Annotated in this window: 105 protein-coding genes and 3 pseudogenes (2 of these 108 only partly in view); 56 read left to right on the top strand and 52 right to left on the bottom strand. The window is 71.6% G+C overall.

Annotated features, from left to right (window positions below):
- Nucleotides 1-528: the 3' end of a S1C family serine protease gene (locus ACVGV2_RS04165; protein ID WP_459164726.1), read on the top strand. The gene continues 1,098 nt to the left of window position 1, outside the view; the window shows 528 of its 1,626 coding nt (coding positions 1,099-1,626); the start codon falls outside the window, past its left edge; its stop codon occupies nt 526-528.
- 172 nt (nt 529-700) lie between these two features.
- On the top strand, nt 701-1,117 hold the full coding sequence (tatB, locus tag ACVGV2_RS04160; RefSeq protein WP_459164725.1) for a Sec-independent protein translocase protein TatB: 417 nt from the start codon (nt 701-703) through the stop codon (nt 1,115-1,117).
- Here the strand turns inward: tatB and ACVGV2_RS04155 are convergent, their stop codons facing one another.
- Complete coding sequence (locus ACVGV2_RS04155) at nt 1,118-2,416, bottom strand: MFS transporter (protein ID WP_459164724.1); 1,299 nt, start codon at nt 2,414-2,416, stop codon at nt 1,118-1,120.
- A 63-nt stretch (nt 2,417-2,479) separates the two neighbouring features.
- Between ACVGV2_RS04155 and ACVGV2_RS04150 the strand changes: the two genes are divergently transcribed.
- From ACVGV2_RS04150 to ACVGV2_RS04130, 5 genes are all read left to right on the top strand, one after another.
- Nucleotides 2,480-3,445 carry a LysR family transcriptional regulator gene (locus ACVGV2_RS04150; RefSeq protein ID WP_459164723.1) on the top strand — a complete coding sequence of 322 codons (966 nt, stop codon included), beginning with the start codon at nt 2,480-2,482 and terminating at the stop codon, nt 3,443-3,445.
- Between the two features lie 200 nt (nt 3,446-3,645).
- On the top strand, nt 3,646-4,131 hold the full coding sequence (locus ACVGV2_RS04145; protein ID WP_459164722.1) for a hypothetical protein: 486 nt from the start codon (nt 3,646-3,648) through the stop codon (nt 4,129-4,131).
- Between the two features lie 11 nt (nt 4,132-4,142).
- Nucleotides 4,143-4,766, top strand: coding sequence for a DUF3558 domain-containing protein (locus tag ACVGV2_RS04140; protein WP_459164721.1), 624 nt, complete (start codon nt 4,143-4,145; stop codon nt 4,764-4,766).
- Between the two features lie 29 nt (nt 4,767-4,795).
- A complete protein-coding gene (locus ACVGV2_RS04135; protein WP_459164720.1) occupies nt 4,796-6,175 on the top strand; it encodes a hypothetical protein in 1,380 nt (459 codons plus the stop codon).
- 185 nt (nt 6,176-6,360) lie between these two features.
- Complete coding sequence (locus tag ACVGV2_RS04130; protein WP_459164719.1) at nt 6,361-6,564, top strand: zinc-ribbon domain-containing protein; 204 nt, start codon at nt 6,361-6,363, stop codon at nt 6,562-6,564.
- Nucleotides 6,565-6,625: 61 nt separating this feature from the next.
- Here ACVGV2_RS04130 and ACVGV2_RS04125 read toward each other — a convergent pair whose 3' ends face one another.
- Nucleotides 6,626-7,132, bottom strand: a complete 507-nt coding sequence (locus tag ACVGV2_RS04125) for an aldo/keto reductase (protein ID WP_459165865.1) — start codon at nt 7,130-7,132, stop codon at nt 6,626-6,628.
- Between ACVGV2_RS04125 and ACVGV2_RS04120 the strand changes: the two genes are divergently transcribed.
- Entirely contained in the window at nt 7,031-7,864 is an 834-nt protein-coding gene (locus tag ACVGV2_RS04120; protein ID WP_459165864.1) for an MmyB family transcriptional regulator, read from the top strand. The genes ACVGV2_RS04125 and ACVGV2_RS04120 overlap by 102 nt on opposite strands.
- Nucleotides 7,865-7,991: 127 nt before the next feature.
- On the opposite strand, the gene ACVGV2_RS04115 is transcribed toward ACVGV2_RS04120, so the two are convergent.
- The 10 genes from ACVGV2_RS04115 to ACVGV2_RS04070 all read right to left on the bottom strand — a co-directional run bounded on the left by ACVGV2_RS04115 (nt 7,992) and on the right by ACVGV2_RS04070 (nt 15,817).
- On the bottom strand, nt 7,992-8,639 hold the full coding sequence (locus tag ACVGV2_RS04115) for a response regulator (protein ID WP_459164718.1): 648 nt from the start codon (nt 8,637-8,639) through the stop codon (nt 7,992-7,994).
- The gene (locus tag ACVGV2_RS04110) at nt 8,639-9,787 is read right to left on the bottom strand and encodes a sensor histidine kinase (protein WP_459164717.1); all 1,149 of its coding nucleotides are present in this window, start codon (nt 9,785-9,787) and stop codon (nt 8,639-8,641) included. The genes ACVGV2_RS04115 and ACVGV2_RS04110 overlap by 1 nt, the downstream gene beginning before the upstream one ends.
- A 60-nt stretch (nt 9,788-9,847) precedes the next feature.
- A complete protein-coding gene (locus ACVGV2_RS04105) occupies nt 9,848-10,090 on the bottom strand; it encodes an SHOCT domain-containing protein (protein WP_459164716.1) in 243 nt (80 codons plus the stop codon).
- Between the two features lie 94 nt (nt 10,091-10,184).
- Complete coding sequence (locus ACVGV2_RS04100) at nt 10,185-11,690, bottom strand: leucyl aminopeptidase family protein (protein ID WP_459164715.1); 1,506 nt, start codon at nt 11,688-11,690, stop codon at nt 10,185-10,187.
- A 331-nt stretch (nt 11,691-12,021) separates the two neighbouring features.
- The gene (locus ACVGV2_RS04095) at nt 12,022-12,189 is read right to left on the bottom strand and encodes a DUF3117 domain-containing protein (RefSeq protein WP_459158441.1); all 168 of its coding nucleotides are present in this window, start codon (nt 12,187-12,189) and stop codon (nt 12,022-12,024) included.
- A gap of 503 nt (nt 12,190-12,692) precedes the next feature.
- On the bottom strand, nt 12,693-13,265 hold the full coding sequence (locus tag ACVGV2_RS04090; RefSeq protein WP_459164714.1) for a DNA-3-methyladenine glycosylase I: 573 nt from the start codon (nt 13,263-13,265) through the stop codon (nt 12,693-12,695).
- Nucleotides 13,262-13,768 (bottom strand): DivIVA domain-containing protein, encoded by a 507-nt coding sequence (locus ACVGV2_RS04085; RefSeq protein ID WP_459164713.1) that lies wholly within the window; start codon nt 13,766-13,768, stop codon nt 13,262-13,264. The genes ACVGV2_RS04090 and ACVGV2_RS04085 overlap by 4 nt, the downstream gene beginning before the upstream one ends.
- A gap of 164 nt (nt 13,769-13,932) precedes the next feature.
- Entirely contained in the window at nt 13,933-14,268 is a 336-nt protein-coding gene (locus ACVGV2_RS04080; RefSeq protein WP_459164712.1) for a PadR family transcriptional regulator, read from the bottom strand.
- 107 nt (nt 14,269-14,375) lie between these two features.
- On the bottom strand, nt 14,376-15,251 hold the full coding sequence (gene folP / locus ACVGV2_RS04075) for a dihydropteroate synthase (RefSeq protein ID WP_459165863.1): 876 nt from the start codon (nt 15,249-15,251) through the stop codon (nt 14,376-14,378).
- Nucleotides 15,251-15,817 carry an LOG family protein gene (locus tag ACVGV2_RS04070; RefSeq protein WP_459164711.1) on the bottom strand — a complete coding sequence of 189 codons (567 nt, stop codon included), beginning with the start codon at nt 15,815-15,817 and terminating at the stop codon, nt 15,251-15,253. Before ACVGV2_RS04070 ends, folP begins: the two co-directional genes overlap by 1 nt.
- 293 nt (nt 15,818-16,110) lie before the next feature.
- On the opposite strand from ACVGV2_RS04070, the gene ACVGV2_RS04065 reads away from it, so the two are divergent.
- The gene (locus ACVGV2_RS04065; protein WP_459164710.1) at nt 16,111-17,313 is read left to right on the top strand and encodes a slipin family protein; all 1,203 of its coding nucleotides are present in this window, start codon (nt 16,111-16,113) and stop codon (nt 17,311-17,313) included.
- Between the two features lie 120 nt (nt 17,314-17,433).
- On the opposite strand, the gene dapE is transcribed toward ACVGV2_RS04065, so the two are convergent.
- A complete protein-coding gene (gene dapE / locus ACVGV2_RS04060) occupies nt 17,434-18,510 on the bottom strand; it encodes a succinyl-diaminopimelate desuccinylase (protein WP_459165862.1) in 1,077 nt (358 codons plus the stop codon).
- A gap of 25 nt (nt 18,511-18,535) precedes the next feature.
- Between dapE and dapD the strand changes: the two genes are divergently transcribed.
- The gene (gene dapD / locus ACVGV2_RS04055) at nt 18,536-19,534 is read left to right on the top strand and encodes a 2,3,4,5-tetrahydropyridine-2,6-dicarboxylate N-succinyltransferase (RefSeq protein WP_459164709.1); all 999 of its coding nucleotides are present in this window, start codon (nt 18,536-18,538) and stop codon (nt 19,532-19,534) included.
- Nucleotides 19,535-19,825: 291 nt separating this feature from the next.
- Here dapD and dapC read toward each other — a convergent pair whose 3' ends face one another.
- Together dapC and fdxA are read right to left on the bottom strand one after the other, a co-directional pair.
- Nucleotides 19,826-20,938 carry a succinyldiaminopimelate transaminase gene (gene dapC / locus ACVGV2_RS04050; protein WP_459164708.1) on the bottom strand — a complete coding sequence of 371 codons (1,113 nt, stop codon included), beginning with the start codon at nt 20,936-20,938 and terminating at the stop codon, nt 19,826-19,828.
- On the bottom strand, nt 20,935-21,255 hold the full coding sequence (gene fdxA / locus ACVGV2_RS04045; protein ID WP_459164707.1) for a ferredoxin: 321 nt from the start codon (nt 21,253-21,255) through the stop codon (nt 20,935-20,937). The genes dapC and fdxA overlap by 4 nt, the downstream gene beginning before the upstream one ends.
- Nucleotides 21,256-21,497: 242 nt before the next feature.
- Here fdxA and ACVGV2_RS04040 point away from each other — a divergent pair, with 242 nt between their 5' ends.
- A complete protein-coding gene (locus ACVGV2_RS04040) occupies nt 21,498-21,650 on the top strand; it encodes a hypothetical protein (protein ID WP_459164706.1) in 153 nt (50 codons plus the stop codon).
- A 132-nt stretch (nt 21,651-21,782) separates the two neighbouring features.
- On the opposite strand, the gene ACVGV2_RS04035 is transcribed toward ACVGV2_RS04040, so the two are convergent.
- The 5 genes and pseudogenes from ACVGV2_RS04035 to ACVGV2_RS04015 all read right to left on the bottom strand — a co-directional run bounded on the left by ACVGV2_RS04035 (nt 21,783) and on the right by ACVGV2_RS04015 (nt 28,660).
- Entirely contained in the window at nt 21,783-22,202 is a 420-nt protein-coding gene (locus tag ACVGV2_RS04035) for a hypothetical protein (RefSeq protein ID WP_459164705.1), read from the bottom strand.
- 428 nt (nt 22,203-22,630) lie between these two features.
- Nucleotides 22,631-23,365, bottom strand: a pseudogene (mshB, locus tag ACVGV2_RS04030) (N-acetyl-1-D-myo-inositol-2-amino-2-deoxy-alpha-D-glucopyranoside deacetylase); the annotation flags it as partial.
- A gap of 54 nt (nt 23,366-23,419) precedes the next feature.
- Entirely contained in the window at nt 23,420-25,171 is a 1,752-nt protein-coding gene (locus tag ACVGV2_RS04025; protein ID WP_459164704.1) for an ABC transporter family substrate-binding protein, read from the bottom strand.
- A 573-nt stretch (nt 25,172-25,744) separates the two neighbouring features.
- Nucleotides 25,745-27,667, bottom strand: coding sequence for a translational GTPase TypA (gene typA / locus ACVGV2_RS04020; RefSeq protein ID WP_459164703.1), 1,923 nt, complete (start codon nt 27,665-27,667; stop codon nt 25,745-25,747).
- A gap of 684 nt (nt 27,668-28,351) precedes the next feature.
- Nucleotides 28,352-28,660, bottom strand: a complete 309-nt coding sequence (locus ACVGV2_RS04015) for a YciI family protein (RefSeq protein WP_459164702.1) — start codon at nt 28,658-28,660, stop codon at nt 28,352-28,354.
- 410 nt (nt 28,661-29,070) lie between these two features.
- Here ACVGV2_RS04015 and trpS point away from each other — a divergent pair, with 410 nt between their 5' ends.
- Nucleotides 29,071-30,192, top strand: a complete 1,122-nt coding sequence (trpS, locus tag ACVGV2_RS04010; RefSeq protein ID WP_459164701.1) for a tryptophan--tRNA ligase — start codon at nt 29,071-29,073, stop codon at nt 30,190-30,192.
- Nucleotides 30,193-30,372: 180 nt separating this feature from the next.
- Here trpS and ACVGV2_RS04005 read toward each other — a convergent pair whose 3' ends face one another.
- Nucleotides 30,373-31,245, bottom strand: coding sequence for a (deoxy)nucleoside triphosphate pyrophosphohydrolase (locus ACVGV2_RS04005; protein WP_459164700.1), 873 nt, complete (start codon nt 31,243-31,245; stop codon nt 30,373-30,375).
- 179 nt (nt 31,246-31,424) lie between these two features.
- Between ACVGV2_RS04005 and ACVGV2_RS04000 the strand changes: the two genes are divergently transcribed.
- Nucleotides 31,425-31,721 carry a 4a-hydroxytetrahydrobiopterin dehydratase gene (locus ACVGV2_RS04000; RefSeq protein WP_459164699.1) on the top strand — a complete coding sequence of 99 codons (297 nt, stop codon included), beginning with the start codon at nt 31,425-31,427 and terminating at the stop codon, nt 31,719-31,721.
- A 3-nt stretch (nt 31,722-31,724) separates the two neighbouring features.
- On the opposite strand, the gene ACVGV2_RS03995 is transcribed toward ACVGV2_RS04000, so the two are convergent.
- Complete coding sequence (locus ACVGV2_RS03995; protein WP_459164698.1) at nt 31,725-32,681, bottom strand: FAD-dependent oxidoreductase; 957 nt, start codon at nt 32,679-32,681, stop codon at nt 31,725-31,727.
- Nucleotides 32,682-32,871: 190 nt separating this feature from the next.
- On the opposite strand from ACVGV2_RS03995, the gene ACVGV2_RS03990 reads away from it, so the two are divergent.
- Both ACVGV2_RS03990 and ACVGV2_RS03985 read left to right on the top strand, forming a co-directional pair.
- Nucleotides 32,872-33,144 carry a hypothetical protein gene (locus ACVGV2_RS03990; protein WP_459164697.1) on the top strand — a complete coding sequence of 91 codons (273 nt, stop codon included), beginning with the start codon at nt 32,872-32,874 and terminating at the stop codon, nt 33,142-33,144.
- A gap of 66 nt (nt 33,145-33,210) precedes the next feature.
- A complete protein-coding gene (locus tag ACVGV2_RS03985; protein ID WP_459164696.1) occupies nt 33,211-33,624 on the top strand; it encodes an ACT domain-containing protein in 414 nt (137 codons plus the stop codon).
- A 79-nt stretch (nt 33,625-33,703) separates the two neighbouring features.
- On the opposite strand, the gene ACVGV2_RS03980 is transcribed toward ACVGV2_RS03985, so the two are convergent.
- Nucleotides 33,704-34,567, bottom strand: a complete 864-nt coding sequence (locus ACVGV2_RS03980) for a GyrI-like domain-containing protein (protein ID WP_459164695.1) — start codon at nt 34,565-34,567, stop codon at nt 33,704-33,706.
- Nucleotides 34,568-35,480: 913 nt separating this feature from the next.
- Here ACVGV2_RS03980 and ACVGV2_RS03975 point away from each other — a divergent pair.
- From ACVGV2_RS03975 to ACVGV2_RS03935, 9 genes and pseudogenes are all read left to right on the top strand, one after another.
- Nucleotides 35,481-35,735: pseudogene (locus ACVGV2_RS03975) on the top strand (VOC family protein); the annotation flags it as partial.
- A 395-nt stretch (nt 35,736-36,130) separates the two neighbouring features.
- A complete protein-coding gene (locus ACVGV2_RS03970) occupies nt 36,131-37,093 on the top strand; it encodes a type IV toxin-antitoxin system AbiEi family antitoxin domain-containing protein (RefSeq protein ID WP_459164694.1) in 963 nt (320 codons plus the stop codon).
- Nucleotides 37,094-37,096: 3 nt separating this feature from the next.
- Nucleotides 37,097-38,032, top strand: coding sequence for a nucleotidyl transferase AbiEii/AbiGii toxin family protein (locus ACVGV2_RS03965; protein WP_459164693.1), 936 nt, complete (start codon nt 37,097-37,099; stop codon nt 38,030-38,032).
- Between the two features lie 84 nt (nt 38,033-38,116).
- A complete protein-coding gene (locus ACVGV2_RS03960) occupies nt 38,117-38,506 on the top strand; it encodes a hypothetical protein (protein ID WP_459164692.1) in 390 nt (129 codons plus the stop codon).
- Nucleotides 38,507-38,571: 65 nt separating this feature from the next.
- Nucleotides 38,572-38,739 (top strand): annotated as a pseudogene (locus ACVGV2_RS03955) (MFS transporter); the annotation flags it as partial.
- A gap of 297 nt (nt 38,740-39,036) precedes the next feature.
- Nucleotides 39,037-40,074 (top strand): methyltransferase, encoded by a 1,038-nt coding sequence (locus ACVGV2_RS03950; protein WP_459164691.1) that lies wholly within the window; start codon nt 39,037-39,039, stop codon nt 40,072-40,074.
- 453 nt (nt 40,075-40,527) lie between these two features.
- Nucleotides 40,528-41,280 (top strand): SDR family NAD(P)-dependent oxidoreductase, encoded by a 753-nt coding sequence (locus ACVGV2_RS03945; RefSeq protein WP_459164690.1) that lies wholly within the window; start codon nt 40,528-40,530, stop codon nt 41,278-41,280.
- Between the two features lie 433 nt (nt 41,281-41,713).
- Nucleotides 41,714-42,709 carry a helix-turn-helix transcriptional regulator gene (locus ACVGV2_RS03940; RefSeq protein ID WP_459164689.1) on the top strand — a complete coding sequence of 332 codons (996 nt, stop codon included), beginning with the start codon at nt 41,714-41,716 and terminating at the stop codon, nt 42,707-42,709.
- 173 nt (nt 42,710-42,882) lie between these two features.
- Nucleotides 42,883-43,191, top strand: a complete 309-nt coding sequence (locus ACVGV2_RS03935; RefSeq protein ID WP_459164688.1) for a hypothetical protein — start codon at nt 42,883-42,885, stop codon at nt 43,189-43,191.
- Between the two features lie 1,046 nt (nt 43,192-44,237).
- Here the strand turns inward: ACVGV2_RS03935 and ychF are convergent.
- Together ychF and ACVGV2_RS03925 are read right to left on the bottom strand one after the other, a co-directional pair.
- Complete coding sequence (gene ychF / locus ACVGV2_RS03930; protein WP_459164687.1) at nt 44,238-45,314, bottom strand: redox-regulated ATPase YchF; 1,077 nt, start codon at nt 45,312-45,314, stop codon at nt 44,238-44,240.
- A 171-nt stretch (nt 45,315-45,485) separates the two neighbouring features.
- The gene (locus ACVGV2_RS03925; protein ID WP_459164686.1) at nt 45,486-45,785 is read right to left on the bottom strand and encodes a hypothetical protein; all 300 of its coding nucleotides are present in this window, start codon (nt 45,783-45,785) and stop codon (nt 45,486-45,488) included.
- A 79-nt stretch (nt 45,786-45,864) separates the two neighbouring features.
- Between ACVGV2_RS03925 and ACVGV2_RS03920 the strand changes: the two genes are divergently transcribed.
- Both ACVGV2_RS03920 and ACVGV2_RS03915 read left to right on the top strand, forming a co-directional pair.
- Nucleotides 45,865-47,409 (top strand): bifunctional transcriptional activator/DNA repair enzyme AdaA, encoded by a 1,545-nt coding sequence (locus ACVGV2_RS03920; RefSeq protein ID WP_459164685.1) that lies wholly within the window; start codon nt 45,865-45,867, stop codon nt 47,407-47,409.
- The gene (locus tag ACVGV2_RS03915; protein WP_459164684.1) at nt 47,391-47,933 is read left to right on the top strand and encodes a methylated-DNA--[protein]-cysteine S-methyltransferase; all 543 of its coding nucleotides are present in this window, start codon (nt 47,391-47,393) and stop codon (nt 47,931-47,933) included. The genes ACVGV2_RS03920 and ACVGV2_RS03915 overlap by 19 nt, the downstream gene beginning before the upstream one ends.
- Before the next feature lie 165 nt (nt 47,934-48,098).
- On the opposite strand, the gene ACVGV2_RS03910 is transcribed toward ACVGV2_RS03915, so the two are convergent.
- Nucleotides 48,099-51,059: an AAA family ATPase gene (locus tag ACVGV2_RS03910; protein WP_459164683.1), complete on the bottom strand. Its 2,961-nt coding sequence runs from the start codon at nt 51,057-51,059 to the stop codon at nt 48,099-48,101.
- Nucleotides 51,059-52,234 (bottom strand): exonuclease SbcCD subunit D, encoded by a 1,176-nt coding sequence (locus ACVGV2_RS03905; protein WP_459164682.1) that lies wholly within the window; start codon nt 52,232-52,234, stop codon nt 51,059-51,061. Before ACVGV2_RS03905 ends, ACVGV2_RS03910 begins: the two co-directional genes overlap by 1 nt.
- Nucleotides 52,235-52,512: 278 nt before the next feature.
- Between ACVGV2_RS03905 and ACVGV2_RS03900 the strand changes: the two genes are divergently transcribed.
- Nucleotides 52,513-53,460, top strand: coding sequence for a DNA recombination protein RmuC (locus tag ACVGV2_RS03900; protein WP_459164681.1), 948 nt, complete (start codon nt 52,513-52,515; stop codon nt 53,458-53,460).
- A gap of 22 nt (nt 53,461-53,482) precedes the next feature.
- On the opposite strand, the gene ACVGV2_RS03895 is transcribed toward ACVGV2_RS03900, so the two are convergent.
- The gene (locus tag ACVGV2_RS03895; protein WP_459164680.1) at nt 53,483-53,992 is read right to left on the bottom strand and encodes an ABC transporter permease; all 510 of its coding nucleotides are present in this window, start codon (nt 53,990-53,992) and stop codon (nt 53,483-53,485) included.
- A 72-nt stretch (nt 53,993-54,064) separates the two neighbouring features.
- Here ACVGV2_RS03895 and ACVGV2_RS03890 point away from each other — a divergent pair, with 72 nt between their 5' ends.
- The 3 genes from ACVGV2_RS03890 (at nt 54,065) to ACVGV2_RS03880 (ending at nt 57,911) form a co-directional block, all read left to right on the top strand.
- Nucleotides 54,065-54,244: a hypothetical protein gene (locus ACVGV2_RS03890; protein WP_459164679.1), complete on the top strand. Its 180-nt coding sequence runs from the start codon at nt 54,065-54,067 to the stop codon at nt 54,242-54,244.
- A gap of 160 nt (nt 54,245-54,404) precedes the next feature.
- The gene (locus ACVGV2_RS03885; RefSeq protein ID WP_459162678.1) at nt 54,405-55,598 is read left to right on the top strand and encodes an IS110 family RNA-guided transposase; all 1,194 of its coding nucleotides are present in this window, start codon (nt 54,405-54,407) and stop codon (nt 55,596-55,598) included.
- Nucleotides 55,599-55,979: 381 nt separating this feature from the next.
- Nucleotides 55,980-57,911, top strand: a complete 1,932-nt coding sequence (locus tag ACVGV2_RS03880) for a BCCT family transporter (RefSeq protein WP_459164678.1) — start codon at nt 55,980-55,982, stop codon at nt 57,909-57,911.
- A gap of 173 nt (nt 57,912-58,084) precedes the next feature.
- Here the strand turns inward: ACVGV2_RS03880 and ACVGV2_RS03875 are convergent, their stop codons facing one another.
- The 4 genes from ACVGV2_RS03875 to ACVGV2_RS03860 all read right to left on the bottom strand — a co-directional run bounded on the left by ACVGV2_RS03875 (nt 58,085) and on the right by ACVGV2_RS03860 (nt 64,976).
- A complete protein-coding gene (locus ACVGV2_RS03875; RefSeq protein WP_459164677.1) occupies nt 58,085-59,578 on the bottom strand; it encodes an FGGY-family carbohydrate kinase in 1,494 nt (497 codons plus the stop codon).
- Between the two features lie 103 nt (nt 59,579-59,681).
- Nucleotides 59,682-60,641 carry a family 43 glycosylhydrolase gene (locus ACVGV2_RS03870; protein WP_459164676.1) on the bottom strand — a complete coding sequence of 320 codons (960 nt, stop codon included), beginning with the start codon at nt 60,639-60,641 and terminating at the stop codon, nt 59,682-59,684.
- On the bottom strand, nt 60,641-62,056 hold the full coding sequence (locus ACVGV2_RS03865; protein ID WP_459164675.1) for an L-fucose/L-arabinose isomerase family protein: 1,416 nt from the start codon (nt 62,054-62,056) through the stop codon (nt 60,641-60,643). The genes ACVGV2_RS03870 and ACVGV2_RS03865 overlap by 1 nt, the downstream gene beginning before the upstream one ends.
- 361 nt (nt 62,057-62,417) lie before the next feature.
- Nucleotides 62,418-64,976 carry a glycoside hydrolase family 172 protein gene (locus tag ACVGV2_RS03860; protein ID WP_459164674.1) on the bottom strand — a complete coding sequence of 853 codons (2,559 nt, stop codon included), beginning with the start codon at nt 64,974-64,976 and terminating at the stop codon, nt 62,418-62,420.
- A gap of 711 nt (nt 64,977-65,687) precedes the next feature.
- Here ACVGV2_RS03860 and ACVGV2_RS03855 point away from each other — a divergent pair.
- Complete coding sequence (locus tag ACVGV2_RS03855; RefSeq protein ID WP_459164673.1) at nt 65,688-66,863, top strand: DUF6542 domain-containing protein; 1,176 nt, start codon at nt 65,688-65,690, stop codon at nt 66,861-66,863.
- A gap of 470 nt (nt 66,864-67,333) precedes the next feature.
- Here ACVGV2_RS03855 and ACVGV2_RS03850 read toward each other — a convergent pair whose 3' ends face one another.
- Nucleotides 67,334-68,386, bottom strand: coding sequence for a 4-hydroxy-3-methylbut-2-enyl diphosphate reductase (locus tag ACVGV2_RS03850; protein ID WP_459164672.1), 1,053 nt, complete (start codon nt 68,384-68,386; stop codon nt 67,334-67,336).
- 143 nt (nt 68,387-68,529) lie between these two features.
- Here ACVGV2_RS03850 and ACVGV2_RS03845 point away from each other — a divergent pair, with 143 nt between their 5' ends.
- The 6 genes from ACVGV2_RS03845 (at nt 68,530) to ACVGV2_RS03820 (ending at nt 72,640) form a co-directional block, all read left to right on the top strand.
- Complete coding sequence (locus tag ACVGV2_RS03845; RefSeq protein WP_459164671.1) at nt 68,530-69,066, top strand: lipid droplet-associated protein; 537 nt, start codon at nt 68,530-68,532, stop codon at nt 69,064-69,066.
- Between the two features lie 71 nt (nt 69,067-69,137).
- Nucleotides 69,138-70,370 carry an exodeoxyribonuclease VII large subunit gene (gene xseA, locus ACVGV2_RS03840; protein ID WP_459165861.1) on the top strand — a complete coding sequence of 411 codons (1,233 nt, stop codon included), beginning with the start codon at nt 69,138-69,140 and terminating at the stop codon, nt 70,368-70,370.
- Between the two features lie 17 nt (nt 70,371-70,387).
- Nucleotides 70,388-71,083 carry a hypothetical protein gene (locus tag ACVGV2_RS03835; protein ID WP_459164670.1) on the top strand — a complete coding sequence of 232 codons (696 nt, stop codon included), beginning with the start codon at nt 70,388-70,390 and terminating at the stop codon, nt 71,081-71,083.
- Complete coding sequence (locus tag ACVGV2_RS03830; protein WP_459164669.1) at nt 71,080-71,472, top strand: exodeoxyribonuclease VII small subunit; 393 nt, start codon at nt 71,080-71,082, stop codon at nt 71,470-71,472. The genes ACVGV2_RS03835 and ACVGV2_RS03830 overlap by 4 nt, the downstream gene beginning before the upstream one ends.
- 155 nt (nt 71,473-71,627) lie before the next feature.
- Nucleotides 71,628-71,987 carry an alpha/beta fold hydrolase gene (locus tag ACVGV2_RS03825; RefSeq protein WP_459164668.1) on the top strand — a complete coding sequence of 120 codons (360 nt, stop codon included), beginning with the start codon at nt 71,628-71,630 and terminating at the stop codon, nt 71,985-71,987.
- The gene (locus ACVGV2_RS03820; RefSeq protein ID WP_459164667.1) at nt 71,987-72,640 is read left to right on the top strand and encodes a VC0807 family protein; all 654 of its coding nucleotides are present in this window, start codon (nt 71,987-71,989) and stop codon (nt 72,638-72,640) included. The genes ACVGV2_RS03825 and ACVGV2_RS03820 overlap by 1 nt, the downstream gene beginning before the upstream one ends.
- A 28-nt stretch (nt 72,641-72,668) precedes the next feature.
- On the opposite strand, the gene ACVGV2_RS03815 is transcribed toward ACVGV2_RS03820, so the two are convergent.
- Nucleotides 72,669-73,271 carry a DUF4245 domain-containing protein gene (locus tag ACVGV2_RS03815; protein ID WP_459164666.1) on the bottom strand — a complete coding sequence of 201 codons (603 nt, stop codon included), beginning with the start codon at nt 73,269-73,271 and terminating at the stop codon, nt 72,669-72,671.
- 175 nt (nt 73,272-73,446) lie between these two features.
- On the opposite strand from ACVGV2_RS03815, the gene glpX reads away from it, so the two are divergent.
- Complete coding sequence (gene glpX / locus ACVGV2_RS03810) at nt 73,447-74,472, top strand: class II fructose-bisphosphatase (protein WP_459164665.1); 1,026 nt, start codon at nt 73,447-73,449, stop codon at nt 74,470-74,472.
- A 195-nt stretch (nt 74,473-74,667) separates the two neighbouring features.
- Here the strand turns inward: glpX and ACVGV2_RS03805 are convergent, their stop codons facing one another.
- Complete coding sequence (locus tag ACVGV2_RS03805) at nt 74,668-75,648, bottom strand: NAD(P)/FAD-dependent oxidoreductase (protein ID WP_459165860.1); 981 nt, start codon at nt 75,646-75,648, stop codon at nt 74,668-74,670.
- A gap of 545 nt (nt 75,649-76,193) precedes the next feature.
- On the opposite strand from ACVGV2_RS03805, the gene ACVGV2_RS03800 reads away from it, so the two are divergent.
- From ACVGV2_RS03800 to ACVGV2_RS03785, 4 genes are all read left to right on the top strand, one after another.
- Nucleotides 76,194-77,033, top strand: a complete 840-nt coding sequence (locus ACVGV2_RS03800) for a S1 family peptidase (RefSeq protein ID WP_459164664.1) — start codon at nt 76,194-76,196, stop codon at nt 77,031-77,033.
- Between the two features lie 271 nt (nt 77,034-77,304).
- A complete protein-coding gene (locus ACVGV2_RS03795) occupies nt 77,305-78,702 on the top strand; it encodes a class II fumarate hydratase (protein WP_459164663.1) in 1,398 nt (465 codons plus the stop codon).
- A gap of 298 nt (nt 78,703-79,000) precedes the next feature.
- Nucleotides 79,001-79,594 carry a DUF4288 domain-containing protein gene (locus ACVGV2_RS03790; RefSeq protein WP_459164662.1) on the top strand — a complete coding sequence of 198 codons (594 nt, stop codon included), beginning with the start codon at nt 79,001-79,003 and terminating at the stop codon, nt 79,592-79,594.
- A gap of 60 nt (nt 79,595-79,654) precedes the next feature.
- Nucleotides 79,655-81,094 carry a GuaB1 family IMP dehydrogenase-related protein gene (locus tag ACVGV2_RS03785; RefSeq protein ID WP_459164661.1) on the top strand — a complete coding sequence of 480 codons (1,440 nt, stop codon included), beginning with the start codon at nt 79,655-79,657 and terminating at the stop codon, nt 81,092-81,094.
- Between the two features lie 95 nt (nt 81,095-81,189).
- Here the strand turns inward: ACVGV2_RS03785 and ACVGV2_RS03780 are convergent, their stop codons facing one another.
- Nucleotides 81,190-81,585 carry a VOC family protein gene (locus tag ACVGV2_RS03780; RefSeq protein ID WP_459164660.1) on the bottom strand — a complete coding sequence of 132 codons (396 nt, stop codon included), beginning with the start codon at nt 81,583-81,585 and terminating at the stop codon, nt 81,190-81,192.
- Between the two features lie 127 nt (nt 81,586-81,712).
- Nucleotides 81,713-83,023, bottom strand: a complete 1,311-nt coding sequence (locus ACVGV2_RS03775) for a PhoH family protein (RefSeq protein ID WP_459165859.1) — start codon at nt 83,021-83,023, stop codon at nt 81,713-81,715.
- Nucleotides 83,024-83,913: 890 nt separating this feature from the next.
- Between ACVGV2_RS03775 and ACVGV2_RS03770 the strand changes: the two genes are divergently transcribed.
- On the top strand, nt 83,914-84,165 hold the full coding sequence (locus ACVGV2_RS03770; RefSeq protein WP_459164659.1) for a hypothetical protein: 252 nt from the start codon (nt 83,914-83,916) through the stop codon (nt 84,163-84,165).
- A 281-nt stretch (nt 84,166-84,446) separates the two neighbouring features.
- Nucleotides 84,447-84,695, top strand: a complete 249-nt coding sequence (locus ACVGV2_RS03765) for a hypothetical protein (RefSeq protein ID WP_459165858.1) — start codon at nt 84,447-84,449, stop codon at nt 84,693-84,695.
- Between the two features lie 97 nt (nt 84,696-84,792).
- Here the strand turns inward: ACVGV2_RS03765 and ACVGV2_RS03760 are convergent, their stop codons facing one another.
- Nucleotides 84,793-85,569, bottom strand: coding sequence for an isoprenyl transferase (locus ACVGV2_RS03760; protein ID WP_459164658.1), 777 nt, complete (start codon nt 85,567-85,569; stop codon nt 84,793-84,795).
- Nucleotides 85,570-85,675: 106 nt separating this feature from the next.
- Between ACVGV2_RS03760 and trhA the strand changes: the two genes are divergently transcribed.
- The gene (gene trhA, locus ACVGV2_RS03755; RefSeq protein WP_459164657.1) at nt 85,676-86,347 is read left to right on the top strand and encodes a PAQR family membrane homeostasis protein TrhA; all 672 of its coding nucleotides are present in this window, start codon (nt 85,676-85,678) and stop codon (nt 86,345-86,347) included.
- A gap of 239 nt (nt 86,348-86,586) precedes the next feature.
- Here the strand turns inward: trhA and ACVGV2_RS03750 are convergent, their stop codons facing one another.
- Nucleotides 86,587-88,608: a thioredoxin domain-containing protein gene (locus ACVGV2_RS03750; RefSeq protein ID WP_459164656.1), complete on the bottom strand. Its 2,022-nt coding sequence runs from the start codon at nt 88,606-88,608 to the stop codon at nt 86,587-86,589.
- A gap of 121 nt (nt 88,609-88,729) precedes the next feature.
- Between ACVGV2_RS03750 and ACVGV2_RS03745 the strand changes: the two genes are divergently transcribed.
- The gene (locus tag ACVGV2_RS03745) at nt 88,730-89,740 is read left to right on the top strand and encodes an NAD(P)-dependent alcohol dehydrogenase (protein ID WP_459165857.1); all 1,011 of its coding nucleotides are present in this window, start codon (nt 88,730-88,732) and stop codon (nt 89,738-89,740) included.
- A 20-nt stretch (nt 89,741-89,760) separates the two neighbouring features.
- On the opposite strand, the gene ACVGV2_RS03740 is transcribed toward ACVGV2_RS03745, so the two are convergent.
- Both ACVGV2_RS03740 and mca read right to left on the bottom strand, forming a co-directional pair.
- Nucleotides 89,761-90,114 carry a hypothetical protein gene (locus ACVGV2_RS03740; protein ID WP_459164655.1) on the bottom strand — a complete coding sequence of 118 codons (354 nt, stop codon included), beginning with the start codon at nt 90,112-90,114 and terminating at the stop codon, nt 89,761-89,763.
- Nucleotides 90,111-90,992 carry a mycothiol conjugate amidase Mca gene (gene mca, locus ACVGV2_RS03735; protein WP_459164654.1) on the bottom strand — a complete coding sequence of 294 codons (882 nt, stop codon included), beginning with the start codon at nt 90,990-90,992 and terminating at the stop codon, nt 90,111-90,113. The genes ACVGV2_RS03740 and mca overlap by 4 nt, the downstream gene beginning before the upstream one ends.
- 190 nt (nt 90,993-91,182) lie before the next feature.
- Between mca and ACVGV2_RS03730 the strand changes: the two genes are divergently transcribed.
- Nucleotides 91,183-91,620, top strand: a complete 438-nt coding sequence (locus ACVGV2_RS03730) for a DUF4307 domain-containing protein (protein WP_459164653.1) — start codon at nt 91,183-91,185, stop codon at nt 91,618-91,620.
- 195 nt (nt 91,621-91,815) lie between these two features.
- Nucleotides 91,816-92,304 carry a transcription elongation factor GreA gene (gene greA, locus ACVGV2_RS03725; protein WP_459164652.1) on the top strand — a complete coding sequence of 163 codons (489 nt, stop codon included), beginning with the start codon at nt 91,816-91,818 and terminating at the stop codon, nt 92,302-92,304.
- Nucleotides 92,305-92,487: 183 nt separating this feature from the next.
- Here greA and ilvA read toward each other — a convergent pair whose 3' ends face one another.
- From ilvA to ACVGV2_RS03705, 4 genes are all read right to left on the bottom strand, one after another.
- A complete protein-coding gene (ilvA, locus tag ACVGV2_RS03720) occupies nt 92,488-93,699 on the bottom strand; it encodes a threonine ammonia-lyase (protein WP_459164651.1) in 1,212 nt (403 codons plus the stop codon).
- A gap of 42 nt (nt 93,700-93,741) precedes the next feature.
- Nucleotides 93,742-94,881, bottom strand: coding sequence for a cystathionine gamma-synthase (locus ACVGV2_RS03715; protein ID WP_459164650.1), 1,140 nt, complete (start codon nt 94,879-94,881; stop codon nt 93,742-93,744).
- Between the two features lie 112 nt (nt 94,882-94,993).
- Nucleotides 94,994-96,178, bottom strand: a complete 1,185-nt coding sequence (locus ACVGV2_RS03710; RefSeq protein ID WP_459164649.1) for a hypothetical protein — start codon at nt 96,176-96,178, stop codon at nt 94,994-94,996.
- Between the two features lie 99 nt (nt 96,179-96,277).
- Complete coding sequence (locus ACVGV2_RS03705) at nt 96,278-97,645, bottom strand: cystathionine beta-synthase (protein WP_459164648.1); 1,368 nt, start codon at nt 97,643-97,645, stop codon at nt 96,278-96,280.
- Nucleotides 97,646-98,040: 395 nt separating this feature from the next.
- Here ACVGV2_RS03705 and ACVGV2_RS03700 point away from each other — a divergent pair, with 395 nt between their 5' ends.
- Both ACVGV2_RS03700 and ACVGV2_RS03695 read left to right on the top strand, forming a co-directional pair.
- Complete coding sequence (locus tag ACVGV2_RS03700; RefSeq protein WP_459164647.1) at nt 98,041-98,967, top strand: SGNH/GDSL hydrolase family protein; 927 nt, start codon at nt 98,041-98,043, stop codon at nt 98,965-98,967.
- Nucleotides 98,968-99,147: 180 nt separating this feature from the next.
- Nucleotides 99,148-100,368: an acetyl-CoA C-acetyltransferase gene (locus ACVGV2_RS03695; protein WP_459164646.1), complete on the top strand. Its 1,221-nt coding sequence runs from the start codon at nt 99,148-99,150 to the stop codon at nt 100,366-100,368.
- Nucleotides 100,369-100,442: 74 nt separating this feature from the next.
- Here the strand turns inward: ACVGV2_RS03695 and ACVGV2_RS03690 are convergent, their stop codons facing one another.
- From ACVGV2_RS03690 to ACVGV2_RS03680, 3 genes are all read right to left on the bottom strand, one after another.
- A complete protein-coding gene (locus ACVGV2_RS03690; protein ID WP_459164645.1) occupies nt 100,443-101,252 on the bottom strand; it encodes a Bax inhibitor-1/YccA family protein in 810 nt (269 codons plus the stop codon).
- 219 nt (nt 101,253-101,471) lie between these two features.
- Nucleotides 101,472-102,635: a membrane protein insertase YidC gene (gene yidC / locus ACVGV2_RS03685; protein ID WP_459164644.1), complete on the bottom strand. Its 1,164-nt coding sequence runs from the start codon at nt 102,633-102,635 to the stop codon at nt 101,472-101,474.
- Nucleotides 102,636-103,130: 495 nt separating this feature from the next.
- Nucleotides 103,131-103,898 carry a hypothetical protein gene (locus ACVGV2_RS03680; RefSeq protein WP_459164643.1) on the bottom strand — a complete coding sequence of 256 codons (768 nt, stop codon included), beginning with the start codon at nt 103,896-103,898 and terminating at the stop codon, nt 103,131-103,133.
- A gap of 1,045 nt (nt 103,899-104,943) precedes the next feature.
- Between ACVGV2_RS03680 and ACVGV2_RS03675 the strand changes: the two genes are divergently transcribed.
- Together ACVGV2_RS03675 and ACVGV2_RS03670 are read left to right on the top strand one after the other, a co-directional pair.
- The gene (locus tag ACVGV2_RS03675) at nt 104,944-105,918 is read left to right on the top strand and encodes an NADP-dependent oxidoreductase (protein ID WP_459164642.1); all 975 of its coding nucleotides are present in this window, start codon (nt 104,944-104,946) and stop codon (nt 105,916-105,918) included.
- A gap of 140 nt (nt 105,919-106,058) precedes the next feature.
- Nucleotides 106,059-106,559, top strand: a complete 501-nt coding sequence (locus ACVGV2_RS03670; RefSeq protein ID WP_459164641.1) for an NUDIX hydrolase — start codon at nt 106,059-106,061, stop codon at nt 106,557-106,559.
- A gap of 50 nt (nt 106,560-106,609) precedes the next feature.
- Here ACVGV2_RS03670 and ACVGV2_RS03665 read toward each other — a convergent pair whose 3' ends face one another.
- On the bottom strand, nt 106,610-107,182 hold the full coding sequence (locus ACVGV2_RS03665) for a TetR/AcrR family transcriptional regulator (RefSeq protein ID WP_459164640.1): 573 nt from the start codon (nt 107,180-107,182) through the stop codon (nt 106,610-106,612).
- Between the two features lie 236 nt (nt 107,183-107,418).
- Between ACVGV2_RS03665 and ACVGV2_RS03660 the strand changes: the two genes are divergently transcribed.
- The 4 genes from ACVGV2_RS03660 (at nt 107,419) to ACVGV2_RS03645 (ending at nt 111,952) form a co-directional block, all read left to right on the top strand.
- The gene (locus ACVGV2_RS03660) at nt 107,419-107,871 is read left to right on the top strand and encodes a (2Fe-2S)-binding protein (RefSeq protein ID WP_459164639.1); all 453 of its coding nucleotides are present in this window, start codon (nt 107,419-107,421) and stop codon (nt 107,869-107,871) included.
- Complete coding sequence (locus ACVGV2_RS03655; RefSeq protein ID WP_459164638.1) at nt 107,858-108,820, top strand: FAD binding domain-containing protein; 963 nt, start codon at nt 107,858-107,860, stop codon at nt 108,818-108,820. The genes ACVGV2_RS03660 and ACVGV2_RS03655 overlap by 14 nt, the downstream gene beginning before the upstream one ends.
- Nucleotides 108,817-110,976: a xanthine dehydrogenase family protein molybdopterin-binding subunit gene (locus tag ACVGV2_RS03650; protein ID WP_459164637.1), complete on the top strand. Its 2,160-nt coding sequence runs from the start codon at nt 108,817-108,819 to the stop codon at nt 110,974-110,976. Before ACVGV2_RS03655 ends, ACVGV2_RS03650 begins: the two co-directional genes overlap by 4 nt.
- A gap of 76 nt (nt 110,977-111,052) precedes the next feature.
- The gene (locus tag ACVGV2_RS03645; RefSeq protein ID WP_459164636.1) at nt 111,053-111,952 is read left to right on the top strand and encodes an alpha/beta fold hydrolase; all 900 of its coding nucleotides are present in this window, start codon (nt 111,053-111,055) and stop codon (nt 111,950-111,952) included.
- Nucleotides 111,953-111,971: 19 nt separating this feature from the next.
- Here the strand turns inward: ACVGV2_RS03645 and ACVGV2_RS03640 are convergent, their stop codons facing one another.
- The 3 genes from ACVGV2_RS03640 to ACVGV2_RS03630 form a co-directional block, all read right to left on the bottom strand.
- Nucleotides 111,972-112,319, bottom strand: a complete 348-nt coding sequence (locus ACVGV2_RS03640) for a histidine triad nucleotide-binding protein (RefSeq protein ID WP_459164635.1) — start codon at nt 112,317-112,319, stop codon at nt 111,972-111,974.
- A gap of 350 nt (nt 112,320-112,669) precedes the next feature.
- Complete coding sequence (locus ACVGV2_RS03635) at nt 112,670-113,677, bottom strand: glycine betaine ABC transporter substrate-binding protein (protein ID WP_459164634.1); 1,008 nt, start codon at nt 113,675-113,677, stop codon at nt 112,670-112,672.
- 29 nt (nt 113,678-113,706) lie between these two features.
- A protein-coding gene (locus ACVGV2_RS03630) for an ABC transporter permease (protein ID WP_459164633.1) crosses the window boundary here: on the bottom strand, nt 113,707-113,922 show its final stretch. Its footprint extends 591 nt past the window's final position; only the last 216 of its 807 coding nucleotides appear in the window; its start codon lies beyond the right edge, outside the window — the gene reads right to left on this strand; the stop codon is at nt 113,707-113,709.

Below are 113,922 nucleotides of genomic sequence, written 5' to 3'. Positions count from 1 at the left end.
AGCTCCGTGCAACGGCCGGTGCGCTTGGCCGGCGAGGGCACCGACACCAACGCGGTCATCGATGCGATCCAGACGGACGCGGCGATCAACCCGGGCAACTCGGGGGGTGCGCTGGTGGACAGCAGCGGTGCCGTGGTGGGCATCAACAGCGCCATCCGCACGGCGGGCAGCGGCGGCGGCGAGGGCGGGTCCATCGGCCTGGGCTTCGCCATTCCGATCGAGGACGCCCGCCGCATCGCCCAGGAGATCATCCGCACCGGCAGTGCCCAGCACGCCGATCTCGGGGTGAACGCCAAGTCGGTGACGGACGGGCTGCAGGACGGGGCGCAGGTGCAGAACGTGCGCAACGACGGCCCGGCCGCTGCCGCGGGGATCGCCGAGGGCGATGTGATCACTCGGGTCGGCGACCGGCCGGTGGGCGGCGCCGACGAACTGGTCGTCGCGGTGGACGGCCACCGGATCGGCGAGCAGGTGCCGGTCACCGTCGTCCGCCAAGGCCGCGAGCTCGTCTTCGACGTCACCCTCTGAAACGAGGCGGGGAAACCCGGGTGAGGGCGCGGTGATGCCGCGGCAACACCTGCGGGAACGCGCACACCGACCCGCGGCGCGGGGTTCCGTCCGCAGCACCGACCGGTACCCTGGTTGCCGGTGGCGTGCCCGGCCGGTGCGCCGGGAGAGGAAGATCCGAAAGGTAGGGCAGGTGTTCGGTTCCATCGGGTGGGGCGAGATCCTGGTCCTGGTCCTCGTCGGATTGTTCGTGCTCGGCCCCGAACGCCTCCCCGAAGGCGCGGCGTGGCTGGGCCGCACAGTGCGCCAGCTCAAGGACTACGCGACCGGTGCCCGCGAGCAGATCCGCTCGGAACTCGGCCCCGAGTTCGACGAGCTGCGCAAGCCGCTGGAGGATCTCCGCAGCGTCCGCGGTCTCAACCCGCGCACCGCCGTGCGCCGGCAGTTGTTCGACTCGGACGGCGGTCTGTTCGGTGATGCGAGCAACGGCAGCACGGACGGCAGCACCGGCGGTAACGGCCACCACCCCAGCACCGGCCCGCGGACCACGTCGCGGCAGCACCCCCTCGAGTTCGGTGAACGCCCGCCCTACGACAGCGACGCCACCTGATCAGCGAGGCACCACATCCCCGCCCGCCCGGGTGGTTTGGAACGTTTCTCGAGAAAAGTCGCCGACGTTTCTCGAGAAATGTCCGCACGCAACCGCGGAGCCACCGCGCGGTGGTAGTTGTTCCGGCCGCTGCCGCGAGGCCAGCACCACGCCGACGGCGGCGAGGAGGAACCAGCTCGCCAGCAGCGCGCTCATGCCCGTCCAGCCCCACGCGCCGTAGGCGACGCCGCCGAGCACACCGCCGAGACTGCTGCCGCCGTAGTAGGCGAACTGGTAGATCGCGGAGGCCTGCCCGCGCACCCGGCTGCTCGCCCGTGCGCTGACCCAGCCGTTGGCGACCGCGTGCGCGGCGAAGAACCCGCCGGTGAACACGACCAGCCCGAGCAGCAGCACCGGCAGCCGCTCGGAGAGCATGAGACCCAGCCCGACAACGGCCGCTGCCAGCCCGCCGAGCAGCGTCGCGCCACGCCCCCAGCGGTCAGCGGCGCGCCCGGCGAGCGCCGAAGTCACCGTGCCCGCCGCGTAGGCGAGGAACGCCAGCGCCGCCAGCGCCGGCGGCACGTTCAGCGGCGGCGCGCTGAGCCGGAAGCTCAGCACGTTGTAGACGGCGACGAAGGCGCCCATGCCCAGCGCGGCCACGAGGTACGGCGCGTACAGCACGGGGTCGCGCAGCGCGGCGCTCAGCCCTTCGAGCAGCGGCCGCCAGCGCAGCGGTTCCCGCTGGTGGTGCTGCTCGGCGGGCAGCAGCACGACGAACGCGGCGGTGCACACCGCGGCCATCACCGCGACCGTGAACATGCCGCCGTGCCAACCGAGGAAGTCGCCGGCCACGCCGCCGAGCAGCCGTCCGGACATGCCGCCGACGGTGGTCCCCGCGACGTACAGCCCCATGGTCACGCCCAGCTGCCGCCCACCGGTCTCCTCGGCCAGGTAGGCCGCGGCGATCGCGGCCAGTCCGGCGATGGCCGCGCCCTGGACGAACCGCAGCCCGACCATGAGCGGGAAGTTCCCGATCCACGGCATGACCAGCCCGAGCACCTCGGCCGTGACCAGCGCGACGATCATCAGCGTGCGCCTGCTCACCGCTTGCGACAACGTGCCCAGCGGGATCGCGGCCACGGCGAGCCCGAGGGTGGCGGCGGACACGAGCAGGGCGACGGTGCCGGGGGACAGGCCGAAGTCCGCGGACAGCTGCGGCAGCACCGGCTGCGGCGCGTACAGCAGCGCGAACAGGGCCAACGCTCCCAGCAGCAGGCTCGCGCGGATCCGGCGGACGCGTGCGGGGTCGACTGCGCTCACGGGGCCAGGATCGAGCGGCGGTCATCGATGCGTCCAATACGGCAATGTCGGACGATCGATACCATGACGCATGAATCACCACGTTCCGAGGAAGTTTCGCAGCTCGTCGGGCGTCTCGCTCCCGCGCTGGCGGTGCTGCGCGCGGTCGCCGCTGAGGGGCATCTCACGAGGGCGGGCGAGCGGCTGGGCATGCCGCAGCCGACGGTGAGCCGGACGATCACGCGACTGGCCGAGCACGTCGGCCATCCGCTGCTGACCCACCGCGGACGCGGGGTGGAACTCACCCGCGCGGGCCGGCAGCTCGCCGCGGCCGCGGAGGAGGCGCTGCGCACGCTGGAGAACGGCTGCCGCCGCGTGGCCGAGGACCTCGACCCGGAACGCGGCCGGGTGGCGCTCGGGTTCCAGCACACCATGGGCAGCAGCCTCATGCCGCCGCTGCTGCGGGACTTCCGCGACCGCCACCCGCAGGTGCGCTTCGAGCTCTCCCAGGGGCCGCGGGACGACCTGCTCGAGCGCACCGCCAGCGGCGACCTCGACCTGTGCCTCGTCTCGCCGCTGCCGGACCGGGACGGCTGGGACACCGTGCCGCTGCGCACCGAGCCGCTGGTGCTCGTGCTGCCCGCGGACCACCGACTGCGCCGCAGGAAGCGGCTGCGGCTGTCCGATGTGGCCGAGGAGGACCACATCATGATCCGCCACGGCTTCGGGATGCGCCGCATCATCACCACCCTGGCCGAACGCGCCGGCGTCACGCCGCGCATCGCGTTCGAGGTCGACGACGTGGACACCGTGCGCGGACTCGTCGCCGCCGGGCTCGGCATCGCACTGCTGCCGGAGGCCGAAACCGCTCCGCTGCCCGGCAGCGTGGAGGTTCCGCTGCAGCCGGCCGCGCACCGCACGATCGGGCTGGCCTGGCCGGAGGGGACGAGCCTGCCGCCCGCCGGGGCGCGGTTCCGCGACTTCGCCGCCGAGCAGGCGCAGGCCCCCCGGGGGCTGACGGGGGACCTCGGGAGGCTGACGGGAGGCTGACGGCCGGGCGCAGGAGCTGACCACCGGCACCGCTCGCCACCAGCGAGCGCACCACCGGTGACGGAGAGCACGCCGCGAACGGCGGGATCCTCCTGTCCGATTCACCGGTTCTGCTCCCGAGCGACGGCGCGAGGTTGTATGCTCCGCTGCGGATCAAACACTGATCGCGCGAGCACATCCAGCAGGGGGACGCCGGAGCGATGGCCGACAACACCGATCCGAACGCGGCGCCACCGCCGCTGTCGCTGGCGAGCACCGACACCACCGCCGGCGCCGTGCCGCCGCTGGCCGGCTTCGGGTTGCTGCAGCAGAACGGCGCCGGCACACCGCAGGCACTGGTGAACACGCACGTCAACGACGGCAGCGGCGGCGTGCAGCAGGCCTCGTTCAGCGTCGACGTCGAGCAGATCCCCGGGCTCGTCGCCAAGTACCGAGGGGCGCAGGACAAACTGCGGGGAATCAAGCGAAAGGCTGCAGAGCTGCGCGAGCTTCCCGGTCCCGCTGCGGACGAGGTCAGCCAGAAGCTCGCGCAATCGCTGGGCAGCATGGCCGGCGAAGAGCCCGGCAAGCTCACCTGGGTCGTCGACGCGACTATCGATCGGCTCCAGAACCAGATCGAGCAGCTCGAGGCCGCCCAGCGGGACTACCAGTCCACCGACGAGGAAGCCATCCCCCGGAAACTGTGAGGACCCCGACCGTGCTCCGCCGCCCCACACTGGGCCGCCCCACACTGGGCCGCCCCACGCTGGGCCGCACCGCACTGGGCACCACCGCGGTGCTCGCCGCGCTCGGCCTGGCAGGCTGCGCCACGCCCACCGACGCCGGCTCGGAGGATCAGCAGCCCAGCAGCCCAGCCGAGTCGACGCCGAGCCAGCAGCAGAACGCCCCGCAGATCGACCAGCCCAAGAACCTGCAGGCCGTTGGCGGTGCGTGCGAGCTGCTCACCCCGGAGCAACTCCAGCAGCTCGGTCTCGGCGGCGAACCGGAGCCGGTCGATACCCTCTCCGGAGACTCCGCATGTGACTGGAGCCATGACAACGGAGCGGTCACGGTGACACCGAAGAGCACGATCGGCGCCCAGCAGATGTACGAGAACACCAAGACGTTCAACGAGTTCCACCCCGCCGAGGTGCAGGGCTACCCCGCCAACCACAAGGACCGGCAGAGCCGCCTCTGCTCCGTCGACATCGGCGTATCCGACTCGGCGACGGTCCGGGTCGACTTCACGCGTTACGCAGGCGACGCACCCGAAATGCAGGACCCCTGCGGCTACGCGGACACGATCGCCACCGAGGTCCTCAAGAACATTCCCGACGCCTGACCAACCACACGTGCAAGGGGGACACGTCCATGGCTCCGATCCTGATCGCCGGCGGTATCGCCGCCGCCGGCGTCGCCGCCACCGCACCGATCGACAGCGGCAGCAGTGCTGACATCACCGAGTCGGTCGGGTTCAACCACGAGCAGAAGTACGGCCAGATCCACGGCGGACCGGGCAACCCGGCCATCGAGCAGGCGATCACCGCCTGGCGGAACTCCATCGTCGAGGACTTCGAGGGAGTCGCCTCGATGCTCGACGAGGCCAACCGCAAGGCCGGCGTCATGTGGCAGGGCCAGGCCGCCGAGCAGCACGGCGACTCGCTGCGCCCGATGACCCAGTTCATCCGGGACGCGCAGGACGTGTCCCGCTCGGTCGGTGACGCGGCCACCGAGCAGGGCGATGCCTTCGGCAAGGTCAAGGGCATGCCCGAGCCGGTGCAGGTCGACGCCACCGACAACATGCTGGAGAAGGGCGGCGCCTTCCTGTTCGGCACGGAGACGGACCTGCAGGAGCAGGAGCAGCAGGCCACCGAGAAGGCCCAGGAAGCCAAGCGCATCTACGACAACTACGACCAGGCCGTGCAGACCTCGTCCAGCAGGATGCCGACGTTCCCGAGCCCGCCGGAGATGGCCTACGAGCAGAACGCGGGCCCGCGCGGCGGCGGCACCGCGGTCAACACCTCGACCGGCGTGTCCGGCAGCACCGGAACGGCCCAGCCCACCGGCGGCGGCATGGCCGCGGTGAACGCCACCGGCGGCGGCAGCCACCTGCCGGCCACCCCGGGCTCGGCCGGCGCCCCGGCGGACACCGGCTCCTCCTGGGCAACGCCGCCGGGGACGGCTCCGGGTGGCGCTGCCCCGGGCACGGCCCCGGGCGGGCCGGGTGCTCCGGGAACCCCGGGCACGGCGCCCGGCGGTCCCGGCGGAGGCGGTGGTCTCGCCCCGGGCGTGGTTGCAGGCGGTCCGCGCGGCGGTGCGGCGAGCCCCGGCGGTCGCACCGGTGCTCCGGGCGCGCGCGGCGGTGCGGCGAGCCCCGGCGGTCGCACCGGTGCTCCGGGCGCGCGCGGCGGTGCGGGCGCGCGGACCGGGACCGGCGTCGAGACCCCCGGCTCCCGCGGCGGCACCGGCTCTCCGGGATCGCGCGGTGGAGCCGGCAACTCCCTCGGTCCGGGCGGACGCTCCGGCGTCGGTTCCCCCGGTGCGAACGGCATCACCGGCGGCACCGCTCCGGGATCCTCGGCTCCGGGGCGCGGCGGCTTCGCCGGTGCGCCGGCCCGCGCCGGCCAGTCCGGGCAGGACGAGGACAACGAGCGTTCCACCTGGCTGGAGGAGAACGACGACGTGTGGTTCAACGACATGCCGCGGACCGCACCGGCCGTCCTCGGCGAGTGGGACGCCGACGAGCGGTAGACCCGCCGAACCCTCGCGCACGGGCCGGTGGTGCCGCGCACTGCACCACCGGCCGCCACGAGGTTTCACCAGTCGATCCGCCTGCCCAACTCAGACGGGGACGACCTCGACGAACGCGTCCGTGCCGACGAAGAAGAGGCCGTGCCGATGACCGACTGCTGCGGATCGCTGCCTACGCTGGCGCAGTGTTCGTCATTTTCGGTCTCGGCACCAAGCAGCAGCACCTCGGCCCCGCAGGGACCCGGAGCTGCCCGCGCTGCCACAACACGACGCAGTGGACGCGCATCCGGCAGTTCAAGCAGTTCACGTTGTTCTTCGTCCCGGTCGCACGCTGGAAGCGCCGCCGGCTGGAGGTCTGCGGCATCTGCGGCACCGCCGTCGCAGCCTGAACCGCGTCCTGCCTCCTCGTCAGCCGCCGTTCTCGTCGTTCTGCCGGATGGCGATGTGCGCTCAGAGACCGACCATCGCCATCCCGGCGGCGTTGTAGCGGTCGCCCTGGACGCCGACGTGGGCGGCGAGCAGATCGAGATCGGCGACCTCGTCCGCCGACAGCGCGACCTGGGTGGCTCCGGCGTTCTCGTCGACGCGGCCGCGGCGGCGGGTGCCGGGGATCGGCACGACCCACGGCTGCTGGGCCAGCAGCCAAGCCAGCGCGATCTGCCCGGGAGTGGTCCCCTTCGTCTCGGCGAGGGCGCGGACGTGGTGCACCAGCGCCTCGTTGGCGTCGATGTTGCCGGCGGCAAAACGCGGGATCGTGTTCCGGATGTCGCCATCGGCGAATTCGGCCGCCGTGCCGACGGTGCCGGTGAAGAAGCCCTTGCCGAGCGGGCTGAACGGGACGAACCCGATGCCGAGATCGGCGCAGGCCGGCAGCACCGCCGGCTCGGGGTCGCGGGTCCACAGCGAGTACTCGCTCTGCACCGCCGTGACCGGCTGGACCGCGTGCGCGCGGCGGATCGTTCCGGCGCCGGCTTCGGAGAGCCCGAAGTGGCGGACCTTGCCCGCTTCGACGAGCTCGCTCGCGCCCTGCAGCTCGACGAGGCCGAGCGGGACCACCTGTTCGCCCTCGCCCGGGCCTCCGGGCGGAGCCCGAAGCCGCGTCGGAACCCGCCGACCAGCGTGCGACCCACCGTCCAACACGTGCTCGACGCGATCTCGGACGCACCGGCCTGGGTGCGCAACGCGCGCCACGACATCGTGGCGATGAACCGGCTCGCCCGCGCGCTCTACTCCCCCGTGCTCGAAGACCCCCGCCGCCCGGCCAACACCGCCCGGTTCGCCTACCTGAACCCGGCCGCGCAGGACTTCTTCGTCGACTGGGACAAGGTCGCCAACGACGCCGCAGCGATGCTGCGCCTGGAGGCCGGGCGCAACCCGCACGACAAAGCCCTCGTCGAACTCGTCGGGGAACTGTCGACGCAGAGCGAGGTCTTCCGCCAACGCTGGGCTTCGCACGACGTGCAGCTCCACCGCAGCGGGCGGAAACGGCTGCGGCACCCCGTCGTCGGCCAGCTCGACCTCAACTACGAGTCGATGGAACTTCCCTCCGACCCGGGGATGACGCTCAACGTCCACACCGCACCGCCGGACAGTCCCGCCGCCGACGCCCTCAAGATGCTCGCCAGCTGGGCGGCCACCCAGGACCTCGGCGAGGAAGAACCGGCTTCCTCGGCCAGCGAGGAGAGCTGACCGCCGGGCCCGGTGCGACACCGGGCCCTGTGCGGCGCCACGTCCGTGCGGCGTCCGGAGCATCGAGGAAGCCGAGCAGCACGGCGGTCACCCGGCCCCCGCTGGCCTGCTCAGCGCGCACGCCAGCTCACAAGCCCGCCTGCACCACTTTGACCACGAGTTGCGCCCGGTCCCGCGCGCCGAGCTTCACCATCGCCCGACTGACGTGCGTGCGCACCGTCGCGGGGCTGATCACGAGCTCCTCGCCGATCTCCGCGTTGGAGCGCCCGGTGGCCACCCACGCGGCCATCTCCCGCTCGCGTTCGGTTAGTTCGTCGATGCCCGGCACCGCACCCTGCGGTGCCGCGGCGCTCCTGCCGAACATGCCGATCACGCGGCGGGTCACCGAGGGCGACAGCAGCGCTTCTCCCGCGGCGACGACGCGGATGCCCTGCACCAGGTCGTCCGGGGCCGTGTCCTTGCGGACGAATCCGCTGGCCCCGGCGTGCAGCGCTTCGTAGACGTAGCGATCGATTTCGAAGGTGGTCACGACGACCACGCGCGTGTCCGCCAGTTCCGGGTCGGCAGTGATGGTGCGCAGTGCGGTGAGACCGTCCATGCCGGGCATGCGGATGTCGAGCAACAGCACGTCCGCACCGGTCTCGCGCACCCGTTCGATCGTCTGCTCGCCGTCGGCGGCCTCGGCGACCACGACCATGTCGGATTCCCGGTCGACGAGCACGCGCAGCCCCATGCGCACGAGTTCCTGGTCGTCCGACACCACGACTCGAATCATCACGCCTCCCCGGCGGGTATCCGCGCGGTCACTCGAAATCCCCTCCCCGCGCCACTGCTGATGACCAGTGTTCCGCCGGCTGCCCGCACGCGCTCGCGCATGCCGGAGAGGCCGCGTCCTTCCCGTACCGTGCCGGTGCCCGCGCCGTGGTCGAGCACGTCGACGACGAGCTCCGCGCTGTCGCGCCGCACCCGCACCTCGGCGCGGGAGCTGTCGGCGTGGCGCAGCACGTTCGTCAACGCTTCCCGCACGAGGCTGTGGACGAGGTGGGCGGCGGCGTCCGGCAGCGGTCGGTCCAGCCCCGTGCTGTCCACGTGCACCTGCAGCCCGCCGGCCCGGAGCGTGTCGAGGAGCCCGGCGAGTCCGGCCGGGTCGTGCACCGAGGTCTCCGGCGTGCGCGGCTGGTCGGACGGGTCCTGGTGGAACGTGTCCAGCATCGTGCGCAGTTCGCCGAGCGCGGTGGTGCTGGTGGACTGGATCGCTTCGAGGATGCGCCGCGCCTGGGCGGGGTCCTCGTCGAGCACGAGCAGCGCCACTCCGGCCTGCATGGCCACGGCGGAGAAGCCGTGCCCGGCGACGTCGTGCACCTGGCCGGCCACGCGCATCCGCTCGGCCGTTTTCGCCCGCTCGGCCAGTTCGCGGCGGGCGCGTTCGGCGGCTTTGGCGCGCATCCGCGCGAGCGTGCCGAGCGTCCACGGGATGATCAACCAGCCGGCTCCGGCGAACGCGGCGAAGAACCACGGGCGGTCCCCGTGCGCTTCGCGCAGCGCGATCGTCGTGACGACGACTGCGGCGGCGACCGCGCACGCCGGCAGGGAAACGTGGCGGCCGACGTTGCGGGCGCTTTCGAAAAGGGCGAGCAGCACGCACAGCAGCACCGGGCCGAACGCGTACCCGGCGGCCAGGTACCCCACCGCCACGAGCACCACGCCGGCGAGCGCGAAGAGCGGGGCGTTGCGGTGCCAGACGAGCAGACCGCCGGCGAGCGCTCCGCTGACGAGCATGCCCGCGTCGGGGCCGGTGGTCATGCCCTGGCCGATGTTCGCGCCGACAGTACCGATCGCGACGGCGCCGGCCGCGACGGCGCCGAGCACCAGGTCGCCGGTCGAGGGGCGTTTCGGGATCAGCCCGGGATGCACGGCCGCCACCTCTCGCAGGGTAGGGAAGCGGACCGCCCGGGTGCACGACCCGGGCGGTTGCCGGTGCTGCTACTTCTCACCCAGCACCCCGCGTCGGCGGCGGTACTCGTCGGCGTCGACCTCCCCCCGCGCGTACATCTCCGCGAGGACGGCCTGCCCCGCGCGGGGACCCGAGCGGCGTTCGGCGCGGCGCCGCAGCAGGATGACCGTGGTAACTACCGCAGCCAGGATCACCAGCCACACCAGGGGGAAAACGAATCCCGGTGGCCCGTTCCCGGCGTGCGGTCCCCACGCCAGCAGCATCTCGTTCATGGCGGTTCACCCCCGTTGGTTCCGTCCGGTCGTGCTGGTCGCCAGCTTCGCCGGAGCGCGGGGGTCGCGTCGTCAGCGCGCGAGCGGATCCCGCCTACGCGGATCCGCGTAGCTGCTGCGCGTAGGCGGCGGCGAGTTCGACGAGGCTGCGCGCGGCGAAGCCGGAGGCGCCCGCGGTGACCTCGTCGTGGTCCGATTCCGCCCGCGCCGGCCCGGCGATGTCCAGGTGCGCCCACGGCAGCCCGGCGTTGAACTCGCGCAGGAACAGCGCCGCGGTCACTGCGCCCGGTCCGGCGGGCGCCTGTTTGAGATCGGCGCGGTCGCCGCGGACGGCCTCGGCGTGGTCGTCGAGCAGCGGCAGCGGCCACCAGGCTTCCCCGGTGCGCCGGCCCGCCTCGCGCAGGCGTTCGGCGAGCTCGTCGTCGGTGGCGAACACACCGCCGGTGCGCAGACCCAGCGCGACTTTCGCCGCACCGGTCAGCGTGGCCACGTCGACGACCAGGTCGGGCCGGTACTGCTGCGCGCCGTAGGCCATGGCGTCGGCGAGGACGAGCCGGCCTTCGGCGTCGGTGTTGTCGATCTCGCTGGTGGTGCCGTCGTAGTGGCGCACCACGTCACCGGGCCGGTACGCGCTGCCCGAGACGTGGTTCTCCGCGGCGGGCACGAGCGCGGTCACCCGCACCGGCAGGGCGAGTTCGGCGATGGCCGACAGCGCCCCGACGACGGCGGCTCCGCCGGCCATGTCGGTGCGCATCCAGTGCATGCCGTCGGCGGGTTTCAGCGACACGCCGCCGGTGTCGAAGGTGATGCCCTTGCCGACGAGCAGCAGGTGCGGCGCGTCGGAGGAGCCCTCGGGCCGGTAGGTCAGCTCCAGCAGCCGCGGAGGTCGCGCCGACCCGCCGCCGACGGCGAGGACGCCGCCGAAACCGTGCTCGGTGAGCCACTTCTCGTCGCGGACGGTGGCGGTGACGGCGTCGTGGTCACCGGTGATCCCGGCGGCCGTGTTCACCAGCCACGCGGGGTCCTTGATATTGGACGGGGCGTTGGCCAGGTCGCGGGCGAGGGAGGTGGCGCTCGCCCACTTCCGCGCCTGCCGGGCGGCCTCGCGCAGTGCGGCGGTGTCCTCGCCCGGCGCCGCGACGAGCAGGACGCGGCGGAGCCTGATCGGGTCGGGTTTTTCGGTGACGCGGAAGCGGTAGCCGCCGAGGGTCACGCCGAGCACGAGCGCGGCGACGGCCTCGGAGGTGACGCCGGCGGGAAGGCGCACCTGGAGGTATTCGGCCTCGGCGGCGTCGCCGAGATCTTCGGGGGTGCTCTCGTCCGAGGTGGACGCGGCGAGCCGGTCGCGCACCGCGCGGCCGAGGACGCCGCCGGCGCGGCGCCACTGGTCGGGTTCGCCCTCGGCGACGCCGACGGCCCACCCGGAACGCCCGTCGGTGAACGGCAGCGTGTGCAGCGAACCCGCGTCGGCCCGTGCGCCGATCGCGGTGAGCACGGCACCGTCCACGTCGGCTGCCGCGGCGGGCACCGGTTCGGTGGCGGTTTCACCGGTGAACAGCGGAACGGCGCTCGGCACGCCGTCCCGCCACGTCCCGGTCACGTCCACTTCGACCAGTGGGGTCGGAACGGCGGGCAGGTTCGGCTCGACTGCGCGGTGCGACCGCGAGGTACGAAACACAGCGGCGGACAACAGCAGACCTTTCGTATGTGGCAACGTCTTCGGGTCGCTGGAGGCCGCGTCGGCACCGTCCCCGCCGGCACGTGTTGCCGCGTGCGCCGCAGCACGTGCCGGTGGGGCACCTCGCCATCACCGTCGGCGACCCGAGAGGTGAACGCGATCGAATCGCGCCGGACTGTCCACACCGGCGGGTGCCCGGCCGCGGCGGCTCACCCGGGCGCGGTCTGGTCCGCGCGACCCGTTCCGCGCGAACCTAGCCCGTGGTCGACTCCAGCGCGTCGCCCAGGTTCTTCGCTTCCTCGACCGACATCTCGACGACGAGACGCCCACCACCCTCGAGCGGAACGCGCATCACGATGCCGCGTCCCTCCTTGGTCACCTCGAGGGGACCGTCTCCGGTCCGGGGCTTCATGGCCGCCATAGCGTGCTCCCTCCGTGAAATCCGACACCCCGCGGCTTCGCGCACAGCTAGCTCGGGTCTACCCCATTGTCCCCCATCCAGAGCGCAGGATGAAAGCGAACCGATCAACTCGGGTCCGTCCTGCGCTGGTCGAATCCGGTCGAGCACGGGTTTTCCGGGGGTTGTGCGGCATTCATCCGGATCAAGCGCACGCACCGCCGTCCGCGATCCCGGGCACGCGGCCCGGCGTGTCGCCGCGCGGCGGAGCGGGGCGCGGCCCGCCAACCCCCCGACAGCGAGCGGGAATCCAGCCGCCTCGGAAGTCCACTGTGCACTCTCGGGTGGTGGCGAAAAGGATTGACACGACCGAGGTTCAATTCGACGGCAGCGCCTGCCGGGGTCCTCGCGCAGCGTGCTCGGGTGCACACGCGGCGCGTTCTGTGCGCCTGATCACACTCACTCCCGGGTGGTCGCGCACCGCGTCGCCGCGACCTGGGCAGGCGGTCGCGACCTGGGCAGGCGGTTCAGCCCGCTCGCCAGCAACCCGTCACGTGATCGTCGACCATGCCCGTGGCCTGCATCAACGCGTAGCACGTGGTCGGCCCGACGAACACGAACCCGCGCCGCTTCAACGCCCGGGCCATCGCCGTGGACTCGGGCGTGCGCGAGGGCACCTCCGCGGGCCCCCGCGGTCGGGGAGAACCGCGCTCGGCCGGCGCGAAGGACCACAACAGCTCGTCGAGGGACTCGCCGGAGTCCACCAGCACGCGCGCGTTGGCGATCGCCGCGTCGACCTTCGCGCGGTTGCGCACGATGCCCGGGTCGGCGAGCAGCGCGGCGCGCTCGCCCGCGCCGAAGGCGGCCACCCGGCGCGGATCGAAACCGGCGAAGGCGCGGCGGAACGCGGGCCGCTTGCGCAGGATCGTCAGCCAGGCCAGGCCCGACTGGAACGCCTCCAGGGTGAGCCGTTCGAACAGGTCCCGGTCCCCGTGCACCGGGACCCCCCACTCGCGGTCGTGGTACTCAGCGTAGTCCGCCGGGTGCGCGCCCCAGGGACACCGCGCGTAGCCGTCATCGCCGCGGACCGCGCCGGTCATTCCTGCCGCCCGCCGTTCGGCTGCCCTGCGCCCGAGTCCCCGTTGCCCGGCTGCCCGGTGTCCGGCTGCCCGCCGTTCGACTGCCCGGTGTCCGGCTGCCCGCCGTTCGACTGCCCGGTGTCCGGACGGGGGTACGAGCCCTCCCCGGGGTCAGCGGAGCCCGCGGCGTCGGAGCGCTCGTCGCGCGCTCGGTGCAGCTGCTCCTCGGCCGCCGCGAGCTGGCGCTCCAGCACCGCCACCCGGCCGCGCACCTCCTCGAGCTCACCGGCGACCCGTTCCAGCGCCCAGTCGACCTCGGAGGCCTTGTAGCCGCGCAGCACCTGCTGGAACCGCAGCGCCCGCACGTCGGAACCGTCGACCTCGGAGGACGGCAGGTGGGTCGGCGTCGCCCCGGGCGGCAGCGACTCGAGCTGTTCACCGCGGCCGAAGACCACCGAGGCCAGCAGGAACACCACGGCCCCGACGACCAGGGCCGCGAACAGGTAGAGGAGCGCACTAGCCACGGTCGCCCATCGTGACACGGTGCGCCCCGGCTCCGGGCCGGGACCTGCGCGCGGCGGCGCGCGAGCCGTGCAGGAGGTGCCTCCCCGCTACTCCGGCACCCCGCTCCCCCACGGCTCCGCCAACCCTCGAACAGCCCCTGCGGTGTGCACGCGGCGGCCCGGGGTCACACCGGCGCGGCCGCCCGGCCGCCCAGCACCCCTTCGATCGCGGAAGTGAACTCGCGCCAGGCCCGGCGCTCGGCGTTCAACGTCTGCTGCCCGGCTTCGGTGAGCTGGTAAGTCCGCCGCCGGCGGCCGCCCACCGTGCTCCACCTGCTGCGCACGTAGCCCGCGCTCTCCAAGCGCCGCAGCGCCGGGTAGACGGTGCCGGTCGGCAGGTCGACCGCACCACCGCTGCGTTGCTGGAGAACCTCGATGATCGCGTACCCGTGCAGGGCCCTGCCGTCGAGCGTGGCGAGTAACAGAGCGTCCAGGTGGCCGCGTAGCGCATCTGCCTTCACGGGTAGCGACTCTACGGATATCCGCGCGTACTGTCACCGCCTCCCGGCAAGGGACCTTGGTCCCGAAAACCAGCACGCACGAATGAGCTGCCTCACAGGAGGCATCCCTATGTCAGGGCGCGCAGCACCGCGCGGGGCGGGCGCGTCCCGGCGATCGACGCGGCCATGTCCACCACCCGCCGCGTCTGCGCCACTTCGTGCGCCCGGAAGACCCGCGCACCCTGCCAGGCGGCGATCGCCGTGGCCGCCAACGTGCCCTCGACGCGCTCGTCCACGTCCGCCCCGAGCGTTTCGCCGACGAAATCCTTGTTGGACAGCGCCATGAGCACCGGCCACCCCGTGGCCGCGAGCCGGTCGGCATGCCGCAGCAGCGCCAGCCCGTGCCAGGTGTTCTTGCCGAAGTCGTGCGTCGGGTCGATGAGCACGCCCCGCGCGGGCACACCGGTGGCGACCATCCGCTCGGCCCGCTGCACCAGCTCCTCGGTGACCTCGCCGACCACGTCGGTGTAGCGGGGGCGGAACGGGTCGGTGCGCGGCGGCAACCCGCCGGTGTGCGAGCAGACCACGCCGACGCCGAACTCCGCGGCCACCTCGGCCAGCAACGGGTCGGCGCCCGCCCAGGTGTCGTTGAGCAGGTCCGCACCCTCCTCGCAGACCCGGCGGGCCACCTCGTGCCGCCACGTGTCCACGCTGAGCACCAGTTCCGGGTGCCTGCGGCGGACCTCCCGCACGAACGGCACGACGCGGCGCGCCTCCTCCGCGGCGTCGACCGACTCGCCCTGCGCGCCGGCGCGCACCCCGCCGATGTCGATGATGTCCGCGCCCTCGTCGGCGGCGCGGTCCACCGCCGCCACCGCCGCGTCCTCGGTGAACGTGCGGCCGCGGTCGTAGAAGGAGTCGCGCGTCCGGTTGACGATCGCCATCACCAGCGGGCGCCCGGGCATGGCCTTGTCCCGGAAACGCAGCTCGGCCGGTTCCTGCATCACGCCGGAACCGCGGTGCAGGCGTCCAGCGCCCGCTCCACGTCGGTGGCGACGGTCAGCACGTCCAGCGAGGACTGCGCGGCGAAGCCGGACTGCACCATGCCGCGCAGCCAGCTGAGCATGCCGTCGAAGTGCCCGTCCGGGTCGAGCAGCACCACCGGTTTGGCGTGCAGCCCGATGTAGCGGGAGGTCCACACCTCGAACAGCTCCTCGCAGGTGCCGATGCCGCCCGGCATGGCGAGGAACGCCGTGGCGTGGCTGTCCATGAGGCCCTTGCGTTCGCGCATGTTGTCCACGACCAGCAGCTCGTCGGACTCCTCGTCGGCGATCTCGTGCGCCACGAGCGCCTGCGGGATGACGCCGATCGTGCGGGTCCCGCCGGACCGCGCGGCGCGGGCGACCTCGCCCATCATCGACACCCGGCCGCCGCCGGAGACGAGCGTCCAGTCACGTTTGGCGATGCCCGTGCCCACCTCGGCGGCCAGGTCCATGTAGCGCTGCGGCACGGGGCGGGAGGCGCAGTACACGCACACCGCCGTCTCCCCGGTGGCCTCGTTCGCGTTCACTCTAGTCCTCCTGCTGCGTCGTCCCGCCCGTGCAAGCGCTCGCCTGCGGGACATCGTAGCGGCGCTGCGGCGCTCGGCACCGCTGGTGCGACCACCGCTGCCGAGCAGAAATACCAGTTCACCGGGGATTCACACGTCGTCACGGCGGCGTACGATGAGCACACACCAAGCAGTCACGCATCGTGGGCGCCCACGCACGACGCGCGCACGAAGACAAGGATCGTTCCCGGCGGGCACCGGCCCCGCGCCGGACGGCCGCGCCGGCGTACCGGCTTCGGGCCCGGGGGGCTGCCATGTTCACCGAAATCGCGATCATCATCCTCGTGGTGCTGGTGCTCGGACTCGCCAGCAGCGTCAGGATCATCCGGCAGTACGAACGCGGCGTCGTCTTCCGGTTCGGCCGCCTGCTGGAGCACACCCGCAGCCCCGGGCTGACCCTGATCGTTCCGGTGCTCGACCGCCTGCACAAAGTCAGCCTGCAGATCGTCACCATGCCCATCCCGGCGCAGGAGGGCATCACGCGGGACAACGTGACCGTCCGCGTCGACGCGGTGGTGTACTTCCGCGTCGAGGACCCGCCGCGGGCGCTCATCAACGTCGAGGACTACCAGTTCGCCATGGGCCAGGTCGCCCAGACCTCGCTGCGTTCCATCATCGGCAAGAGCGATCTCGACGACCTGCTGTCCAACCGGGAGAAGCTCAACCAGGGCTTGGAGCTGATGATCGACAACCCCGCGTTGGAGTGGGGCGTGCACATCGACCGGGTGGAGATCAAGGACGTCTCGCTGCCGGACACGATGAAGCGCTCCATCGCGCGCCAGGCCGAGGCGGAGCGGGAACGCCGCTCGCGCATCATCTCCGCCGACGGCGAGTACCAGGCGTCCCGGAAGCTCTCGGATGCGGCCAACATCATGTCCGACACGCCCGCCGCGTTGCAGCTGCGCCTGCTGGAAACGGTCGTCGCGGTCGCCGCGGAGCGGAACTCGACGCTCGTGCTGCCGTTCCCGGTGGAGCTGCTGCGGTTCGTCGACCAGGCCGCCCAGGCCGCCGGTGCGACCGCGAGCCCGGGCAAGACGGGCGAGCAGGGGGCAGCGCCCGCGGAGCCCGGCTCCGAGGAGGAAACCGCCGAGGAGGGGGCGGAGACCGCCGAGCCGGCCCGGGCCGCCGAGCACGCCGAGCACGCCGAGGCCACCGACACCGGCGAACCGTCGACCGCCACGCTCGCGGCGCTGGGCGATCCGACGATCCCGGCCACCGACCTGACACCGCCTCCGCGCACGAGCACGGAGAACTCCCCCGCCGAGAGCCCTGCCGAGGAGTTCGGCGACACCGCGGATCCCCTTGCCGAGCGGCCGGAAGCGGAGACCTTCGAGGGGACGGACTCGGCGCGGGGAACCGCGGACGAGGACGGGCGCTCCGCCGCGCGGGACGACATCTCGAGCAGGAGCGAGACCGAGGCCGAGCGCAAGTTCTCCGGCTACTCGGGGCTGCACTGAAAGCGGACATCCGCCGCGAGATCGCCGAGGGGCGGATCGAGGACGCGCTCACCTCGATCCGCCCGCTCAGTGCGGCCTGACCGGCGGCCGACCCGACCGGCCGCCGGTGCCGGTCACCGGTCAGCCGAGGAAGCGGCGCAGCACCTCGGCGCAGTGGCGCACGTGCGCGGCGCGGACGTGCTCCTGCCGGGTGTGCGCCAACGTCGGGTCGCCCGGCCCGAAGTTCACCGCCGGCTGCCCGCGCGCGGCGAACCGGGACACGTCGGTCCAGCCGAGCTTGGCCACCGGCTCGGCACCCGAGGCGGCCACCAGCTCGGTCGCGGGCGCGCGGTCCACACCCGGACGCGCGGGCGCGGCGGCGTCCTCCACGGTCACCTCGAAACCCGCGAACACCTCGCGCAGGTGCTGCTCGGCCTCGGCCACGCCGCGGTCCGGGGCGAAGCGGTGGTTGACCGTCACCGCGCAGGAATCGGGCACCACGTTGCCGGCGACCCCGCCCTCGATGCGCACTGCCTGCAGCCCCTCGTGGAAGGCGAGCCCGTCCACCTCCGGCTGCCGCGGGGTGTACTCGGCCAGGCGCCGCAGCACCGGTTCGGCGGCGTGGATCGCGTTGCTGCCCATCCACGCCCGCGCGGAGTGCGCACGGGTGCCGGTGGTGTGCACGCGCACCCGCATCGTGCCCTGGCAGCCGGCCTCCACGACGGCGTCGGAGGGTTCGCCCACCACGGCCAGGTCTCCGTCGAGCCACTCGGGCAGCTCGCGTTCGATGCGGTTGAGCCCGTTGCGCTCGGCCTCGACCTCTTCGCAGTCGTAGAGCACGAACGTCAGGTCGTAGCTCGGCGCTGTCAGCTCGGCGGCCAGCCGCAGCAGCATCGCGTCGCCGCTCTTCATGTCCGCGGTCCCGCAACCGTGCACGAACTCCTCCCCACCCGACCCGGTGCGGTGCGCGGGCAGGTTGTCGTTGATCGGGACGGTGTCCAGGTGCCCGGCGAGCACGACCCGCCCGGAGCGGCCGAGGGCCGTCCGCGCCAGCACCGCGTGCCCGCTGCGGACGACCTCGAGGTGCGGGGCTTGGCGGCGCAGCGCCGTCTCCACCGCATCGGCGAGATCCCCCTCCTCGCCGGAGACGCTGGGGACGTCCACCAACGCGGCGGTGAGCTCGACGGGATCGGCGGTGAGGTCCAGCGCATCGGTCATGACCAGGCAGGTTACCGTCTTGTCCATGAGCACAGGTACTGCCGACCAGCAGAGCACGGGCGCCCAGGGCGTGGGCGTGGCCACGGTCACCGATGACGGCACGGTGCTGGACACGTGGTTCCCCAGCGTCAAGCTCATCGATTCCGGTGAGGCCGCCGACGAGGCCGGCAGCACCCGGCTGACACCCGAGCAGGCCGCTGAACACCTCGGCGCTGCCGGCACGGAGCTGCTCGGGCGGGACGACGCGCGCAACGTCGAGATCATCGCCGTGCGGACCGTCGTCGACCGGCTCGACACACCGCCCGCCGACACGCACGACGTGTACCTGCGGCTGCACCTGCTGTCGCACCGGCTGGTGCGTCCGCACGGGCAGAGCCTGGAAGGCATCTTCGGCCTGCTGTCGAACGTCGTGTGGACCAACCACGGCCCCTGCGCCGTGGAGGGCTTCGAGGCCACGCGGATGCGGCTGCGCGCCCGCGGCGCGGTCACCGTCTACAGCGTCGACAAGTTCCCCCGGATGATCGACTACGTCGTGCCGTCCGGGGTGCGCATCGGGGATGCCGACCGCGTGCGGCTCGGTGCCCACCTGGCCAGCGGCACGACGGTGATGCACGAGGGCTTCGTCAACTTCAACGCGGGCACGCTCGGCGCGTCGATGGTGGAAGGCCGCATCTCCGCCGGGGTCGTCGTCGGCGACGGTTCCGACGTCGGCGGCGGTGCGTCGATCATGGGCACGCTCTCCGGCGGCGGCAAGGAGGTCATCTCCGTCGGCGAACGCTGCCTCATCGGTGCCAACGGCGGCGTCGGCATCTCGCTCGGCGACGACTGCGTCGTCGAAGCCGGCCTGTACGTCACCGCGGGCACCAAGATCACCCTGCCGGACAGCACGATCATCCGCGCACGGGACCTCTCCGGTTCCGACGGGCTGCTGCTGCGCCGCGACTCCACCACCGGCGTCGTCCAGGCCGCCGCCCGCAACGGCGGTCCGGTCGAGCTCAACGCCGCGCTGCACGCCAACGACTGACGGCGGCGCCCGGGACGGCCGGCACGATCCGGCCGTCCCGGCGGTCCTCCCCGTTCGGACCAGCCCCGGTGCAGCGTGCGCGGAAGGCGGGGAAGACGCTGCAGCGTGCTCGACGAGCGCCAGGGCGCCTGGCGTGGCCCTGGAGCAGTCCGCGAGCTGCCGGGCAAGGCGATTCACCGGCAGGGCGTCTCAGCGGGCAATACGCCCCAGCGGGCAAGAACGTCCCGGTGGGCAAACGTCCCAGTAGGCAAACGTCCCGCCCCAGACGGGCAAGAACGACCCAGCGGCGGCCTACGCGGCCGTCAGGCGTCGCACGGCCGCGGACACGCGCTCGTCGGTGGCGGTCAACCCGATGCGCACGTGCTGCCGCCCCGCGGGCCCGTAGAACGTGCCGGGCGCGGCGAGGACACCGCGGCGGGCCAACCAGTCGACCGTGCTCCAGGCGTCCTCGCCGCGCGTGGCCCACAGGTACAGCCCGGCGCGCGAGTGCTCGATGCCGAACCCGGCGGACTCCAACGCGGGCCGCAGCGCTTCGCGCCGTTCGGCGTAGCGCTTGCGCTGCTGCTGCACGTGCGTGTCGTCCCGCAGCGCCGCGGTCACGGCTTCCTGCACCGGGCGCGGCACGATCATGCCGGCGTGCTTGCGCACCTCCAGCAGCCGCCGCACCAGCTCCGCGTCGCCGGTGACGAAACCGGCGCGATAGCCCGCGAGGTTCGACGACTTCGACAGCGAGTGCACCGCCAGCACGCCGGTCGGGTCCAGCCCCACGGACGGGTGCAGCACGGACACCGGCTCGGTCTCCCAGCCGAGCGCGAGGTAGCACTCGTCGGAGGCGACCACCGCCCCCATCTCCTGCGCCGCGCGTGCGGTGCGCCGCAGCTCGTCGGCCTCGGCCACCCGGCCGGTCGGGTTCGACGGCGAGTTCAGCCAGACCAGCGCCGTTCCCGCCGGGGGTTCCTCACCGGGCGCGAGGCGCACGACGTCGGCGCCCGCCAACCGTGCCCCCACCTCGTAGGTCGGATAGGCCAGGTCGGGGATCGCGACCCGTTCACCAGGACGCACCCCGACGAGCGTCGGGAGCCACGCGACGAGCTCCTTCGAACCCACCGTCGGCAGCACCGCCTCCGGTTCGGAGACGGTCACACCGTGCCGCCTGTGCAGCGCCTCCGCGGCGGCTTCCCGCAGCGCGCGCGTGCCGTGCGTCGAGGGGTATCCCGGCTGGTCCGCGGCCGCGTCCAGCGCGCTGCGCAGGACCTCCGGGACCGGGTCCACGGGTGTTCCGACGGACAGGTCGACGATGCCGTCGGGGTGCGCCCGCGCGGTCGCCGCGTGTTCCGCCAACGAGTCCCACGGGAACTCGGGCAGCAGCGGACCGCGCGGCGCACCACCGTTCGCGGTGCTCATTCGGCCTGCGGAGGCAGGCTGGTGATCGGCTCGACGTCCTTGTTGACCTTGCCGACCTTGGCGGCACCGCCCGGCGACCCCAGGTCGTCGAAGAAGTCCACGTTGGCCTGGGTGTACGGAGCCCACTCGTCCGGTACGTCGTCCTCGTAGAAGATGGCCTCGACGGGGCACACCGGCTCGCACGCGCCGCAGTCGACGCATTCGTCCGGGTGGATGTAGAGCATCCGACCGCCCTCGTAGATGCAGTCGACAGGGCATTCCTCGATGCAGCCCTTGTCGAGCACGTCGACGCAGGGTTCGGCGATCACGTAGGTCACGGTTGCTCTCCTGCTTGCAGCGTAGTTCCGACGCGCAGGAATCTCCTGACGCGACGAGTCGAGATTATCGCTCCTCGGCCCTGCGAGCCCGTGGCAGTCCCACAGCGCGGAACGACATCGACTTCACCGGGCGACTTTATGCGGACCGGGAAACAGCGTAAACGATCGGGATCACAGCCCGGCCGCACCCGTACCACCCGTCCGCCCCGCGCATACCCGCCGGGCAACGTGCGGCAAACCCGATGTCCACCCCCGACGACGTGGACCTTCGCCGCCGGCACGTGCGGCGCGTGCCCGTCCCCCGGCGCCGCGGCGACAACCCGCGCAAGCCGGACATGTTGTTCGCCACACCCGCCACACCGGCCGTCGCCCTTCGCGCCCCGCGAGGGGCGTAGCCGCGGAGAAGCCCATCCACACGCCCGAACGCAAGCACCTCACCCGGTCGAGGTGGTGTACGTTTCTCGAGAAAAGTCGGCGACGTTTCTCGAGAAATGTCCAAACCCCTGGGCACAGGGCTCCTGGGGCAGTCAGGAGCGCTGCCCGGCCCGCCCGGCCCGCGCGCCGCGGCGGCCACCGCGGGCGTTGATCCGCGCGCCCTGCTCGCCCAGCGCCACGCCGAGCATCAGCGCGCCGCCCAGCGCACCGCCGCCGAGCAGCAGCAGCGTGCGCCAGTCCTGCAGCAGCACCACGTCCCCACCGGGTCCGACCATGCCGAGCACGAACACCGTCGCGAACCACACCACCAGCGGCGTCGCGGGCACCGCGCGGTGATCCGACATGCGGGAGGCGACGCGCACCAGCAGCGGCGTGGTCACCACGGCCACCGCCGCGGTGATCGGGAACTGCACCGGCCCGAGGTACAGCGGCAGGTACAACACCTCGAGCACGCCCAGCAGCACCGCGTCCAGCACGAGCAGCGCGAACAGCGCGCGGTCGGATCGGCTCACCGGTCGCTCACCGCCCCGGCGCCCCGTCCGGCCCCGGTGTCGAGCCCATCGTCGGCGCCCGGTCCGCCCACGGTGTCGAGCCCGCCGAACAGGTCCGCACCGCAGCCGGCGGCGTCGCCGGCGGCCAGCACGAAGTGCTCGCGCGCCGGGATCGGCTGGCCGATGTCGTTCGAGAGGGCGTAGGCGCGAGCGCCCGTGTCGGTGACGCCCGGCGACCCAGAGCCGCCCGACCAGTCAGAGCCGCCCGACCAGTCAAGGCCCCCCGGCGAGCCAGGACCTTCCGCGGCCCCGGGACCGCCCGGCGAGGCGGAGCCCTGCGACGAGCCAGGACCGTCCAGCGAACCGGGACCGCCCGGCGAGGCGGATCCGTCCAGCGAGCCGGGACCCCCCGACGGCTCGGGACCGCCCGACTGAGCGAGACCGTCCGGCCACACCTGCACCTGGGTGCGGTGCGCCCGCAGCGCAGCGACCTTCGCCGCCAGCTGGTCGGAAACGTCCACGACCGTGCTGATCTCCTCGTCCGGCACGTGCGGCGCCTCCGCCAGGCGCGGCAGCGGCCACGGCAGCCCGTCCACCCCGGCCAGCGCGCTCAGCCCCGCCCCGAGCTCGTCCCGGGAGGTGACCGTGTGGAACACGCGGCGCACCTCCGGCACCCGAGCCGCCGCGGCCGTGGTCACGTGGTGCGCCCGCACGTGGTCCGGATGCCCGTAGCCGCCGTCGTCGGCGTAGGTCACGACGACCTGCGGCCGCACCTCGCGCAGCACCGCTTCCAACTCGGCCACCTGCTCGTCCTGATCACCGGTGGCGAACGCCCGCGGGTCCGTGCTCGGCAGCGCCGCGGCCTGCCCCGGTTGCTCCCAGCGCATCCCCGAGTCCCGCCAGCGGCCGATGCCGCCGAGGAACCGGTGCTCGTGCACCCCCAGCGCCGAGCAGGCAGCCCGCAGCTCCCCCACCCGGTAGCCGCCGAGCTGGTCGGCCCGATCTGCCGCGAGCATCCGCAGGCTCGCCGGGATGACCTCCCCTTCCTCGCCGAGCGTGCAGGTCACCAGCGTCACGTGCACTCCGCGCGCGGCGTAGTGGGCGATCGTGCCCCCGGTCATCAACGTCTCGTCATCGGGGTGGGCGTGGACCAGGAGCAGGCGCGGCACATCTGCGAACGTCACCCGTCCAGACTAAGAACCGTTCCGGCGTGGTGTCCCGGGGTGGTCTCGGCCGACTCACCAGCCGTCGTGGTCCATGGGGCTGCCGTGCCACTGCGCCGCGGTGGAGAACGGGCCGGCGAAGCCGTTTCCCGAGCCGACGCCCTGCGTGTCCCGGCGCACGGCCACCACCTGCGTGTCCTGGTACAGCGGCAGCGACACGGCCTCCTGCCACACCTCGCCCTCGACCGCGCGCACGGTCTCGGCCGGGTCGCCCCGCCCGGCCAGCGCGGCATCGATCCGCGGTTGCAGCAGCGGGTCGCAGAAGCCGGTCGGGTTGAACGGCATCGGCCGGTCCGAACCGGGCACGGTTCCCGCGCAGCCGAACGACGAAGCCAGCATGGCCGCGGGATCCTCACCCGCGGTGCGCGGGGTCACCGCCATGTCCACGGCCGACTCGCCGGCCTCCCCTCGCAGCGGGTTCGCGGGCAGCATCGACCCGTACAACTCGTCGCCGGTGGGCGTGACCACGGTGGCGCCGATGCCGAGCTCGCGCAGCTGCCGGGCGGCCTCCTCGGCCACGTCGCGGTAGCTCTGCCGCTCGAAGGGCGCGGCGATGGTCAACGTCAGCCGCTGGCCGTCGCGCGTCCACCGGCCCTCGGACCTGGTGTAGCCGGCCTGGCGCAGCAGTTCTCCGAGGCGTTGCGGATCCGACCGCGAGCCGATCGCGGGCGGTTCGGTGGGCCGGTAGCTCGGCTCGGAGGGCGCGCGCACCTGGGCGTGCGCGGTCAGGTCCTGCGCGGGGCCGCCGCCGGTGCCCGCGGTGACGAGCCGCTGCCGGTCCAGCCCGGCGAGCACGGCGCGACGCACCGGCGCGTCCGCCATGGCCGGGCTCTCCGGCCGCAGCAGCATCTGCAGCGTCTGCGGCCGCGGCACCGTGCGCACGTCCACCCTGTCGCCGAGGGAGCGCAGCGTGTCCAGCGTTTCCTCGTCGCTTTCGAACACGGCCAGTTGTGAATCACCGCTGCGCAGGGATTCCACCTGCAACGGAGTGTCCACGGAGCGCAGCGTCAGGCGGTCGGCGCGCGCCGGCGGTCCCCAGTAGCGGTCGTTGCGCTCCAGCGCGACTTCGCCGCGGTCCAGGTCGACCTGCCGGATGGCGAACGGCCCGCCGGAAGCGGGGTAGCCGTTGTCGAGCACCGTGTTCCAGCCGCGCGGTGCATCGCGCAGCAGGTGCGCGGGCAGCAGGTGGTCGAACAGGGTGCGCCAGCCCTCGAACGGCTGGGTGAAGCTCACGTCGACGACCTTGCCGCCGCGCGAGGAGGACACGTCCTCGATGAGCTGGTACCCGGCCGGGTTGGCCACACCGGGTTGGGTGCGCATCTGTTCGGCGAGGTAGACGAAGTCCTCGGCGGCGATGGGTGCGCTGTCGGACCAGCTGGCTTCCTGCTTGATCCGGTAGCGGACGGTGAAATTCTCCGCCTCCGGCACGACTTCGGCCGATTCCATCAGCGTCGTGTTCAGCCTCGGCGCCCCGTCCTCCCCCGGCACGAACACCGAGGGCAGCATGAGCTTGGCCAGCGCCGAGGTGGTCGGGGACATGTCGGCGAGCGTGTGCGGGTTGAACCCGCCCTCGAAGTCGTCCACGCCGACGACGACCTCGGTGGGCATGGGTTGCGTGGTCGGCACGTCCGAGGTGGGCGGCGGCGGACCGGTCTCGTTCGGGTCCACCAGCGGCGGAGGGGGCGCGTTGGTGCAGGCCGCCACCAGTCCGACCGCGCTGATCAGCACGGGGATCGCGACGCGTCGGCGGCGGTGTCCCTGCTGCACGCCGTATCTCCCCTCGGTCGACATCCGCGGTGGAACCCCGCGAGGCTCCTATCGTTACGTGCCCGGCCCGCGCGCCCGACATCGGGGCCCGGCATCGGAGGCCGGCATCGGCGATCGGGAGCCGGAGGCACCGGCGCCGATGACACGGGTACCGGAAACGCCGGGGCAGCGCACAGTGAGCGGTATCGCAGGGAGCGGCCTCGCAGGGACCGGCTGTCGAGAGGCCGGGGCCACGGCGGCACGAACGGGGTGCTGGGGAAAACGAGTGCGCGGCCGCCCGCCGAGCACAGCGCCGAGGTGACGCAGGCGCAGCGGGCGGTCGCGCACTCGCCAGCGCTGACTGCCGCGACCGGGCCGCAGTGGCGGCCACCCGTTCTGCGACACCGCAGCAACCGCTAGCTGGGGCGGCCGCTAGCTGGAGCGGCAGCCACAGCTGGGGCGGCGGGGCAGCCGAGCGGCAGAACGGCAGCGCCGCAGCAACCGCAGCGCAGTGCAACAGCACGGCAGAGCAGCGCAGGACAGCGGCAGGGCAGCGGCAGTGCAGCGCAGCCGCGGAGCGGGTCGGCGGACCCGTCAGCCGCGAGACTTGGCGCGGGAACGCTCGCGGGCGCGGGTGGTCGCGTCGAGGGTGTTCTTGCGCACCCGGACGGCCTCCGGGCCCACTTCCACGCACTCGTCCGCACCGCAGAACTCGAGGGCCTCTTCCAGGCTCAGCGTGCGCGGCCGGGCCAGCCGCTCCAGCTCCTCGGAGCCGGCCGCACGCATGTTGGTCAGCTTCTTCTCCTTGGTGATGTTGAGGTCGAGGTCCTCCGTGCGCGGGTTCTCGCCCACGACCATGCCCTCGTAGACGTTGTCGCCCGGGGAGACGAAGAACGTGCCGCGGTCGGACAGCTGCATCAGCGCGTACGCCGTGACCGGCCCGGCGCGGTCGGCCACCAGCGAACCGGAGTGGCGCGAGTTCAGCTCCCCGGCCCACGGGAAGTAGCCCTCGAAGACCTGGTTGGCGATGCCGCCGCCGCGGGTCTCGGTGAGGAAGTCGGTGCGGAAACCGATCAGCCCGCGGGACGGGACCAGGTACTCGAGCTTGATGCGTCCGGTGCCGTGGCCGGACATGGTCTCCATCCGGCCCTTGCGCCCGGCCAGCAGCTGGGTGACGCCGCCGAGGTACTCCTCGGGCACGTCCACGCTGAGCCGTTCGAAGGGCTCGTGCAGCTTGCCGTCGACGTACTTGGTGACCACGTCGGGCTTGCCGACGGTGAGTTCGAAGCCCTCGCGGCGCATCGTCTCGACGAGCACGGCCAGCGCGAGTTCACCGCGGCCCTGCACCTCCCACACGTCGGGGCGCTCGGTGTCCTCGACGCGCATGCTCACGTTGCCGATGAGCTCCTGGTCGAGGCGGTTCTTCACCTGGCGCGCGGTGAGCTTGGTGCCGCCGTTGCGCCCGGCCAGCGGCGAGGTGTTCACGCCGAAGGTCATGGAGATGGCGGGCTCGTCGACGGTGATCCGCGGCAGCGGCTGCGGATCGTCCGGGTCGGTGAGCGTGTCACCGATGGTGATCTCGGAGATCCCGGCGATGGCGACGAGGTCACCGGCGGAGGCCTCCTCGGCGGGGACGCGCTCCAGGCCCTCGTGCCGCAGCAGCTCGGTGAGCCGGACCCGCTGCACGCTGCCGTCCTCGCGGCACCAACCCACGTTCTGCCCCTTGCGGAGGGTGCCCGAGTGGATGCGGCACAGCCCGATCCGGCCGAGGAACGGCGAGGCGTCCAGGTTGGTCACCAGCGCGCGGGTGGGTGCTTCGAGGTCGACCGTCGGGGCCGGGACGTGCCGCAGCAGCATGTCGAACAGGACGTCGAGGTTCTCGTCGTCCGGAACCTCGCCGTCATTCGGACGGGTGAGGCTGGCTCGGCCCGCGCGGGCCGAGGCGTAGACGACGGGCAGGTCGAGGGTGGCTTCCACGTCGAGCCCGCCCTCTTCGTCGTCCAGTTCGGACGCCAATTCGAGCAGCAGGTCGTGGACCTCTTCGACGACTTCGGCGCTGCGGGCTTCGGCGCGGTCGACCTTGTTGACGATCAGCTGCACCGGCAGGTTCGCCGCCAGGGCTTTGCGCAGCACGAACCGGGTCTGCGGCAGCGGTCCTTCGCTGGCGTCGACCAGCAGCAGCACGCCGTCCACCATGCTCAGGGCGCGTTCCACCTCGCCGCCGAAGTCGGCGTGGCCCGGGGTGTCGACGACGTTGATCGTGACCGGTCCGTCCTCGGTCTGCCGGTGGATGGCCGTGTTCTTCGCCAGGATCGTGATGCCCTTTTCCCGCTCCAGATCGTTCGAGTCCATGATCCGGTCGACGGGCTCGGTGCGCTCGGAGAACACACCGGATTGACGCAGCATCGCGTCCACCAGAGTGGTCTTGCCGTGGTCAACGTGCGCCACGAGTGCGACGTTGCGCAGGTCGGGGCGCGTGGTCGCCGACCTGGTCGGGGCGCTGAGGCTGCTGGACACGCGGATACTCCTGCTCCTTCTACGCGGAAAGTGCTGCCGACCGGGAGTTCGTTTCCGTGCCACGAGGTCGGCATGCGCTTTTCCCAGGATAGTCCAGGAGTTGCGCCCACCGGCGTGCACGTGCCCGGTGCAACACCGGCGGGCAGGGCAGGGCGGCCGAGCGGCCGCCTCGCAGGGGCGTTGTTGAGGCGTTCGCCCGTTGAGGGCGGCGGAGGCAGCTGGGGGTGACACCCGAACGGAGGAGGTTGGATGTCACCTGAGCGGACTATCGGCAGTGACGTGACGAGGCACTGCCAGCGGTGCCGCCCGGGCGGGGCGGAGCTGGGCCGGAACGAGCTCCGACCCAGCTCGCCCGGGATCTTGCTACGAGGGTCTTGCTGCTCGGGTCTTCTGCGGGGTCTTGCTGGGGGCAGATCAAGTGACCTCGCTCCAGGATCCCGTTCCTGCCCCGGGCCAGCCCGAGCCCGTTCCGGACCCTGCTTGCTCCGGGCCCTGCTTGCTCCGGGGTTCGTTCCGGCTCAGCCCTGCAGCCCGGGCGGCATTCTTCCCGAAACGGGAACACCGACGCGCCCGTCCGGATTCCGCTTCCCGGAACTCCGGTTCATTTTGCGGGAATGCGACATGATGTGATCCGACCTCGGCGCAATCCGGGTCGGATCACGAGGCCGGCCGGGCCGTTGCGCGCTACTGGCTCCCCGTGGCCACGGAATCGGCGTAATTGGCGAGCTCGGGAATGGTGTGCCGGGCCTCGAACGGGATGACCTCGTAGCGGGCCAGCTTGTGCAGGACGAACGGGTCCGTCGCGAGGATCGCGTCCAACCTGCCGCGGGACATGGCACGGGCGATGACCACCACCCCGTCCTGCGACTCGCGGGTTCCGGCGCAGATGAAATCGCCCGCGTCATAATGCCGGTTGACCCAGTCGTGGTGCTCGACCAGCCGTTCGTCGACGCGGGTTTTCGGTGCGGTGAAATGCAGCAAGACCACGTACATTCTTCCACGGTAACGCTGCCGCCAAGAAATGCCGATCACCGATGTGGAGGAACCCCCGACGCGCGCCCGCAGTGCCGCTGCCCCGCCGATCACCGGGCTGGCGCGCGAGCCTCCCGTAGGTGCACTTCTCGTACATGACCCGTGAGACGTCGGTGAACCGAGGACGCCGTCGAAAACCGGCCGCGTCGCCGCCTGGGCCGCTGAGCAGCCAACGGGCCCGCACCGAGTGGGCCGTCGATCTCTCGTGTGTAGGATCGCCTCCGTGCACGCACTTCAACAGGGAGCCTGGTGGGCCGCCGCGGAGCGGCCCCGTGCGAGCGTGCGCTGACGCACCTGATCACCGGCCGCCACCGGGCGGCCGGTCGCAGCGGCGTCGTTCCTGGTGGCGGTCGAGTCACCGAGGAGGAACGATGCACTCGACCACGCGCACCGCGGATCTCGACCAGCCCGCCTCCGGGCAGTCGACCCCCGCGTGCACCACCCAGCAGCACGGGAACGGCACCCCGCGCACGCAGCTGTCGGCCATCACGCCGTCCGGACACGTGCAGCTCGGCAACTACCTCGGCGCCGTGCGCCGGTGGGCCGCCGAGCAGCGGACGAGCAACCGGCCGGCAGCGCAGGCGGAAGCGGCGCAGCAGGACGCGGAGCTGTACTTCGTCTCCGACCTGCACGCCATGACCACTCCGCACCGCCCGGAGCGGCTGCGCAGCCTGGCCCAGGAACAGCTCGCCGTGCTGCTCGCGGCCGGGCTCGCCCCGGAAACCGTGTTCGTGCAGTCAGATCTGGCCTGCGAGCTCGGCGCGCTGAACTGGGTGCTCGAATGCGTGTGCACCCACGGCGAGGCCGCGCGCATGGTGCAGTTCAAGGAGAAGAGCACCGGTGCCGAGGCGGTGCGCCTCGGCCTGCTCACCTACCCGGTGCTGATGGCCGCCGACATCCTCGCGCAGGGGGCCACGCACGTACCGGTCGGCGAGGACCAGCAGCAGCACGTCGAACTGGCGCGCACCCTGGCGCGCCGGTTCAACCACGGCCACGGCGCCGTCTTCGCCGTGCCCGAGCCGGTGATGCCGCTCGTGGGAGCCCGAGTGGGCGATCTCGCCAATCCCGGCCGCAAGATGGCCAAGTCGGCTCAGCAGTCGGCCGGGGTCGTGTTCGTGCTCGACGAGCCGGACGCGATCCGGCGGAAGTTCCACCGCGCCGTCACCGACGACCGCGGTGCGGTGCGCTACGCGCCCGAGCAGCAGCCGGGTGTGTCGAACCTGCTGGAGATCCTCGGTGCTTGCCAGGGCGCCAGCCCGTACGCGGCGGCTTCCGGGATCGGCTCGTACGCGCAGCTCAAGGACGCGACCGCCGAGGCGGTGGTCGAGATCCTGCAGCCGGTGCGCTCGCGGGCCCGCGAACTGCTCGCCGACCCGGACGAGTTGGCGCGCGTGCGCGCCCGCGGGGCCGAGCGGGCGCGGGAGCGGATGCGTCCGCGGCTGGACGCGGCGCTGCGGCTCGCCGGTGTGGGCGGGCTGGGCGGACTGCCCTGAAGGGGCCGGGTACTGCTCGGGCAGCGCCGGCCTGCTCAGCCGGCCGGCGCTGAGCAGGCCGTCCACCAACCTCGGTTCTGCTCGGCGCTGCGCGGTCCCCCGCCTTCCGTGCCAACCGTTGGTACCCGGCGTCCAGGACCGACCAGCCCCGCCCCCGGTAGCCGCGGGGGCCGGTGGACCCTACCGGGGGCTGTCCGCGCTGAGCAGTTCCGCGAGCGCGGGCAGCACCAGCCGGTCGGCTTCCAGCCAGTCCACTGTTGACAGCTCCGGCGCGGAGAGCCACCGCAGGGCGCGGTGCTCCACCGGCCGCGGTTCGGCGCTGCCCGCGGCGAGTTCCGCCGCGTGCATCCGCAGCAGCATCCCGTTCGGCAGCGGCACGTCGGTGCCCACCCGCGCCCCGGGCCGCACGGTGGCGCCGAGTTCCTCCTCGCATTCGCGCACCACCGCGCCGTGCTCGCTCTCGTCCGGTTCGACGCGTCCGCCCGGAAGTTCCCAGCGCCCGGCGTGCCGCGCCGGGTAGCGCCGCTGCTGCGCCAATATGAGTCCGTTGTGGACGATGGCGGTGCCCACCACGACCGGGCGTTTCGCCCAGGTTTCGGTCAGATCGCGCACCACGATCGTGCGCGCTTCGAGAACGCGGCGCACGAACCGGCGCGCCACCGCGTCGGCCAGGACCCGCTCCAGCGCGCGAGCGGGTGCACTGCTGCCGAACAGCCGCCAGGACGCGGTTTCGGTCAGCACCGCGCGGCCGTCGCTTTCGGCCACGGTCGAGTCGTGCCGCAGCTCGCGCGGCCGCGGACCGAGTCCTGCGGAGAAGACTCCGCCGGCACCGGCTCCGGCGATCCGGGTGCTCATCGGCACGCGCACGCCGAGCACGTGCGCGTGGAACTCGAGCACGTCATCGGGCAGCAGCAGTTCACCCGCTCCGGCGCGCGCCCGACCGCGCACGCCCGCCCCGGCGAGCGCGCGTTCGGCCGTGCGCGTGTGGCGCAGCGCCGCGGCCACCGTCGTGGCGGGCGCGTCGATCGTCCCCGTCATCCGCACGTCCGGCACGGAACCCCATGATGCCCGGCCGTACCGCGGTCTCCCCCGCCGACCTCTCCCTCACTCTTCCGTGTACTGAATCGGTCTAGACAATTTTCATGAAAATTGAGCTCTCTGGAGTCGTTCCAGAGTGCGCGCCGGCCGCGTCGGGTCGCATCGCACGGCCGGACTGCGCGAGGATGAGGCACATGGTCGAATTGCTCAGCGAAGAACAGATCACCGGGTCCCTGGAGCACCTTCCGGAGTGGACACGCGAAGGCGAGAGCATCTCGCGCACCGTGGAGTTCCCGTCCTTCCCGCAAGCCATCCAGGCAATCAACCGGATCGCGGAGATCGCCGAATCCGAGGACCACCACCCCGACATCGACATCCGCTACACCGCCGTGCGCTTCGCGTGCACCACGCACTTCCTCGGCGGCATCACGGAGAACGACTTCTCGCTGGCGCGGGAGATCAACGGGGTCGTGGAGCAACTGCTCGGATGAGCGTCACCGCCCGATGAGCTCGGCAGCGGCGTAGGAACACCCCCAGGACAGCGAGATGCCGGACCCGCCGTGGCCGTAGTTGTGCACGATCCGCGCCCCGGCGTAGTCCTCGGCTTCCACACGCACGCGGGAACGCGCGGGGCGCAATCCCACCCGCGTTTCGAGCGGGCGCGCCCGGTTCAGCCGCGGCTCCACCCCGGCGCACCGGGCCATGATCCGCTCGCTGAGCTGGTGGTTGGGCACCGTGGACCACTCGTGCTCGGCGGCGATCCCGCCGAGCACGACGCGGTCCGCGTGCGGCATGATCGACACGAACTCGGTTTCCCGGGCGATTTCGAGCAGGAACTCCTCGACGCCCGGGTTCTCCACGACCACGTGCTGTCCCCAAACGGGCACCACCGAGGGATCGCCGAACATGCGCGCACCGATGCCCGCGCAGTTGACCACCCGCTCGGACTCCGCCGCCGCGTCGGCGAGCGCCGGCACTTCCGAGCGCAGCAGCTCTCCCCCGGCAGCGCGGAAGCGCTGCACCAGGTAGTCGAGGTAGCGCGGCATGTCCACCAGCGGGAACGTGCCGTGGTAACCGCTGAGGAACGGCGCGGGCAGCTCGTTCGGGGTGCAACGGCGCAGGTTCGGCACGAGTTCGGCCTCGGCCGGCAGCCCCACGCTCAGGTCGAAGCGGGCGGTGATGCGCCCGTCGCTCAGGTGCACCCCGGTTTCGGGGTCCTCGGCGAGGCCCAGCAGCTCGGCGTGCGTGCGACGAGCCCATTCGACGACGTGCTCACGCGGTTCCAGCAGCGCCGGGGCCCACATCGCCGCGGCGGCGGCCGACGCCGTTGCACCGGGCGGTTCCGAAGTGCGCACGCGCACCGGCCAACCGGCTTCGGCGAGCACGATGCCGGTGGTCAAACCCATGACCCCGGCTCCGATCACGAGCACTGGCGCGCGCACCTCAACCACGATCCGCACGGTATCAGGAGGCCGTAGCGGGCACCCGTGTTCGACCGGGCAGGACAGCCACGTGTCGGGTGGCCGTCGCGCACTGTCCGCACGAGCAATGATCTTGACGACTACACTGCACAGCCACTGACCGGGGCAACTCACCTCCCGCACGCACACCGCACTTCGACGCGCACGACCAGGAGCATCGGTGCATCCACAGCCGATACACCCGCAGAACCGCGAACGCATCCTCTCCGAAGCCCTCGCGATCGAAGTCGGCAGAGGCGCCCGGGTCGAATCGCACGGCGCGAACATGGGCGTGGTGGTGTACGGCAAACAACCGAATCACGTGCTGCACGCGATCCTGACCCTGTTCACCTGCTTCGCGTGGGCGCTCGTCTGGTTGGTCATCGGACTCACGGTCAAGGAACGGCGCATGAGCATCTTCGTCGACGACTGGGGAAACATCCGCCGGCAATGAGCCAGCTCCCCCCGAACGCACCGCCGACGGCCGCGGGCCACCGAGCGCGATCGGAGTGGAGCAGGAATGCCCGGTGAACGCGCGTTGCCGGAGCTGTTGGCGCACCTCGAACCCGAGCTGCTTCCCGGGGAACACGTCTTCACCACTGTGGACGGTCACGAAGACCCCGTCCCGGCCAAGTACGGACAACCGGTGGTGGCCGTGCGCGAGGCCGAGGGGACGACGCTGGTGCTGCCCCGGGCGCAGGCCGACGAGGCCGGCCTGCCCTACGAGTACGTCGCGGCGCAGATCACGCTGCGCGTGCACTCCGCGCTGGACGCGGTGGGGCTCAGCGCTGCCGTGTCCACCGCACTGGCCGACGCCGGGCTGAGCTGCAACATCGTCGCCGGCTACCACCACGACCACCTGTTCGTCCCGGCCGAACACGCCCGGCACGCGCTGCAGGTGCTGCGCGAGCTCGCCACCTCGGCAGCGAGGTGAAGCCCTGAGCGCGAGCGCGGGTCGTTCCGCCGTCAAGCCGCGGTCGGCCACGGCGAGCACGGCCGACCGCGGCGCGAACCTACGCCTCGTGTTCGACCGGGATCCACAGCTCGTAGCTCATCCAGCCGCCGTCCTCGGAAAGTTCGGTGGCCAGGATCTCCGGCCCCGGTGCGCTGCGGTACGGGTTGGACGGGAACCACTCGGTGAAGATGTCGCGCCACAGGTACTGCACGGATTCCGGCGCCTTGCCGGATCCCGTGAACACCGCCCAGGTGCCCGCGGGCACCTCCCACGCGTCGGTGTCCTGCGGTGCGTCGGCGGTGGAGACGACGCCGTGCAGGTAGTGCACCCGCGCACCTTCATCGCGCGACTCGTCGAGCGTTGCCACCGCGGCCACGAGGCCGCGCGGGTCCATGTTGGACAGTTTCGCCAACCGCTCGTCCTCGTCGGACCCGATTCCCCGGTCGAACTCGTTGATCGCCTCGTTGTGTCCCAGATGGATGATCGGAACGACGGTGCTGTGCCCGATGATCCGGAAAGCGTCACGATCGGCGATGCGGTATTCCATCGGCGTGCTCCCTTCGATGGTGAGGTGGAACGTCATCCGTGGTTGGGAGCGGAGAGTCGCACCGGTCCGCCTCGCTTCGGCCGGTCCGACGCCGTGCATCGCGCGGAACGCGCGGGCGAACGCCTCCCCGGACGTGTAGCCGCAGCTGATCGCGATGTCGAGCAGCGACTCCTCGCCGGAGAGCACGCGCCCGGCCGCCAGCGTCAGACGCCGCCTGCGCACGTACTCCGACAGCGGGATGCCCGCGAGCGCCGAGAACATCCGGCGGAAGTGGTATTCCGAGGTGTGCGCGATGCGCGCCAGCAGCCCCACGTCGAGCTCCTCGCCGAGGTGCTGTTCGATGTGCGCCATGGCCTCGTTGAAGCGGTCGAGCATGCAGATCTCCTTCCCGACCTCCAACGTAGGGCGGCGGCGAACCCGCGGACCCGACGATCCGTGCCCGGGTGAGTCGGAGGCGGCGAGATGGGAGCGCTGCTCCTGCTGGTCATCGGCGCGTCGCGGTGGGCGCGGTGTGCGTGGCTGTCGGGGCCGGGCCGCCGATCGCACGGCACGTGCGCACGAGGCATGCGGTTGGTCACCGGAAGCGGCCGGGTGCTGTTCGAGGCCGTCAGCAGCCGGTCGCTGTGCATCGGTGCGTGAGAGGCGCGGGGCCCGCCAGCCTGCGGACCGAACGCGCGAGCGGCGCGACGCACTGGTTCGAGGAGGCGTCGGCGTCATCAGCGGGCTGGATCGCTCCGCCCGCGGTGCCCCTCCGCGGTCAGCGGTCCTCGCTGCGGCCGTCCGCGGGTGCGGGGATGAACGGCGAGCGCAGGTGGTGCGCGGAAGCGTTGTCGTCCTCAGTAGATGGTGCGGACGCCGGGTGTGCGCCCGTCTTCGCGGTCGCGGCTCCGGTTTCCGGTTCGACGAAGTGCACTGGCGGTGCCGTGTCGACCGCACCGGACCGGTCGTGGCGCGGTGCCGCGGGAGCGCTGCGGCCACTCTGCCGGTGGCCGTTCGGCGACTCGTGGCGTCGAGATGTCGAAGTACTCATACGATCTCCTTCCGAAAAGCACGCGTCTGCGGGCAGACGGCGTGCCGGTGAGCGCGGTGTCCCGCCCGTTCCGGCGAGGGATGCCGCGCGATGCGAGTGCGGGGCTCGGGCTCCCGGTCAGATCCGCGCAGTGGACTCCTGCGGCGCTCGGGGCCTTGGTGACCTCGCAACTGAGCCCCTGGTTTCAGCCCAGCTCGGGCGAGCCCGAGGTGTTGGTGGTCGGGTGCATGAACGGAGAACCAGACCTGGCAACTACCACCACGAACGGTACACACCGCGGGCGGATCCGACAAACACCCTGTGTGCCGCACAACACACCTGCGCCTGCGCGCCGACGGCACCTCCACCGACGAGGAGTTCAACCACCTGCTCGGGCTGGGGGCGCGGCGCGCGGACGTGGGTCAGACACCCGATGTGCCCTGGGTGGTGCTCGCCGCCCCGGAGGGCAACGAGTTCTGCCTGCTCCCTCGAGCCGTGCAGGACCTCGAGGAGCACGAAAAGCCGCGGGATTAGGACGTTCGTGGATCCGTGCGATGCGTTGCGGGGATCGGCGGGTTGATCCCGACCGTGTAGGCAACCTTCATGATCATCACGAGGACCATGCCCGCTCTACCGCTCCCACACTTCATGGCCGCGCTCCCACCACCGCAGGTCACAACACACCATCACCGACCTTGCCGAGGTGTGCGCCAGCGGGCCCAGTAAGGCCCAGGCACCACCCGCACCGCTTCGCGTGCGATTTCAGGCACCAACCGTTCTGGGTCGAGTCAGCTGGTCATGCAGTTCGTGTCCGCCGAGGCAGTGAGTCGACGGACTGACAAATAAGGCACACGCCCGTGCAGACGTTCGGTACAGCAAAAGCCACATATGGATGTTGTTAATGCTGTGCGCATGTGTAGCATGACGGTATGAAGGCACTGGCGGCTCTGACAGCGCTCGGCGATGAGTACACGCCGGGCCAGTGGGGGATGGTCACCACCTCGCAGGCCCGCCAGCTCGGAGTGGAAACGGTCACGCTGACGCGGCTGGTTGAACAGGGCCTGCTGCTGCGGCTGCGTCACGGGGTGTATGCCGTCGCAGCCGCCGAGGAGGCCGACCACGCCGACCTCAAGGCCGCATGGCTGGCCCTGAACCCCAAGGTTGCGGCCTGGCGCCGACCGATGCTGGACCCCGACGGCGGGGTGGTATCGCACCGCAGCGCCACGCTGCTGCACGAGCTGGGCGACCTCGCCGCCGACAAGATCGAGGTGAGCGTGCCGCGTCGTCGGACCATGCGCGACCCTGCGGTGCGGCTGCGCGTCCGCGCGCTGGAACCTGGTGATGTGATCCTGGTCGAGGGACTACCGGTCACCACGATCGAGCGCACCGTGGTGGACCTGCTCGAGGACCACGTCGATGCGAGCCACGTAGCACCGATCATCCACGAAGCGTCCCTTGACGGCAGGCTTGACCTGGACAGCCTCGCTGCCCGTATCGGTGGCTACAGCCGCCGATACGGTCTCGCCACCGGCGACGGGCGGGGACTGCTGGATCACCTGCTGGCTCAGGTCAGCGATGCGTCTCCGAGTGAGCGGGCACTGGTCGAGATCCTGCAGTCCTACCCCGAGGTCTATGACGATCTCCAGCGGCGCCTGTCCCGCTCGGCCATGCACACGTCCCGCAACAGCACGCAGCAGGTGCTGCCGAACCTGACGAAGGCCCGCATGGCACCGGTGCGTCGGGCCATAGCCGCCGCTGGCCGGTCGCACCAGCAGTATTCGCGCCGCACTGCTCGACCAGATCGGCGCCACTCCGCGCGCAGTCCGAAAGACGCTTCGCAGCACCGCCCGAGCCCACGCAGCACCGCCCGAACCCACGCAGAGTCGAGGTAACGCGTGCCCCCGCACAACCCGATCCAGCTCAATCGTCTGCTGGGCAAGCTGGCCAGGGAGACGTCCGAACGCAACGGCGTCAGCAGCGGTGAGTGGCTGCGGCGCTGGTTCCTACAACGTCTGGCGGCCCGAGTGTTCACCCATGATCGCGACGGCTGGCTCCTCAAAGGAGGGCTGGCGATGCTCGCGCGCTACCCCGGAGCACGGCACTCCCGCGACCTGGATCTGCTGCACCGGACGTGCAAGCAAGACCTGGACGAAGCCGTACACGCCCTGCGCGTAGCAGCGCAGCTCGACCTCGGCGACATGGTGCAGTTCGCCCACCTCAGCACCCAGGGTGGTCCGACCGCCGACGGTTCCGGCGAGAGCGATGCTGGCCGTCCGTGCCGGTCGGTGAAGTTCACTCCGTCCGTGGGCCCCAAGCGGCACAACACCATCACGGTCGACCTCGTCACCGACATGGACCCGGTCGGGCAACCCGTCACGCGCCCCCTTGAGCCGCTGTTTGATCTGCCCTTCGGCGAGGTCGAGCTACAACTGGTGTCCCTGGAAGATCACTTGGCGGACAAGTGCTGCGCGATGTACGAGCAGCACAACGGAGCTCCGTCGAGCCGCGTCAAAGACCTGGTCGATCTGGTCTACGCGATCAGCCAGGACACGGTGGATGGACACCTGCTCGCCCAGGCAATCAGCAAAGAGGTGCAACGCCGCCAGGCACAGCACACCGATATCGACCTGCCAGATCGGTTCACCGTGCCCGAACGGCGCAGCTGGGCTGGCGGCTACAGCACGCAAGCCAGCACGATGGACGGGCCGGACCATCTGCACTCATTCGATGCTGCCGCCGACCTTGCCGACCGGTTCCTCACGCCACTGCTCCAGGGCGACAGCGTCGGCCGGTGGAACCCGACGGCGGGCCGTTGGACCAGCCAGGCATGAGTAGACGCCGACTTCCCGAGTCAACACAGATGGGTGATGGTGGAGCGACGTGGACCGTTCCCGTTGCGCTGACAGTCGAGCGCAGTGATCGAGCGTCCGGCACAGCGGGAACACTTCGGTGATGAGGTCGCACAGGTCGAGAACAACGACTTCCGGCGGGTGTTCCTCGGACCCGAACACCCGCTGGTCGGCGGCGGCATGCCCTTCGACGGCGCGAGCGTCGGTTTCGGCCACAACGACTCGTTCGTGTTCCAAGCTCGGGCGTTCCTCGACGAGATCCAGGGCCGCTCGGAACTTCCCGGTTGCATGCCGCTGACGCACGGCCTGCACAACCTGCACATCCAGCAGACGGTCACCGACTCGGCGCACAAGGCAGCGACGGTCGAACTCCCCGACCACGTCCCGACCGCGCTGCACCGGCAGCCCGCGGCCAGCGATCGCCGAGCGGGCGGAGACGGGCGGGGATCGCGGTGACACAACGGATCGAACGAGGTTCGAACACCTCGTCCACCGAATCCCCCACGGGGTTCGTCCGCGTCATCGCCGCGGTGGCGACGCTGGGCGCGCTCCTGTTCGGTTACGACACCGGCGTGATCTCCGGAGCTCTACCGTTCATGGAACTCAGCCCGGACCAGGGCGGTCTCGGGCTGACACCGCTCACGGGGGGGCTGGTGACCTCCTCCCTCGTGTTCGGGGCCGTCTTCGGCGGCAACACGTTCTTCGTCCTGGCCGTCGTCAACATCGCCACGTTGGTGTTCCTGGTGAAGTACTTGCCCGAAACGCGCGGACGCACGTTGGAATCGCTCGAGGAGAAGTTCCGGCGCGACCACGCGAGCGCGCGCGAGCGTTCGCAGGACGCATAGCGCGGCCCCGCGGTCGATCACCACCCCCTTTGACCACCGCACGAGTTCCGGAGCGGTCGAAACTGCCGAGAACCACTCGGATTCCGCCGCACCGGTCGGGTAGGCTCCGGCGTCGGCAAGATCAACCAAGGAAGGGCTGCCATGACGCAGGTTTCCGAACCGGCTGACACCCCCGGCGGCGAGCACCACGCCCGCATGATGTCGATGATCACCGGCTACTGGGTCACCCAGGTCGTTCGCACGGTGGCGACCTACTCCATCGCGGAGCACCTCGCCGAAGCCCCGGCCACGCCGGAGCAGCTCGCCGCGGCGAAGGGCCTCGATCCCGACGCGACGCGGCGGCTCCTCCGCGCCTGCGCAGGACTCGGACTGGTCACGTCCGACGACGGCGCGCACTTCTCCCCCACGGACCTGCTGCGCACCCTGCGGCACGACGTGCCCGGATCCCTGCGGGGTCTCGCCATGGCGCAGGCGTCGCCCGGCCACTGGGAACCCTGGGGCAACTTCCCCGAGGCGGTCCGCGCCGGCCGCCGGCAAGCACCCGCGTACCACGGGCTGCAGCTGTGGGACTACTACGCCCAGTTCCCCGAGGAAGGCGCCGTGTTCACCACCTCCATGGACGACCTGTCGGCGATCGTGATCGACGACGCCGCCGAGATCATCGACACGTCCGGCACCAAGACCGCCGTGGACGTCGGCGGGGCGAGCGGCAGCCTGGTGCACGCGCTCATGCTCGCCGACGAGGACCTGCACGGCAGCGTGCTCGACAGCCCGCAGGTCGTGCCGGACGCCGAGGCCGCGGCGGCGCAGAAGGGGATCGCCGACCGGTTCACCGCCGTTGCCGGTGACTTCTTCGAATCCGTGCCGAACGCGGACTTGCACCTGCTGAAGTTCATCCTGCACGACTGGTCCGATGAGGACTGCGTGCGGATCCTGGACAACTGCCGCGCGGGGTTGAACGATGGCGGGCGCGTCGCCGTCCTGGAAATGGTCATCGGCGAGCTCGGCGACCCGGGCCTCGCCCCGATGATGGACATGAACATGCTCGCGGTTGCCGCCGGCAAGGAACGCACGCTCGCCGAGTACGACGCGTTGTTCGCCGCCGCGGGGCTCACGCGGACGAAGGTGACGCGGACCAGCTCGGAATACGTCATCATCGAGGCGACCGCCGCGGAGTGAAGCAGCAGGAAGAGCCGGTGGCGGCACCGGACGAGCGCGGGCGCCCCGCCCGGTGCCGCCGCCGCGTCCTCGACGCGAAACACCGCGCGTGCAGCGGTGATCGTCGTCTCGTGAGCCTCAGGAACATCCCGCGCATGCCGGGCCGAACGTGCGTCGACGGCCTCGGCGCTCGACGGCGCGATCGCGAACGCCCTCCGGTGCGGCTCAGCACGGTCTTGCGGGCCATACGGAGCGGATATCAGCGGCTATTCAGCTGGTACTTGTTGCCACTGGATGCTCCGACATACCGTGAGCGGAAAAGATCGCTGTGCTCGGGAGCGCAGTCCACGTGCGCATGGCCGGTCAGCTCGCGGGTTTCGAGTCGGAGGCACCCCGCGGCGGAGTGAGGCGCCGCTGTTCTCCTCGCGGCAGCCGTGCAGATGAACCGTGCAGACGAACTGGGAGGTTCGCGTCGTGGCCACTTCGACAGGACAGGACACCCGGCGTTGGGCAGTGGTGACCGGTGCCAGCTCCGGCATCGGCGAGGCCACGGCGCGCCGACTCGCCGCCGAGGGCTTCCACGTCGTCCTGGGCGCCCGCCGGACGGACCGGCTGAAGGAACTGGCCGACGAGATCGACGCCACGGCGCTGCCACTGGACGTCACCGATCCGGACTCGGTGAACGCCTTCGTCGCGCAGGTTCCCCGATGTCACGTGCTGGTCAACAACGCCGGCGGCGCGAAGGGGGCGGCGACGGTCGCCGAGGCCGACGAGGACGACTGGCGCTGGATGTGGGAGACGAACGTGCTCGGCACGTTGCGGTTGACCAAAGCGCTGCTGCCGGCGCTGCTCGCCTCCAGCGACGGGCACGTGGTGACGGTGACCTCGGTCGCGGCGCTGGAAGCCTACGACACCGGCTCCGGCTACACCTCGGCCAAGCACGCCCAGGCGGCCCTGCACCGAACGCTGCGCGGGGAGCACCTCGGAGAACCCGTGCGGTTCACCGAAATCGTGCCGGGCTTGACCGAAACCGAGTTCTCCGAGGTCCGCTTCGGCGGCGACAAGGAGCGCGCCGCCAAGGTCTACCGAGGATTGACCCCGCTGAGCGCCGACGACGTCGCCGACACCATCGCGTTCGCGGCTACACGCCCCTCGCACGTCAATCTGGACCAGATCGTGCTCAAACCTCGCGACCAGGCTTCGGCCACCCGGGCCCACCGGCGCTGATCCGGTGGCCTCCGTCGGCTGGTGGGGGCGGCCGCGCTGGAAGTTGTTGGCACCGCCGGGATCGCTGGGACCTGGGATGGCAGGCGATGTTCAACGCCTGCCGCCCTCACTCGGCGGACGAGGATGATTCCCGTTCCGAGTTCGACGTCTTGCTGCCGACGCTCATGATCGCCGTCACGATGGCTCCGACCATGAAGATCGCGGCCATATGGATGGATCTCTGTCCCGCCCCGATGCTGGACCATGACAGGATGTCAATGAAGGCTCCGGCGATCCACAGCAGGATTGGTACGCTCCTATGCATACGCGCTACCCTATGCTGAGTTGATCTCAACGGTGGGTGTCATGGCGCAGTACCCGGGCTGTACGTCGTGGTCTTGGCGTGTCGAATCGTTCGCAGGATCGGTACCGTGTCTGCCCAGGAGTGATCGACGTGTCGGAGACGTTCGGGCAGGCGTTGCGCCGATTTCGGATGACCGCGGGGTTGTCGCAGGTGCAGCTGCGTCGGCAAGCGCACATCGATCAGTCCAGCCTGTCCCGGTACGAGAACGACCGGCAGCGTCCGGCGGTGGATACGGCCGAACGCCTGGATGCCCTGTTGGGTGCTGGCGGGTATCTGCGGGCTCTCGGCACGGGTAACGCCGCGGCGGATGTAAACACGCCGGAGGATGCCGAGCAGATCAGCCGGGCGCTGGCTGCCCCGCACAGGATCGATCCGGGTGCTGTGCGGGCTCTGGAGGATGTGCTGACGGCTCAGCGCCGGTTGGACGACACGATCAGCCCGGCGCCGATGATCTCGTCCGTGTCGGTGCAGGCAGACACGGCTGCAACGCTGGTGAAGCAAGCCGCGGGCCCGTTCCGGGCCGCGCTCGCGGAAGTGGCCGCAGAGTGGACGCAGTTCCTGGGCTGGCTGCACGCGGAGGCTCGGGACGATGCCACGGCCCTACGGATGCTTTCGGATGCGGAGCACGCCGCGGACGAGGCCGGTAGCGGGGTGCTCGCGGCGCAGGCTGCGAACTTTCGGGGTTATGTGGCCAGGCAGCAGGACAACCCGCGGGGTATCGTTCGCTGGTTCCTCGCGGAGCACAACACGCCGGGTGCGAACGTGCATCAGCGGATCGGTTCGGCTGCTCAGGCAGCGGACGGGTGTGCCCGGTTGGGTGATCACGACGGTGCGCGGCGGTTGCTCGACACCGCGGAATCGCTGCTCGACGAGGGGGCGGAAGTTCCCGCCCCGCGCACGGCGTACTGGCTGGATACGAACTTCCACCGGCTGAATCTAGGACTCGGCTACCTGTCGTTGCAGCACTACGGCATGGCGGTCGATCATCTGGCCTCCGGGCTGGACGGGTTGCCCGACGATCAGCAGGGCTCCGAGTGGACCTGCGAGTACTGGGCGGCGCTGGAGCAGGCTCGGCAGCACGCATAGGCGTATGCGGACCCTATGCGCATACCCGCGCAACCCCTGCACTGATCGTTCGTGCTTGGCGACAGTAAGGGCATGATCTTTGTTGCGGCTGCTGTCGCCGTGTGGGCGATCATGTTCGGCCTGGGGCTGCGGATGTGCTGGGTGCGTGCCTTCCCGCACTGGAAGGGGGTGCGGTGACTCACGAAACCGGTCCGTGGACGGACCTGGATGGTGTGGTGCATATCGGCATCAGCCGAGTCACCTACTGCGGGGAGACCGACCATGACCCGCTGGGTATTCCGGTGCGGGTGTGCCATGAGTGCGTGATGGCTTCGATCAAGGCGTATGCGGGTGGCCGTAGCGAGCTGCCGCGCCGCTCGCCGGGCGAGCACGTGGAACGCCGGTTGACGATCACCGGTGATCTGTTCCAGTACACAGTGCCCGGTGGTATTGATCTGAATCTACTTCGGCGAGCGTTCGAGGGTCTGCTCCGCTTGCCGTGACTTCCGTGGGCGGTGGCGCCCCCGACCGTCGCCGCCCACGGTTCCCTCGGTTCCGAGGTGTGCGTCACTCGCTGAGATCCACGGAGACGGGCGACCCCGATTGCTCCCGACCGTGGGACCCGGGGGATCTCGGTTGCTCTCAGGGGAAATCAGTGCGTTCTACTGCATCGTACCTGGTCATGGTGTTAATCCCTATCCAGGATGGTCAGGGGAAGCGGAAAACCGGTGCAGTGGACCGAGATACGAACAGGGCCCCGATCGAAACCGGGGCCCCGCCGTGCTAATCTTGCTTCCGCCAAGTCACAAAAATAGCAGCGTCAGCGTAGCACGCGGAAGCACGCTCCCTCCACGGCCGTCCCAGGCAGGTCGCGGGCGGGGTTGAAGTCCTGGCCGACGTTCACAGCGCCGAGTACCCGGGTGAGAGCCGGTGAAGCTGGAGCGCGCGAACGTGTCGTTCTCGGAGCACCCCGCGACCGGTCTTGGAAGCGTCGCGCGCGAGATCCACTGATCACGCCCTCCATCGCGGTCTCAGTGGTAACCCCGGCGCTGTCGAGCCGTAACAAGCTCGACGGGTGAGCGATCACCCCTTCAAGGTCCCGATCGACGCGTGCCTGCAGACGTTGAGCTTCTGCAGACCCTCGGTGCTCGTTGATCGAGACCAGGGGGATCGACGTGCCTCACCTTGCCTGCCCGGGTTGCCGCGGCCGAGATGGTTGCTTCGTCGTCTGACGCAGCAGGATCGAACCAGGCAAGCGCTACGACCTGTGCAGTCCTGCTCGCCGTAGCGTGTGGCGCTGCCGAGGGCGTCCGCGGGCGACCACACAGTCTGTTGACCGACCAACCGGGGCACAGAGCAGTTCACCACTGGTTGTGCGGCCGCTCGGGGTATCCCTCGGTGCTCCGCAGGGTCAGCACCAAGTCAGCACGGGTCCGGGCAACAGCGGGAACCCGCCAGGACAAAACGGTTTGACGAACAGAGTCGCAATCGTGTTGTCCAGGGGATTTGGCACCGATGACCAGCACGATACAAGCGCCGTGCTTACAACTTAGACGTTAAACCTGAACTCGACCACGTCGCCGTCGTGCATGACGTACTCCTTGCCCTCCATGCGCATTTTCCCGGCCGACCGGGCGGCCTGCATGGATCCGGCTTCGACGAGCTCGCCGTACGAGATGATCTCGGCCTTGATGAAACCGCGCTCGAAGTCGGTGTGGATCACCCCGGCCGCCTGCGGCGCGGTCCAACCCTGGCGGATCGTCCACGCGCGGGCCTCCTTCGGGCCTGCCGTCAGGTAGGTCTGCAACCCGAGGGTGTGGAACCCGGCGCGGGCCAACGCGTTCAGCCCCGGCTCGCTCTGCCCCACCGACTCGAGCAGCTCGCGCGCCGACTCCGCGTCGAGTTCGGTGAGCTCCTCCTCGACCTTGGCGTCGAGGAACACCGCGTCGGCGGGCGCGACGAGATCACGCAGCTCCTTCTGCTTGACCTCGTCGGCGAGCACGCCCTCGTCGGCGTTGAACACGTACAGGAACGGCTTCGTCGTCAGCAGGTTCAGCTCGCGCAGCTCCTGCGAATCCTCCATCCCGGCGGCGAACAGCGTCCGCCCGGAATCGAGCACCTCCTTGGCCTGCTTGGCCACGTCCAGCGCGGGCCGCTTCTCCTTGTGCGTGCGCGCTTCCTTCTCCATCCGCGGCAGGGCCTTCTCCAGCGTCTGGATGTCGCCGATGATCAACTCGGTGTTGATCGTCTCGATGTCGCTGGACGGGTCGAGCTCGCCGTCGACGTGCACCACGTCCGGGTCGTCGAAGACGCGGATGACCTGGCAGATCGCGTCGGCCTCGCGGATGTTGGCGAGGAACTTGTTGCCCAGCCCCTGGCCTTCGGAAGCGCCCTTGACCAGGCCCGCGATGTCCACGAACGACACCGTGGCCGGCACGGTGCGCGCGGAGTCGAACATCTCGGCGAGCTTGTCCAGGCGCGCGTCCGGCAGCGGGACCACGCCCACGTTCGGCTCGATGGTCGCGAACGGGTAGTTCGCCGAGACCACGTCGTTGCTGGTCAGCGCGTTGAACAGGGTGGACTTGCCCACGTTGGGCAGGCCGACGATTCCAAGGGTGAGGCTCACGTCCGCCAGTCTAGGAGCCGGTGCACGCGCGAGCGGCCCCCGGGCCGCGGCGATGTGCTGCATCTCGCCCGCGCTGCGTGACGGGTGGCCTGCGTGACGGGTGGCCTGCGTGGCGAGTGGCACTGCGTGACGGGTGGCGCTGCGTGACCGGGACCGGTCGCGCGGAACGGGTCAGCCGTCCTCCCGCTCCTGGCGATCGTCCTGACCACCGTCGTCCCGGTCGTCCCCGTCCTGGTCGTCCTGCTGATCGTCGCCCTGCTGGCCGCCACCGTCGTCCCGGTCATCGCCGTCCTGCTGGTTCTGCCGGCCGTCCTGCTGCTGACCACCACCGCCGTCCTCCTGGCGCTCCTGCTCGCCCTCCTGCCCGGGCATGGCGTCGTCGCAGGCCGTGGCACCGAGGGCGCAGCCGGCCGCGAGGACGAGGCCGGCCGCCCTGGCCGCGCGTGATCCGTTCCGCCGAGTTCGCGACATGCACCGAGGCTATCCACCTCCGCGCGCCCGGCGCAGCCCCCCGCGCGGACGATGCCGCCAGCGCAGCCGGACCAGCACGATGTCTGATTTCCGCTGGTGGCTGCCGCTGCGGCGATGGCAGGATCGAGCTGTGCTGGTAGGAACCGAGCAGGCGTACAGGGCAGTCGCCGCCCGCGACACCCGTTTCGACGGGTGCTTCGTGCACGCCGTGCGCTCCACCGGCATCTACTGCCGCCCCTCCTGCCCCGCGCGCACCCCGCACCGCGACAACAGCGCCTTCTTCCCCACCTCCGCCGCAGCGCACGCCGCCGGGTACCGCGCGTGCCGCCGCTGCCTGCCCGACGCCGTGCCCGGATCGCCCGAGTGGGACATGCGGTCGGACCTGGCCGGGCGGGCGATGCGGCTGATCAACGACGGGGTGCTCGACCGCGTCGGGGTGCGCGGACTGGCGGCGGAACTGGGGTATTCGCCCCGCCACCTCACCCGGGTGCTCACCGCAGAACTCGGCGCCGGCCCGCTGGGGCTCGCCCGCGCGCACCGGGCGCACGCGGCGCGCCTGCTCATCGAAACCACCGAGCTGGCGTTCACCGACATCGCCTTCGCCGCCGGGTTCGCCAGCCTGCGCCAGTTCAACACCACCGTGCGGGAGGTCTTCGCGGCCGCGCCGACGGACCTGCGCCGCCGCGCCCGGCACGCGCAGCGCCCGGCGGGCACCGGCCGGATCCGGCTGCGGCTGCCGTTCCGCGACCCGTGCGACCTGAGCGGGATGTTGGCGTTCCTGCGCGGACAGGCGGTTCCCGGCCTCGAACGCTCCACTGCGGACGGTTACGCCCGCACGCTGCGGCTGCCGCACGGCGCGGGTGTCGCCGAGCTCCGGCCGGAGGCGGCGCACCTGGCGTGCACGCTGCGGTTGACCGACCTGCGGGACCTGGGCAGCGCGGTCAACCGCATCCGCCGGTTGTTCGACCTCGATGCGGACGCGGCCGCGATCGCCGAGGTGCTCGGGGACGATCCGGCGCTGGCACCGCTGGCGCACCGCCGTCCCGGCGTGCGCGTGCCGGGCAGCGTGGACGGGGCGGAAACGCTGCTGCGCGCCGTGCTGCACAGCTGCGGCGCGGACTCCGGTGCGCAGCGGCTGGTCGCGGCACTGGGTGAGCCGCTGGCGCTCGACGACCGGCTCGGAGGCGAGGCACCGCTCCTGTTCCCCGAACCCGGGGTAGTCGCCGACCGCGGCGCCGAAGCACTGGACGGCCAGGCACCGGCCGTGCGGACCCCGGTGGTGGAGGCGCTGCGGGCGGCGGCGTCCGCGCTGGCCACGGACGACCTCCGGGTGCACCCGGGGTGCTCCGCCGAGGAGTTGCGCGCGCGGTTGCGCGAGCTGCTCGGCCTCACCTCGCAGACCGCGGATGCCGTGGCGGTGCGGGTGCTGGGCCTGCCCGACGTGCTGGTCTCCGATCGCACGCTGCTGCGCGGCGCCAAACTCGCCGGACTGCCGACCGACCCGGTGGCGCTGGCCGAGCACGCGCGGCGCTGGCGGCCCTGGCGTTCCTACGCGGGCGCGCTGCTGCGGCAGCTCGCCCGGATCTCAGCGGAAAGGACACCGACATGCACTGGTCCACAGTAGACACACCAGCGGGACCGTTCAGCGCGGTCGTGGACACCGACGGCGCCGTACTCGCCTCCGGCTGGACCGCCGAGCTCGACGACCTCGTCCCGCTGATCTCGCCCGAGCTGCGCGCGGGAACTCCGCAGTGGACGGACGACCTCGGCACCACCGGCGAAGCCGTGCGCGCCTACCACGACGGCGATCTCGCCGCCGTGCGGGACGTCGCGGTGCGCCAGCGCTCCGGCCCGTACTTCCAGCACGCCTGGGAAGTACTGCGCACCGTGCCCGCCGGCAGCCCGATCACCTACACCCGCTACGCGGAGCTGGCCGGGCGACCGCGGGCCGTGCGGGGTGCGGCATCGGCCTGCGCGAACAACGCGGCGGCGCTGTTCGTGCCGTGCCACCGGGTGCTGCGCAACGACGGATCGCTCGGCGGATTCCGCTGGGGCCTGGAGGTCAAGCGCTGGCTGCTCGAGCACGAACGCTCCGCCGCCGGCTGCGGGGATGAGGAGGACGCCGAGACGGCCGCGGCGCTGCCGTGAGCCGCGACCTCCTCCGGGAGGCTCGCCGCGCCCCGCACGAGGAAGTCCGCCCCGTACCGACCGGAGCGAACACCGCCTTCAGCGGGGAACACCGCACCGGGCTCCTCCCCGCAGTGCCGGGCACCGCGGGGAGGACTGGCAGTGCACGCCGCTGCGCCGACCTGCTCAGCAGACGTGCTCCACGCTGGAGCCGGCGCGCGCCTTGCGCACCCGCAGCCGCACCGGGATGCGCTGACGCATCTCCTCCACGTGCGAGACCAGCCCGACCACGCGGCCGCCCGCGCGCAGTTCGTCCAACGTGTCCATGACCATGTCCAGCGCGTCCGGGTCGAGGCTGCCGAAGCCCTCGTCGATGAACAGCGTGTCGAGCATCGCCCCACCCGCTTCGGCGGCGACCACGTCGGCCAGTCCGAGCGCCAACGACAGCGAGGCCAGGAACGACTCCCCGCCGGAGAGCGTGGCGGTGGGCCGCTCCTTGCCGGAGTAGTCGTCGAGCACCTCCAGCCCGAGCCCGCCGCGCTTGCCGCGTTCGCCCGCGGCGTCGGTGTGCACGAACGAGTAGCGCCCGTCGCTCATCCGCTGCAACCGGCGGGTGCCGGCGACGGCGACCTCCTCCAACCGGGCGGCCAGCACGAACGAACGCAGCGACATCTTGCGGGCGTTCTGCCCCTGCCCGTTGACCACGTCGGTCAGCGCGTCGAGTTCGGCGAACTCGGCGCGCAGCGGGTCGAGTTCCGCCCACGCCGCGCGCAGCTGCTCGGCGACCTCGCCCAGCTGGCGTTCGCGCTCCAGGGCCTGCTGCGCCGCCGCGGCCGCCCGTTCGGCGCGATCCTGCTCTTCGGCGTACTCCCGCTCGGCCGCGTCGACGTCGACCTCGGCCGCAGGGTCCACATCGGCCAGTTCCGGATCGGCCAGTGCGGACCGCGCCGCGGCAGCCTGTTCGTCCACTCGGGACAGTTCTGCTTCGAGCCGGCTCTGCCGCTGTTCGTCCCGGTGCGCCTCGAGCGCCTCGGAAACCTCGTCGAACCCGGCGCGCACCGCTGCATCGGCCAACGCGCGCTGCTGCTCTGCGAGGCGTTCGGTGGCGTCATCGCGCGCGGTGCGGGCCGCGACGAGCGCGTCGAACCGCTCGGCCCGCTGCTGCAGGAACTCCCGCCGCTGCTCGATGTCGTCGAACTCCCCCCGCGCCTCGCGCAGCCGCTGCCCGCGTTCGGACACGGCCGACCGGAGATTGCCGAGCTCGGTGCGGCACGCCGCCAGGTCCGAACGCGTCCGCGACAGCCGCGCCCCCAGGTCCTCCGCGGCGGTTTCGAGTTCGGACACCGCCGCCGCGCGGGCCGCGTGCTCACCGGCGGCGGCCGCGAGCGCATCGGCCTCCTCGGTAAGCTCGGCGACCTCGGCCGCGAGTCCCTCCTCGGTGCGGTCACCGAGGCGTTCGCGCAGCCGCTGCACCTGCCCGCGCGCGGTCTGCTCGGCCTGCTCGGCCGTGCTGCGCCGCTGCGCGGCCCGCTGCTCGGCGGCCTGGGCGCGCTCCTCGTCGTCCGAACCGACCTGCTCGGCCACCGGTCGTGCCGGTGCGGGGTGCTCCGAAGCGCCGCACACGGAGCACGGCTGGCCGCCGACCAGCCCGTCCGCCAGTTCCGCGGCCATGCCCGCCAGGCGGGCTTCGCGCAGCCGCTGCACCTCGTCGCGCGCCCGCTGGTGGGCATCCACGGCAGCACCGCGTTCCCGCTCGGCCTCGTCCTGCTCGCGCTGCGCCGCGGGCAACGCACGCGCCTGCTGGTGCAGGTCGGTGCGATCGGCCAGGCGCTCGCGGACCGTGTCCAGCCAGTCCCCGGCGCGGGCGGCCTCGTCGAGCCGCTGCCGCGCGGCCTGCAACCGCTCCGGCAGCGCGGCCTGCTGCGCGAGCAGGTCCTCCTCGGCGGCGGCGTGCTCGGCGACGCGTCCGTCCAGCTCACCGACGCGGCGTTCGTCGGCGCGCTGCTGCTCCGCCTCGGCGACGAGTTCCCGCAACCCACCGGCCTTTTCCCGGTCGGCGCCCGCGCTGCGGCGCAGCTCGGCCAACTCGGCCTCCGCCTCGGCACCGGCGTGCTCGGCGCTGCTCCGCACCCGCTCACGCGCCTCGGCCAAGGACTGCTCGGCGCGCTGCACCGCCTCCCGCGCGGTCACGACCGGGACGGCGCTGCGCGCCGCGGACAGCTCGGCCCGCCACCGGTCGTGCTCGCCGCGCCACTGCTCCAGCTCGTCCAGCGTCGCCCGCGCCTGCCGCACCCGACGCACCTGCTCGGCCGACGTCCGCCGCCGCGTCAGGCGCTGCTCCGCCGCGTCGCGCGCGCGGCGCGCCCGCGCCTGCTCGGCCTGCGCCTGTTCGCGCTCGCGCGTGGCGGTCTTCTCCGCCTGCTCCAACCAGGACCGCTCGTCGGACCCCTCCTCCGCCTCGTCCGGCCCGTGCCCGACGACCTGCACCGCGCGGGCGAGCAGCTGCCGCACCTGCTGCTCGGCCTGCTCGGCGGCGCGGGAGCGCTGCGCGCGGTGCTCGCGGAACCACGACTCGACGCGGGCGAAGCGCTCGGTGCCGAACAGCTTCTCCAGCAGCTTCTCCCGCTCGGCCGTGTCGGCGCGGAGGAACTTGGCGAACTCGCCCTGCGGCAGCAGCACGACCTGGAAGAACTGCTCCGCGGTCATCCCCAGCAGCCGCTGCACCGTGCGGGCGACCTCGTCGACGCGAGTCACACCTTCGGCCGCCTCGCCCTCCGGCGGCCCGCCCAGCCAGGTCAGCGCGGCCGCGGCCTGCTTCTTCGTGTAGCCGGAGCCGCGCTTCTTCGGCCGCTGGTGCTCGGGGCTGCGCTCGATGCGCATCCGGTGGCCCTGCACGGTCAGCTCCAGCACGACCGCGGTGGGCACGTCCGCACCGGCCGTGTCGCAGCGCAGCCTGCGGCCGTGCTCGCGCGCGCCCGGCACGCGCCCGTACAGCGCGAAGGCCACCGCGTCCAGCACCGTCGTCTTGCCCGCGCCCGTGTCGCCGTGCAGCAGGAACAGGCCGTCGGCGGCGAGCGCGTCGAAATCCACCACCTGCTGGCCCGGGTAGGGGCCGAACGCGGACATTTCCAGCCGGTGCAGCTGCATCAGTTCACCTCCGCGCGCACCGTGCGCAGCGCCTCGTCCAGCAGGGACCGTTCCGAGTCGGTGGGTTCGCTGCCGCGGCAGTCGGCGAGGAACCGCGCGGCCAGCTCGGTGTCGTCGCGCCCGCGCACCGCCTCGGAGTAGCGCAGCTGCGCGGCGGCGCGGCCCTGCTCCGGTTCCCACTCCAGGTGCACCGCGTGCGGGAACCGCTGCTGCAACCGCCGCATCGGGTCCAGCGGGCGCACCTCGTCGGTGAGCACGGCCGAGACGTAGCAGTCCGCCACCTCGGCGTGCTCCGGCGCGCTGAGCAGCTCCTCCAGCGGTCCGCGCAACGCGGCCAGTGCGCGCGGCACCGGGAGGTCGCGGCGCCGCACCTCCCCGAGCCCGCCCGCGTCCAGCTCGGCGATCCAGACGCACTTGCGGTGCTCGCGCTCGGCGAAGGAGTAGGCCAGCGGGCTGCCCGAGTAGCGCAGCCCCTCGCGCAGCACCTGCGGGCCGTGCAGGTGGCCGAGGGCGACGTAGTCCACCCCGTCGAACACGGCGGCGGGCACCTGTTCCGCGCCGCCGACGGCGACGGTGCGTTCCGAACCGCCCCCCTCGCCGCCGGTGACGAAGGCGTGCGCGAGCACCACCGACCGCGTGCCCGCCTCGCGCGCGGCCAGGTCCGCCCGCACGCGGCGCATCGCCTCGTCGAGAACGGCGGCGTGGCCGCGCTGCTCGGGTGCGGAACCACCCGCCTCCTCGGCCGTGTCGCGCAGCACCTGCCGCGCCGGATCCGGTTCGAGGTAGGGCAGGCCGTAGCAGGCGACCGGGCCGTGCTCGTCGTGCAGCAGCACCGGTTCGTGCAGCTCGGCGATGCGGGTGCGCAGGTGCAGCCCGCCGGCGGCGGCGAAGTCGGCGAACGCGCCGACCCGCGCGGCCGAGTCGTGGTTGCCCGGGGTGATCACCAGCTGCGCCCCGGTGTCGGCGATGCGCCGCAGCACGCGCATGCAGGTGCGCACCGCCTCCTGCGACGGCACGGCCCGGTCGTACAGGTCGCCGGCGACGACCACTGCGTCGACGTGCTCCTCGGCGGCGATCCCGGCGATCCCGGTGAGCACGGACTCCTGGTCGGCCAGCAGGTCGCGGCCGTGGAAGGTGCGGCCCACGTGCCAGTCGGAGGTGTGCAGTACCCGCATGCGGACCAACCTAACGGGCCGCTCCGGCGAGATCGGCCAACCGGTGCGGCCGTGTCGAGCGGGCCACGACACGCCCGCGGTGCGACCCGCGTCCGGCGGGCAGCACCGCGGCCGTGTCGGGTGGGCGCTCTCGAGCACCGCGGCCGTGTCGGGTGGGCGCTCTCGAGCACCGCGGCCGTGTCGGTGCGGCGCGGCCGTGTCGGGTGGGCGCTGCCGGGGCGCCGCGAACACGGCCGGCCGGGCATGATCGGAGGGCGTCCCGCGTCGAAGGAGGTCCGTTGACCGGCATCCTGCTCACCGTCGTCATCGTGCTGACCCTGCTGTTCGCCGCGGCCCTGGCGCTGCTGTGGCGGCTGTACAGCGACAGCGCGCGGCGCGCCGACGAGGCGCTGCGCATGGTCGAGGCCGAACGCGCCCGCACCACCGAGCAGCAGCACGCGCTGCGCCGCTACGAGGTGGCCTTCGCCTCCAGCACCGGCCGCGGCGAGCTGGGCGAGCAGGTGCTGACCGAAACCGCCCGCTCGCTCGGCCTGCGCGAGGACGTGCACTTCAGCCTGCAGACCGACCTCGCCGGGGGAGGTGCGGCGCGGCCGGACATGGTGCTCACCGTCGGCGGCGGACGGCGCGTGCCGGTGGACGCCAAGGCGAGCCTGGCGGTGTGGGCCGAGGCGATGGAGACCGACGACCCCGCCGAGCGGGCGGATGCGCTGCGGGTGCACGCGCGCAACCTGCGCTCCCGCGCGGGCGAGCTGGCCGGCAAGAACTACCACAAGTGGGCCGACGCGATCTACGGCACGATCATGTTCGTGCCCTCGGACGCGGCGCTGGTGGCCGCGCTGGACACCGATCCGCAGCTGCTGTCGTGGATGCTGCAGCGGCGCGTGTTCCCCTGCGGTCCCACCGGTTTCGCCGTGCTCGCCTCGGCGGCGCTGTTCGCCGCGACCGAGCGGACGCTGACCGAGGACAACGAGCGCATCCGGGAGCAGGCCGTGCGGGCGCAGCGTTCGGCGCACCAGGCGGTGGAGGCGGTCAACCTCTCCAGCACGCACCTGCAGCGCTTCGCCTCCGCGCGGCGGCGCGAACTCGACGCGCTCGAGGCGTTCCGCACCACGGTGCGACCGCTGGCCGAATCGGCCGGCTCCGGCGAGATCGCCGGTGTGCGCCGCGACGAGGACGGGATCGCCACGGAGCTCGACGTCGACGAGGACGGGCGATCGCGGAACTGAGCGAGGACGTTGGAAGATCCGGTCAGTGCAGGTACCGGCGGCGGGTGATGACCAGGAGGTTGGCCGCGAGCGGCAGCAGGGCGCAGAGGAGCGCGACGGAAGCGATCAACACGCGCACCAGGAGCCAGTAGGCGGCGCTCATCCGCAGGATCCCGGCTCCGGGGTTCTCGGCCAGGAAGAACACCAGAAGACCCACGTGGTTCACCGCCGCCAGGGCGACCACCAGGAGGCAGGCAACGGCCAACTTCGCCGCCCACAGCGCCGACTTGGACCGGCCGCAGGTGAGCCACTCGAAGTAGGTCCCGTTCCTGAACTCGGTGTGGAAACAGCCCGCGACGCCCTCGCCGAGAAGATCCGCACCAACACCCGCCAGTCGCTCGCGGAGGTGCGCGGCATCCTCTCCGACCTGCGCTCGCAGGAGGGCGATGCCGAGGAAGCGGGACGCGACGGCCGGTGCCGGCCGCGAAGACTCGGACTCCGAGGCGCTGCGCGGCGGTGTGGGACTCGTGGGCCTGGCCGAACGCGCCGCCATCTGCGGCGGCTCCCTGTTCCGGCGCGAGGCTGGGGACGAATTCGAACTGCGGGCGCGCCTACCACGGTCATCGTGAGCGAGCCGGTGCGCGTGGTGGTCGTCGACGACGACCCGATGGTCCGGCGCGCCCTGCGCGCGGGCGCGAGCGGTTACCTCCTCAAGGACGCGCCCCATTACCGTGTTGGTGGCTCCGATCTTGGAGCTCCTGGTCGCTCGGTGTGGCATGACTGGTGCCCCCTGTCGCTCGCATGATCCGGGGGGGTGGTGTCACCACACCGGGAGGCGCCTGTGGACCGCTGAATAGGGACGTGCCCACCGGTTTATCCGGGTGGTCTGGTCGTAATGTGGGTGTCGGCTGCCGGCGTCGGATCAGCGACCGGGAACATACAACAGCACATCGGGAGACGCTGCGATGACCAGTGGGTTCGACGTGTTCTGCGGTCTGGACGTGGGCAAGGAGCACCATCACGCCACCGGCCTGACGGCTGAGGGCGTGCGCGTGCACGATGCTGCCCTGCCTAACACCGAAGCCGGGCTGCGCGACGTCTTCGACCGGCTGGGCCAGCATGGCCGGGTGCTCGTGGTCGTGGATCAGCCCGCCTCGATCGGCGCGCTGCCGGTGGCGGTGGCCCGCGACAGTGGCTGCGAGGTGGCCTACCTGCCCGGGCTGGCGATGCGCCGCATCGCCGACCTGCACCCGGGCCAGGCCAAGACCGACGCCCGCGACGCGGCCGTCATCGCCGAAGCCGCCCGCAGCATGCCGCACACCCTGCGCCGGGTCGATGTCGGTGACGAAGCCCTGGCCGAGCTGGAAGTGCTCGTCGGCTTCGACGACGACCTCGCCAGTGAGGCCACCCGCGTGGGCAACCGGATCCGCGGGCTGCTCACCCAGATCCACCCCAGCCTGGAACGGGTATTGGGCCCGAAAATCCAGCACACGGCCGTGCTGGAGATCTTGACCCGCCTGGGCGGGCCCGACGGCATCCGCACCGCCGGGCCCCGCAAGCTGCGCAACCTGGCCAGCAAACACGCACCCCGCAAGGGCGCCGAGTGGGCCGAGCAGATCTGGCAGGCCCTGGGCGAGCAGACCGTCACCGTGCCCGGCACGGCCACCGCCGAGACCGTCCTGTCGAAACTGGCCGCCTCGCTGAAAACCGTTCTCACGCAACGCAATGACGTCGCCGACCAGGTCGAGAAAGTGCTCGATGCGCACCCTCTTGCCGGCGTCCTGACCTCGATGCCCGGCATCGGCGTCAGGACCGCCGCCCGCATCCTGCTCGACGTCGGCGACGGCTCCGCCTTTCCCACCCCAGGGCACCTGGCCGCCTACGCCGGGCTGGCCCCAGTCACCCGCCGATCCGGCTCCAGCATCCGCGGCGAACGTCCACCCAAAGGCGGCAACAAACAGCTCAAACGGGCCTTCTTCCTCGCCGCCTTCGCCGCCCTGTCCGACCCCACCAGTCGGGCCTACTACGACCGCAAACGCGCCCAAGGCAAGCGCCACAACGCCGCCCTCATCTGCCTGGCCCGCCGCCGCTGCGACGTCCTCTTCGCCATGCTCCGAGACGGAACCTACTACCAACCACCCACCCCACAACCGGCTTGACCCAACCCATAGGGACACCCCCCCGGACGAACTCGTCTCGGCCATCCTCGCGGTCCACCAGCGTCGCCCGCATCTGGACGACTCGGCCACCCGTCGACTCGTCGGCCTCGCCATCGGCGATGGGGCCCGCACACGCTGCCCCTGGGGGAACCCGGTTGGTTGACAGGGGCGCGTGCGCGGGCAGGCTCCACGGTAGGGCCGGTGGGGGCGGCTGGTCCCGCTGCGTGCCCCGCTCGGGCGAGACTTCGCAAGCGCACCATCGCACGAACACGGAACCGGCCTCGTCCTGTTGACTCCGCGTGGTTTCCCACCAGGGCGGTCGTGATCTGGCGTCGCGTCCTCCGGGCCTGCACAATGTTGTCCGATGGGGAGCGGGATCACATGAGCGATTCGTCGCAGTCCACGGACGGGGCACCTGACGGCACGGACCCGGTCGACCCGAGCCGCGCCGATGAGGGGCGCATCGATGAGGACGCGGGACCCGCACATGTCGAAGAGCAACTGCGCAGCCACGGTGTCCGCCTCGGAAGGGGCGGGATCGCTCCCGCGGTGTTCTGGCCGGCCTTCCTCGTCATCGCCGGCGTCACGGTCATCGCGATCCTGTTCCCCTCCGGCACCGGTGAGGTGCTGAACACGCTCCAGACCGGCATCACCGAGGGTCTGGGGTGGTACTACATGATCGTGGTTGCCGCCTTCATCGTGTTCGCGGTGTGGATGGGGCTGAGCCGCTTCGGCACCATCAAGTTGGGTCACGAGGACGAGCCGCCGGAGTTCGGCGTGTGGTCCTGGTTCGCCATGCTGTTCGCGGCCGGCATGGGCATCGGGCTGGTCTTCTTCGGGCTGGCGGAGCCGCTCACCTTCGCGACCAGCGATCCCAAGCCCGGCACGGACGGCTCAGCGGAGGAGGTCGCCCAGCTCGGCATGGCGCAGGCCTTCGTGCACTGGGGCTTCCACCCGTGGGGGGTCTACGCCGTCATCGGACTCGCGCTGGCCTACGCGATCCACCGGCGCGGGCGTCCGGTGTCCATCCGGTGGGCGCTGGAGCCGCTGTTCGGGGACCGGGTCAAGGGCTGGGTCGGGGACCTGATCGACGTGCTGGCCATCATCGGCACCGTTTTCGGGGTGGCCACCTCACTCGGATTGGGCGTGCAGCAGATCGCTGCCGGCCTGTTGGCGACAGGTGTTCTGGACGAGACGAACAGCACCATCCTCGTGGTCCTGATCGTCATCATCACTCTCCTGGCCATCGTCTCCGTGGTCAGCGGTCTCGGCCGAGGCATCAAGTGGCTCTCGAACACCAACCTGTCGCTGATGGGCGTGCTGCTCATCTCGGTGCTGATTCTCGGGCCCACGCTGTTCCTGCTGCGCGACTTCGTCCAGTCCCTGGGGATCTACCTCGCCAACGTGCTGAACATGACCTTCGACGCGGCCGCGTACACCGGCGACGCGGGTCAGGAATGGATGGCGAACTGGACGATCTTCTACTGGGGCTGGTGGATGGCCTGGGCGCCGTTCGTCGGGGTGTTCATCGCCCGCATCTCCCGCGGCCGAACGATCCGGCAGTTCATCGCCGGTGTGCTGCTGGTCCCGACCCTGCTCGGGTTCTTGTGGCTCGCGGTGCTGGGCGGTACCGGCATCCACCAGCAGCTGTACGGCCAGGGTGGTTTGGTCGACCCCGATGAGGGAGTGGTCGCCGAGGAGGCCCTGTTCCTCGGCCTCGAACAACTCCCCCTGGGCGCGATCCTCTCGATCATCACGATCGTGCTGGTGGCGATCTTCTTCATCACATCATCGGACTCCGGCTCGCTGGTGGTCGACATGCTCGCCTCCGGCGGGCACCCGGACCCGCCGACCTGGAGCCGGGTGCTTTGGGCCTCGTTGGAGGGGCTGATCGCGATCGGGCTGCTGCTCGCCGGCAGCACGTCCGCGTTGCAGGCAGGTTCCATCGCGACGGCTCTGCCGTTCAGCATCGTGCTGATACTGATGTGCTTCGCCACGTACCGAGCGCTGAACGCCGAGCACCGGCAGTTGCTGGACACCGAGCGGCGGATCCGGAGACGTGAGCTCGCTGGAGAGCTGTCGCACGACTTCGACGAGCACTTCGGTGAGCAGGTCGACGACCGGATCGACTACGCGCTGACGAGCACGACGGGGATCTGGAACCGGGAGCGCAAGCGCAACCCGGTCGCCACCCTCTCCCGCTCCCGACGCCGCAGCAGAGGCGGCCAGCCCGGCGCCGCAGGAGGACCCGGCGCGGGCGGCAGCTCAGGTTCGGGTGGTGGCTCCGGCTCAGGAGGCGCGGGCCCCGGCTGACAGGTTCGGCGGGCTGGCAGGTTCGGCAGCAGGGCCAGGAACAGACGGGCGGCTCCGCCTATCCCGCGACGCCAGCAGAGTTGGCGAGGCCGCGTCTGCCCCCGCGCGATCCGAGCGCCCCGACGTCGGCGATGGCGACCGCGAGGCGGTGGTCCCCCTGTCGCGGCGGCCCGCTACAGCCCGGCGATTCGCTGCTGTTCGGCAAGGAAGTGGGCGGTGTCCTGCGTCGAGTCGTACAGGCTCCGGTAGTGCCGGTAGAACTCGTCGTAGCGCTCGGCGCTGTCCGGATCAGGCTTCACGGTGTCCACGATCGGGTTCCACTCCTCCGGCGCCACGGCCGTGTCCGTGGCGATGCCCGCCAGCAGCGCGTCGCCGTAGGAGGCGCCCACGGTCTCCGCCGGGACCTGCTGCTCCAGCCCGGTGATGTCGGAGACGATGCGGGTCCACAACCCGCCCTGGGTGCCGCCGCCGACGGCGACGAGCCGCCGCGCCCCGGCACCCGCCTCGCGCATGGCCTCGAGGTTGTGCCGCACGCCGTAACCGGTGCCCTCCAACGCGGCCCGGTACAGCTCGGCGCGCCCGTGCGTGGTGGTCAGCCCGGCGATGATCCCGCGCGCGTCCGGGTCCATGATCGGCGTGCGTTCGCCGGCGAAGTAGGGCAGCACCAGCAGCCCGCGGCTGCCCGCCGGCACCTGCCCCGCCTCCTCGACGAGGTCGGAGAACTCGCCGGCGACCAGCCCGCGCAGCCAGTCCGTCACCGCGCCCGAGGTGGCCATGCCCGCGGCGAGCGTGTACGTGCCCGGGAACGCCCCGCACGTCCCCCACAGCACCGGGTGCGGGCGCGGTTCGGACAGCACCTGCACGAAGAACATCGTCGTGCCGTACATGAGCATCACGTCACCGGGCTCGCGCACACCCACGCTCGCTGCCTCCGACCACGCGTCGACGGTGCCGGCGGTGACCGGAAGACCTTCCGGCAGGCCGGTTTCCGCGGCCGCCTGCGCCGACACCCGGCCGGCCACCTCGGTCGGCCAGACCAGCTCGGGCAGCCGCATCCCGCCGGTGATCCGCTGCGCCCGGTCGTCGGCCCACTCGCGCCGGGTGAGGTCGTACAGCGGGTCGCACTGGCTGGCCGAGTGGTGGTCGAGCACGTACTGCCCGGTCAGCCGGTGCACCAGGTAGGAGCTGCACATGAGCAGCTTCTCCGTGCGGGCGAACGTCTCCGGTTCGTGGTTGGCAAGCCAGCGGACCTTCGGGCCCACGGCCTGGCTGGACAGTGACGACCCGCCGCGGGCGAGGATGTTCTCCGCGCCCAGCTCGGCGTTCAGCTCCTCGATCTCCGCGACCGCCCGAGTGTCCACACCGTACAGGATCGCCGGGCGCAGCGGAGCGCCCTCGGCGTCGGCGGGCAGGAAAACGGGGCCGATGCCGCTCAACCCGAGGCCGACGAGCTGCCTGCCCTCCGCGGCGGGCAGCAGTTCCGCGAGCAGGGCGCGGAAATCGCTCCACCACACCGCTTCCGCGTCGTGCTCGACCCAACCGGGGTGCGGATACGACGTCTCGTGCCGGCAACTGGCCCGCTTGAGCACCTGCCCGCGCGTGGTGACCAGAACACCCTTGGCACTGCCGGTTCCGATGTCCACGCCCAGCAGCACTTCCTCCGCCACGGCCGCACTCCCTCCTCGCTACACCGGGCGCAGCCGGGCCTGCCCCGGCGCGTCCCGTCCGCCTCCGGTCATTCTCGCAGCGCGGGGAACCCGCCGGGGCGCGTCACGACCCGCCGAACACGAGCGGGGCCAGTTGCACACCACCCTGCCCCCAACCGGCGGAGCTGACCCACCAGCGCGCGCCGTCGCGGACCACCTCGGCCGCGTGCGAGGGGACGTGCCCCACCCGCTGCGACGGATCGAAGTGCAGCGGGTCCGCGCCGGCGAACACGTCGGTGCCCACGTAGCCGCCGCGCGGTCCGATGAACAGGTACCAGCTGCCGCCGCGCTCGACGACGAACGGCGACTCGGTGCCGCCGCCCCAGGTGCCCTCTTCCTCGTCGCGGAAGACGATGCGCCGCTCGCCCCACCGCAGCAGGTCCCGACTGGTGCGGCAGGCCACCACGTGGTTGCCGCCGGTGGGCTCGCTCGTGGCCGTGTAGAACAGCAGCCACTGGTCACCGCGCCGCACCAGCATCGGATCGCGGGCGTCGTAGCCGTCGCGGAACAGCGGCCCCGTGGGCAGGCGGCGCCACCGCCACAGGTCCGCGGAGACGGCGGCGCTGATGGCGAAACGCGTCCGGTCCGCACCGCCGCCGCAGTAGAACATCCAGTACAGCCCGGCGTGTTCGACCACGTGCGGTGCCCACAGCACCGTTTCGCCGAAGTAGTCGGGATCGGCGGTCAGCGCCGGCGGGTGCTTCGTCCACGGCCCCAGCGGGTGCGGCGCGGTGGCGTGGGCGAAGATCCGCTCGTCCATCGGATCGGCCGGTTCCGGGTGGGTGATGCCGAACAGGTGCCACGAGCCGTCGCGGCCGCGGACGAAGCAGTGGTCGTTGATGTACCACGGGCGGTCCTCACCGCGGCTCGGGTCGTGGACGTGGCGGTACTCGCCCGCGCGCACCGGCCCCGGCGCGGCACCGCCCGCAGCGCGGGCCCGCGCGCCGGGAACGCCCGCGAGCAGCGGCGCCGCGGCCAGCGCGCCCAGCAGCGCGCGCCGCCCGGTTCCCGGCGTCGCCGGCATCAGCCCCGGGTCCATTCGTCCACGCGGACGTCGAGCTGTTCGGCCGCGGCGCGCAGCTCGGCGCGGTGGTCGCCGGGGACGGCGTGGATGTGGTTCGCGCCGAACCGGGAGAGGAACACCTCCCCGGGCACGTCCAACCGGGTGAAGGCGTGCGGCCATTCCGGTGTGGACTGGTGCATCAGCGCCTTGTTCGTCTCGTCGTCGTAGCTCTCGAACGCGCCGAGCATCAGCTGCAGCCGGTACGCGCCGTCCTCGCGGGTGAGCCGGCCGAGCGTCATGTCCCCGGGCGCGGCGACGTGCTGCACCGACGCGCCGCCGGCGGGGAAGAAGAACACCTCGGGGTGCAGGTGCACGTTCGCCAGGTTCACCGCGGGGTCCTCGCTGCGGGCGGCGAACCAGGTGGCGTGCTGGCCCGAGTTGCACAGGTCCCAGATGTCGCGGTCGGCGTGGTAGTGCCGCACGTCGGCGAACAGCACCGGGGTGCGGCTGATCGCGTTGAACAGCTGCATCGTCAGCGCGCCGTCCATGTCCGCTTCGGTGGCGCACACGTGGGGTTGCTTCGGCCCGTTCCAGTCGTACGGGTCGTTGAGGAAGGCCTCGGTGACGTCCATCGTCGCGAAGTTCTCCGTCAGCTCGGGCTGTGCCTTGATGCCGGAGAAGTCGATGTGGCGTTCGGCGATGATCTCGCGGACGGCCAGGTAGGAGCGGATCTGCCGCTCCAGCAGCTCCGGGGTGAGCTTGTCGCCGTCGTAGTGCACCCCGGCCGCGTGCCGTTCGAGCCACTCCCGCGCGCCGCGGGCCTCGGCCGGGTCGGCGCGTTCGGCGCGCAGCACCACCTCGTACTGGTCGATCTCCTCGACGTCGATGCCGAACTGCCGCTGCCACTGGTCGGTGTTGGCCACGGCGGTGTTCATGCCCATCGGACGTCCGCCGAACCGGCCGAACGTGCAGCCGTGCAGCGATTTCACCGCAGCCGCGGCGCGGGCGCGCACGCCGATCGCCTCGAGCAGCGCGGCCTCGTCCGGAGCTCCCCAGGCGCGCGCGTGGGTGCGGCCGATCTGGTCGAGCGCGCCACCCGCGGCGAGCATGCCGACCAGGCCCGGTTCGGTCGGATCGGTGCTGGCCGCGAGCAGCAGCGGACTGCGGGTGGCGTCGGCGACGAGCATCGTGAACTGCGGGAACGACCAGACGGTGTAGTACAGCACCGTGAGGTCCACGTCGGCGGCGGCGACCTGGCGGGCGACCGCGTTCGCGGTGACGTTGGTGGCGACGAGGTCCTCGCCGACGACCACCTCGTGCCCGGCGCTTCGCAGCGCGGACACGAGCGCGTCCTGTTTGGACTTGATGAACTCGCTGTTGCGCTCGTGGACGTGCCCACGACCGTCCGAGATGCTGATGACGCCGATTCGAGCCACGATTCCTCCCACACGCAGACGGACGCGGTGACGATGTGTGCGCGGTGTCCGGTCCGGCGGCGGCGTGCGAACGTGCCGCAGCAGCGGGCCGCCACCGCGAACGTGCCGGCCGATCCCGGTTGGCGCACTCCCACGGACCCGGCCACCGAAGGACGGTCGAGCGGTCGTGGTCGGCAAGCTATGCACACCCCGTGCGGGTGTCAAGAATATCGCCGCGCGATCACGCGGGCAGCGGATCGGCGGCGTGCGGCCGCGAATGTGCCCCGTTCCGGCGACACCCGGCAGTATGCGCGTTCGCGAGGGACGCCGCGCCCGCGCCGACCGCCGAACGGCCGGCGCGGGCCCGCCGGTCACCGGAGCATCAGCGGGAGAACGCGGTGTAGCTCGCGGCCGACCACGCGGGGGCGCCGTCGACGGGGACCAGCTCGACGCGCACCTGGTCCTTGCCCGCGGTCAACCGCGCCGGCACGTCGAAGTTGTCCTCCAGCCAGCGGTGGTGCTCGTTGCCGCGCGGCTGCAACCACTGCCCGGCCGGTTCACCGTCGATGCGCACCTGCACGTTCTGGTAGGACTGCTGCTGGTCGCTCATCCGGCGCAGTCGCAGGCCCCGGTTGTCCGGGTCGAGCGCCATCCGGAAGGAGATCGGACCGGTAGCGGTGGTCGCCGTCCGCGTCCGCGGCTCCGGCGCCCGATCGCCTTCGAAACGCGCCGTCAGCGGCCCGCTCCGCTCGCCCTCGGCGGTGTAGTCGTGCTGCGCCCGGCTCGCCGGGTCGCCGAGGTCGATCGCATCGGTGCGGTGCTGCTCGGCCGGACGCCCGCCGTACCAGTAGGCCGTGGAGCTGTAGTCGCCCGGCTCGTCGTTGACCGGTCCGTGCTCGATGCTGAACAGGCCGCCGTCGGAGAACGGCACCGCGTCGTTGTTCAACAGCCGGTAGGCACCGGTGCAGTCGTACCGGCAACCGTCGGCGCCCTTCTCGTGCGCAGGATTGCCGGCCAGCGGCATGGCGAAGGTCGTCCCCTCGCGGAAGTACCAGCCGCCCTCGTAGAGGTCCTCGGTGCCGGTGCCGTGCCAGGCGGGTGTGGACGAGCCGTCGACGTAGAAGCGCTCGTCGCCCTCCAGGTAGTTGCGCTGGTTCGCCTGCGGGGTGTTCAGCGAGTGCGGGGTCTGGTCCTGGTCCCCTCCGCCGGGCGGGATCAGTCCGCGCATGCTGTGCGTGACGCCGTAGAACGTGCCCGCTCCCTGCGCGTCGAGGAACGTCCAGTCCTGGCCCTGCACGGTGCGGCCGCGGTGGTGCGTGGCGTGGAAGTAGCCGGCGTCGGCCGGCATCTGCGCGGGAGCGCTGGTGACCTCGCCGGTGGCCTCGGTCAGGGGCACGTCGCCGTCGTTGACCAGTTCGACCTTCGCGTGCTCGCGGAACGGCATCGGCCACCACGAGGTGAACCAGCCCTGCGCGGGGTCGATCGAGCTCATCATCGTGCGCACGTCGTAGGCGCCGAGGCCGGAACCGAAGAACTCACCGAGCGGCGCGTCCACTGTGGTCCGCCCGTCGAAGGTGATCCGCACCCGCGTGCTCTCCAGCAGCCGCTTCGAGGCGAGCACGTCCTCCTGGTCGCTGGGGTAGCGCGCCACGCGTTTGCGTTCCTGCCAGGTCTGCCGGTCGATGCTGTAGTCGTGCGCCTGCTCCTCGCCCGGATGGCTCGGTCCCAGGTCGAGCACGTCGGTGCGGTGCCAGTCGCCGCCGAGCCTGCTGCGCACGTCGTAGCGGTACTCGTTGACACCGCCCCGCTCCTGCGCCTGCTGGGCACCGGTGAACCGGGTGCTGACGCGGACGCTGGTCTTGCCCGCGGTCAGTTCCGCCGGCACGTCGAGCTCCTGCACGCCCCATTCGCCGCTGCGCGCCGGGCCGCTGTTCCACCGGCCCACGCGCTGCCCGTCGACGAACACGTCGGCGCGCTGCTCCGCCGTGCTCGGGTCGTAGCGGCGGCTCAGGCGGATGCCGTCGTTGTCCGGATCGATCCGCGCGGTGAAGCTGCTGCCGCCTCCCGGGCCGTAGGCGCGGCCGTCGTCGACCACCCGCGGGCTGGCGGTGACCTGCGGAAGTTGCATGCGCAGCCGGTCGATGCGCCCCGGCCCGTCGACTTCGGCGATCGTCCGCGCGTCACCGGGCGCCAACCGGAACTCGTCCCGCGTCGACCGGGCCTCGCGAGCGGCCGGTTTCGGGTCGGCGACGCCGAACCGCCGCAGCCGGTCGAGCACGTCGGTGGCCGGGTCGGACGGGTCGAACGTGTGCACCCCGGACGCGTCGGGGAAGGCGCGGTAGTCCACGTGGTAGAAGCGGGGGTTGTTGTCCACGGTGACCCGCATCGATTCGCGGTAGGGCATGGGAACCTTGATCACCGCTCCGCCGGCTGCGTCGTCGGCGTTGCCCACCAGCGGCCAGGAGAAGGGAGCGCCGACCTCGCCGTCGACGACATCGCTCAACGGGGCGTCGAGCACCACCTCGCCGTCGAGTTCCACGGTGATGTTGCCGGTGTCGGTGACGTCGCCCATCGGTTCCCGGGTGAACCACATCGTGGAGATCTCCCCGGCCCCGGCGTGCTCGGCGATCACGCAGCCCTGCCCGCTCCGCCGCAGGCACGAATAGGTGCCTTCGAACCCGTCGTCGTTGCCACCGCTGCGGTCGAAGCTGGAGAACTGCAGGCTCTGCTCGTCCCCGCGGGACTGGGCCAACGCGTCGAGATCGCGGTAGGCCTCCCAACCGACCGGACCGATCCGGTTCGCGGATTCGGCCTCGGCGGGTGCGCCGCCGGTTCCCGTGTCGACCGCGAGCGCGGTCGCCGCGAGGACCGCCACGCCGAGCAGCGCACCGCGTCGGTGCTTCCCGGATCGGCGGCGGTGCGGTGTTGTCGCATTGCCCATCGAATTCGCCCTCCCCCGCGCTGCTGTCCACTGCGGACGGCAGCGCTCTCCAACGGTGACGCGCGGTGGAACGGGGTCTCCGCTCGCACGTCCGCCCGCCAGCACGGCCCTCGCCGAGAGGACCGCGTTCGACTAGCGAGCCGGACCGCGGAGATCACCCGAGAACGCCGGCGATCTTCCCCGTTGATCGCGGCGCGCTCAGCGCGACGACCGGGCCCGGCACCGCGAATCACACGAAGAGATGGTCACCGCGCGGATCAGTACCGACAACCACCAACCGAGTGGCACCTCCGCCATTTCCGGCATACGCGCCGGCGCGGATGATTCGTCCACAATCGACTTTTCCGGAGGAGGTCGGCGCCGTCCCCGCACCGCGAGCGATCACGGCACGTGGCGGGTCCGGGACGGATCGGATCCCTCGGACGCGAAACGCGTTCCTGGCGGCGGGAGGACGGGAAGGCGGGAGTATGCGGCGCCTCACAGCAGATGTCCGGCAAGAACACCAGCGCAGACGAAAGCGGACACCGAACACCGGAACCGATTCCGAAATATCCGCAGCACACGCACACCGATCGGGGGCAGATGCCCAGACGCGTCCCGCACACGGATGCTGGACCGTTACGGTTGGAAACCGTGACCGCCACCCGCGAGAGTCAGCGCGCAGCCCGCCGACGCGGTAACGGCCCCGTGCAATGGTGGGAACGGAGCCTCGTGCCCAGCGTACGCGGCATCCCGCTGTGGGGAGCGTTGCTGCTCGCAGCACTTCCCACCGCGCTCGGAGCCGTACTGGACAACCTCATCTGGTCGCGGCCGTCCCTGCTCGTCTCGGCCGCGTTCGCCGCGGGCAGCGTCCTCGCGGTCGCGCTGATCCGGCGCAAGAGCGTGTTCGGCCCGATGGTGCAGCCACCCCTCGTCCTCGCGGTGGTCGTCCCCGTGGTCGTACTGCTGATCAACGGCAGCGGAGGTGGCGGTGCCATCGGTGCCGCGCTGAGCCTGCTGCAACCGCTCATCAGCAGCTTCCCCGTCATGGTGGGCACCACGATCGGCACGCTCGCCATCGGACTGGTCCGGATCTTCCTCACCCAGCGCGACCCGCGGCGCCGGCGCGCCGCGGCCGAAGCCGCGATCGCGCACGGCGACGACAAACCGACGAAGAAGCGCAAGCCGGTCGCCCCCGAGACCGCCAGCGGGGACAGCAGCGGCGGCAAGAGCAAGGCGGCCAGCGACCCGCCGCGGCCGGCGCGCGGTGAGCAACGTGGTCGACGCGGGCAAGACCGGTCCCAGCAGCCCGCCAAGAAGCGTCCCGCGGACGCGCCTGCGCGCAAGAAGGACGCCGCTGCGCAGCAGGGCGGCGCCGCGGGCAAACGCGACGGCCCGCAGAAGAAGGACGGCCGGGCGAGGAAGGACGCCCCGCCGCGGGAGGCGCCACCGCGCAAGAAGAGGCCCCCGGCCGAGGAGCCCGAACCGCGCACTCCGGCCGCCCAGCAACGGGCGGAGCGCTCACCCGCACGGCGATCGCAGAGGCAGGCTCCACCGAACGGCCAGCAGCCGCCCGGTGGTGGGCAACGTCCCGCGCCGGACGGCCGCCGCCAGCAGCGCGGCAACACGCCGGGACGGCCGGCGCCAGGGCGTCCCCGCCCGCCCGAACCGCCGCCGGGGCGCGGTCAGCCCCCGGGCCAGGGCCAACCGCCGCGACAGGGCCAGCCGCCGCGACAGGACCAGTCACCAGAACAGGGCCGAGCACCGAGGCAGGGCCAACCGCCGGGACAGCGCCAACCGCCGGGAAAGGGCCGAGCGCCGAGGCAAGGCGAGCCGCCGAGGCAGGACCAGGCACCGAAGCAGGGCGAGCCGCCGCCGCGGCGTCCGCGCCCCCCGCGCGACCGCTGAGTGCGCCGAGAGCGCCGAGTGCATCGAGAGCGCCTTCGAGCAAGAGGGCGTCAAGCGGTCAAAGGTCGTCAAGCGGTTTTGCCCGTTGCGGGCGGGCGACGGAGGCACCCACCGGGGCCGCTGGGAGAAGAGGCAGCAGCACCCGCGATGAGCCCTGAAGCACCCGCGATGAGCCCTGCCAGGGGATGTGCACGTTTCGCGAAATGTACACGCCCCTGGTCAGGCGGGGTGCAGCTGAGAACGTGGTGCACCGGAGCGGGGGAGGCGCGCAGCGCCCTGCAACACGCGGTCCCCGCAACGCTCAGATCCCGCAACGCTCAGATCCCGGCGCATGCACGTGCGCAGCGCCGGGAACGAGCTCCGGCCCATCGAGGCAGCTCCGAGCCTCGAGTACGAGCTGGGTGGACCGCGATGGCTGGGCCGGCCACCACGGTTGACCGACTCGCAGCGGCGGCCTGCACCGCGCGCGGTCAGCGGACGCTGGAGGGCTGATCCGGGTTGTTGTCCAGGTCCTTGCGCAGCTCCCGCGGCAGGGCGAAGGAGACCTTCTCGTTCGCCGTGGTCACCTCGTCCACGTCGTCCCAGCCCCGCTCGGCGAGGTAGTCCAGCAGCTGCATCACCAGCACGTCCGGCACCGAGGCACCGCTGGTCACACCGACCGTGCGCACGCCTTCCAACCACTCCGGCTGCACCTGGCGCGGGAAGTCGATGAGCCGCGCGTCCGAGGCGCCGGCATCCAGGGAGACCTCCACCAGCCGCCGCGAGTTCGACGAGTTCTGCGAACCCACGACCAGCACCAGGTCGCACTCGGCCGCCATCGCCTTCACCGCGTGCTGCCGGTTCGACGTGGCGTAGCAGATGTCGTCGCTCGGCGGCGCCTGCAGGTCGGGGAACCGGCCCTGCAGCTGGTCGACGCGCTCCATGGTCTCGTCGACGCTGAGCGTGGTCTGCGACAGCCACACGACCTTGTCCGGATCGCGCACCTGGACGTTTTCCACGTCCTCGGGCTTGTCGACGAGCTGGACGCGTTCGGGCGCCTCGCCCGCCGTTCCCTCGACCTCCTCGTGGCCCTCGTGCCCGATCAGCAGGATGTCGTAGTCGTCCCGGGCGAACCGGTTGACCTCCTTGTGCACCTTCGTGACCAGCGGGCACGTGGCGTCGATGGTTCGCAGGTTGCGGTCCGCGGCCTCCTGGCGCACCGCCGGGGACACGCCGTGGGCGGAGAACACCAGCAGCGAACCCTCCGGCACCTCCTCGACCTCGTCGACGAAGATCACGCCCCGCTCGATGAGCGTGTCGACCACGTGCCGGTTGTGCACGATCTCCTTGCGGACGTACACCGGTGGGCCGTAGGTCTCCAGCGCCTTCTCCACGCTGATGACGGCGCGGTCGACGCCGGCGCAGTAACCGCGCGGCCGTGCGAGGAGGACGCGTTTGCCGTTGCCCGCAGCCCCGTCCGCGGGCGAACGGTCGGCCGGGGCGGTGTCGTCGGCGGCTTGGGGTGCCTGCGGCGAGCTCGTCATATCACCAAGGGTACGGATCGCCGCCGAAGGCAGTCAGCCGCAGCTGCACCCTCCCGGCCCCACCGTGGGACACGGAACACCCGGCCGCGGTCCGACGGGGCCGCCCCATGGATTCACGCGCCCGCCTGGGGCAGGCTGGGCACATGCGATCGTTCCCCCTCCCCGTGCGGGTCGCCGCCGGCGCCGCCGCGGCCACCGCGGAGTGCGCGCGGCAGCTGCCCGGTGTGCTCGCAGGTCTGCCGGTCACCGCGGTGAGCTGGACGCTGCAGACGACGATGCGCGTGCAGCAGCAGGTCACCGAACTCGCGTTGAAGGGCGATGACGCACTCGCCTCGCTGGGAGGGGAACCGGAGGAGCACCCGTCGTGGGCGATCTTCGACGAGGACGAAGTGGCTTCGGACACCCCGGACCACCTCGATCTCGACCCGACCGGTTCCCCGGGGGACAATGCGGCGGGCACCACGGCGAGCGATCCGCCGGGCCGCGCCACCGACGACGCACCACCGGCGTGCCTGCCCGAGTACGACTCGCTGTCGGTGGCGCAGTTGCGCGGCAAGCTCCGCGCGCTGTCCGAAGCCGACCTGGCCGAACTCGTGCGCTACGAACGCGAGCACGCTGCCAGGCCGGAGTTCGAGCGGATGCTCGACAACCGGCTCGACCGGATGCGCACCGGCCGCTGAGCGACCGCCCGTCCCAGCCCCCACCCCGACCCCTGCACCACGACCCCTGCACCACGACCCCGGGAGCAGCACTGAGTTCCGCCACCAGCGCCGACCAGCCGTGGCCGGTCCGCACCGTCGCCCGCAAGGTGGCCGACTGGATCCACCGGCTCGGCGCCGTCTGGGTGGAAGGGCAGATCACGCAGATCTCGCTGCGGCCCGGCGCGAAGACCGCGTTCGTCACCCTGCGCGACCCGAGCGCCGACGTCTCGTTGACGCTGACCTGCGCCGCCTCCCTGCTGCGCGGGATGGACCCGGCGCCGGTGGAAGGCACGCGCGTCGTCGTGCACGGCAAGTTCAACTTCTACGTCGCCCGCGGCACGCTGAGCCTGCGCGTGGACGACATGCGCCAGGTCGGCATCGGAGAACTGCTCGCCCGGATCGAACGGCTGCGGCAGCTGCTCAAAGCCGAAGGGCTGTTCGACCCGGCGCGCAAGCGTGCGCTGCCGTTCCTGCCGAACCGCGTCGGCCTCATCACCGGGCGGGCCTCGGCCGCCGAGCACGACGTGCTCAGCAACGCCCGCCTGCGCTGGCCCGCGGTTCGGTTCGAGCTGCGCAACGTCGCTGTGCAGGGGGCCAGCGCGGTCAGCCAGATCCTCGACGCGCTCGACGAACTCGACCGGGACCCGGCGGTGGACGTGATCGTGCTCGCGCGCGGCGGCGGCAGCGTGGAGGACCTGCTGCCGTTCTCGGACGAGACGCTGTGCCGGGCCGTGGCGAGCTGCCGCACCCCGGTCGTCAGCGCGGTCGGGCACGAACCGGACTCGCCGCTTCTCGACCACGTCGCGGACGTGCGCTGCTCCACCCCCACGGCCGCGGGCAAACGCGTCGCCCCGGACGTGGCCGAGGAGATCCGGCAGGTGGGGCAGCTGCGCGACCGGTCCCGCCGCGCCCTGCAGGGCTGGGTCGAACGGGAGCGGCGCACTGTGGACGCGCTGCGCAGCCGTCCCGTGCTGGCCGACCCGCACGGGCCGCTGCGGCAGCGCGCCGAGCAGGTCGAGCAGATGCGGCAGCGGAGCCGGCGGGCGGTGACCACCCTGCTCGGCACCGAGCAGCGCGCCCTGGCCGCGATGCGGTCGCGGCTGACGACGCTCGGGCCGGCGGCCACTCTTGCGCGCGGCTACGCGATCGTGCAGCGTGTCGACCCCCACGGCGTGGACGGAGTCGTGCGCTCGGTCGACGAGGCTCCCGCCGGCACGCACCTGCGGGTGCGGGTCGCCGACGGGGTGCTGCACGCCGTGGTCGGCGAACACGGTGCGGACTGATCGGTGAGGAACACGACGTGCACACTTCCCCGCGACACACGCCCGCCGGCGACACTGCCCGCGGTTCCGGGGCCCTCGGTTCCGGGGCCCTCGGTTCCGGGGACCGGCAGGCGGTGTTCCTGCCGCTGACGGTGCAGGTGGCGCGTTCCGCCGCCACCGCGGACCGGAAGCGCGCCGACGCGCCGTCCCCGAGCTCCCCCACCGGTGCGCCGGACGCCCAACCTTCCGGTGCCCAGCCTTCCGGTGCCCAGTCTTCCGGCGCCCAACCTTCCAGTGCCCAGTCTTCCGGTGCCCAGTCTTCCGGCGCCCAGCCTTCCAGTGCCCAGCCTTCCGACGCCCAGTCTTCCGGTGACCAGCCTTCCGGTGCGCGGGAAACCGCCCAGGAGGTGCGGCGCTGCGCCGAGGCGGCGGAGTTCACCGCGTACGGCTGCTGGAACGCGTTGCGCGGCGGCTGCCGGTCGGCGGAGCGCACCCTGCTGCCGGCACGGCTGGACGATCTCGTGCAGGCCGCCTCCGAGTACGTCGACCTCCGGTGGTGGCACGGCAGCGGGTCACCGCACCGGCGTAGGGTCGCGGAAGCGCAGCAGCGCATCGACGAGGCCGTGCACGAGGGGGACGGCGCCGAGTTCGCCGAAGCGTTCGTCGGCTACGACCAGGCACTGGCCACCGCGATGGTTTCCGCACGCAGCACAGTGGAGAGTTCGACCCGGTGAGCGATACGCACGAGAGCCCGGAATCAGCAGGAGGGGAATCCGCGGAAGAGGACCCCGCGGAGGCCGCGGCGACAGCGGAAGGGCCCGCGGAGACCGCCGGAAGCGGTCCGCCGGCCGAAACCGCCGAGCAGGCGGAGGCCGGAGGAGCGGAATCCTTCGACCCGGTCGCGGCGCACCCCGAGGTCGCCGAGCTCGACTACGAGCAGGCCCGGGACGAACTCGCCGACGTGGTTAAGCGGCTCGAAGCCGGCGGACTGTCCCTGGAGGAGTCGCTCGCCCTGTGGGAGCGCGGCGAAGCCCTCGCCACCGTGTGCGAGCGGCACCTCGCCGGGGCGCAGGAGCGGGTGGACCAGGCGCTTGAGTCCGTCCAGGAAGACGGATCGGAGTAGCCGCTGCTGGTCAGCGCCCCCACCAGCACCTCCGGCACGGGCGCCGGGATCACCTGTTGTGCTCGTGGTGCCCCGGTGCTTTCCCGCGCCGGTCCTGATCACCGCCGGAGCCGGTCGATGTAGTAGTCCACCGTGCTGAGAGCCGTCTCCGCGGTGTGGCGCCCGAGCAGGAGGTCGTCGCCGAGTCCACCGGTCAGCGCGAGCAGGATTTCGGCCTCCCGTCGTGGTTCCAGTCCCGTGCTCAGCTCCCCGCTGCCCTGCGCGGCGTCGACCTGGCTGGCGAGGAGGTCGAGCAGCTGCGCTCGATCACCTCGCCAGTGCTGGCTTTGGTCAGCGGGAAGAGCACCGTGCACGATCCGCGAAAGGCGGTCGATCGCGCCACCCGACTGATCCCCGATGCGCGAGTCGAACTCTGGCCGAGCGCGGGTCACGCGATCTCCGCGGAGTGCGCGGACGCCGTGAACGCCAGGCTGCTGGACTTCCTCGATCACCTCACCGACGCGGGGACCCCGTGATGACCGCGCGATCGAAGGCGAGCTCACCGAGCACCGCCATGGGTCGCGGCGAGCTCGCCGGCGTGGCACTGGACGTGCTGGTTCCGGTCCTCGTGTACTACGTCCTGCGCAGCGTGGGCCTGAGCGAATGGCTCGCCTTGCTCGCCGGAGCGGCCGCGCCCGCGGTGCGGGCCGGGTGGGCGCTGATCCGGCACCGCACGCTGAACTGGTTCCCGACCGCGGCGCTCGTGGTGCTCGCGGTCAGCACCACCATGTCGTTCATCGCGGACAGCCCCAGGTTCCTGCTGGCCAAGGACGGAATCATCAAGGCGGCCATCGGCGCGGTCGTTCTCGGCACGCTCGCGGCGGACCGCCCGATCATGTACACCGTGAGCCGGGCGTTCGTGGGCATGGCCGGACACTCGCCGAACGGGTGGGACAGGCAGTGGGATTCCTCGGCGCGGTTCCGCAGGATCTGGCGCGTGGTCACGGTCATCTGGGGCGCCAGTGCGTTGGCCAGCGCCGCCGCCAAGGTGCTCTTCGCCTGCACGCTGCCGATCGACGTGGTGCCGGCCATTTCGATCGTGCAGTGGGCAGCGGTGCTCGTCGGGCTGAACGCGGTCACCCAGCTCTACCTGCGCCGGCCGGCGAACAAACCGCTCGTGTTCGACTGACCAGCGCGCGGCATCCCCGGAGAGCCGCTCAGCCGGCGTCGCGGAGGGCGGCGCGGGCGAGCTCGCGGAACTCGGCCTGCTGCCCGTCACCGGTGATCAGCAGGTGCGCACCCCCGCGTTCGGTGATCCAGGCCCGCTCGCCGCGGACGCTGTCGTAGATCACCCACTGCTCGCCGCCGACCTCGGTGGTGCCCCGCGCCCGCGGCTGCTGCTGCCGGGTTTCGGCAGCGACGAACTCCTGCTCCGGTGCCGAGGACTGGGCCAGCCGGAGGTAGTGCTGCGCGCCGGTGATCCATCCGACGCGCACGACCTCGTCCTGCGAGGGCAGCGTGGCCACGTTCGCCGAGTTCGCCCGCCAGCCGTCCGGCACCCGCGGGTGCACCAGCGGGAACTCCACCCGATCCTGCGCGTTGTCGAGCTCCTGGGCCGCGTCCACGCTCGGCGCGGCGCCCCCGTCCACCTCGGGCCCGCCGGGGCTGAACGAACAGCGGCCCAGCACGGCGGTCAGGCCGCCGACCACGAGCACCAGCGCGAGCACGGCCATGACCATCCCGGTCATGGTGCGCTGCTGACCGGAGTTCGGCTGCTGGTTGCGGGACTGCTGGTTGCGGGACCGGGCCACGACCCGCATGCTCTCACCTGTCCGCGGAAGCGAACCCGCCCACCAGGTACCGACGTGTCGTGTCCCACCACACAGCGGTGCGCGGCCTGCTCGTCTGCCAAGATCCGGCGCACCAGGCGCAACACTCGCACGTCGGGGACCGCACCTCGGCGGCATGCAACGACGCATCACGGGGAGGGCACACATGAGCACTGCCGACGCGCAGGGCACCACGGAAGCTCCCGACCGCAACCTGGCCATGGAACTGGTCCGGGTGACCGAGGCGGCGGCGATGGCCGCGGGACGCTGGGCCGGACGCGGTGACAAGAACTCCGGCGACGGCGCGGCCGTCGACGCCATGCGCAAACTCGTCAGCACCGTGTCCATGCGCGGCGTCGTGGTCATCGGGGAAGGCGAGAAGGACGAGGCGCCGATGCTGTACAACGGCGAGCACGTCGGCACCGGGCAGGGCCCCGAGTGCGATGTCGCCGTGGACCCGATCGACGGCACCACGCTGCTGTCCAAGGGGATGCCGAACTCGTTGTCGGTGCTGGCGGTGGCCGAACGCGGCGCCATGTTCGACCCGTCCGCCGTGTTCTACATGGAGAAGATCGCCGTCGGTCCGGAGGCGGCCGGCACGATCGACCTGAACGCCTCGGTGGAGGAGAACATCCGCCGGGTCGCCAAGGCCAAGTCGCTGGACATCTCGGACGTGAACGTGTGCGTGCTGGACCGCTCGCGGCACGACGACCTCGTGGCCCAGGTGCGCCAGGCCGGCGCCCGGGTCCGGTTCATCAGCGACGGGGACGTGGCCGGTGCGATCGCGGCGGCGCGGCCGAACAGCGGCGTGGACATGCTGCTGGGCATCGGCGGCACGCCGGAGGGCATCATCACCGCCTGCGCGCTCAAGTGCATGGACGGCGAGATCCAGGGTCGGCTGTGGCCGAAGGACGAGACCGAACGCGCCCGCGTGGCCGAACGGGGCTACGACGAGAACCAGGTCCTGAGCACCTCGGATCTGGCCGGCGGGGAGAACGTGTTCTTCTGCGCCACCGGCATCACCGACGGAGCCCTGCTCGACGGCGTGCACTTCCGGGCGCACCGGGCGACGACGCAGTCGATCGTGATGCGTTCCAAGTCCGGCACCGTGCGCGTGGTCGACGCCTCGCACAAGCTGTCGAAGCTGCGCGAGTACGCCAACGTGGAACTCGGCCGTCCCGAGGAGGGCTGAACTCCCCCGCCCGGCCGGAGGTTCGGACATTTCTCGAGAAACGTCGCGTACTTTTCTCGAGAAATGTCCGCTCGGCCGGGCCCACCGCGGTCGCAGCTACCTCCACCGCCCGCCCGAGCAGTCGTCGAGCACGGCCGGGCCAATGCTGCTGCCCGATGAGAGCTGCCGACTGCCCGATGAGAACTGCCGGACCGGTCAGCTGTCCATGTCCGAGGAGTGCCCGGGGAACAGGCGGGTCCCGGGGTCGAGGTGCACCGCGATGTTGTTCACCGCCGTGGCCGCTTCACCGAAGCCGGTCGCGATGAGCTTCACCTTGCCCGGGTAGGTGGCCACGTCACCCGCGGCGTAGACGCGCTCCCGCGCCGTGCGCATGTGCGTGTCCACGTGGACCGACCGCTTGTCGATCTCCAGGCCCCAGGATTCGATCGGTCCGAGCGAGGCGGTGAACCCCAGGGCGGCGACGACGGTCTGCGCGGGCAGCACGGTGCGGGTGCCCTCGCGGTCGACCAGCTCGACCTCCTGCACCCGGCCGTCCCCGCGGACGTCGGCGATCTCGGTGTCGGTCAGCACCGGCACGCCCAGATCCGCGGCCTTCTGCATCAGGCCCGAATGCGCCCGGAATCGCTTGCGGCGGTGCACCAGCGTCACGCTGCGCGCGACCGGGTGCAGCGCCAGCGCCCAGTCGAACGCGGAGTCCCCGCCGCCGACGATGACCACGTCGCGACCACTGTGGGCGTCGATCTCCGGGACGAAGTTGACGACGCCGCGGTCGAACCAGCCCTCCGCCGCGGGCAGCGGCCGGGGGGTGAACTCGCCGATCCCGGCGGTGATGAGCATGGCACGGCCGTGCACGGAATCACCGTCGGACAGCTCCAGATTCAACCCGTCATCCACATCGGACAACTTCTGGGCTGCCCTGCCGAGCAGGTAGGTCGGATCGTACTGCGCGGCTTGCCGCACCAGGTTGTCCACCAGCTCGCGCCCGCGGACCTCCGGAAAGCCCGCCACGTCGAAGATCAACTTCTCCGGATACATCGCGGTGACCTGGCCGCCCGGCTCGGGCAGCGCGTCGACCAGTGCTGCGCTCAGCCCCCGGAACCCGGCGTAGTAGGCGGCGAACAGCCCCGCGGGGCCCGCGCCCACCACGATGAGGTCGACGTCGTAGGTCTGCGCCATGTCCACCACCTCGCGCTCCATCGCGACAGACACCCCCAGCATATCCGTTCCGCCGGGTGTGCGTCGTCCGCGCGGACGGCCGTGATCGCACCACGCGCCTTGCTGAGCCCCGGGCGATGTGCTTCGTCGCACACCGCAGGGCGGAGAGGAGGAGGCGGCAGGGCGGACACAGCAGGGCGGGCACGGCAGCGCGCACGCGGCGGATGCAAACGACAGGGCTGGGTACTGCAGGGCTGGATACTGCGGGACTGGGCGCTGCAGGGTTGGGCACTGCGGAGCAGACGCATCGCAGCGCAGACGCGTCGAAACGGGCACGCAGGGACGGGCACGCAGGGACGGGCACGCAGGGACGGGCACGCAGGGACGGGTACGCAGGGGCGAGTACGGCAGCGACGGGTACGCAGGCACTCCCCGGTACAACGCGCGAGCGAGGTCGAGGTTACTGCGCCGAATTCCGCAATCGGCCACCGGCAGGCAGCGGTACTCAGCCCCGACCGGGGGACCTACCTTCACGTCGAAACGACGTCGGCGCGGGAGGGACCCCGATGCGAAAGTCCACATTGCTCGGCGGGATCGCCGCAGCGGTACTGGGAATGGGGTTGCTGCCCACCGCAGCCAACGCCACGCCCGAAAACGGCGACACATCCGGAACCGGCGACACATCGCAAACGTCCACTTCGGATTCCGCTGCTGCTTCCCCGGGGCCGCTCATCGTCGGCGGGCACGAGTCCACCGAGCAGTACGACTGGATGGCCTCGCTGAAGTACCGGGGAGAGCACAGCTGCGGCGCCTCGCTCATCGACGAGCAGTGGGTGCTGACGGCGGCGCACTGCGTCGAAGAACGCGCACCGGCCGACCTGAGCCTGCGCATCGGCAGCCCGGAGCGCAGCACCGGCGGTACCGAAGCGGGCGTCGCCGAGGTCGTCGAGCACCCCGACTACGCGCAGAACAACCCCAACGGCGACATCGCACTGATCAAACTGGACCACGCGGTACCGCAGGACCCCATCAGCATCGCCGAACAGCCCGGACCGCCGGGAACGCCGTCGCGCATCATCGGCTGGGGCGTCACCTGCCCGCTGCAGGGCTGCGGACAACCGCCCGAACGACTGCGGGAGCTCGAAACGCACGTGACCGATCCGCAGCAGTGCGCGCTGAGCTCCGTCGACGAGCAGACCGAGATCTGCACCGGCAGCGATGAGCTGCTCGCCAACGCCTGCTTCGGCGACTCCGGCGGCCCGCAACTTCAAGGCCGCCCCGGCGACTGGCAGCTCACCGGCGTGACCAGCCGCCTCGGCAGCCCGGCACCGGTGTGCGGCACCGCGCCCTCGGTCTACACCGACGCCACCGCCTACACCGACTGGATCAACGCGACCATCGCCTGACACCCGGCCACAACACCGGAGCGGACGCCAACGGCGGCTCGGCGCGGGGTGCGACTGAGCACGCACCCCGCGCCGAGTCGTGTCCGGGGCCTGCGCGTCCGAAGTCGGCGGGTCCGAGGTCGGGTCGTGTGACCGACCGCATCGGAATCGATCGGGTCGCCGAAACTCCGCCCGCACGGCCACCGAGCACGCCGGCACTGCCGCACGGCCGTTACCAACCCCACACCGACCCGCGCTGACCGGACCGCGGTCGAAGCGGGAGACTTCAGCCATGGCTGAACAGGACTACCGGATCGAACACGACACCATGGGCGAGGTGCGGGTCCCCGCCGACGCCCTGTACCGCGCGCAGACCCAGCGGGCCGTGGAGAACTTCCCCATCTCCGGCCAAGGTCTCGAACGAGCCCAGATCCGGGCGCTCGGACTGCTGAAGGCGGCCACGGCCCGGGTGAACGCCAAGCTCGGCGTGCTGGACGCTGACCTCGCCGAAGCGGTCGCCCGAGCCGCCGACGAAGTGGCGGAGGGCGAGCACGACGACCACTTCCCCATCGACGTGTTCCAGACCGGCTCCGGCACGTCGTCGAACATGAACGCCAACGAGGTCATCGCCACGCTGGCGACCCGTTCCCTCGGCCGCGACGTGCACCCGAACGACCACGTCAACGCCTCGCAGTCGTCGAACGACACCTTCCCGGCCACCATCCACGTGGCCGCCACCGAAGCCGTGCTCACCGACGTGATCCCGGCCCTGGAGCACCTGGCCGGAACGGTCGAGCAGCGCGCCGCCGAGTGGAGCGAGATCGTCAAGTCCGGCCGCACCCACCTGATGGACGCCGTGCCCGTGACCCTCGGCCAGGAAGCCGGGGCGTGGGCCGCGCAGCTCCGCTACGGCGTCGAACGCCTCCGCGCCGGGCTGCCGCGCCTCGGTGAACTGCCCATCGGCGGCACCGCCGTCGGCTCCGGCCTCAACGCGCCGCAGGGCTTCGGCGACGCGGTCGCCCAGGAGCTGGCGCGGGTCACCGGCCTGCCGCTGAGCGAAGCCGCCGACCACTTCGAAGCGCAGGCCGCGCAGGACGCCGTGGTGGAGACCTCCGGCAGCATGCGCACGGTCGCCGTGAGCCTCACCAAGATCGCCAACGATCTGCGCTGGCTGGGTTCCGGCCCGCGCACCGGCCTGGCCGAACTGGCCCTGCCGGACCTGCAGCCGGGTTCGTCGATCATGCCGGGCAAGGTCAACCCGGTCATCCCGGAAGCCACGCTGCAGGTCGTCGCGCAGGTCATCGGCAACGACCAGACCGTGTCCTTCGCCGGCTCGCAGGGCAACTTCCAGCTCAACGTGATGTTGCCGGTCATCGCCCGCAACGTGCTCGAATCGGCCCGGCTGCTCGCCGCCGTGTCCCGCCAGCTGGCCGACCGGGTGTTCACCGGGGTCACCGTCAACACCGAGCACACCCGCGAGTACGCCGAGGGTTCCCCGTCGATCGTCACGCCGCTGAACCGCTACATCGGCTACGAGGAAGCCGCCGCGGTGGCCAAGCAGGCCCTCAAGGAGCGGCGCACGATCCGCGAAGTCGTCCTCGACCGCGGCTACGTCGAAGCCGGCCAGCTCACCGTCGAACAGCTCGACGAGGCGCTCGACGTGCTGACCATGGCCCGCGGCAACGGCTGAGCACCCGTCCGCGGGCGCGGGGCGCCCCGCTTCCCCGCACCCCGGCGTTCCCGCGTCCCAGCATCCCCGCGGTGCCGGTGGGCACCGCGGGGCGGACCGCTCGCGCACCTCGGAGACGGCCTCGCAGCAGGAGCCGCCGGGGACTCCGCGGGGCACCCGCTCCCGCCGCGGGAACCGGGGCGGTCCTGCGCGGCGCCCGTCGAGCAACCACCCGGCGGGCGCGCCGGGGCCGCCCAGTCCGCACGCGCACCCCCGGGGGCCTGCCTGCCCTGCCGCGCACCGGTGGAATCCTGGGGGTATGCAGCACGGTGAGCAGTTCGATCCCGAGGAGCGCACCTCCGCCCACGTGCCCGGCGTCGAAGGAGCCGAGGACTGGGCCCCCGAGAATTGGGACGCAGAGAATTGGGACACCGGGACTTGGGGCACCGGGGCCCGGGAGGACGAGGACTGGCACGGCGATGACCCGGACGAAGACGCCGAAGCCGAGGCGGAGTCCGTCGGCTCCATCGACATCGGCCCCGGCACCATCGACCCCAGCGAGTTCCAGATGCCGCAGCGTCCGGTTTCGCCGGACTACTACGTGGCCGTGCTCCTGCTGCACACCACCTCCGAGGAGGAGAACCACCAGCCGCTGTACGAGGAGTCGTTCGTGCTGCTCAAGGCCGAATCCGCCGAGGAGGCCGAGACCAAGGCGGGTGATCTGGCCAAGCAGCAGCAGAGCACCTACCGCGACGAGAACCACACGCTGGTGACCTGGAAACTCGAGCGCATCCTCGAGGTCAAGCAGCTCGAGGACGCCACGTTCGACGACGGCACCGAGCTGTACAGCCGGCTGTTCCGCGACTACCGGGCCTACCGCGCCTTCGAACCGCGCCTGGACGGGGAGCTCTGAGGCCTCCGTCGTGGCCTCGTGGGCGACGGACGGGTGCGGGAGCCCGTATGCTGACGAGATGTGCGGTTCTTGAACGGGCAGCAGCCCACCACAGACCTGACCTATGACGACGTGTTCCTGGCTCCCCGCCGCTCCGGCGTCGAGTCGCGGTTCGACGTCGACCTCGCGGCCAGCGACGGCACGGGCACCACGTTGCCGCTGGTCGTCGCCAACATGACGGCCGTCTCCGGGCGACGGATGGCCGAAACGATCGCCCGCCGGGGCGGGATCGCGGTGCTCCCCCAGGACGTCGACCCCTCGGCGGTCGCCGAGATCGTCTCCTGGGTGAAGCAGCGCCACCCCGTGTGGGACACGCCGATCGTGCTGCACGCCGACGCCGCCGTGGCCGACGCGCTGAACCTGTTGCCGAAACGCGCCCACGACGCGGTCGTGGTCGTCGACGACGACTACCGGCCCACCGGCGTCTTCCACGAGGCCTCCAGCACCGGTGTCGACCGGTTCGCCCGGATCAGCGAGGTCGCCGATCCCGAACCGGTCGTGCTGCCGCTGGAGACGAAGCCGCGCGAGATCTTCGAACACCTCGACCGGCAGGCGCGGAACGTGGCCCTGGCCGTCGACGACGACGGGCGGTTGGCCGGCATCATGACCAGCCGCGCGGCTCTGCGCTCGGAGATCTACACACCCGCGGCGGATGAGCGGGGACGGCTGCGGATCGGCGCGGCGGTCGGTGTGAACGGTGACGTGGCCGCCAAGGCCTCGGCGCTGCTGGAGGCCGGTGTGGACGCGCTCGTCGTGGACACCGCCCACGGCCACCAGGAGAAGATGATCACCGCGCTGAAGGCGGTCCGCTCGGTCTCGCCGAGCGTGCCCGTCGTCGCGGGCAACGTGGTCACCGCCGAAGGCGTGCGGGACCTGGTCGCAGCCGGCGCCGACGTGATCAAGGTCGGTGTCGGGCCGGGCGCGATGTGCACCACCCGCATGATGACCGGCGTGGGACGTCCCCAGTTCTCGGCGCTCGTCGAATGCGCCGAGCAGGCCCGCGCGCTGGGCAAGCGCGTCTGGGCCGACGGGGGTGTGCGGCACCCGCGGGACGTGGCGCTGGCCCTGGTCGCCGGTGCGTCCTCGGTGATGGTGGGCTCGTGGTTCGCCGGAACCTACGAGTCCCCCGGTGATCTGCAGCGCGACGAGCACGGCAACGCCTACAAGGAATCGTTCGGCATGGCGTCCAAACGAGCCGTGAGCGCGCGCACCCGCAACGACAGCTCCTTCGACCGGGCGCGCAAAGCGCTGTTCGAGGAAGGCATCTCCAGCTCCCGGATGCTCGTGGACCCGCAGCGGCCGAGCGTGGAGGACCTGCTCGACGAGATCACTTCGGGTCTGCGCTCGGCGTGCACCTACGCAGGTGCGCGCGATCTGGAGGAGTTCCACGAGCACGCCGTCGTCGGCATCCAGTCCGCGGCCGGTTTCGCGGAGGGGCGCCCCCTGCCCAAGGGCTGGTGACGGTGGACGGAGCGCGGTGAGCGCCGGCTACGCCGACCAGGCGCACCTGGTCCGGGAGACCCGGGCACTGGCCGGCGCGAGCTTCGCGGAGCTGATCACTCGGTGAGGGCCGCGAACAGGTCCACGGGATTGCCGTCGGGGTCGAGCACGGTCGCGTAGCGCTGGCCCCAGGGGGCGTCCCACGGCTCGTGGTGCCCGCCGTGGCCGGCGGCGGTGAACTCGGCGTAGGCGCCGTCCACCGCCGCGGGTGACCCGCAGTCGAAGGCGAGCGCCACCCGGTGCCCGCCGGACGGCGGTGTCCAGGCGGGATCGATCGAGCGCACCGTCTCCGCGGTGTCCCACATCAACCGCACCCCGCTCGGCAGGAGCACGTCCACGTGAGGTCGGTGGTCGGCCTCGGCCGGGATGTCGAGGCCGAGCAGGCGGTAGAACGCCAGCGTTCTCCCCATGTCGTCGGCGACCAGGCCGACGGCGCTGAACTGCATCGTCATGGCCGAACCGTAGCGGCGGCGCGGAAGACCGGCATTGAACGAATCGGACGTCCCCGCGAGGTCCGGGCGAGAACGAACGGGGCGTTCCGGCGCTCGCAGCCGGAACGCCCCGTCCACCGCCGTCGCGTCAGGAGAGGTGCTCCCCTTCCAGCATCTCGGTCACCAGCGCCGCCACGGGCGAGCGCTCGGACCGGGACAGGGTCAGGTGCGCGAAAAGGGGGTGCCCCTTGAGCTTCTCCACCACCGCGCCGACACCGTCGTGCCGGCCCACGCGCAGGTTGTCGCGCTGGGCGACGTCGTGCGTGAGCACCACCCGCGAGTTGGAGCCCAACCGGGACAGCACCGTGAGCAGCACGTTGCGCTCCAGCGACTGCGCCTCGTCGACGATGACGAACGAGTCGTGCAGCGAACGCCCGCGGATGTGCGTCAGCGGCAGCACTTCCAGCATCCCGCGGTCGTGCACCTCGTCGATGACGTTCTGGCTGGCCACGGCGCTGAGCGTGTCGAAGACAGCCTGTCCCCACGGCTGCATCTTGTCGTCCTCGCCGCCGGGCAGGTAGCCGATCTCCTGCCCGCCGACCGCGTAGACCGGCCGGAAGACCACGACCTTGCGGTGCTGCTGCCGTTCCAGCACCGCTTCCAACCCGGCGCACAGGGCCAGCGCGGACTTGCCGGTACCGGCCCGGCCGCCGAGCGAGAGGATGCCGACGTCCTCGTCGGTGAGCAGGTCCAGGGCGATGCGCTGCTCCGCGGAGCGGCCGTGGATCCCGAACGCCTCCCGGTCGCCGCGGACGAGCTTGACCCGCTTGTCCGCCGTCACCCGGCCGAGCGCGCTCTGCGAGCCGGCCAGCAGCCGCACACCCGTGTTGGCGGGCAGGTCGGCTGCCTCGGCGAGGTCGGCGACGCCTTCCTTGAACAGGCAGTCGATCTCCCCCGGGCCGGCGTCCACATCGGTCATACCGGTCCATCCGGAGGAGATGACGTCCTGGGCGCGGTACTCCTCGGCTTCCAGCGCCACCGAACCGGCCTTCACGCGCAGCGGCATGTCCTTGGTCACCAAGGTCACCGCCGCCCCCTCGGCGCGCAGGTTCAGCGCGCACGCCAGGATGCGCGCGTCGTTGCTGTCGGTGCGGAAACCCGGTGGGAGGACGTCCTGATCGGAGTGGTTGAGCTCCACCCGGACGGTCCCGCCGGACGCGCCGACGGGGATCGGCTCGTCCAACCGCCCGTACTGGGAACGCAGCTCGTCCAAGCCGCGCAATGCCTCCCGGGCGAACCAGCCCAGTTCGGGGTGGTGCCGCTTGCCTTCCAACTCACCGACGACGACCAGCGGTAGCACCACGTCGTGTTCGGCGAAGCGGTTGAACGCCCACGGATCGGACAGCAGCACCGACGTGTCGAGGACGTAGGTGCGGGTGTCGGCGTCATCGGACCGGATTCCAGCTGCAACGCCGGAGGACTCGGTGCCGGCGTGCTCGTCGGCACCGTCGGTCCGGAATTCGGACGGGGAACGTCGTGCGGTCACGGCAACTCCCTCGCGGGCGTCGGCGAACGCCCGCTCGTCGGTGGGCCGGGTCCGCCCTGCCCGCACCGGCTCGCGGTAACCGCGCAGCCGCGCGGGCCGGGACCCCGCCCCTCGCGACCACGGTGGACGGCGCTGCCGCCCGTCGACGACCACGAACCATCAGCCACGACCAGGGCCTCCCGGACGGGCCGTACGGACTGAGCTGGCCCGTCACCGCGGACGCTACCGCCGTGGAGCGCGCTCGGCAGGCAGCCACACAGGTGATTCCTGTCCTACACGGCTGGCGGTAGCGCGCGGCGACTCCGGAAGGAACCCCCGAACGGCGGTTGTCCGCGGCCGCCCCGACGTAATCGACTCGTGACTTCCGGGACGGCGCGCAGGACGGCACACGAGCCGTGTCGGCCGACCTGCCGACCGCGGACCGGCCATCGCGGTCGAGCTCCACATCCGAGTGATCACAGCTCCACGGTAGATCGACGAGCTGTGTTCACGTGGCGCCCTATGATCACGCGTTGGGGTGATCAATAGAAGAATTCGACGAGGCGTATTGTGACAATTCGCTGTTTGCGGCAGTCTGAAAACCAGCGCGACACGCCGTGTTCCGTTGTGCGCGCAAATGGATGCGCGTCTTCAAGAACCACACAATGGTGGTAGTTCGGTACCGTTCGCCGGGTTTCCCGGATATGTTTTTTCGCGGGTGCTCCCTCGGAGTGAGGTCCGAGGCCGGCCGCCCCCGGGCGAACGCCCGCGGGTGCCGGAGAATTCGCACTCACTTCATCAGCGTCCAACAAGGAGCAACGGAAGTGCTGAAGAAAGCCGCGATCGTGTCCGGCGCCGCAGCCGGAATGTTGGCCCTGGCCCCGATGGCCAACGCGGACAGCATGGACAACGACGGCATCGGTGTGCTGAACGACGACAACATCAGCGCCGTGCCGGCCCAGCTGTGCAACAACAACGTCAGCGCCGTCGTCGGCGTCACCGCGCCGATCCTGTCGCCGCAGGAAGCCAGCTGCACCAACGCGCCGGTGGTCGACCACCCCACGCAGAAGGGCTGACGACCGACGAACGTACCGGTCAACGAGGCGTGGCGGGCGAGGAACGCCGACACGGCGCCCCCTCTCCCGCACGCGCTCTCGCGTTCTTCAACACGCCGCAACGGGTAGCACTGCAACAGTCGTCGCCACCCGGCGAAGTCACACGAACGAGTCGACACGGGTGGGCCCACGGCGTGGCGCCGGTCGTATTTTCCAGAAACTTGGCAGGGTTCGTCCCGTCTGCACGGGAGTCCTCCGTGGACAGGAACGAATCCCCAGCACATCAGAGGAGCGTGAATCCAGTGCTGAAGAAGGCAGCGATTGTCGCCGGTGCCGCCGCCGGCATGATGGCCCTGGCCCCGATGGCCAACGCCGACAGCGTCGACAACGACGGCATCGGCATCGCGAACGACACGAACCTGAGCGTTCTGCCGATCAACGCCTGCAACAACAACGTCGCGGTGCTCGGCGTCACCGCGCCGATCCTGTCGCCGCAGGAAGCCAGCTGCACCAACGCGCCGATCGTCGACCACCCCACGCAGAAGGGCTGACGATCGCCGCAGGCGAGCACAACGGAAGGCGGGGCCGCGAGAGGATCGGCCCCGCCTTCCGCATGTTCCGGACCCGTCAGCTCGTCCGACCCCTCGTTCAGCCGCCGTAGCGACGGTGCCGGGCCGCGTAGGAGCGCAACGCGCGCAGGAAGTCCACCCGGCGGAACGCCGGCCAGTACGCCTCGCAGAACCAGAACTCCGAGTGCACGGACTGCCAGAGCATGAACCCGGAGAGTCGCTGCTCCCCCGAGGTGCGGATGAGCAGGTCCGGGTCCGGCTGACCCGAGGTGTACAGGTTCTCGGCGATGTGGTCGACGGTGAGCACCTCCGCCAACTCCTCGATCGTGGTCCCCGACTCGGCGTGCTGCTGCAACAGCTTGCGCACGGCCTCCGCGATCTCCTGGCGTCCGCCGTAGCCGATCGCCACGTTCACCTGCATCCCCGAGCGCCCCTTGGTGCGCTCGGTGGCGGCCGCCAGCCGCTCAGCCGTTTCCTCCGGCAGCAGGTCGAGCGCGCCGACGGTCTGCACCCGCCACGGCATCGACGGCGCCGTGAGCTCTTCGACGACGCTGACGATGATCTCCAGCAGGGCTTGCAGCTCCTCGCTACTGCGGTTGAGGTTGTTGGTGGAGAGCAACCACAGCGTCACCACCTCGACACGGGCCTCGCGGCACCAGCCGAGCAACTCGGTGATCTTGCGGGCGCCGGCCTGGTGACCGTGCGCGGCTTCCAGCCCCGCTTCCTTGGCCCACCGGCGGTTGCCGTCCAAGACCACACCGACGTGCCGGGGTCGCTGCATGGTTTCGAGCTGACGACGCAGTCGCCGCTCGTACAGGTCGTAGATCAGATCTTTCAGCCGAACCTTGAGCGCCACGTCCGATGAGACTACGCCGCGCGTGTGCGTTCGAAGGCGCGTGGTGACCCGGTGGCCGTGATCGCCGACATAACGCCCAGACCTACGGTCGCGTAGCCTGGCGGCCGTGAGCGTAGGCACGAGTCCCGCTGTCCTTCCACCCAAACCCAAGTTGCGCGGGTGGATCCACCTCTGGTCGGCCGTGGTGGCCGCCGCGGCCGGCGCGACGCTGATCGCCCTCGCCGGGACGACCGTGTCCGGCCCGGCCGCCCTCGGCGCGTCGATCTACGTGGCGACCGTGCTCGGCCTGTTCGGCGTGAGTGCGCTCTACCACCGCAAGACCTGGAGCACCGTCGGCGCGCGCACGTGGATGCGCCGACTCGACCACTCGATGATCTTCATGTTCATCGCCGGCACGTACACCCCGTTCGCCATGCTGGCGATGCAGCCCACGACCGGCGCGGTGGTCCTCGCCGTGGTGTGGGGCGGCGCGCTCGGCGGGGTGATCCTCAAGCTGGCCTGGCCCAACGGGCCCCGCTGGGTCGGCGTTCCGGTGTATCTGGCGCTGGGGTGGGTCGCCGTGTTCGTGCTGCCGGAACTGCTCATGCACGCGGGGGTGGCAGCGCTCACGCTGCTGGTCGTCGGCGGTGTGCTCTACAGCCTCGGCGGCGTGGCCTACGCCGCCAAGCGCCCCGACCCGTGGCCGCACACCTTCGGATACCACGAGGTGTTCCACACCGCGGTCTCCGCCGCGGCGATCTGCCACCACATCGCCATCTGGCTGGCCCTGTACGCCTGAGCCTCCGCAGCCGCGCTCCGACAACCTCCCCCGTTCGAGATCTCCCCGACACGCACTCCTGTGGACAACCCGCACCCTTGGGGATAACTTGTGCTCCACTCGTGTGGGGACAGCTCACAATTTTCATGAAAATTGTGCTCCCTGGAAGGGTTCCAGATTGCACGGGTGAAGCGGCGGGCGCTACGGGGACCGGGTGAGCGCTACGGGGCCGGGCGAGCGCTACGGGGACCGGGTGAGCACTACGGGGCCCCGGCGAGCTGCTGCTGGAGGGCTTCGACCGTGGTCACCGGGCGATCGCAGACGTAGCCGCGGCACACGTAAGCCGCGGGTGCACCGTCGACCAGCGGGCGGTCGGCGGCCAGCGGCGCCGCGGACGACTCGGGCTCGGCGGCGAGCACCACCGCCCCACCCGGCGCGCGGTTCCGCGCAGTCGTCTCCAGCAGCTCGCGGTCCGGGTCGCCGGTGGCGCCGACGACGGCCACCTGGATCGGCCCGGCCGCGCGCGCCTCGGCGACGGACAGCCAGTGACCGGCGAAGCGCGGCGCCCGCTGCAGCAGCATGCCCGCGCGGTCGATCGCCTGCTCGGCGGCCTGCCGGTATCGCCCCGCGCTGTCCGCACCGCTCAGCGCCGAAGCCGCCAGCAGCGCCTCGGCCAGGGACGACGCTCCCGCTGGGGAGGCGTTGTCCGTCGGGTCCGCGGGACGCCGCATGAGCGTCTCGGCATCATCGGCGGTGTCGTGGAACTGCCCGGGATGTTCCGGATCGGCGAACCGCGTCAATGCCGCGTCCAGCAGTTCCCGCGCCCGGTCGAGCCAACGCGCCGCACCCGTCGCCTGGTGCAGCGCCAGCAGCCCCGCGGCGAAGCACCCGTAGTCGTCGAGCACGCCCGCCGCGTCACCGGCCACCCCGGCGCGGGAAGCGCGGCGCAGCCGGCCGTCGACCCACTGCGTGCTCAGGATCGTCTCGGCCGCCCGCTGCGCAGCCTCGATCCACCTGCGCTCACCGAAGGTCGCGCCCGCCTCCACCAGCGCGGTGATCGCCAGCCCGTTCCAGGCGGTGACGACCTTGTCGTCCCGAGGTGGCTGCGGCCGCCGGCTCCGCTCGGCCAGCAGCGCCGCGCGCACGCGCTCGAAGCGTTCCTCGTCGTCCGGGTCCTGCGGCAGCCGCAGCGTGGAACTGCCGTGCTCGAACGTGCCTTCGGCGGTCACGCCGAACACCGCGGCGGCCCAGTCGCCGTCGGCCTCGCCGAGCGCGCTGCGCAGCTGCTCCGGCGTCCACACGTAGGTCAGGCCCTCGACCCCGTCGGTGTCCGCGTCCAGTGAGGCGGCGAACCCGCCCTCGGCAGTGGCCAGGTCGCGCAGCAGGAACTCGGCGGTCTCGCGCGCGACGCGTTCGGCCAGCGGCGCGCGCGTCACGCGCATGAGGTGCGTGTAGGCGCGCAGCAGCAGCGCGTTGTCGTAGAGCATCTTCTCGAAGTGCGGCACGGTCCACGTGGCGTCCACGCTGTAGCGGGCGAACCCGCCCGCCAGCTGGTCGTGGATGCCGCCGCGCGCCATGGCCTCGCAGGTGCGTCCGGCCAGCCGCAGCGCCTCGTCCGAGCCGGTGCGTTCGCGGTGCCGCAGCAGGAACTCGAGCACCATCGACGGCGGGAACTTCGGCGCGTCGCCGAAGCCGCCGTTGGCCTCGTCGAACTCGCCGCCGAGTTCGGTGACGGCGCCGTCGAGCACCTGCTCGCCGACCGCGGTCTCGGGCAGCGGCCCGCGCTGCTCGTTGAGCTGCTGCACGATGCTCGTGGCCGCCTGGCGCACCTGGTCGCCGCGTTCCTGCCAGGCGCTGGTGACGGCGTCGAGCAGCTGCCGGAACGAGGGCATGCCGTGCACCGGACGAGCCGGGTAGTAGGTGCCGCAGTGGAACGGTTCGCCCTCGGGGGTGAGGAAGCAGGTCATGGGCCAGCCGGCCTGCCCGGTCATGGCTTGCGTGGCCTCGATGTAGACCGAGTCGATGTCCGGGCGCTCCTCCCGGTCCACCTTGACGTTGACGAACCGCTCGTTCATGACCTCGGCGATCTCGGGGTCTTCGAACGATTCGTGCGCCATCACGTGGCACCAGTGGCACGCCGCGTACCCCACGGACAGCAGCACCGGCACGTCCCTGCGGCGCGCCTCGCGGAACGCTTCCTCGCTCCACGGCCACCAGTCGACGGGGTTGTCGGCGTGTTGGAGCAGGTAGGGGCTCGTCGCCTCGGCCAGCCGGTTCACCATGATTCCACCCTCCCACTGCGCGGGGCGGCCGGCCCACCCGGGCGCGGCGACCGTGGTAGGACGGCTGCACACCCCGAATACCCGCAGGAAGGGAGCAGGAACCGTGGACACACCGGGCACGATGCGCACTTCGGTGCTCCGCGACGTGCACGACATCGCGCTCGAGCAGCGCCCCGTGCCGCAGCCGGGTGAGCACGAGGTGCTCGTGCGGATCACGTCCGTCGGCACCTGCGGTTCGGACACGCACTACTACGAGCAGGGGCGGATCGGCGGGTTCGTCGTCGAGGAGCCGCTGGTCCTGGGACACGAAGCGGCCGGCGTGGTCGTCGCCCGCGGTGCGCGCGCCGAGCAGCACGAGATCGGTCGGCGGGTGGCGCTCGAGCCGGGCGTACCGTGCTTCGTCTGCGCCGAGTGCCGAGCGGGCCGTTACAACCTGTGCCCGCGGATGCGGTTCTTCGCCACCCCGCCGGTGGACGGGGCGTTCGCCGAGTACGTGGCCGTGCACGAGGAGTTCGCCTACGGGGTGCCGGATTCGCTCTCGGACGACGCGGCGGGGCTGCTCGAACCGCTGTCCGTGGCGGTATGGGCCAATCGCAAGGGCCGCGTCGCACCCGGTGCGCGCGTGCTCATCACCGGAGCGGGGCCGATCGGGCTGATCGCGACGCAGACGGCGCGGGCGTTCGGCGCCGCGGAGATCGCGGTCAGCGATGTGCAGGGGAGTCGGCTGGCGGTCGCCGAGGAGCTCGGCGCCACCCGCACCGTCGACGTCAGCCGGACTCCGCTACCGGAAGCCGGCTACACCCCGGACGTGCTGCTGGAATGCTCGGGTGTGCCGCAGGCGGCCGCGGAGGCGATCACGACCGTGGGCCGCGCCGGGCGCGTCGTGCTGGTCGGCATGGGCGGCAGCGAGCTGCCGCTGCCGCTGGACCACGTGCAGACCCGCGAGATCGAGCTGACCGGCACGTTCCGCTACGCCAACACGTGGCCGACGGCGATCGAACTGGCCTCCAGCGGGAAGGTCGACCTGGACCGCCTGGTGACGCACCACTTCGGTCTGGAGGCGGTGCCGCAGGCGCTGACGGTCGGGCAGCGCGAGCACGCCATCAAGGCCGTGGTGCATCCGGACCGCTGAACGCGCCGCCTGCCCGCTCGTCACCCGCCTGGTCGCTCGTCGCCTGCCTGTTCGCCACCCGGGCCTTCCTCTGCCGCGCCGGAAGCGGCGCCGTGGCCGGCAGTCGAGCCCGACGCGGTCGAGCCCGCCTGCGCGCCCGCTCGAGCCCGGGCGGGCGCCGCCGCGGCGGCCTTCTCCTCGTCGAAGCGCTCCGGCAGCCTGCGCAGGTGCCGGCTCATCGACCACACCAGCAGGCACATGCCGATCATCAGCAGCACGAGCAGCAGCAGGCCCACGGGCGAGGACTTGCCGAAGTCCTCGCCCTGGCCGCCGGGGTCCTCCGGCGGCTGCGGCGCCTGGGCCGCCACGAAGGCCAGCGCTTGGCGACTCGTCATGTGCACACCTTCTCCCGCACGCCCGTGAACAGGTCATCCTCCGGCACCGTGGTGTCGACCAGGGAACGCACCAGTTCGTAGTCCTCGTGCGGCCACAGTTCCTTCTGGATCTCCAGCGGGACCGCGAACCACCTGCTGTCCGGAGCGATCTGCGTGGCGTGCGCGCGCAGCGCGTCGTCGCGAGTCTCGAAGTGCTCGGCGCACTCCACCCGCGCGGTCACCCGCGCGTCCGGATCGGGGCGGGACTCGTCCCACTTGCTCAACCACTCACCGTACGGGGAGTGCATTCCGCTCTGCACCAGCGCGTCGTGGAACAGCTGCATGCGGCGTCGGGAGAAGCCGTGCGAGTAGTACAGCTTCAGCGGCTGCCACGGCTGCCCGGCCTCGGGGAAGCGCTCCGGGTCGCCCGCGGCGTCGAACGCGGCCACCGAAACCTCGTGGCACCGGACGTGGTCCGGGTGCGGATACCCGCCCTTCTCGTCGTAGGTGATCAGCACGTGCGGGCGGAACTCCCGCACCACGCGCACCAGCTCCCGGGTCTCGTCCTCCAGCGGCAGGTTGGCGAAGCACCCCTCCGGCAGCGGCGGTGGCGGGTCGCCCTCGGGCAGTCCGGAGTCCACGTAACCGAGCCAGCGGTGCTGCACACCGAGGATCTTGGCGGCGGCGGCCATCTCCTCGCGGCGGATGTCGGTGAGGTTCTCCCGCACGCCCGGCCGGTCCATGGCCTCGTTGAGGATGCTCCCCGCTTCTCCCCCGGTGCACGTGACGACCATCACCTCGTGCCCGTCGCTGACGTAACGGGCGGCCGTCGCCGCGCCCTTGCTGGCTTCGTCGTCCGGGTGCGCGTGCACCGTCATGAGACGCAACTTCTCCGCCATCGCCCGGCTGTCCCCTCCTGCTCGCGAGCACTCTGCACAGACGGCCCCGTCGCAAAACCACGGGAGACCCCGGCGATACTCAACGCAGGGGCCGGGGCCTATTGTTCCCCGCAGGGGTAGCCGATCCGTCGGCAGCCCCGGTCCTCCCCGCGGCAGCCGCCGCGACCGGCACGACAGGAAGAGGCAGCGCGTGGCCGACACCGGGATTCGCCAGGACCGGTACGGCTCCCGCGCACGTCGCCGGCCACGCCCCGTGCTGCGCTGGTTGCTCATCGCCGCGGCCCTCGTCGTGCTGCTGCTGCTGTCGCTCGTCGCCTACCGCAATTTCGGCAGCGCACCGATCGAAGCCGAACAGGTCGCCTTCGACGTCCGCGACGACGGCCACGTGCAGGTCACCGTCCAGGTCCGGCGCGACGATCCTTCCCAGCAGGCGGAGTGCGTGGTGCGGGCCCGGCACGAGTCCGGCCGGGAGGTCGGCCGCAAGGAGATCCTCGTCCCCCCGGCGGAGGGCCCGGTCGTGCAGGACACGACGCTGCGCACCTCCGCACGAGCCACCATCGGGGAGGTGTACGGCTGCACGTACAACGTTCCTGAATACTTGTCCACCCAGCAGCGGCCGTTTGGGTGAAGACCGCTCCCGCACGCCACGAGTTCGGAAAATCCGATCCCTGGACGTGCGATGTCGTGCTAGTGTCGACGAAAGAGGCACGGTCCCACGCGGGGCCGTGTTTTTCCGTTCCTGGCCGCCCTGAGTAACCGCCGGGCGCGGAAGGGTAGTTGGCCCGCGAAAACGCGGAGCCTCCGTCGACGAGGAGTGGTGACCGTGAGCGATACCCAGGTGACCTGGCTGACCCAGGATGCTTATGACCGGCTCAAGGCTGAGCTGGACGAGCTCGTGGCCAACCGCCCGGTGATCGCCGCGAAGATCAACGAGGCGCGGGAAGAGGGCGATCTCAAGGAGAACGGCGGCTACCACGCGGCCCGCGAGGAGCAGGGCCAGCTGGAATCCCGGATTCGCCAGCTGCAGGAGCTGCTGCGCACCGCCAAGGTCGGCGACGTTCCCACCGAGCAGGGCGTGGCCAAGCCCGGCTCGGTGCTGACCGTGCGCTTCTCCGACGACGAGGAGACCGAGAAGTTCCTGCTGGCCACGCGCGAGGAGGGCGCGCACGGCGAGCTCGAGGTGTACTCGCCGAGCTCGCCGCTGGGGCAGGCGCTGATCGACGCCAGGGAAGGCGAGACGGTCGAGTACGAGCTCCCCAACGGCGGGACGATGCAGGTCACGCTGGTCAAGGCGGAGCCGTTCACCGGCTGAACGACCGCTGTTCGCGGCGGGCGAGTCCGCTTCCGGACCCGCCCGCCGCCGGCCGTTGCGGCCCCTGCGTTGCGGATCCTGCGCCGGTGCCGCGCAGGCGCGGCGGGATTCCCGCACCGCAGGGCCTGAGCCATCGCAGGGCCGGAGGAACCGCAGCAGAGCCCGCCTCGTCGCCGGACGGAGTCACCGCCGCGCGATGACCGTGTACCCGGCGGTTTCCAGGCTGCGCACCACGTGCTCGCGGTGCTGCGGACCGCGCGTTTCCAGGCTGATCTCCACATCGACCTCGCCGAGCTCCAACGCACCGCTGACGCGGGAGTGCTCGATGTCGAGCACGTTGGCCTGCCAGGAGCCGAACCGGGTGAGCAGGCCGGCCAGCGCGCCGGGCTCGTCGGGCAGCCGCACCCGCAGCGACAGGTACCGCCCGGCCGCGGCCATGCCGTGCCGGATGACCTGCAGCAGGAACAGCGGGTCGATGTTGCCGCCGGAGAGCACGGCCACGCTCGGCGCGGGCAGCCGGTCCGGGTGTTCCAGCACCGCGCCGGCGGCGGCCACCCCGGCCGGTTCGACCACGAGCTTCGCCCGCTCGAGGCACAGCAGCAGCGCCTGCGACAGCGTCTCCTCGCTGACGGTGAGCATGTCGTCGACCAGCTCCGACACGTGCGCGAAGGTCTCCGCGCCCGGTTCGGCCACGGCGATGCCGTCGGCCATGGTGCGAGTGGTCTCCAACCGCACCGGCGAGCCGGCCGCCAGCGTCGGCGGCCACGCCGCCGCCTGAGCCGCCTGCACCCCGATGACGCGCACCTCGGGGCGCTCGGCCTTGACCGCCGCGGCGATGCCGGCGAGCAGGCCGCCGCCCCCGGTGGGCACGAGGATGCTGCGCACCTCGGGCAGCTGCGCCAGGATCTCGCGCCCCACGGTCCCCTGCCCGGTGATCACGTCCGGGTGGTCGAAGGGGTGGATGAACGTGGCTCCGGTGCGCTCGGCGAATTCCCGGGCGGCGGTGAACGTCTCACCCAGCCCCGCACCGTGCGGCCGCACGTCGGCGCCGTAGGACTGGGTGGCCGCGAGTTTCGGCAGCGGTGCCCGCTCGGGCATGAACACCGTCGAGCGGATGCCGAGCAGCGATGCCGCCAGCGCCACGCCCTGCGCGTGGTTGCCGGCGCTGGCCGCCACGACACCGGCATCGCGCTCCTCGGGCGTGAGACCCGCCAGCCGCACGTAGGCGCCGCGAATCTTGAACGAGCCGGTGCGCTGCAGGTTCTCGCACTTGAGGAACACCTCGCCGCCGTGGGAGCGGCCGAGCACCCGCGAGTGGGTCAGCGGTGTTTCCCGGACGACCTGCCCGAGTTGTTTCGCCGCCTGCCGTATCCGCTCCACGTCGACCAGCGCCATGGGGCAATCCTGCCACCGGGCCCAGGTGTGCGTGCAGCGCGGTCAGCCGAGCGCCTGCAGCAGATCGGACACGAGGTCCTCGGGTTCTTCGATGCCGACCGACAGCCGCACCAGGTTCTCCGGTACCTGCAGCATCGACCCGGTCGTGCTCGCGTGCGTCATCTGCCCCGGGTGCTCGATGAGCGACTCGACCCCGCCGAGCGATTCGGCCAGCGTGAACAGGCGGGTGCGCGCGCACACGCCGAGCGCCCCGTCCTCGCCGTCGAGGTGGGTGAACGACACCATCCCGCCGAAGGCGGCCATCTGCTGCGCGGCGACGTCGTGACCGGGGTGTTCGGCCAGGCCCGGGTAGAACACGCGACGCACCTTGGGATGCCCGCGCAGGGCCTCGACGAGGCGTTCGGCATTGGTGCTGTGCTGGCGCATCCGCACGGCCAGCGTGCGCGCGCCGCGCAGCGTCAGCCACGCGTCGAACGGGCCCGGCACCGCCCCGGCGCTGTTCTGCAGGAACGCCAGCTTCTCCGCCAGTTCCTCGTCGGAGGTCACCACCGCGCCACCGACCACGTCGGAGTGCCCGCCGAGGTACTTCGTCGTGGAGTGCACGACGACGTCCGCGCCGAGGTCCAGCGGCTGCTGCAGGTACGGCGAGGCGAACGTGTTGTCCACGACCAGCGTGGTGCCCGCCCGGTGCGCCACCTCCGCGATCGCGGCGATGTCGGCGATCGTCAGCAGCGGGTTCGTCGGCGTTTCGAGCCACACTACCGCGGTTTCCGGCCGGATGGCCTGGCGCACCGCGTCCGGGTCGGAGACCGGCACCGGGGTGTACTGGATCCCCCAGTCGGTGAGGACCTTGTCGACCAGGCGGAACGTGCCGCCGTAGGCGTCGTCCGGGATGACCATGTGGCCGCCGGGACGCAGCAGCGCGCGCAGCACCGCGTCCGTGGCGGCCATGCCGGAGGCGAACGCGCGGCCGCGGGTGCCGCCTTCCAGGGCGGCGAGGCACTCCTCCAGCGCGGTGCGCGTGGGGTTGCCGGTGCGGGAGTACTCGTAGCCGGCCCGCTGGCCTCCGACGCCGTCCTGCGCGTAGGTGGACGTGGCGTGGATCGGGGGGATCACCGAACCGGTCGAGGGGTCGGCGTCCTGTCCCGCGTGGATCGCGCGCGTGGCGAAGCCGTCGGTCATGGCCGCACAGCCTAACGCGGCCGGCCGGGGCCACCCGCGCGGGACACGGAACGGTCCCCGCATCCGGAAGCGGGATGCGGGGACCGCGGGGATCACGCGGGTGGCGCGGAGCTCACCACTGCGGAGGCTGCTGCCCGCCGAAGCCGCCCTGCTGCTGCCCGGGTTGCTGGGGCTGGCCGAACTGCTGCGGGGGCTGCTGGCCCGGCTGGGGCTGTGCCGGTTGGCCGTACTGGGGCTGGCCGTACTGGGGCTGGCCGGGGAAGCCGCCCTGCGGCGGCTGGCCGGGCTGGCCCGGCTGGGGCTGTGCCGGCTGGCCGTACTGCGGCTGACCGTACTGCGGCTGGCCGGGGAAACCGCCCTGCTGGCCGAACGGCGCCTGCATGCCGCCTTGGCCAACTGCTTCGACCCACTTCCGCGTGTCCGGCAACAGCGCAAGCACGGCGATGGCAGCGGAGATGATGACCGTGATGATCATCGGGGCCGCCCACGTGAACGTGAGGACCAGCACGCCCAGGGCCGCGAGCGCCGCGCCACCGCCCTGCAGGAGCGGACCGATCTTCTTGCGCTGCAGCAGCATGACGCCGCCCGCACACGCACCCGCGGCTCCGAGCGCGGCCACCACGTGCAGGATGTACATCAACGCGGCCGGGGGCAAGTTCACCTCGACGCCGTACTGCGCTGCCTGGTCGACAGCGCTGTAGGAGGCACCCAGCATGAGCGTGGCGATCAGGAACCCGAGCGTCTGCAACCCGCCGCCGATCGCACCGACCCACCCGGCGGTCAGCGCCAGGATGCGGTTGCCCGGCTCCTGCGGGACCTGCCCGTAGGCGCCGGCGGGCTGACCGTAGGCCTGCTGGGGCTGGCCCGGCTGCTGGAAACCCGGCTGCTGGAAACCCGGCTGCTGGAAACCCTGCTGAGGCTGACCCGGCTGCTGCGCCGGGAACCCGCCCGGCTGGCTACCGGGGCCGCCCTGCTGCGGCTGAGCGGGAAAACCTCCCGGCTGGCTCTGCGTGCCCGGCTGCTGGTACATCGGTTGCGGCGGCTGCATCGACGGCGGCACCACCGACGTGGAGTCGCCCCCGCCCGGGGCCTGCTGGCCGGGCTGTTGGGGCTGCTGCTGCATCGGCGAGACCACCTGCGTGGAGTCGCCCGCCGACTGCCCCTGCGCCTGCTGCGCGGCCTGCGCCGCCTGGGCCGGGTTGACGACCTGCGTCGAGTCGCCGGCCTGCTCCTGGGCACCGGGTTCCTGCGGAGGCTGTTCCTGCTGACCGCCGTCCGGCGGCTGCGGAGCGCTCATCGGGTTTCTCCTAACCCCCTCGTGAGGCATGAAAGCTCGTCGTGCGCGGCCTACATTAACGGATCGCTGGTAGCGGCCGCGGCTGTCCGCCGCAACTCATCAACGACCTGCGACGAATCCGAGCACGTCCTGGCGGGTGACCACCCCGGTCGGTTTGCCGTCGACGAGCACCAGCACGCCGTCCGCGCGGGCCATCGCCCCCAGTGCCGCGCTGATCTCCTCACCGGCGCCGATGCTGGGAAGCGGCGGCGACATGTGCGCCTCGACCCGGTCGGCGAGGTTGGCCCGGCCGGCGAACAGGGCGTCCAGCAGGTCGCTCTCCACGATGGAGCCCGCCACCTCGGCGGCCATGATCGGCGGTTCCGCGTTGACCACGGGCATCTGGGACACGCCGAACTCGCGCAGGATGGCGACCGCGTCGGCCACCGTCTCGTTCGGGTGCACGTGCACCAGCTCGGGCATCGTCCCGTCCTTGCGGCGCAACACGTCGGCGACCGAACCTCCCGAGTGGTCCGGCGGGAGGAAGCCGTAGGAGGCCATCCACGAGTCGTTGAAGACCTTGGTGAGGTAACCGCGCCCGCTGTCCGGCAGCAGCACGACCACCACGTCGTCCGGGCCGGCGTTCTCCGCCACGCGCAGCGCGGCGAGCGCGGCCATGCCGCTCGACCCGCCGACGAGCAGCGCTTCCTGGTTCGCCAGCTGCCGGGTCATGTGGAACGAGTCGGCATCGGAGACGGAAACGATCTCGTCGCAGATCTCCCGGTCGTAGGTCTCCGGCCAGAAGTCCTCGCCGACGCCTTCGACGAGGTACGGCCGGCCCTTCCCGCCGGAGTAGACCGAGCCCTCCGGGTCGGCCCCGACGATGCGCACGCGCCCGTCGGAGACCTCCTTGAGGTAGCGGCCCACCCCGGAGATCGTGCCGCCGGTGCCGATGCCCGCGACGAAGTGGGTGATGCGGCCCTCGGTCTGCGACCAGATCTCGGGACCGGTCGAGCGGTAGTGCGCCTGGGGGTTGGCCGTGTTCGCGTACTGGTCCGGCTTCCACGCGCCGTCGATCTCGGAGACCATCCGGTCGGAGACCTGGTAGTACGAGTCCGGGTGGTCCGGCGGCACCGCTGTCGGGCACACCACCACTTCCGCCCCGTAGGCCCGCAGCACGTCGCGCTTGTCCTGGCTGACCTTGTCGGGGCAGACGAACACGCACCGGTATCCCCTGCGCTGGGCTATCATCGCCAGGCCGACGCCGGTGTTGCCCGAGGTCGGTTCGACGATCGTGCCGCCCGGCCGCAGCGCGCCCGAGCGCTCCGCCGCTTCGACCATGCCGAGCGCGATGCGGTCCTTCACACTGCCGCCGGGGTTGAGGTACTCGACCTTGGCCAGGACCGGTGTCGGCGAGTCCGCCACGGCGTCCAACCGGACGAGCGGGGTCTTGCCCACCAGATCGATGACATGCTCGGCGTATTCCACGTTGGGTCCCTCGGTGCTGGAACTGGATTTGTCGAACGCGGCACCGTGTCGTCGCAGCGGCACGGCGCGCGGCCGGGCGGGAGGCGGATGCCGGTCCCCGGTGGGAACGGTCCTGCTCGCCGACCGACGCCGCCGAGCCTAATCTGACCTCGGCGGTGCACCGGCACAGCATCGGGCACGACACACCGGGGCGTTGTCGGTCCGGCTTCCCGGTCCGGCCTCCCGGTCCGGTCTCCCGGCGGTCGACGGGTTCCGGCCCGCACGGCGTCCGGCCCCACGGCGTCCGGTCCGCACGGCGTCCGGTCCGCACGGCGTTAGGCCACGGCGTTCGGTCCGCGCGGCGTCCGGGCGCGGGGAGGGCGCGCAGCCACGGACGACACGCGAGGGAGGCGAAGATGCTGGCGGCGAAGGCACTGCGGCTCGCGCTGCTGGCAGCGGGGGCGGCGGGTGGACTGTCCGGGGCGGCCTACGGCCTGCTCAACGGCCAGTCCCGGCGCGCCCGGCGCGTGATCGGGCTGCCCGACGGCGCCCCGCTGCGCGGCGACGGGATCTACCACCCGACGGGGCAGACGCGGCAGGACGGCTCGACCGCGGAGGGTCCGGAACCGCTGGCGCTGGCCGTGCTGGGTGATTCCTCGGCCGCAGGGCTCGGGGTGAGCAGCTCCGAGGAGCTCCCCGGGGTGCTCATCGCGCGGGAACTGGCCGAGGAACTGGAGCGGCCGGTCGCGCTGACCACGCACGCGATCGTCGGCACCACCACGCAGGAGCTGGCCCGGCAGGTGACGGCGGCGCGCGCCGACGGCCCGGACGTGGTGCTGATCATCATCGGCGCCAACGACGTGACGTCGCGGCTGCCGATCGCGGCCTCGGGGCGGCTGCTCGGCGACGCGGTGCGTTCCTTCCAGGCGGACGGCGTTCCGGTCGTGGCGGGCACCTGCCCGGACCTCGGCGCGATCCGCCCGATCCCGCAGCCGCTGCGCGCCGTGGCGAGCCGGTGGAGCCTGGCGCTGGCGCAGGCCCAGCGGCGGGAGGTCGAGGCCGCCGGCGGGTACGCGGTGCCGCTGGCGGACCTGCTCTCGCCGGAGTTCCTCACCCGGCCCGGCGAGTTCTTCAGCCCCGACCGCTTCCACCCGTCCGCAGCCGGCTACGACGCCGCGGCGAAGGTGCTGCTGCCCGCGTTGAGCGCCGTGCTGGGCGCTTGGGAGGGCGGCCCGCTTCCTCCCGCGCCGACGCGTTCGACGGCTGCCGAAGCGCGCCGCCCCACTCGCCGCATCGTGCGTCGGCTGAACTGGCGACTGCACCGGAGGGAGTCCGGGGATTGACCGGCGTGGTGGGTCACAGGCGTACCGAATGGTCGGTCTGCGTATTGTCCGCGGGGGCGTGCCGACGTCACGATGAAGCGAAACGCCAACGAGCGAGATGCACCGGCGCTCGAGACGCGCAGACGAGCGGGACACCGCAACACGAACGAGCAGTAGGTCACCAGCCCCCGAGGAGCCGTCATGCCAGAACCAGTCATCGTCGCCACCGCCCGCTCCCCCATCGGCCGCGCCAAGAAGGGCTCGCTGGCCGAGCACCGTCCGGACGACCTGACCGCGCAGATCGTGCGCGCGGCGCTGGCCGAGGTGCCGCAGCTCGACCCGACCGAGATCGACGACCTGATGCTCGGCTGCGGCCTGCCCGGTGGCGAGCAGGGCTTCAACATGGCCCGCGTGGTCGCCGTCCTGCTAGGGTACGACCACCTGCCCGGCACCACCATCACCCGCTACTGCTCCTCCAGCCTGCAGACCACCCGGATGGCGATGCACGCCATCAAGGCCGGTGAGGGCGACGTCTTCATCAGCGCCGGTGTGGAGATGGTCTCCCGCTTCGTGAAGGGCAACTCGGACTCGCTGGAGGACACCCAGAACCCCGAGTTCACCCCGGCGCAGGAACGCACCGCGCGCACCGCCGAGCAGGGCGCCGAGACGTGGACCGACCCGCGCGTGGACGGCCTGCTGCCCGACGTCTACATCCCCATGGGCCAGACCGCGGAGAACCTCGCCCGGCAGCAGGGCGTCTCCCGCGACGAGATGGACGACTTCGGGGTGCGCTCGCAGAACCTCGCCGAGAAGGCCCTCGCCGACGGGTTCTGGTCCCGCGAGATCACCCCGATCACCACCTCCTCCGGGCAGGTCGTCGACACCGACGACAGCCCGCGCTCGGGCGTGAGCAAGGAATCGGTCGCGGAGCTGAAACCGGTGTTCCGCCCCGACGGACGGATCACCGCCGGCAACGCGTGCCCGCTCAACGACGGCGCCGCGGCCGTGGTCGTCATGAGCGACACGAAGGCCGAAGAGCTCGGGCTCACCCCGCTGGCCCGCATCGTCTCCACCGGCGTGTCCGCGCTGTCCCCGGAGATCATGGGGCTCGGTCCGGTCGAGGCCTCCCGCCAGGCGCTGCAGCGCGCCGGCATGGGCATCGACGACATCGACCTGGTGGAGATCAACGAGGCCTTCGCCGCCCAGGTGATCCCGTCCTACAAGCAGCTGGGCATCCCGCTGGAGAAGCTCAACGTCAACGGCGGCGCCATCGCCGTGGGCCACCCGTTCGGCATGACCGGCGCGCGCATCACCGGCACGCTGCTGAACTCGCTGGACTGGCACGACCAGCGCTACGGGCTGGAGACGATGTGCGTCGGCGGCGGTCAGGGCATGGCGATGGTCGTCGAGCGGCTCAGCTGAGCACCGCTGCCGGGGCCGCGCACGCGAAAGCGGGGCCGGCTGCCGAAGCCGACCCCGCTGCGCGGTCCCGCGTCCTACTCGCTCTGGAAGTAGCTGAGCAGGCGCAGGATCTCGATGTAGAGCCAGATCAGGGTGACCATGAGCCCGAAGGCGATGTACCAGGAGGCCTTGGCGTCCACGCCCTCCTTGATGGCCCGGTCGGCCTGGTCGAAGTCGAGCAGGAAGCTGAACGCCGCCAGCCCGATGCACAGCAGGCTGAAGCCGATCGCCAACGGGCCGCCGTCGCGCAGGCCCAACCCGCCCGAGATGAAGAAGCTCGCGATCAGGTTGACCAGCATCAGCCCGGCCACGCCGGCGATGCCGCCGATAATGAACTTCGTCAGCTTCGGCGTGACGCGCACGGCCCCGGTCTTGTAGACGACGAGCATGCCCGCGAAGACGCCGACGGTGCCCGCGATCGCCTGCAGGATGATGCCGGGGTTGCCGGTGATGAGGTTCGCGAACAGGTAGCTGATGCCGCCGAGGAACACGCCCTCCACCGCGGAGTAGGCGATCACCAGGCCCGGGCGGATCTTCTTGGTGAAGATGATTACCAGTGCGAGGACGAAGCCCACGATCGCCGCCGGCAGCGCCAGCGCCAGGGCCGGCTGCCCGAACGTGTAGGTGATCGTGCCCGTGATCACCGCGATCGCCAACGTGATCGCCGTCTTGGTGACCACGTCGTCGATGGTCATCGGCCGTGTCGACTCCGCCGGCGCGCTCGGCGCCTGCCCCATCGGCGCACCGCGGCCGCCCGGCTGCGCCTGGCCGTAGTTGAAACTCGCGTACCCGCCGCCGCCGTGCGACGGCAGGTTCTTGAACGCGGGGTTGCTGCTTGTGCGCAACTCATCCTCCTGAGGGTGCGTGCGCGCCGTCTTCGAGGGGAACAACGAACGGATGCCCGAATCAGTTCCCGGAGGGACGAATCAGACTCTACGCGAAGGGGGCCGGCGATCAAGCGCGCCCGGCCCGCGTGAGAGTCCGCACAGGTCACCGCCGGAGCGGGCCCGCCCAGCCGACCACGCGGTCGAACGCCGGGCTGCCGGCGGGAGTGCCGCGCAGCCCTATCGTCGCTTCTTGCCCTTCTTCGCGCTGGCGGCCTGCTTGCCGGAGCGCTTCTTCTGCTGCGACTTCTTCTTTCCGCCGCGCGCGTTCTGGTTCTGCGACTTGCCCGAGCCCGGCTGCCCGTTGGTCTTCTTGCCCGAGCCCGGCTGCCCGTTGGTCTTCGCCTTGGCCTGGCCGTTCCGGTTTCCCGCGGCTGCCGGTTCGGCCCTCGCGCCGGAGCCGGCGTCCTCGTCGCCGACCGCACTGCCGTTCTCGTCCTGGGAGGACTCCCCCTGGGAGGGCTGGGAGGACTGGGAGGGCTGGGAGCGCACCGGCTTCTGCCCCGGCTTCGGACGGGCGACCTGCTGCTTGCGCTCCTTCTCCTGCTCCTTCTCGCGCTGCTGCTCGCGGTCCACCTTGTTGGTGAGGAAGTGCTGCTGTCCCAGGGTCCAGGCGTTGTTGGCCAGCCAGTACAGCAGCACCGCGATGGGCAGGATCCAGCCGGAGACCAGCGCGCCGATCGGGGCGATGTACATCATGATCTTGCCCATGGCCGCCGTCTGCGGGTTCGCCATGGACATGTCGCTCTGCCGGCGCATGGACATGCGCATCGTGAAGAACGTCGCCACCGAGGCCACGATCATCAGCGGCACGCCGACGGCAACCATCGACATCCGGTCGGTGCCGAATTCCTCCAGCACGGCTTCCGACTGGCTGATCGTGTTGGACAGCTTCGCACCGAAGATGTGCGCGTTGATGAACGAATCGACGCCGGCGGCGTCGAAGACGTAGTTGCTCTCCGCGCCCGGCGTGAAGTTCCGCAGCACGTGGAACAGGCTCAGGAAGACCGGGAGCTGCACCAGCACCGGCAAGCAGCCGCCGAGCGGGTTCACCCCGTGCTCGGACTGCAGCTTCTGCATCTCCTGCGCTTGCCGCTGCCGGTCGTTCTTGTACTTGTCCTTGACCTTCTGGATCTGCGGGGCGAACTTCTGCATCTTGCGCGCGGAGCGCATCTGGCTCAGCGCCGGCTTGATCAGCAGCACGCGCAGCGTGAAGACCAGGAAGAACACCGACAACGCCCACGCGAAGCCGTTTTCCGGCCCGAGGACGAAGCCGAATACCTGGTGCCAGAACCACAGAATGGCCGACACCGGGTACAGGATGAAGGCGAAAATTTCGGACACTCACTACTCCCGGTCACGCCTGGAACGCGCCCGCCGACGGGCGCGCATGCTCGGCCGCCCCACAAGGGCCAACCACACCAGGGTGCCATGCGGCCGCCGCAGCGCCCGCACCCCCCGGCGGCCGCCGTCGCAGCGCAGCGGGCCGCTAGCCGTCCTGGTCGCGGGATGCCGCCCCTCTTGGTCGGGGTGCTTCTGGTTGGGGTGCTGCCGGGACGGACGCGTGCCGCGGTCGCCCCGGCTCGGCGCCGGCCCGAGGTGCAGCGGCAGGACCGGTGCGCTTACCAGTGCGTCCTGATACACCCGAACGTGCGAACAGCCGCTGCGTGCTGTGCCCAGAGCGGCACACCGTTCAGGATACGCCGCAGTGGCCCGGTCGAGGTCGGCGGACTGCTCCGCCGACCCTTCCACGGAGGGCGGTGCGCTGCGCGCCGGAACCGCCCGCAGGCGGTGCGAGGCCGAGCGTGCGACATCGGAGAGCTCAGCGTGCGCCGACCGCTACCCCTTCAGAGCGCGGCCGACGAGCCGCCCGCCCCACAGGTAGATCAACGCGGCCAGACCGTAGTTGACGATGACGCCGAGCCTCGCATCGCCGGGCTGGAAGACGTCGCCCAGCCCGAACACGAACGTCTTCGCCACGGTGTAGGTGAACGACACGAACCCGTTGCCCTGGTTCGCGCCCGCCACCACGAACACGATGTGCAGCACGAACGCCAGCGCGATGAGACCGGTGACCAGTTGGATCGTGCGCCCCGCTGCCGAGGCGCTGGGCAGCGGCACACCGCCGCCCCCGCGGCGCTCGCGGCGCTCGCGGCGTGGTTCCGGCTCGTGGCGGTCATCCCGGTCATCGCGGTCATCGCGGTCATCGCGGCGGGAGCGCCGGCGCGAACGAGGTTCGGGCTCGCGGTACGGCTCCGGTTCGCCGTAGGCGGGGTCGTCGTAAGCGGGGTCGTCGTAGGCGGGATCGCCGTCCCAGTAGCCGTAGCGCTCTTCCTCGTACGGGTCGTGCGGCTCGGCGGAGGCGGGTTGGACGCGCGTCGGCTGCGGTTGCTGCGGCGGCTGGTAGCCGGGCACTCCCGAGCCCGGCTGCGCCTGTTCCGGTGGCGCGAGCGGCGGCCCGGCTGCCGGCGGTCCGGGCTGGTAACCGGGTGGCGCGCCGGCCTGCATCGCCTGCCCCGCCTGCGCACCCGGCGGTGGCGGTGGGGGTGCTCCGCCGGGCTGGGCCGGTGGCGGCCCGGGCGGCGTCTGCGGCGCTGCGCCTGGCACGCCCGGAGATGGATGCCCCGACCCGCCTGGCCCCTGCTGACCGGGTGGGCCCTGCGGAGGTGGCCCCTGCTGACCGGGTGGGCCCTGCGGGGGTGGTCCCATCGCTCCGGGGTGCTGCGGGCTCGGGTGCTGAGGACCGGGGTGCTGAGGACTGGGGTGCTGTGGTCCAGGCGACTGTCCGTGCTGCCCCGGTCCTTGCGGTGGTGGCGGCCCCTGCGGCCCTGGTGGGGGCCCGTGCACGCCCGGGGCGGCCTGCGGCGGCGCGCCCTGCCCAGCGGCGCCCTGCGCAGCCGGTGGTGGCGGTCCCTGCGGCCCCGGTGGAGGCCCGTACACCCCCGGGGAGCCGTGCGACGGAGACCCCTGCGGTTGCTGCGGCGGAGCACCCTGCCCGACAACACCCCGACCGGCAGCACCCTGACCGGCAGCACCCTGCGCAGGCGGTGGCGGCGCACCCTGCGGACCGGGCGGCGGACCGGCCGACGTGTTCGGGGCCTGCCGCCCGGGCGCGGAAGGGGGCTGCGAGGGCATTTCGGAGCCGGGCGCGCCCTGGTCAGATGACTGCTCCGGCGTCTGACGCGTCTCCGCCCCTTCGGGGGGCCGCGGTGTCGCCGATCCCGGCGCTCCGGGCCGTCGCGGGCCGTTCGGGGGCTGCGCGCGCTCGTTGGTCATCGCGCAGATTGTCGCCACCACAGACGGACCGCGAAAGTCCGCCCCGTGCGCCGGACCGATGAGCCTGCGCACACTTCCGCACACCTCGTTCCGCTGCCCGCTCCCCACCCGAACAGCCCCCACCACAAATCTGGACCCATTCCAGAGAGCACAATTTTCATGAAAATTGTGAGTTATCCCCACACGAACGGAGTACAAGTTATCCCCAAGGGCGGGGTTGTCCACAGGAGTGTGCGCTGGGAAGAGCGCGAAGCGGTGAGAACTCGGCCGCGGTTCCAGGCCGCAGGCGCCGACGATCCCGCCCGGCGGGGCCGGCGGCGGGAGCCTTCCACCCCACCGGCGGAATAGTGCGTGGATCAAGCACGTTGCCCGGTGCATGCGAGCAGTGGGAGTGACCGAATTCGGCGGGCCCGAGGCCCTGCAGGAGCACGACGTCGCCGAGCCGACCGCGGGCCCCGGGGAGATCCGCCTCCGAGTGCTCGCCGCAGCCGTGAACCCGACCGACACCTACGTGCGCAACGGTGCGCGTCGGAAGAGCCTGGAAGAGCACGACCCGCCCTACGTGCCCGGTATGGACGTCGCCGGGATCGTCGACGCCGTCGGCGAGGGAACGCGCACCGACCTCGCCGTGGGCGACCGCGCCATGGGCATCGTCCTGCCCATGGGTTCGCACGGAGCCTACGTGGAGAAGATCGTCCTGCCCGCCGAGTCGGTGACCCGCGCTCCGGCCGGTACGAGCCACGCCGAGGCCGCGACGTTGCCGATGAACGGGCTCACCGCGCGCATGTCGCTGGACCTGCTGGACCTGGGCCCGGGCTCGACGCTGGCCGTCACGGGAGCGGCCGGCGCGTACGGCGGCTACGTCATCCAGCTCGCCAAGGCAGCGGGTCTGCGCGTCGTCGCCGACGCGGCGCGCAAGGACGAACAACTGGTCCGCGACCTCGGTGCGGACGTGGTGGTGCCCCGCGGCGAGCAGGTGGCCGAAGCGATCCGCAACGAGGTAGCGGGCGGTGTGGACGGACTCGCCGATGGTTCCGTGCAGGGTGAACCGCTGCTGCCCGCGGTGCGCGACGGCGGTGCGATCACCAGCGTGCGCGGCTGGCGCGGCCACTACGACCGCGACATCGAGGTGCGCCCCACGCTCGTGGTGCACTACGCCCGCGAGCACGCCAAGCTGGACGAACTGCGCGAGCAGGCGGAGAACGGGGTGCTGAGCCTTCGCGTGGCGAGCACCTTCCCGCCGGAGCGCGCCTCCGAGGCACACCGGGCGCTCGAGGGCGGCGGCGTGCGCGGACGTTTGATCATCCTGCCGTCGGGCGTCGAGCACGACGACCACCGGCAGGGCGTGTGAGGCACGGGCGGTGCGCGCGGAGTCGCTGCCGAAAACCGGGCACGGTCCGCATGCTCGCCCGCTGCGCACAGCGGATTAACCGAAAAGCATTGCTGCTTCAGAACGACCAAGAACGACCGATCCACACCGGACACTCCGAAATGGCCGAACGGCATCCCGTCGACGTCCACGTGCTGCTCGTCAGCGGCACGTCGCTGCTGCTGAGCAAGCGGCGCGACGCGCACGGCGAGTTCGACGGGATGTGGCACCTGCCCAGCGGCAAGCTCGAGGCCGGCGAATCGGTGCTCGATGCGGCCCGCCGCGAGGTCGCCGAGGAGATCGGGGTGCGCCTCGCCGCTTCGGCGCTGCGCCACGTGCACACGGCGCACGTCACCGCCCCGGGGCTCGAGCCGCGGCTCGGGCTGTTCTTCGAGGCCCGCGACTGGGAGGGCGAGCCCGTCAACCGCGAACCCGCCAAGTGCTCCGAGCTGCGCTGGTTCGACCTCGACGAGCTGCCGGTCGAACTCATCTCCTACCCCGCCGCCGGCATCCGCGGTTACCGCACCGGTCGCAGCCTCAGCACACCGGGCTGGCCGGCGAGCACCGGTGTTTCCGGCAGCTCCCGCCCGCCGGAGGCCGGCGGGCGGGCACACCGGGGGTGAGCCCGCGCCGGCCGCGCTGCGCGGCCCTTCGCCAGCGGAACGGGTCGGCCTCAACCGTCGTTGCGCATGCCCCGCCACAGCAGGTCGGCCAAGTTCGCGGTCCGGTTCCGCCAGTCGCCGCCGGGATCGAGGTGGATCAGGCCGCACAGTCCGCGCAGCACCGTTTCCGCGTCCAGATCGGCGCGGACCGTCCCGGCCCGGACGTTGGCCTCCAGCAGGGCGGCGACCGCGCCGGCCATGGTTTCGTGGGCGTCCTCGGGCCAGGTCCCGGGTGCGGCCGCGGCGGCGCCGAGAGCCCGGGCCAGACCGCGCTTGGTCATCATGTGGTGGGCCAGGTGATCGGTCACCCAGGTCCGGAAGGCCTGTTCCGGGGAGTGCTCGTCGAGCAGGCGCGGGACGACGTCGACGAGGTGTCGCAGTTCTCGCCGGTAGACCGCCAGGATGAGCGCTTCCGGGGTGGGGAAGTGCCGGTACACGGTTCCGACGCCCACGCCGGCCTGCTTCGCGATGGCGTTGAACGACAGCGCTTCCGAGGCGGCCAGCGACTCGGCTGCCGCGGTGAGGATGCGTTCGTGGTTGCGTCGGGTGTCCGCGCGTCGAGGGCTGACCGAGCCCGTCGTCATCGTCCCTCCCCGATCGTTGCCTCGGCTCGTGGGAAATGTAGTGCAACGGCCCGCTGCACGGGCAGCGACCTCGCGGTGGGCCCGCCGATTGCGGCGCGGAGGGAATCCGGTAGCCTCGCCAACGAGATCAACCGGATGAATATCCGGCTCGATCCGACGACTCGACTTCGAATCCCACCACCACGACCCATGCCCGCCATGGGTGTCCCGCGTGGGCGATCCGCGAAAGAGAGCCTGTGGACATCTCACTCGAAATCAACGGCAGCGCGGAACGGCTCGACGTCGACCCCGGCGTGACCCTGTTGGACGCACTGCGCGAACGCCTCGGCATCACCGGCCCGAAGAAGGGCTGCGACCGCGGCCAGTGCGGTGCCTGCACCGTGCACGTCGGCGGCAGGCCGGTGCTTTCGTGCCTGACCCTGGCCGCCACCGTGCAGCAGCCCGTCATCACCGTGGAAGGCCTGTCCGATGAGGACGGCATGCACCCGGTGCAGCAGGCGTTCGTCGACCAGGACGCGCTGCAGTGCGGCTTCTGCACCTCGGGGCAGATCATGTCGGCGGTTGCCGCCGTGCAGCAGGACGTCGACGACGTCCGGGAATTCATGTCCGGCAACATCTGCCGTTGCGCGGCCTACCCGAACATCATCGCCGCAGTCGAACAAGCGAGGCAGGCCGATGCGCCCCTTTGAACTCACAGCACCCGCGACCGTCGACGACGCGCTGACCTCCGCGGGGACGTTCCTGGCCGGCGGAACCACCCTCGTCGACCTGATGAAGCTCAACGTCGTCGCACCGCAGCACGTGCAGGACATCAACCGGTTGCCGTTGCGCGGCATCGACACCGCCGACGGGCTGCGGATCGGCGCGCTGGAGCGGATGAGCGACGTCGCCGAACATCCCGGTGTGTACCCGGCGATCACGCGCGCGCTGTCGCTGAGCGCTTCGCAGCAGTTGCGGAACATGGCCAGCATCGGCGGAAACCTCGTGCAGCGCACCCGCTGCACGTACTTCCGCGATGTGACGATGCCCTGCAACAAGCGGGAGCCCGGCAGCGGATGCTCGGCCATCGCCGGGAACAACCGGATGCACGCCGTGCTGGGCACGAGTGATGCGTGCGTGGCCACGCACGCCAGCGACCTGGCGGTCGCGCTGGTCGCGCTCGACGCGAAGGTCCGGCTCGTCGGCGAGAGCGGGAGCCGCACCGTCGAACTGGCCGACTTCTACCGCCTTCCCGGGGACACCCCGGAGGTGGAGAACGTCCTGCGTCCCGGTGAGCTGATCAGCGAGGTGCTGGTGCCGCGGCTGGACTGGGCGGCGCGTTCCACCTACGTCAAGGTGCGGGACCGGCAGTCCTACGAGTTCGCGCTGTGCTCGGCCGCGGTCGCGCTGGACGTGCAGGACGCGCACGTCGCGGACGTCCGGGTTGCTGTCGGCGGTGTGGCGACCGTGCCGTGGCGGCTGCCCGCCGTCGAGGACGCCCTGCGTGGTGCGCCCGCGACGGCCGAGTCCTTCGACAACGCCGCTTCCGCTGCCTCCGAAGGAGCAGAACCGTTGTCCGACAACGGTTTCAAAGTACCCCTGTTGAAGCGGACCGTTGTCCGCGCACTGCTCGAAGTGACCGAAGGGAGCCGCTCGTGACCAGTCGGCTGGACGGCCCGCTCAAAGTCACCGGCAGGGCCGATTACGGGGTGGACCGCAACCTCCCCGGCACGGTCCACGGATACCTCGTGCTCAGCACGATCGCCAACGGCGAGATCGAGGACGTGGACGTCACGAGGGCAGCGGACTCGGCCGGGGTGCTCGCCGTGTACACGCCGTTCTCCCCGCTCGGCCTGCACGCGCCGAGCTCACCGGTCTTCGGCGAGGGCCGGGCTCCGCTGCAGGACCGCACCGTCTCCCACCGCGGCCAGCCGATCGGGTTCGTGGTGGCCGAAACGTTCGAGCAGGCCCGGGACGCTGCGATGCTCGTCGACGTCTCCTACTGCGAGCGGCCGGCGCTGACGTCGCTGGAGGACGGTCTGCCCGCAGCTGAAACCGATCCGTCCAACGAGGACCTCGAAATCCTCACCGAAGGAACCGAGTCCATTGCGGACGCGATTACTGCGAGTCCGAAGAGGATCGAGGCGACGTACCGGACCGCGCCGCAGAACCACGCCGCGATGGAACCGCATTCCGCGGTCGCGGTGTGGGAAGGCGGGACTCTGACCGTCTACAGCGGCAACCAGGGATCCGACCTGCAGGCGGCGGAGCTGGCCACGGCGCTGGGGGTGGACGCGTCGGCGGTCCGCGCGGTGAACCCGTTCGTGGGCGGGGCTTTCGGCGGAAAGGCGCGCACTTCCGCGCCGGCGTTGCTGGCATCGGCCGCGGCCAGGGAGCTCGGCAGGCCGGTGAAGGCCGCGCTCTCCCGGGAGCAGGTCTTCACCGCCACGGCCGGCCGTGCCGGAACGGTGCAGCGGGTCTCCCTCGGTGCGGACGCGGACGGGACGCTGGCGGCGCTGCGGCACGACTCGTGGTGCAGCACGGATGCGGACCGGTCGTTCGTCGAACCGACCTCGCACGGCACCTCGCGCGAGTGGTACGCCACCAGGAACCTCGCCGTGAGCCAACGGATCGTGCCGTTGAACGTCCCGCCGACGACCTTCATGCGCGCCCCTGGCGAGGCCCCGGGCTCGTTCGCGCTGGAAAGCGCGCTCGACGAGCTGGCGGTCGCGCTGGAGATGGATCCGATCGAGCTGCGCATGCGCAACGATTCGACCGCGCCGCCCGGCAAGGAGCTGCAGTGGTCCGACAAGCACCTGGACGAGTGCTTCCGCATCGGTGCCGAGCGCTTCGGCTGGGCCGACCGCGCGCCGCGCGGCCGCACCGAGGGCGACTGGCAGGTCGGCACGGGCGTGGCGACCGCGATGTTCCCGGCGATGCGCTTCCCCGCGAGCGTCGAGGTCACCTTGCGGGACGACGACACGGCGGTGGTCGCGACCAGCGGTGCCGACCCGGGAACCGGGCTGCTGACCGTGCTCGCCACGGTGGGGGCCGAGTCGCTGGACATCACACCGGAGCAGATCACCCCGCGGCTGGGTGATTCGACCTTCCCGTCCGGCGGCATGTCCGGTGGCTCCACCGCCACGGCGAGCGCCGGCTCGGCCACCACGGTCGCCGCGACCGAGGTCATCGACGAGCTGGTCGCGCTGGCGTCCGCGGCGGGCGCACCGTTCGAGGGCGCGGAGGTCACCTACGACCGGGGGCGCGTGCTCGCCGGTGACCGCTCGATGACGTTCGGCGAGCTGCTGCGGGCGTTGGACCGCACGTCGCTGTCCGCGACCGGATCCTCGGCCCCTGGCGAGGAGCTGTCGAAGCACTCGTTCAGCTCGTTCGGCGCCCAGTTCTGCGAGGTCCGCGTGCACCGGTTGACCCGCGAGATCCGGGTTTCCCGCATGCTCGGCGTGTTCGACGCGGGCCGGATCGTCAACGAGAAGGCGGCGCGCAGCCAGCTCGTCGGCGGCATGATCTGGGGCGTTTCCGCTGCGCTGCACGAGGGCTTGGAGATCGAGGACGACGGCCGGTTGGCCAACGGCGATTTCGCGGAGTACCTGCTGCCGGTGAACGCGGACGTGCCCGACGTGGGCGTGGATTTCGTCCAGCACCCGGACACGTTGCACAATGCCGTCGGCGCGAAGGGCGTGGGTGAGATCGGCATCGTCGGCATGGCGGCGGCCGTCACCAACGCCCTGTACGACGCCACGGGAATTCGCGTCCGCCGCATCCCGGTCAAGCTGGAGGACCTCCTGGACGGCTGACGCGCTCCGACTGCTCGGCGAGTTGCGGCACGCTGGTGCGCTCGTTGTCGAGCGCCGGCAACGAGAGGTGATCAGCGTGAACGACGGACCGCAGGCGCAGCGCAGCACGTTCATCGACTTTGCCGAAGGACCCCTGCGGGTCGTTCGCGCGGGCGAACGGGGATCGGCGGTGCTGCTGCTCAGCGGCGCCGGACTGGACAACGCGCTGCTGAGCTGGCGGCACCTCATCCCCGCGCTCGCGACCGAGCACCGGGTTTTCGCGATGGACTGGCCCAAGCAGGGCGCCAGCAGGCCGTGGCACGGCTCAGCGGGCCACGACCGGATGCTGCGCTGCATTTCCGAAGTCCTCGACCACTTCGGAATCGGCAGCGTCAGCATCGTCGGCCTCTCCCAGGGCGGAGCGCTCGCCCTGGCCTACGCGATCGAACGTCCGGACCGGGTCCGCGAGCTCGTCGCGTTGGCGCCGGCCGGCATCATCTCGTTTCCGCCCGGCGTGCACCAACTGCTGTGGTTGGCCGCGCAGCTGTCCGGTCCCAGCGCCCGGCTGTCGAGCCGCATCTTCCGGAGCAGGGCGATGGTCGCCCGGCTCGCGAGGCGAGCGCTGTTCGCCGGCCCGGTCGACGACTTCGACGAGGTCGTCGACGAGATCCACCGGGAAGTGCTGGCCAACGGCGCCGGTGCGTCCGACTGGCAGAACGCCTCGATCGGTTTCCGCTCGATGAACGTGGACCTGCGGCCCCGCCTGCACGAGATCGCGTGCCCGACGCTGTTCATCCAGGGAGACGCGGACATCGCGGTCAAGCCGCGGCACACTGCCGCCGCGGCGCGGCGTGTTCCTGGTGCGCGGTTGGAGGTCCTGCCGGGCAACGGGCACTGGCCGAACCGCCAGTCGCCGCAGCGGGTCAACGGGCTGATCGCCGAATTCCTCGCCGAGGACGGTTCTTCGGCGACCGAGCGCGACGAGCCGCGCGGATGAACGCACCGCCGGCAGCGGCTCAGCCGGGAGGCCAGCTGAACGGGCGTCCGCCGAGCACGTGCCAGTGCAGGTGCGACACGGTCTGGCCGCCGTTGCGACCGGTGTTGCACACCAGGCGGTAGCCGGTTTCCGCGATGCCCTCGTCCAGCGCCACCTGGTGCGCTTCGAGGACCAGCTCGCCGGCGAGCGCGCTGTCCGCGGCCCGCAGCGACGCCAGGTGGGGGTGGTGTTCCTTCGGGATCACCAGCACGTGGTTGGGGCCCTGCGGGTGCAGGTCGCGAAAGGCGAGCACGCGGTCGGTTTCGCGGACCACGTCTGCGGGCGCCGCACCACGCACGATCTCGCAGAACGGACATTCCTCGGCCATGTTCGCCACAACTCCCCTCTTCCACGCCGGTCGCGCTGCCGATGGCACTGCCGGTCGCACTGCCGGTCGCGCTGTCCCGCGCGGGAGCCTACCGGAGCCCACCCGGCGCCCGGCCAACGCGCGCACGCGCACCCGGCCCCGGCGAGGGGTGCGGGGCCGCGGCAACAGGCACGAGGGCTCCGGGGACTCCGACCGCGGTTTCCCAGCACGCGCTTTCGAGGCCGCGGGGAATTTCGACCACCACTCCGCACCGACCCTCGCGACCAGGCTGGGCCGTCTACCAGTGCCGGTGACGACCAGCTGTTTCGCCGCATGCGCCAGTTTCGAGGGGTCGGTGCTCGCACTGCCGGTCAGCGCTGCCCGCCGCCGATGTAGCCGTGCTCGCGCAGGAAGTGCAGCGCGGCCTCCTGCGGGCTGGCTCCCCGCATGTCGACCATGCCGTTGAGCTCGATCATGGTGTCGGTGGTCAGGTCGTGGCCGATGCGGCGGGCCAGCTCGCGCACCTGCGGGTGCTCGCGCACCGTTTCCTCGCGCACGGTCAGCGCGGCCAGCTGGGTGTCGAAGTGCGTGCGCGGGTCCTCGAGCACCTGCAGGTCCAGTGATTCCAGCCGGGCGTCGGTGGTGAACACCTCGGCGAAGTTGCACGGGCTGCCCTTGGCCGCGTTGACGAAGTTCAGCGCGAAGTCGTTCTGGTAGGTGTGCTTGGCCGGGATCCGGAAGTCGTAAGCCTGCTGCATCGGCTGGAATTCGCGGTCCAGGAACTCGGCGGCGCCGCAGACGCTGGCCTCCTCTGGGTGGTGTTCGGCCAGGCGGCCCAATTCTCCGAGGTCGTCCACCTGGCCCGCCGGACCGCTCGCGTCGGAGGCGCGGGCGATCGCGTAGGTGTTGCCGAAACGCGCCGGTCCCAACCAGGCGATGTCGTTGCGCTGCTGGTCTTCCCGCTTGACGGCCTCGTACTGGGCGCGCTCGCCGGGGATCGGGTTGTCGTGGCCGAGGTACATCGACCAACCGGTGCCGGCGTACTCCCAGTACATGTCGATCTCGCCGTTGGTCAGCGCCTCCCGGGTGATCGTCGATCCGGACAGGCCGGTTTGGTCCTGCGTGCTGGCTCCGGCCGCACGCAGCGCGTTGATCATGATCTCGCCGAGAACGGTCTGCTCGGTGAACTCCTTGGAGCCCACCGTGAACTCCGCACCGCGCAGGTCGAAGTCGTGCGCGATCGACCCGCCGCGCAGGGCGGCGCCGGTGGGCGCGTCGTTGCCCTCGCCGGGCACGCCGGCGCAGCCGCTGACGAGCACCGCGACGAGGCTCAGCAGTGCGGTCGCGGCGCGGGACCGTCGTTGGTGCAGTGATCGCAACGTGAAACCTCCCTGATCCGCGGCGACCGCTAGTCGTGATCGCCGGCCCGGATCCCGCGCGGGTGCAGGAAATCCTCGGCGATCCCCGCGATCCAGTCGATCAGCAGCGCCAGCGCCGCGACGAGGACGCTGCCGGTGACCAGCACCAGGTTCCGGTTCGAGTTGATGCCGTTGGAGATGATGTCGCCGAGCCCGCCGGCGCCGACGAACGTCGCCAGTGCCACCGTTCCCACGGTGATGACCAG

This window comes from Bounagaea algeriensis (assembly GCF_054491375.1).
The sequence above is the reverse complement of the archived record's forward strand: the minus strand, read 5'-3'. Positions and strand labels throughout refer to the sequence as shown.

Excerpts from the sequence above, each read along its gene's own strand:
- ACVGV2_RS04065 (WP_459164710.1), top strand. The coding sequence starts at position 16,111 with ATGTTCACCGAAATCGCGATCATCATCCTCGTGGTGCTGGTGCTCGGA.
- ACVGV2_RS04150 (WP_459164723.1), top strand. The coding sequence starts at position 2,480 with ATGACGCATGAATCACCACGTTCCGAGGAAGTTTCGCAGCTCGTCGGG.
- ACVGV2_RS03870 (WP_459164676.1), bottom strand. The coding sequence starts at position 60,641 with ATGCCGGCGACGCCGGGAACCGGGCGGCGCGCGCTGCTGGGCGCGCTG.
- ACVGV2_RS04145 (WP_459164722.1), top strand. The coding sequence starts at position 3,646 with ATGGCCGACAACACCGATCCGAACGCGGCGCCACCGCCGCTGTCGCTG.
- folP (WP_459165863.1), bottom strand. The coding sequence starts at position 15,251 with ATGCAGGAACCGGCCGAGCTGCGTTTCCGGGACAAGGCCATGCCCGGG.
- ACVGV2_RS03880 (WP_459164678.1), top strand. The coding sequence starts at position 55,980 with ATGAGCGATTCGTCGCAGTCCACGGACGGGGCACCTGACGGCACGGAC.
- ACVGV2_RS03820 (WP_459164667.1), top strand. The coding sequence starts at position 71,987 with ATGACCGCGCGATCGAAGGCGAGCTCACCGAGCACCGCCATGGGTCGC.
- ACVGV2_RS03805 (WP_459165860.1), bottom strand. The coding sequence starts at position 75,648 with ATGGCGCAGACCTACGACGTCGACCTCATCGTGGTGGGCGCGGGCCCC.
- ACVGV2_RS03915 (WP_459164684.1), top strand. The coding sequence starts at position 47,391 with ATGCACTGGTCCACAGTAGACACACCAGCGGGACCGTTCAGCGCGGTC.
- ACVGV2_RS03795 (WP_459164663.1), top strand. The coding sequence starts at position 77,305 with ATGGCTGAACAGGACTACCGGATCGAACACGACACCATGGGCGAGGTG.
- ACVGV2_RS03895 (WP_459164680.1), bottom strand. The coding sequence starts at position 53,992 with ATGGCGGCGCGTTCGGCCAGGCCCACGAGTCCCACACCGCCGCGCAGC.
- ACVGV2_RS03665 (WP_459164640.1), bottom strand. The coding sequence starts at position 107,182 with ATGACGACGGGCTCGGTCAGCCCTCGACGCGCGGACACCCGACGCAAC.
- dapD (WP_459164709.1), top strand. The coding sequence starts at position 18,536 with ATGAGCACAGGTACTGCCGACCAGCAGAGCACGGGCGCCCAGGGCGTG.
- ilvA (WP_459164651.1), bottom strand. The coding sequence starts at position 93,699 with ATGGCGCTGGTCGACGTGGAGCGGATACGGCAGGCGGCGAAACAACTC.
- ACVGV2_RS03750 (WP_459164656.1), bottom strand. The coding sequence starts at position 88,608 with ATGGTGAACCGGCTGGCCGAGGCGACGAGCCCCTACCTGCTCCAACAC.
- dapE (WP_459165862.1), bottom strand. The coding sequence starts at position 18,510 with ATGACCGATGCGCTGGACCTCACCGCCGATCCCGTCGAGCTCACCGCC.
- ACVGV2_RS03700 (WP_459164647.1), top strand. The coding sequence starts at position 98,041 with ATGCTGGCGGCGAAGGCACTGCGGCTCGCGCTGCTGGCAGCGGGGGCG.
- ACVGV2_RS03695 (WP_459164646.1), top strand. The coding sequence starts at position 99,148 with ATGCCAGAACCAGTCATCGTCGCCACCGCCCGCTCCCCCATCGGCCGC.
- ACVGV2_RS03640 (WP_459164635.1), bottom strand. The coding sequence starts at position 112,319 with ATGGCCGAGGAATGTCCGTTCTGCGAGATCGTGCGTGGTGCGGCGCCC.
- ACVGV2_RS03800 (WP_459164664.1), top strand. The coding sequence starts at position 76,194 with ATGCGAAAGTCCACATTGCTCGGCGGGATCGCCGCAGCGGTACTGGGA.
- dapC (WP_459164708.1), bottom strand. The coding sequence starts at position 20,938 with ATGAGCACCGCGAACGGTGGTGCGCCGCGCGGTCCGCTGCTGCCCGAG.
- ACVGV2_RS03745 (WP_459165857.1), top strand. The coding sequence starts at position 88,730 with ATGCGCACTTCGGTGCTCCGCGACGTGCACGACATCGCGCTCGAGCAG.
- ACVGV2_RS03905 (WP_459164682.1), bottom strand. The coding sequence starts at position 52,234 with ATGCGGGTACTGCACACCTCCGACTGGCACGTGGGCCGCACCTTCCAC.
- ACVGV2_RS03710 (WP_459164649.1), bottom strand. The coding sequence starts at position 96,178 with ATGAGCGCTCCGCAGCCGCCGGACGGCGGTCAGCAGGAACAGCCTCCG.
- ACVGV2_RS03850 (WP_459164672.1), bottom strand. The coding sequence starts at position 68,386 with ATGACGAGCTCGCCGCAGGCACCCCAAGCCGCCGACGACACCGCCCCG.
- ACVGV2_RS03925 (WP_459164686.1), bottom strand. The coding sequence starts at position 45,785 with ATGTCGCGAACTCGGCGGAACGGATCACGCGCGGCCAGGGCGGCCGGC.
- ACVGV2_RS03740 (WP_459164655.1), bottom strand. The coding sequence starts at position 90,114 with ATGACGAGTCGCCAAGCGCTGGCCTTCGTGGCGGCCCAGGCGCCGCAG.
- ACVGV2_RS03970 (WP_459164694.1), top strand. The coding sequence starts at position 36,131 with ATGAAGGCACTGGCGGCTCTGACAGCGCTCGGCGATGAGTACACGCCG.
- ACVGV2_RS03655 (WP_459164638.1), top strand. The coding sequence starts at position 107,858 with ATGCGCCCCTTTGAACTCACAGCACCCGCGACCGTCGACGACGCGCTG.
- ACVGV2_RS03920 (WP_459164685.1), top strand. The coding sequence starts at position 45,865 with ATGTCTGATTTCCGCTGGTGGCTGCCGCTGCGGCGATGGCAGGATCGA.
- ACVGV2_RS03980 (WP_459164695.1), bottom strand. The coding sequence starts at position 34,567 with ATGCTCGACCGCTTCAACGAGGCCATGGCGCACATCGAACAGCACCTC.
- glpX (WP_459164665.1), top strand. The coding sequence starts at position 73,447 with ATGAGCACTGCCGACGCGCAGGGCACCACGGAAGCTCCCGACCGCAAC.
- ACVGV2_RS03845 (WP_459164671.1), top strand. The coding sequence starts at position 68,530 with ATGCGATCGTTCCCCCTCCCCGTGCGGGTCGCCGCCGGCGCCGCCGCG.
- ACVGV2_RS04095 (WP_459158441.1), bottom strand. The coding sequence starts at position 12,189 with ATGGCGGCCATGAAGCCCCGGACCGGAGACGGTCCCCTCGAGGTGACC.
- ACVGV2_RS03860 (WP_459164674.1), bottom strand. The coding sequence starts at position 64,976 with ATGGGCAATGCGACAACACCGCACCGCCGCCGATCCGGGAAGCACCGA.
- ACVGV2_RS03670 (WP_459164641.1), top strand. The coding sequence starts at position 106,059 with ATGGCCGAACGGCATCCCGTCGACGTCCACGTGCTGCTCGTCAGCGGC.
- ACVGV2_RS03675 (WP_459164642.1), top strand. The coding sequence starts at position 104,944 with ATGCGAGCAGTGGGAGTGACCGAATTCGGCGGGCCCGAGGCCCTGCAG.
- ACVGV2_RS03780 (WP_459164660.1), bottom strand. The coding sequence starts at position 81,585 with ATGACGATGCAGTTCAGCGCCGTCGGCCTGGTCGCCGACGACATGGGG.
- ACVGV2_RS03790 (WP_459164662.1), top strand. The coding sequence starts at position 79,001 with ATGCAGCACGGTGAGCAGTTCGATCCCGAGGAGCGCACCTCCGCCCAC.
- ACVGV2_RS04090 (WP_459164714.1), bottom strand. The coding sequence starts at position 13,265 with ATGACCGGCGCGGTCCGCGGCGATGACGGCTACGCGCGGTGTCCCTGG.
- ACVGV2_RS04135 (WP_459164720.1), top strand. The coding sequence starts at position 4,796 with ATGGCTCCGATCCTGATCGCCGGCGGTATCGCCGCCGCCGGCGTCGCC.
- ACVGV2_RS03985 (WP_459164696.1), top strand. The coding sequence starts at position 33,211 with ATGCCCGGTGAACGCGCGTTGCCGGAGCTGTTGGCGCACCTCGAACCC.
- ACVGV2_RS03950 (WP_459164691.1), top strand. The coding sequence starts at position 39,037 with ATGACGCAGGTTTCCGAACCGGCTGACACCCCCGGCGGCGAGCACCAC.
- ACVGV2_RS04015 (WP_459164702.1), bottom strand. The coding sequence starts at position 28,660 with ATGTACGTGGTCTTGCTGCATTTCACCGCACCGAAAACCCGCGTCGAC.
- ACVGV2_RS03885 (WP_459162678.1), top strand. The coding sequence starts at position 54,405 with ATGACCAGTGGGTTCGACGTGTTCTGCGGTCTGGACGTGGGCAAGGAG.
- trpS (WP_459164701.1), top strand. The coding sequence starts at position 29,071 with ATGCACTCGACCACGCGCACCGCGGATCTCGACCAGCCCGCCTCCGGG.
- mca (WP_459164654.1), bottom strand. The coding sequence starts at position 90,992 with ATGGCGGAGAAGTTGCGTCTCATGACGGTGCACGCGCACCCGGACGAC.
- ACVGV2_RS03715 (WP_459164650.1), bottom strand. The coding sequence starts at position 94,881 with ATGACCGACGGCTTCGCCACGCGCGCGATCCACGCGGGACAGGACGCC.
- ACVGV2_RS04115 (WP_459164718.1), bottom strand. The coding sequence starts at position 8,639 with ATGATTCGAGTCGTGGTGTCGGACGACCAGGAACTCGTGCGCATGGGG.
- ACVGV2_RS04000 (WP_459164699.1), top strand. The coding sequence starts at position 31,425 with ATGGTCGAATTGCTCAGCGAAGAACAGATCACCGGGTCCCTGGAGCAC.
- ACVGV2_RS03815 (WP_459164666.1), bottom strand. The coding sequence starts at position 73,271 with ATGCGGGTCGTGGCCCGGTCCCGCAACCAGCAGTCCCGCAACCAGCAG.
- ACVGV2_RS04105 (WP_459164716.1), bottom strand. The coding sequence starts at position 10,090 with ATGAACGAGATGCTGCTGGCGTGGGGACCGCACGCCGGGAACGGGCCA.
- ACVGV2_RS03910 (WP_459164683.1), bottom strand. The coding sequence starts at position 51,059 with ATGCAGCTGCACCGGCTGGAAATGTCCGCGTTCGGCCCCTACCCGGGC.
- ACVGV2_RS04040 (WP_459164706.1), top strand. The coding sequence starts at position 21,498 with ATGTCCACCCCCGACGACGTGGACCTTCGCCGCCGGCACGTGCGGCGC.